Below are 113,721 nucleotides of genomic sequence, written 5' to 3'. Positions count from 1 at the left end.
CGCGAGCACGAGCGCGTCGAGCCCCTCCGGCACGCCCGTAAAGATCAGATCGGCTTTTTCGCTGACGGCCTCAGTCATCGTTCTCCAAATCCAAACACATCAGGCCGCGTTCGACAGGGCAGCGGCCACCACTCGCTTTACTCGAGACCGTGAAACTGCCGGATCTCGGCAACCACGTCCGCAAACTCGGCGCTCACGGGAACCGAGGGGGCCAGCAGCCACGACTGGATCTCGGGCGTGGTGACCGCCAGAAACCGCTCGAAGTGGTCGAGATCGGCCGCCGTCATGGCAGGAAGTCGCGCCCCGGCAAAGCGCCCGACGAGAAGGTCGAGTTCCTTCGTTCCCCGGTGCGCCGCCCGCCAGGCCGCACGCTTGCGCCGGACCTCGATATCCTCGCTCATGATCAGAAAACCGGCTCTGATAACTGACGCGCTTTTTGCGGGCGAGAAGCCGATCGAATTATCAGCCGCGCTTTGCGTCGCCCGCCGTGAGGTGTCATATAACGCCCTCTCCGGGGCCTGTCAGCCCATGCGGGCGGCCCTGGCCGATCCGCGTCGCCGCAGGCCGGTTTCGCGCCGTTTTCGATCAATTTCCGCCGGACGCCATGCGGCACAGTGAGCTGACCCCCCTGTTTGCCTCGGCGGACGCCCTGAAGGGCGTCGGCCCGCACGTCGTCACGCTCCTGAAGAAGGCCCTGCGCCTGCCGCCGGGCGTCACCCAGCCGCGCATCGTCGACCTGCTCTGGCACCTGCCCACAGGCGTCATTGACCGGCGCGCAGAGCCAACCGTGGCCGCCGCCGTGCCGGGTACCATCGCGACCCTCAAGGTGCGCGTCCTGAAGCACCGGGCGCCACCCCGCGGCAACAATAAGGCCCCCTATAAGGTCGCGACCGAGGACGAGACCGGCCGCCTCGACCTCGTGTTCTTCCGTGCCGAGCGCTCCTTCGTCGAGCGCCAACTCCCCGTCGGAGAGGAACGGTACGTCTCGGGCCGCATCGAGCGCTACGGCGAGACGCTGCAGATGGCGCACCCCGATTACATCGTGGCTCCGGAAGCCCGCGGCGACCTCCCGCTGCTGGAGCCCGTCTACCCGCTGACCGCGGGCCTCTCCGGCAAGGTTCTGCTCAAGGCCGAACGCCAGGCCCTCGAGCGAGCGCCGACGCTCGCCGAATGGCTCGACGCTGCCTGGCTGAAGGAGCGCGGCTGGCCCACGTTCGACGAGGCGCTGCGGCGCATCCACCGTCCCGACGACGCGGCCGACGTCTCGGCCGGCAGCGCGCCACTGCAGCGCCTCGCCTATGACGAGCTCTTGGCCAACCAGCTCGCCCTCGCCATCGTCCGCGAAAGCTTCAAGGCCCAGCACGGACGCCCCGTGAAGGGCGACGGCCGCCTGCGCGAGCGCATCATCGGCGCGCTACCCTTCGCGCTCACTAACTCGCAACGCACGGCCCTGCGCGAGATCGAGACCGACATGGGCGCCCCGCGCCGCATGCTGCGCCTACTGCAAGGCGACGTCGGCTCCGGCAAAACGGTCGTCGCGCTCCTTGCCATGACGATCGCCGTCGAAGCGGGCGCCCAGGCGGCGCTGATGGCGCCGACCGAAGTCCTCGCCCGCCAGCACGCCGAGACCATTGCGCCGCTAACGGATGCCGCCGGCCTCACGATCGGCCTTCTCACCGGACGCGAGAAGGGCCGCATCCGCACTGAGATCCTGACTCGCCTCGCCTCCGGCGAGATCGACATCCTGATCGGCACCCACGCCCTATTCCAGGATGACGTCGTGTTCCGCGACCTCGCCTTCGCCGTCATCGACGAGCAGCACCGCTTCGGCGTGCACCAGCGCCTCGCGCTGCAGAGCAAGGGCGACGGCGGCGCCAACATGCTGGTGATGACGGCAACGCCGATCCCTCGCACGCTGCTGATGACGCACTACGGCGATCTCGAGGTCTCGAAGCTCACCGAGAAGCCCGCCGGCCGCAAGCCGATCGTGACACGCAAGATCCCGATCGGAAGCCTCGAGAAGCTGATCGCGCGCATCAAGGCGCAGCTCGCCGAAGGCGCGCAGGTTTATTGGGTGTGCCCACTGATCGAAAGCTCCGACGTGTCAGATCTTGCCGCAGCAGAGGAGCGCCACGCGCACCTCACTCAGGTACTCGGCGGCGGCGTTGGCCTCCTGCACGGCGCCATGAACGCCACCGCCAAGGACGCCACCATGGCTGCCTTCGCCGACGGCAATCTCAAGGTGCTCGTCGCCACGACCGTGATCGAGGTCGGCGTCAACGTGCCGAACGCCAACATCATGGTCATCGAGCACGCCGAGCGTTTCGGCCTCGCCCAGCTTCATCAGCTGCGAGGACGCGTCGGACGCGGCAGCCGTGAGAGCTTCTGCATGCTGCTCTACGCGGACCCGCTCGGCAAAACCGCCGAGCAGCGGCTCTCGATGATGGAGGAAACAGAGGACGGCTTCCTCATCGCCGAGAAGGATCTTGAGCTGCGCGGCGGCGGCGAGGTTTTGGGCGCGCGGCAAAGCGGCGAAGCCGAATTTCGCGTCGCCGGCGGCGCAAGCTTCTCGGAGCTGTTGTCAGCGGCCCACGACGATGCTCGGCTTATCTTGTCTTCCGACCCGAGTCTCACAGGCCCACGCGGCGAAGCCCTGCGCCGTCTGCTCTATCTGTTCGAATGCGACGAGGCCATCCGTCTCTTCCGCGCCGCCTGACACGCACTTCGCCGAGCCCACGCTAAAACCCGGTTCCCGGCGGCGGCGGAACCGGCCGTCTTGTCTCGGTACGGATCCCGCGCTCAGCGAGCTGCTTCAGGCGCGCCTCGTAGTCCGGCACCACCATGCCGGCCGACATGATGATCTTTGCCGCGTCCTCGACTGTCATGTTGAGGAACGTCACGTCACGGCGTGGCACAAAGCAGACGAAGCCAGTGGGGGGTACGATGCCGGTCGGCATGAAGACCGTCACCAGATCCTCCTCGCCGCCCGGCTGTGTGATCGAGATCTCGCCGCTCGCATCTCCTGTGACCAGGACGATCGACCACAATCCCTTCGACGGGAACTCGATCATCCCGACCTTCTGGAAACCCGTCTGCGTGTTGCTGCGCGTCGCGGCAACGAGCGACTCGAAGAACTGCTTCAGCGCCCGATAGAGGTTGCGCACCACGGGCATGCGATCGAGCGCCATCTCGCCGAAGGAGATCAGCGAGCGCCCGAGCAGGTTGGCGGCCAGCGCTCCGGTGAGCGTCAGGAACACGATACCGAACAGGAGTCCGATCCCCGGCACCGCGAACGGCAGGTAGGTATCCGGCAGATAGGCGACCGGCACGAACGGCTTCAGCCACGCGTCGGTGACGTTGATCACCCACCAGATGATGTAAATCGTGAGCGTCACCGGCCCGACGATAATCAGCCCCGTGAGGAAGTAGTTGCGCAGTCTGGCGCCGATCCTGAGCGGTGCCCCCTCGTCGGCAGCCAGACTCTGGATGCCGGCAGAAAGGCTGCCGTTGTCGCCGCTCTTGGGCGGTGTTTTACCGGGAGGATCGTCGGTCATTGCAGAGCCATCGTGGAGCCCCCGCCGCGGAGCGTCAACTCCCGCCAGTCCCGCGCGCCGGCTACTGCGTCACCACGAGGCAATCGAAGCCTTGCGGCTTCAGCGTCGTGCAGAGCTGGCTCGGCTCGCTGGCGTTTGCGTACGGCCCGAGCCGCACCCGGTAGAACGTACCCATGCTGCCGATCACCGACTCGTCGATCTCGGGCGACACCCGCCCCTCGCGGACCGGCGGGTAGCTGCTGAGCGTCTGCACGAGCCGCTCCGCCTCCTCGCGGGAGCGCACGGCGGCAACCTGAAGCTTGTATTTACCGGCAGCGCTCGCCGCCGTCGCAACTTTGACCGGAGCGGGCGCGGGCTGCGCCGCGCCGCTTCCCCCTGCCCAAGGCAGCGCTTCGGAGGTCTGAGCCGGAGGCGAATCCGGACCACGCTGCACCATCGACGAGGTCTGCGCAGTGACAACGGTCGTATCCGGATTCCACGCGGGGCCCGTCGAGCCGGTAGCGGATGAGGCGTCCGCCGAGCTCGAGCCGAACATATTGCCGAAGAAGTTGCTGACGGCCGTGCCGCTTCCGGCAAGCGGGTTGCCGGAGGCAGCCGGTGCCGGCTCGCCTGCGCCGCCCATCGGGCTGAGCCCCGTGTTTGGCGCGGGCTGCGCCGCGTAACCTGCCGAGACCGTCGACTGCGCAGCGGGCGCCGAGGCCGTTTGCGTCTCCCACGACGTTGTAGGAGAAACCGGTGCCGCCTCTGCCAACATCACAGTGCCGGTCCCCTGCGGGCTACCTGCAGCACCACCTGCATCGCCCGCGAACCCGACAGCCGGCGCCGCAGACAAACCAGTCGCCGCAGGCTGACCAGACGGCGCAGGCTGAGACGAACCGCCAACGCCCGGCAGGAAGCTCCAGAACGACGAGATTTCCTGGCCCTGCGTTTGGGCACTCGCTGCGGGTACCGGCGCGGGCTGCGACGAGCCCGTCAGCGACGGCATCGAGAAGTTGTTCCAGAACGATTGCTCTGTGACGTGCACGACCTGCGCGCCGCTCGGCGGCGTCGGTGCCGCAGCCGCTTTCGTGCTTTGATCGAGCGGCGCCCCCCCGATCGGAGGCGGCGTGTCGCCGAGACCAGCCTCGCGGTAGGCAAGCTGCCGCTCCTCGGTGGCCTTGGCTTTGTCGGCCTCACTGAGCCCGCCCTTGAGCCAGACGGCCGTCGTAAGATCGGAGATCGCCTGCGCCGGCCGTCCGAGGCGGCGGTAGGCGGAACCACGCAGATAAAGCGCCCGCGCCATCTGTGCGTTCGGAAGCCCTCCGCCGGCCAGCGCAGCCGAAAGCTGTTGCTCGGCGCCCGTCATGTCGCCCGATTCGAAAGATTTCGTGCCCGCTGCATAGGCGCGCTGTGCCGTCGCCTGATCCGGCTGCGCGCTCTCGGCCTTGGCGGCCTTCTTCGACTGAGCAAAGGCATCTGCGCCAACGAGCGGACCGGCGAATGTCAGCGCCAGCGCGGCGACGCCGAGCCGCAATCCGCGCAACCGCCCCCGGGCCGCCGATCCGGTGTCCGGACGATCCCCGCCCGGGCATCGATACGTCGTCGCATTCCCCATGCGCGCTCTTCCCTGCAGTCTTGCGATTTTACGCAGTACCCCCGCGAACCATTAGGTCAATCATAGGGAAGAGGCAAATCCGGGGCACTACGAAGGCGGCCTTATCCCCCCGTTCTCCCCTTATTCCACCGTCACCGATTTTGCGAGGTTGCGTGGCTGGTCGACGTCGGTGCCCATGAAGACGGCGGTGTGATAGGCGAGCAGCTGCACTGGCACCGCGTAGATCAGCGGATTGGTCAGCGGATGCGCCGACGGCGCGCTGATATGCGCCGCCACCTGGCAGCCAACACTCTCGGGATTTGTGTTAGAAATCAATATGATCTGCCCGCCGCGCGCGGCCACTTCCTGCACGTTCGAGACGGTTTTCTCAAGCAGGTCGTCCTCCGGCGCCACGACGATCACGGGCACGTTCTCGTCGATCAGGGCGATCGGACCATGCTTGAGCTCGCCTGCAGCATAGCCCTCGGCATGGATATAGGAGATCTCCTTGAGCTTCAGCGCCCCCTCGAGCGCGATCGGATAGCTCGACCCGCGGCCGAGATAGAGCACGTCCCGGGCCTTGGAGAGGGCCTGCGCCAGCTCGACGAAGGCCTGCTCGTCATGCAGCATCGACGAGATGAGCCGCGGCACCTCGATCAGGGCCGTGACGAGCTCCTGTTCCTGCTCGGGCGAGATCGCACCCCGCGCCTTGCCGAGCGCGATGGCAAAGCAGGCCAGTGCCGCCAGCTGGCAGGTGAACGCCTTGGTCGACGCCACGCCGATCTCGGGCCCGGCCAGCGTTGGCAGCACGGCATCCGATTCCCGCGCGATCGTTGACGTCCTGACGTTGACGATCGAGGCGATACGCTGACCGTTGGCGCGCGCATAGCGCAGCGTCGCGAGCGTATCGGCCGTCTCGCCGGATTGCGAGACGAACAGCGCCAGCCCATCCTGCGGCAGCGGCGCCTCGCGGTAGCGCAGCTCCGACGCAACGTCGATCTCGACCGGAACCCGCGCGTAGCGCTCGATCCAGTACTTGCCGACCAGCCCCGCGTAATAGGCAGTGCCGCAGGCCGAGATGGTGACGCGCGAGATCTTGGTGAGGTCGACGCCGAGATCCGGAAACGCCACGCGCCCGTTCGCCATATCGAGATAGTTCGACAGCGTGTGGCTGATGACGTCCGGCTGCTCGTGAATCTCCTTCGCCATGAAGTGGCGGTGATTGCCCTTGTCGACGAGCAGCGAGCTTGCGACGGACTTGATCAGCGGCCGCATGACGGGCTCGCCCGCCTCGTTGAACACCTCGACGCCCGCGCGGCGCATAACCGCCCAGTCGCCCTCCTCGAGGTATGTGATGGCGTCGGTGAACGGCGCCAGCGCGATCGCGTCGCTGCCGAGATACATCTCGCCGGTGCCATGCCCGATCGCGAGCGGGCTGCCCTTGCGAGCGGCGATCATGAGGTCGTCCTCGCCCGCGAAAATGATGCCGAGCGCGAACGCGCCCCTGAGCTTGCCGAGCGCCAAGCGCGTCGCCTCGATCGGCCCCAGCCCGCGGTCGAGCTCGTGCGTGACGAGGTGCACGACGGCTTCGGTGTCGGTATCGGTCTCGAAGCTATGCCCTTGGGCCGTCAGCTCGGCTTTGAGCTCGCGGAAGTTCTCGATGATGCCGTTGTGGACCACCGACACCTTGGCGCTCATATGCGGGTGCGCGTTGCGCTCCGTCGGCCGGCCGTGGGTCGCCCAGCGCGTATGCCCGATGCCCGTGCGCCCACTGAGCGGCTCCGTCAGCAGCCTGTGCTCGAGATTGCGCAGCTTGCCCTCGGCACGCCGGCGCTCGAGGTGCCCGTTCTCGACGGTCGCCACGCCAGCGCTATCGTAGCCGCGATATTCGAGCCGGCGCAGCGCGTCGACGAGATCCGTCGCCACGGGCTTGCTGCCGAGAATGCCGACGATGCCACACATATGGGCGCCCCTCGCTACCTTTGGAATCACTGCATCCTTAGCGGGAATACTTTGATATCGCCCTACGAAAGGGGTCGCAGCCTTTCAAATCAAACAATGTGTCAAATCTTAACGGAGCTTAAGAACCTACTTGCCCGCGCTCGCCTTGCGCCGGGCCATCATGGCACGGAACTTTGCCGCCCAGCCAGGACGCTCGTCCTGACTGCTGCGCTCAAGCGCCAGCGCGTCCGCCGCGACATCCTTCGTGATGACGCTGCCCGAGCCGATGTAAGCGCCGGCACCGATCTTGACCGGCGCCACCAGGGCTGAATTGGAGCCGACGAATGCCCCCTCGCCGACCTCCGTCTTGTGTTTGAAGAAGCCATCGTAGTTGCAGAAGATCGTGCCAGCCCCGATGTTGGCCTTGGCCCCGACGGAGCCATCGCCGAGATAGGCGAGATGATTTGCCTTGGCACCATCCCCGAGCGTCACGTTCTTCACCTCGACAAAATTGCCGATGTGCACGTCCCGGCCGAGCCGCGCGCCGGGCCGCAATCGTGCGTACGGGCCGATGCGCGCCCCAGCCCCGACGTGGGCCCCTTCGAGATAGGAATTGGCCTTGATCTCGGCCCCCTCGTCGACGCGCACGTCCGCGCCGAAGAACACGTTCGGCTCGACGACAACGTCGCGTCCGAGCACAGTGTCGAACGACAGCCAGACCGTCTCCGGCGCGATCATCGTCACGCCCTCGGCCATGGCCCGCGCCCGTGCCCGGCGCTGCCAGATCGCTTCCGCCGCCGCCAGCTCGCCCCGCGAGTTGACGCCAAGCACCTCGTCCTCGTCGCAGACGACGACGGCCGCGCGGCCGCCCTCGCGACGTACGATCTCAATCGCGTCCGTGAGGTAGTACTCGCCCTTGGCGTTGGCATTCCCAATCTTGCCGAGCACATCCAGCGGTGCTGGAAGGCGGAACGCCATGACGCCCGAGTTGCAGAGGCGAACCGCAAGTTCGTCCGGGCTCGCGTCTTTGGCTTCGCGAATGGCGGCGAGCGACCCGTCCGGCCCGGTGATCAGACGCCCGTAACTGCCCGCTTCACGCGCCTCGAAACCGAGAACGGCGACCGCGGCGCCGCGATCCAACTCGCCCAGGAGGCGCTCGACGGTCTCCGCCGTGATCAGCGGCGTATCGGCGAACAACACGAGAAGATCGCCCGCATGACCGGCGATGGCTTCGCGCGCGGCCAGCACGGCATCCCCCGTCCCCGCCTGGTTCTGCTGCACGAAGACCGAGACGCCCGGCGCCGCCGCCAACGCGTCCTTGCGCACGGCCTCCATGTCGGGCCCCACGACGACGGCGAGCTTGCCACCTCCGACGCTACCGGCGAGCGTCAGCACATGGCCGAGCATCGGACGCCCGGCAATGCGATGCAGCACCTTGGGCAGGTCGGAGCGCATGCGCGTCCCCTTGCCGGCGGCCAGCACGACGGTCAGCAGATTTCGGCTCATGACGGACCCTTGTAGATGCCAGGAGGGAGAATCCGGCTGCACGCTATAGCCCCGCACTTCCGTGCGCAAATGGCCACATCGCGCCGCCATCTGCCGATCGGCTTGGGACAACGCTCCGATATCCCCAAACCGTCCACAGTTGCATCGGCCCGCGCGTTGACCCTCCACGCCCGACTCAGACACCAACACTCATTAAGTCAGAGCGCCTCTACGGCGACGGAAGAGATCCGACCACAAAGGATCCAGAGGTCAGGCCGCGGCGTGTCGAGAGCCAGAAGTAGGGTCCGGAAGCATATCATGACCGAGAAAAGTTTCCCGCAGCCGAGCTCGCCGCATACCCCGAGCCGCCGGTTCACGCGCTACTCGCTGATCTGGGCGGGGGCGGCCCTCGTCTCGCTCCTCTACCTCGTGCTGCTGGCGACGCAGCCCACGCTGGTTGCCGGCATGCTTGGCGCCGGCGCCGAGCCCAAGGAAGCAACCGCCACCCAGAAGGCGCTCGACGAAACGGTCGCCGAAGTCCGCTCGCTGCGTGACACAATCGACCTTTTCCGCAACGAGCTGGTCGAGGTCCGCGCTCAGGTTTCCAACCAGTCGGACGTCACGCGCGAGCTGACAACTCGCCTCTCGACACTCGAAACCAAGGCGGCCGAGCCGGCGAACGTCGCCGAGGCTGACACCAAGGCCAAGGACACGAAGAAGGCGAAGGAAGCGCCGACCAAGGAAGCGGCCGCGAAAAAGACTCCGGCTAAGCGTGAGATCGAAACTGGCAGCGTGGCCCAGAAGTCGGCCAACGCGCCCATCACCTTCGGCCCGCCGGTCGTGACGCCGGCCGCCGCGCCGCCCGCGAGCAACAGCCAGATCGGCGTGCAGATCGCAACCGGCCCGTCGGTCGATAGCCTGCGGCTGAGCTGGACGCTGCTCAACGAGCGCCACGGCACCACGCTGAGCGCGCTCGAGCCGCGCTATATGACCGATGGCTCTGGATCGGAACGCAGCTATGACTTAGTCGTCGGCCCCGTAGCATCCGCAGACGAGGCACGGCGCCTCTGCCAGGAACTCTCCCTCAGGGCAACACCGTGCACGGTGAGCCGCTTCACGGGCGACGCCCTCTGATCAGACGCGCAAAACCGGAATAGAGAAACGGGGTGCGAGCCGGCCAGCTCGCACCCCGAAATCGTTGCACGCTCCGTCTCCGGGGCGAAGTGCGAGGCCCCCTTAGAGGTCGTCCGAATTGAAGGTGTCACAAACCTTCATCTGTCCGCTCTGGAACCCACGCTTGAACCAAGCTTGACGCTGCGCTGACGAGCCATGCGTGAACGCATCCGGCACCACCCGGCCCTGCGTGCGCTTCTGGATCATGTCGTCGCCGATCTGGCTCGCGGCATTGAGCCCTTCGTCGATGTCGCCGTCCTCGAGCCGGTTCTTGAGCTGATGGTTGAGGTTCGCCCAAACGCCGGCAAGGCAATCCGCCTGCAGCTCCATCATCACCTGGATGCGGTTGCCATCGCGCTCGCTGACGCGCGCCTTGGCACGCTGAACCTGGTCCGAGATGCCGAGCAGCGTCTGCACGTGATGGCCCACCTCGTGCGCGATCACGTAGGCCTGCGCAAAATCGCCCGGCGCGTTGAAGCGCCGCTTGAGCTCGTCATAGAAGACGAGGTCGATGTAGACCTTCTGATCGAGCGGACAATAGAACGGCCCCATGGCGGAGACGCCCGTCCCGCACGCGGTCTGCGTACCGCCACTGAACAGCACGAGCTGCGGCTCCTTATAAGAGCGTCCGAAGCTTTGGAAGACCTGGTTCCAGACGTCCTCGGTATCGGCAAGCACGCGCGAGACGAATACCTTCATCTCGTCCTCGGCCTTGGGCACCGGCTGCTGCTGCCCGCCTCTCGGCTCCGAGCCGGGCAATCCTGGAATTTCGAAAGGATTGCGCTCGGCCTGCCTCCGCGGCGCCTGCGTTTCCTGCTGCGGAAGCTGCTTCGATATGTCTGGGAAACCTTGACCGCCACCAAGCAGCAACTCGAGTGGATTGATGCCGAACAGCAGCATGATGCCGCCCAGAATCAACAGCGTCGTCAAGCTCATGCCGCCGCGGCCGCCGATCGGAATCTGAATGCCCGGTCCACCGCGCCCCGGAAACCGCAAGCCGCCGCCTTGTCCGCGCCGGTCGTCTACGTTGCTGCTTTCGCGGTCACTGTCGTCATAGCGCATGAAAAGCACCTGTGCTGTTTTCCCCGGATCGGGAGCATAGCGCCAGGAACACGCGCCATGCCAGACGTTTGCACGCCGTTTTGCCGCCGCCGCGGGCACACCGCGCCGCACAATTGCGCGTCAGAACCCACGCTACACGCGACGCAACCGCATTACGACGACCAACGAAGCTGAGTCGCCACGCTTTTTTGGACCCGCGAGCCTTGGCATGGCGATTGCTGAAGGATCGTAAGCGTATCGCCGTCGCTCTGCCGATTGCCGTCTACGCCAACGGGGTGCTAGACCGAGCACCTCGAAGTACGCAGTTCAGGGAGGGGATAGTGCTGCGACCGCTTCCACCGTTTCGCGCCGAGCCGTTGAAAAAGCCACTGGTGCCCAAACCGGGCGTCCGCAAGGATGGCACCGAGAGCATCTCCATAAAGGCCAGCCGCCTGCCCGTCCGCGTCGCGCGCCAGAACGGCGCTCCGTCGCTCAGGGTGCTGGGCCGAGCAGCTCCCGACGACCACGCCTGACGCAATTTTGCGTCTGCGCTCAGAGCCCCGCCGTCATGCCGCCGTCCACGGCCAGCTCCGCGCCGGTGACGTAGGCTGAATCCGCGCTCGCGAAGAACAGCGCTGCCCGCGCGATCTCCTCCGGCGTGCCGAAGCGGCGCATCGGCGTCTTGTCCAAGAGCGCCTTGCTGACCAGCGGGTTCTTTAGAAAGCGCTCGGTCAGCGCCGTATCGATATAGCCCGGTGCCAGCGAGTTCACGCGGATATTGTAGGGCGCGTACTCAACCGCAAGCGCCTTGGTCAGCGCCGTGACGGCGCCCTTCGTCGTCGAATAGGCGGCGAGCTGCCTCAGCGCCCGCCGTCCCATAATCGACGACACGTTGATCAGCGATCCTTCCCCCGACGCCTTGAGCAGGCCGAACGCGTCGCGCGCAATGCGCACCACGCCGTCGAGATTGACCTCGCGGATCTTCACCCAGTCCGCATCCGTGAGATGGCGGAAGTCGCTGCGCACGTTGAGCCCGGCGTTGTTGACCACCACGTCCGCACGCCCGAACGCCCGCTCCACCTCGCGAAACAACGCCGACACGTCCTGTCCGCGCGAGACATCGACCGTCATCGCCGTGGCCTGAAGCCCGTTCGCAAGCAGCGCCTCCGCCGCCGCGCTGGCGCTCTCGCCGTCGACGTCGGTGACGAAAACGTGCGCGCCTTCCGCTGCGAACAAGCCGGCGATGGCGCGCCCGATGCCGTTGCCCGCTCCGGTCACGACCGCGACCTTATCCTTCAATCGATCCATGGGCTCTCTTGCAGCCTTTGCTACGTTTCGACGGGATCTAGCCCCTCTCGCAAGGGAGAGGCAAACAATCGTCCCTTTTGCTGAATCACCGCTATGCCGGAACCCACTTCTCGCGCATCGTGACCAGCTCCTCGGCAACTGAGGGGTGCAGCGCCACCGTCGCATCGAAGTCGGCTTTGCGTGCGGCAAGCTGAAGCGCAATCGCCGCCGTTTGCACGATCTCGGCGGCGTCCGGACCGAGCACATGGCAGCCGAGCACGCGATCCGTCGCACGGTCGACGACGAGCTTCATCAGCATGCGCTCATTGCGTCCCGACACGGTGTTCTTGAGCGGCCGAAACCGCGACTTGTAGAGGTCGATCTCGTACCCGGCTTCTCGCGCCGCCGCCTCCGAGAGGCCAACCGTCGCCAACTCAGGCGTCGTGAATACGGCCGTCGCCACCAGCGAATGGTCGACCTGCGTCGGCTTATTGCCGAACACGGTGTCCGCAAACGCATGTCCCTCGCGGATAGCCACCGGAGTGAGGTTCACGCGGTCGGTGACGTCGCCAACGGCATAGACGCCCGATACCGTCGTCTCCGAGAAGCTGTCGACAATGATCTCGCCGCGGGCGCCCGTCTTGACGCCCGCCGTCTCGAGCCCGAGATCGAACGTGGCGGGCTCGCGCCCGATCGCCGACAGCACGAGATCCGTCTCAAGCGTTTCACCGGTATGCAGCGCCAGGTTGAAACCGCCGGGGCATTCCGCAACGCCGACCAGAGCCTCGTTCATCACGAGCCGGATGCCACGCGCCGCGAGCGCCTCCATCAGTCCGTCGCGCAGATCCTCGTCGAAACCGCGCAACACCTTATCCCGCCGATGCATCAGCGTCGTATCGACGCCGAGCCCCGCGAAGATCGACGCGAACTCGACGGCGATATACCCGCCGCCGCAAACGACAATGCGCTTCGGCAGCTCCTTGAGCTCGAAGATTTCGTTCGAGGTGACGATGTTCGCAGCACCCGGAATGTCGCCGTAGCGGGACGCCCTGCCACCGGTCGCAATCAGGATCGTGCGCGCCGTGATGCGACGCCCATCGGCAATCCGCACCGCTCCAGGCCCGTCGAGCCGCGCTCGCGTCGCGAGCGTTGTCACGCCCTTGGCCTTGAGGTTGCCTTCGTAGATCTGCTCAAGGCGCGCGATCTCGCGATCCTTGTTGGCCAGCAGCGTCGCCCAGTCGAAACGCACTTCGCCTGTCGTCCAGCCGAAACCGCGCGCATCCTCGAACTCATCCGAGAAGCGCGACGCATAGACGAAGAGTTTCTTCGGCACGCAGCCGCGAATGACGCACGTGCCACCAAAACGATCGCATTCGGCGATGGCCACTTTCGCGCCGTACCCGGCCGCAATGCGGGCAGCCCGCACGCCGCCCGAGCCGCCGCCGATGACGAAGAGATCGAAGTCTGGTGCAGACATGACTGAGGCTCGGTCGGAGGAAATCGGGCGCAACCCTGGCCGAACGACGCGCGAGGCGCAACCGTTACGACCGCCGCAGGATTAAAACGGTGCCCCTCAGAAAGCGGATCTCATTTCCGCCCGGCTAGACCGTCTCCGGGCTTTCGCCGTACTGCGCTTCCATCACCGCGACGCCGTCCGGCCCGCCGATGATGGCAACGTCCGCGATGCCGAGGAACAGGCCGTTCTCGACCACGCCCGGAATGAACTTCAGCGCTTCGTCCAGCGACTCGGGATCTTCGAGGCGCCCGAAAGCGCAATCGAAGATGTAGTTGCCGCCGTCGGTGACGAACGGACGGCCGTCGCGGTCATAGCGCAGCGTGATCTCACCCTGGCAACCGGAATCGGCGGCCAGCATCTCGATCATGTTGCGCGTCGCGGTCACGCCGAACCGCACCACCTCGACCGGCAGTGGAAACGCGCCGAGCTTGTCGACGCGCTTGGCGGAATCCGCAATGACAATCATGCGGTCGGAGGCCGTGGCGACGATCTTCTCGCGAAGCAGCGCACCCCCGCCGCCCTTGATCAATCTCAGCTCGCCGTCGATCTCGTCCGCACCGTCGATCGTGAGATCAAGCAGCGGCATCTCGTCGAGCGTCGTCAACGGAATGCCGAACTTGGCGGCTAACGCCTGCGTCTGTTCCGAGGTCGGCACGCACAGCACCTCGAGCCCCGCGCGCACCTCCGCACCGAGCAGCTCGATGAAAAGCGCCGCCGTCGAACCCGTGCCGAGGCCGAGCCGCATCCGCGGCTCGACGAACTTGAGGGCGTGCCGCGCCGCGGCCAGCTTGTAGCTCTCAACCGACATAGACCATCCTTCCGGAAATCCTCTCTGCCAGCCGTTTGCCGCGAGAGCAAGCTTCAAGACGTGCCGAACCCATTGCCTGCCGCGGCAAGCGCCCGCCTTGCAGGCGCATCGCGATACGCCTAAACGGAGCCATGCAAAACGCGACCCTCGTCTTCGACCTCGACGGCACGCTCGTCGACTCCCTGCCCGATCTCGCGGCGGCGACCAACCATGCGCTGTCAGATTTGTCCCTGCCACCCATTCCGGCTGAAACGCTGCGCAAGACGGTTGGGTTCGGCGCCCGCCGCATGATCGTCGAGGGACTGAACCAGACCGGGCTGCAACTCCCCGAGGCCGAGGTCGACCGCCTGCTCGCCCGCTTCCTCTCCTATTACGAGCCCAACATCGCACTCCTGACGCGTCCTTACGACGGCGCCATCGCGGCTCTTGAGGGGTTTCGCGCCGCCGGCGCACGCCTTGCGATCTGCACCAACAAGCGCCTGGCGCTCGCCGAGCATCTCCTGCGGGAGCTCGAAATCGACGACCTGTTCGCCGCTGTGGCAGGGCGCGACAGCTTCGAAGTGTATAAGCCCCACCCTGACCACGTGCGCGGCGCCGTCCGCATGGCCGGAGGCGACCTCGGCGCGGCCGTCATGATCGGCGACACCGGCATTGATATCGCGGCCGCCCGCGCCGCCGACATTCCCGTCGTCGGCTGCAGCTTCGGCTATTCGGACGTACCTCTGGAGACGCTGCAACCCGACGCCGTGATCGCCCACTATAACGAGCTGGCGGCTGCCCTTCGCCCGCTGCTTCCCCGGGCACCCAGCCTGGCAGGGCTTGGTTAACTCAAAATTAGTCATATATTTCAGTCAAAAACCGGATTGCGTTCGTCTGCATATTTGCTGCCGCATGGAAAGGCGAAACTGCGGGTCGTTTGACAGACGACCGTTCCTTCCCCATGTTCCCGCCCCGAGTTTCAAGATCCAAACGACCGCGCATTGCACCGTGTTAAACAACCTTAAGTGGCGCGCACGGCCCAATTTTCCGGAGCGCCAGAGCGTTCGAGCCTCATAAGAAAGCGCACATGAACGTCGTCATCGTTGAATCGGCCGCGAAGGCCAAGACGATCAATAAGTACCTGGGCGGCAACTATAAAGTGCTGGCGTCCTTCGGCCACGTGCGCGACCTGCCGTCCAAGGACGGGTCCGTCGCTCCGGACAAGGACTTCGACATGACCTGGGAGATCGATTCCGGCTCCCAGAAGATCATCCGCGAGATCGCGGACGCCGTGAAAAAGGCCGATAAGCTGATTCTCGCGACCGACCCTGATCGCGAGGGCGAGGCGATCTCCTGGCATCTGCTCGAGATCCTGGAGCAAAAGAAGGCCATCAAGAAGGGTCTCGCCATCGAGCGCGTCGCCTTCAACGCCGTCACCAAGCAGGCCGTGCTGGCCGCCATCGCGGCCCCGCGCCAGATCGACGAGCCCCTCGTCGACGCCTATCTCGCGCGCCGCGCCCTCGATTATCTGGTCGGCTTCACGCTGTCTCCCGTGCTCTGGCGCAAGCTGCCGGGTGCCCGCTCAGCCGGCCGCGTGCAGTCGGTGGCGCTTCGCCTCGTCTGCGACCGCGAAGCCGAGATCGAGGCCTTCAAGACCGACGAGTACTGGACCGTCGAGGCGACACTGGCCACCAAGTCGGGCGAAGAGTTCCCGGCGCGGCTCTACGGCGTCGACGGCACCACGCTGAAGAAGCTCGACATCAAGGACGAAGCGTCCGCCTTCGCGATCAAGCGCGCCATCGAGAAGGGCGAGTTCCGCGTCGTCTCGGTCGAGCGCCGCGCCGTGAAGCGCAACCCCTACGCGCCCTTCGCCACCTCGACGCTGCAGATGGACGCCTCCCGCAAGCTCGGCTTCTCCGCCAAGCAGACCATGCAGATCGCTCAGCGCCTGTATGAAGGCGTCGACGTCGGCGGCGAGACCGTGGGCCTCATCACCTATATGCGAACTGACGGCGTCACCATCATTCCGGAGGCAATCAACGCCATCCGCGGGATGATCGCGCGCGAGTACTCCCAGCGCTATGTCGCCCCGTTCGTGCGCGAGTACAAAACCAAAGCCAAGAACGCGCAGGAAGCGCACGAGGCCATCCGCCCGACCGACGTCACGCGCACGCCCGCATCCGTCTCGCGCTATCTCGATAGGGATCAGGCCCGCCTTTACGAGCTGATCTGGAAGCGCTCCGTCGCGAGTCAGATGGCCTCCGCCGAGCTCGAGCAGACCACCGCCGACATCGAGATCAAGGGCCGCGACGGTAAGAGGTACACGCTGCGCGCCACGGGCTCGGTCGTACAATTCGACGGCTTCCTCAAGGTCTACGAGGAAGGCCGCGACGACCGCGTGCGCACCATCGAGAAGGGCAAGGACGACACCTCCGACGAGGAGGATACGAGCCGCCTTCCGCAGCTTGCCGAAGGCGACCCGCTGACTGATCGCGCCGTCGAGGCCGAGCAGCACTTCACACAGCCGCCGCCGCGCTACTCGGAAGCAACCCTCGTCAAGCGCATGGAGGAGCTCGGCATCGGTCGCCCGTCGACCTACGCCTCGACGCTCGCCGTGCTGCAGGAGCGCGATTACGTCCGCATCGATAAGAAGCGCCTGATTCCGGAGGACAAGGGTCGCCTCGTCATTGCCTTCCTTGAGAGCTTCTTCAAGAAATACGTCGAGTTCGACTTCACCGCCGATCTTGAGGAAAAGCTCGACCTGATCTCGGCCGGAGACCTGGAGTACAAGCAGGTGCTGCGCGACTTCTGGCGCGACTTCACGGCCGCAGTCGACGACATCAAGGACCTGCGCGTCGGCGACGTGCTGGAAGCGCTGAACGAGCTTCTTGGCCCGCACATCTTCCCGGCCAAGGAAGACGGATCGGATCCGCGCGCCTGCCCGAAATGCGGCACTGGCCGCCTTTCTCTCAAGATCTCCGGCAAGAACGGCGCCTTCATCGGCTGCGGCAACTACCCAGACTGCAAATACACGCGCCAGCTCACCGGGGAAGCGACGAGCGCCGGCGGCGATCGCGAGCTTGGCTTCGATCCTGAGACTGGCCTGCCGATACTGGTCAAGAGCGGCCGCTTCGGCCCCTACCTGCAGCTCGGCGAAGGCGAGGGCGACGAGAAGCCGAAGCGCTCGTCGATCCCCAAGGGCATCGACGCCGCCACCATCGATTTCGAGAAGGCCATGCAGCTCCTCTCGCTTCCGCGCGAGGTCGGCATTCACCCCGAAACCGGCACTCCGATCACCGCCGGGCTCGGCCGCTATGGTCCTTTCATCCTGCATGACGGCACCTACGCCAACGTCGACAGCATCGAGGATGTCTTCACGATCGGCCTCAATCGTGCCGTCACGCTCATTGCCGAAAAGAAGGCCGGCAAAGGCAATCGCTTTGGACGCGCGGCGACAAAAACCGTCTTGAAGGATCTCGGCGAGCATCCGGGCGCCGGCGGCAAGATCCAGGTGCTGGACGGCAAGTACGGCCCTTACGTCAGCCATGACAAGGTCAACGCCACCGTGCCGAAGGGCATGGATCCAGCGACCCTCACTATCGACGATGCCGTGCGCCTCCTGCAGGAGCGCGTCGCCAAGGGCGGCGGCAAGAGGCCTGCGCGCGGCAAAGCGGCAGCAAAGCCGAAGGCGGCCAAGGCAGCCGGTGACGGCGACGCCGAGACCAAACCCGCCAAGGCAAAGTTGAAAGCGGCGAAGAAGGCGGCACCAAAAGCCAAAACCAAAGCCATCGCCGAAGGCTGATCAGAACCTCGCGTGCGTGTCCCGTCCGCTAGACCGGAGCCTCGCTCAAAACCCCGCGCAGACGTTCGGCATCGCGCAGCGGCGGCGCGCCGAACATGCGGCGATACTCTCTGCTGAACTGCGACGGACTATCGTAGCCCACGGCATGCCCCGCCGTGGCCGCGTCGACGCTTTGCAGCAAGATCAGAGTGCGCGCCTCCTGCAGACGCAGCTGCTTTTGATACTGGAGCGGGCTCATGCCCGTCACGGTCTTGAAGTGTTGATGCAGCGCTGATGCGCTCATGCCGGCCGCATCGACGATCAGCTCCATACGAAACGGCTCGCGGAAATTGCGCTTGATCCATCCGATGGCGCGGTTCACTTGCTGCAGCTTGCTTTCCGCAAAAGCGATTTGCGACAGTCGCGCCGTCTGCTCGCCGCGCAACAGGCGGTAGAGGATCTCGCGCTCGGCGAGCGGCGCCAGGATTGGGATGTCCCGCGGAGAGGCGAGAAGACGCAAAAGACGCACGGCCGCATCGATGATCTCTGTCGAGAGGTCGCTGACGCCGAGCGAGGGGCCCGGCTGTGCGGTGGCGGCCCGCTTCACATCGCTTTCCATCATGAGCGCGCCGATGGCGGCCGGATCGAGATCGATGCGCAGACCGAGAAACGGCTTGGAAGCGCTGGCGTCGGTAATGTGGGCGACAATTGGCACATCCACCGAAACGACCAGATACTTCGAGGCGTCATAAACATAGATCTGATCGCCGGAAACAGCCTGCTTGCTGCCCTGCGCGATGATGCAGAACGCGGGTTCGTAGACCGTGTGCACCGGCGCCGACGGGGCCGAAGAGCGGTGCAAGAACAGGCGCGGCAAAGGGGTCGTATGAACCCCGTCCGTGCCCGTGAATTGTTCAATGAGAGCAGCGAGCTCGCGAATATCGGCCATAGCTTAAGCCTTGCATTCGTTGTCACATTTCAATCGAAACATAGCTCTCCTTGGCCGCCCTGGCGACAGCCACACTGCACGAATGGAGGATCGTGCAAGAACACCAGAGGATCGGTCTACCGCCGGCAGCACCATCGCCACCATTCTCCCCTCAACGACGCTCACCATCGCAACGAGGAGAGAGATCATGAGTGGAGTGAAAGACAAGGTCGTCCTGATCACCGGCGCGTCCAGCGGCATTGGAGAGGCGGCAGCGCGGCTCCTCGCCGAGCAAGGCGCCAAGGTCGTGGTCGGCGCGCGCCGTGTGGAGCGACTCGAAAAGCTCGTCGCCGACATCACCGCCAAGGGCGGCACCGCGCGCCATAAGGCCGTCGATGTCACCAAACGTGCCGATGTCGAGGCGTTCGTCAATTTTGGCCGCGACGCGTTCGGGCACATCGATGTGCTAGTCAACAATTCCGGCGTCATGCCGCTCGCGCCCGTCGCAGCCATGAAGGTGGACGAGTGGGAGCGCATGATCGACGTCAACATCCGCGGCGTGCTGTACGGCGTCGCCGCGGTGCTGCCCGGGATGAAGGCGCGCGGGTCTGGCCAGATCATCAACGTCGCGTCGATCGCGGCGCATTTGGTGATGCCGACGGCCGCAGTGTACTGCGCCACCAAGCACGCCGTATGGGCCTTCTCAGAAGGCCTGCGCCAGGAGAACGCGGATATCCGTGTCACGACGATCTCGCCCGGCGTCGTAGCAACCGAGCTCGGCGACGATATCTCGGACGCTGCGACGAAGGAAATGCTCGTCGGCTTGCGCAGGGCGGCCCTGACGCCGGATGCGATCGCCCGGGCGATTTCCTATGCCATTTCCCAGCCCGAGGATGTGGACGTTAACGAGGTCGTCGTTCGCCCGACCGCGAGCCCCTTGTGAGACTGTGGGCCGGCGAAAGCCGGCCCACGACAAGTTACCTGCCGAAATCCCGCGCCGCCGCGACGGCACCGCTTCAATACCGGGCGGAAGGCCTCTAAGGTCTCCGCCCATGGCCAGAAAATCACCCCCGAAACGTCCAGCATCGAAAAACGTGAGGAAAGGCTTCCGCCAGGCGCCCGCCGAAAGGCGACCCAACGGCGAGGACGCCCTCCCCTCGCGCGAGGAGATTCTGAACTTCCTGCGCGAGCACGAAGGCAAGGCCGGAAAGCGCGAGATCGCACGCGCCTTCAACATCAAGGGCGAGGCTCGCACGGCGCTGAAGCGCCTGCTCGCCGAGATGGCAGCCGATGGCGCACTCGCCGGCAGCCGCAAGGATCTGCATGAGGCCGGCCGTCTGCCGCCTGTCACCGTGCTCGACGTCACCGGCCGCGACGAGGATGGCGACCTGATCGCGCGCCCGGTCGTCTGGAAGGACGCCGACGGCGAGCCACCCCTCGTGCTCGTGCTGACGCATCGCGCCCGCGGCGAGGAACGCGACGCCGCCATCGGCGTCGGTGATCGCATCCTCGCCCGCATCACGGCACTTGATCAACCCGACGTCGAGGGCGTCTCCTACGAGGCCGAGGCGATCCGCATCCTGCCGCGCGACAAGCGGCGCTTGCTCGGCATTTTCCGCACGCGCAAGGGCGGCGGTGGCACCATCGAGCCCGTCAACCGCAAAGAGCTGCGCGCCTGGCAAGTCCGCCCGGGCAACGACGGCGACGCCAAGGATGGCGATCTTGTGCGCTTCGATCTCTCCGCCAAGCATCGCCAATCCGTCACCGAAGCGCGCGTGCTCGAAAGTCTCGGCAATCCTGACGACCAGCGCAAGATCAGCCTCATCGCCGTGCACGCGCACGGGCTGCCGGACGACTTCCCCTCCTCGGTCGTCGCGGAGAGCGAAGCGCTGTCACCATTCGCGGCAGACCAAGACCGCACCGACCTGCGCCGCATGCCGCTGCTCACTATCGATCCGATCGACGCCCGCGACCACGACGACGCCGTCTACGCCGAGCCGGACACGGATCCTAGAAACCACGGCGGATACGTCGTGACCGTGGCCATCGCCGATGTCGCCCATTACGTGCGGCCCGGCACGCGCCTCGACAAGGAGGCGCGCCTGCGCGGCAACTCGGTCTACTTCCCAGACCGTGTCGTGCCGATGCTGCCCGAGCGCATCTCGAACGACCTCTGCTCCCTACGTGAGCTGGAGGAGCGGCCATGCCTCACTGTGCGCATGGTGTTCGACGCAGGCGGCAAGAAGCGCCGGCACACGTTCCAGCGCGCCGTGATGAAAAGCGCCGCGAAACTCAGCTATCAGGAGGCCCAGGCCGCCATCGACGGCAACGTGAGCGAGAAGTGCGCGCCGCTGATGCAGCGGGCGCTGCTGCCTCTATGGGAGGCCTACGGGGCACTCTCGCGCGGCCGCGATGCACGGCAACCACTCGACCTGGATCTTCCCGAACGCAAGATCCTGCTCGATGAGGAAGGCCGCGTTGCGCGCGTCGTTATCCCGGAGCGGCTCGATGCGCACCGCCTGATCGAGGAGTTCATGATCCAGGCCAACGTCGCGGCGGCCGAGACGCTCGAACACGCCAAGACGCCCCTCGTCTATCGCATCCACGACGAGCCATCGAAGGAGAAGCTGAAAGCGCTGCGCGACTTCCTCGACACGCTCGAGATCAAGCTCGCGGTCGGCACGGGCATCAAACCGGAAGCATTCAATCGTATCCTGGCGCAGGCCAAATCGCTGCCCGTCCCCGAGCTCGTCAACGAGGTCGTCTTGCGCTCGCAAGCCCAGGCCGAATACGCGCCGGCCAACATCGGCCACTTCGGATTGAACCTCGCTAAATACGCGCACTTCACCTCACCGATCCGCCGCTACGCCGACCTGCTCGTCCATCGTGCCTTGATCCGCGCCCTGAAGCTCGGGCCCGACGGTCTGCAAGATAACGAGATCGCCGAGCTCGGCGGCACGGCCTCTGATATCTCGACAGCCGAGCGCCGCGCCATGGCGGCCGAGCGCGAGACCATCGACCGCCTGATCGCCGCCCATCTCGCCGATCGCATCGACGCCGTGTTCGAAGGCCGCATCGCGGGCGTCACGCGCTCCGGCGTGTTCGTGAAGCTCAGGGAGACCGGCGCCGACGGCTTCGTGCCGGTCTCGACGCTAACCCAGGATTTTTTCTCGCACGTCGAGGAAGCCCACGCCCTCGTCGGCAACCGCACGGGCGAGACCTACCAGCTCGGCGATACGGTCACGGTGCGCCTCGTCGAGGTCATCCCGAGCGCCGGCGCCATTCGCTTCGAGATGCTGACACCGGGAAAAACCGGATCCATGAAGCATCTGAAGCACCTGAAGAGCGCGGGTCGCATGGGCCGCCGCTACGGCCGTCGTCGCTAGCGCGTAAAACTACGGGATTATGTCGCTTTGACCCCGCGCTCGCTGGCCTTATGTAGGGCAGAGCAGGACAGGAGTTTGCATGATCGAGTACCAGGTAGAACCGGGCTCCGCCGAGATGCCGCCGAAGCGTGACGTCAAGACGTCCATGCTCCGCGGCTGGCGTCAGAAGTGCCCGGCCTGCGGCCAGGGCGCGCTGTTTCGCCAATACCTCAAGGTCAGCGACGTATGTCCCGTTTGCGGTGAGGAGCTTCATCATCAGCGTGCGGACGACGCGCCGCCCTACTTCACGATGGTCATCGTCGGCCACGTCGTGGTTGCCGGCGTGCTGATGCTCGAGAAGGCAGTGGCGCCGCCGAGCTGGGTGCACCTCACGCTCTGGCTGCCGCTGACGGTCATCCTGAGCCTCGTTCTGCTGCCGCTGATCAAAGGCTCGCTCGTCGGAATGCAATGGGCGCTGCGCATGCACGGGTTCAGCGGCAAGCCCGATGAGACACCCGTTCCCGATCCCAGCGCCCAGTGACGTTGGAAATCGCGATGTCGCAGACGCACAAAGCGGAAGCCGGGACAGGTGCGAGCGCGCCTCGCGCCGTGCTGCGCCCGCGCGACGCCGCGACCTTGATCATCGTCGACCGCTCGTCGCCCGCCCCGCGCATCCTCATGGGCCGCCGTCGCCCCGAGCAGGTGTTCCTGCCGAACACGTTCGTGTTTCCAGGCGGCCGCGTCGAAGCAACGGATCGCGTACTCGCGCGCCGCCACGCGCTCCCTGAGACAGAAGCCGAATGCGTCAAAGCCGCTATGCGCGGCCGCCCCTCTGCGACGCGCGCCGCCGCACTTGCATTGGCCGCCATTCGCGAGACGTTCGAAGAGACAGGCTTCATCGTCGGGCGCCCACAGAACGATAGCAAGCCGGCCAACGCAGGCGGCTGGAGCGCCTTCCATGCCGAAGGGTTCGAGCCGCACCTCAGCGGCTTGACGTTCCTCGCTCGCGCCATCACGCCACCCGGCAGACCGCGGCGCTACGACACGCGCTTCTTCGTCGTGGACGCACGCGAGGTCGCACACCGCGCATCCAGCATCGATGGCGAGTTGCTGGATATCGACTGGTTTACCATCGATGCCGCGCGCACGCTGAAGCTGCCGTCGATCACGCAGTACATCCTGGAGGATATCGCCGCGTTCCTGGTTCGCCCCGCCGACGCGGCCCCGTTCTACTTCCACCGTCGGGGCCGTTTTGAACGCGCACTTCTCCCCCGCACCATTGTCCGTCTTGACAGCGAAGGCGCGAACAGTATGGTGCCCAATCCAAATTCAAGACGTACCTAATTCAAGGTCCCAAGACCAATGGCCAAGCAGATTACCCAGAAGATCAAGCTGCTTTCGACGGCAGACACCGGCTTTTTCTACGTGACGAAGAAGAACCCGCGCACGCAGACCGAGAAGCTCGTTTTCCGTCGTTACGACCCCGTCGTGCGCAAGCACGTCGAGTTTAAGGAAGCCAAGATTAAGTAGTTTCCGCCGCCCGGATTTTTTAAGGGCGGTTGGACGCATTGAGCGCAGACAGCGGGCCTTCGCGGACGACGAGACCACCCGTAGCACCAACGAAATCGCTGTATTTTCAGGGATGGGCCCTCAACCAGGGTCCGTAACCGGCTCGGCAGCGGGGTAAGCATTCCGAGTTAGCCACGGACCCTGGCCTAGTGACCAGATGGCGTCAAAGAGGGCGTTGACGGACCACCTGGTGTCGTAGCGGAGCAGGAACGGGTTCGTCGCGGCCCGCACTACGATTTCCCGCTCCATCAGGAGATGCGGCGGACCCGATGGGCCGCGGGAACCGGACTGACCGGAAACGTCGGCACAAGAGGGCGACGAACAGCCGAGCGATCTCCGGGCGAATTGAATACGGTTATGAAATCCCCTCCAGCGAGAAAAGTCTGACAGAACAGATCGGCGATTGCAAGTTTAGAGCTTGACCATTGCGTGGCGAACACGTCACCCGATCGATTCTATCGTTAATGCCGCCGCGGACCGGCCGAAAGTTGCCTGACCATCGCGAAGCGGGCCGAGCGCGGCATGCGCTGCGGGAAGAATCGGCATTAGATCAGTCGACTGACAATATAACTTTTTCGAAACGCGCCCAAGGCGTTGATCAGGCCGCGTCTGCGACAACTTGGTTCCGCCCCTGCCGCTTGGCAACGTAAAGGGCGCTGTCCGCCCGCTTGAAAAGAGCCTCCGAGGTGTCCCCTTCTCCCTCCCAGGTTGCAAGACCGACGCTTGCCGTAACCCAGGTTTCCTCGCCCGGACCGATGCTGAAGGGGTGGACTGCGACACACTCACGCACCCTCTCGGCCACCTGCCTGGCAACGACTTTGTCGGTGTCGGGCATGATGATCAGGAATTCCTCCCCGCCGAGCCGGCACGCCAGGTCCACGCCGCGTGTATAGCGCCGGAAGCGGTCCGAAAACTCCTTGAGCACCAGATCACCAACGTCATGGCCGTAGGTATCGTTGACGCGCTTGAAGTGGTCGATATCCGCGATCAGGATCGAAAGCGACCGCCCGGTACGCTCGGCGTCCGCAATCAGCGTCTTGAGATGGCGCTCCATGTAGCGCCGGTTATACAGTCCCGTCAGCGGATCGGTGACGGATAGCTCCACGCTTTCGCGGATCTGGTTGCGCAAATGGTCCGAGAACCGCTTGCGGCGCACCTGGGTTCTGACGCGCGCCAGAAGCTCGTGCCGATCCACCGGACGCATCAGGTAATCGTTGACGCCCATGTCGAGCCCGCGAATGAGACGGGCCTCGTCTCCCGGATCGACCATGAGCAGGATCGGCACATGCCGCGTGCGGTCGAGCGAGCGGACCTGCGAGCAGAACCGAAGCCCGTCCGAGTGCTCGAGCGTAAGCGCCACCACCAGAAGATCGAACGGATTTTCAGCCACATGCAGAAGCGCCGCTTGCGGATCGGACTCGATATAGGCTTCGTGATGCTTCGCGAGCGCCGACATGACACGCGACGACGAGCGCGGATGATCGTCGACGACAAGCACACGCGCCGGCTTGTCGGCGAGAATACGCGCCAGCGTGTCGTTGTCCGCGAGCCCCATCTGGCGGCTCGTGACGACGCGCATCAGCATTTCGTCGTTGAGCATCTTGAGCCGTGCAAGGCTCTTCACGCGCGTCACGAGCGCGATGTCATCGACCGGCTTGGTGAGAAAATCGTCCGCCCCGCAGTCGAGGCCCTGGATCTTGTCCGACGCTTGATCGAGCGCGGTGACCATCACCACCGGGATGTGCAGCGTCAACGGCGAGGCCTTGAGCCGGCGGCAGACCTCGAAGCCATCGATGCCGGGCATCATGACGTCGAGCAGCACGACGTCGACCCGCTCGCGCTGGCAGATCTCAAGGGCATCGAGGCCGTTGGATGCTGAAATGACCTCGAAGTACTCAGCCTCGAGGCGTGCCTGCAGGAGCTTGATATTGGCCAGAATATCGTCGACGACCAGAACTCGAGCAGTCATGATAAACTCTCAACGCACGCGACACCAAATCCACAGTACGGCCGTGTGGCTCAGGCATCCCCGACAAAACGTCTGACCGTGTCGAGAAATACGGAAACGGAGATTGGCTTCGACACATACGCCTCGCATCCGCCCGAGCGAATGCGCTCCTCATCGCCCTTCATCGCAAACGCCGTCACGGCGACAACCGGGATGTCCCTCAGCTCGTCGTCCTCCTTGAGCCAGCGGGTCACCTCGAGACCGGAGACCTCCGGAAGCTGGATGTCCATGAGAATGAGGTCCGGGCGATGCACGCGCGCGAGCGTCAAAGCATCGAGACCGTTCCGCGTCTGCACGGTGAGGTAGCCGTAGGCGTCCAAGAGATCATGGAAGAGCTTCATATTGAGCTCGTTGTCTTCCACGATCAGCACGGTCTTTGGCGTCTGGGCCGCGTTACCCTGCTTCTGGCCCTCGACGGCCATTCTGGTCTCCTGATAGGTCATCGTCGAAGGTTGTTGCCACCCCGCCTTTAACTGCACCGATTCTGAGGGCCATATGGAGGGAGTGTGCACAGCTTAGCTTAAGCAACTGTTGAAACATGCGCATCAAGGAGCAAAGTAGGGGATAAGTATCAGATATAACAATAAAAATGGAGGACGCCCACCGATGCTGAATCGACGCTCCGCACCGACCGCCGAGGAGGCCGAGACGATGGCCCTCGCGGGCCTCGCTTTCCTCGCCGAGGACGGCGCTCGCCTCGGCCGCTTTCTGGCCTTGACGGGGATCGAGCCCGATCAGCTGCGGGCTGTCGCGGGAGCACCGGAAACCCTTCTCGCTGTGCTGGATTACCTGCTCGGTGACGAGTCCCTCTTGCTCGTGTTCACAGCCTCGAAAGGCATCGCGCCTGAAGCTGTCGAGCCCACGCGCCACGCACTCGCACGCAGCCTCGGTATCGAGACCCAGACGTAACGGAGCAGGGAATGAACAAGGTGCCGGGCACCAGTGGCACGGCCCAGCGCATGCGCATGGGCATCGATCTCGGCGGCACGAAGATCGAAGGCCGCATCCTGACATCCAGCGGAGAGGAAGCCACGCGGCGGCGCATTCTGGCACCTCAGGGCTTCTACGAGGACACCGTTGCCGCGCTCGTCGACATCATCCGCGATCTCGAATCCGACATCGGCGAAGCAGCAAGCGTCGGCATCGGCATGCCGGGCTCCCTCTCGCCGCTGACCGGCCACGTCCGTAACGCCAATTCGACATGGCTCAACGGTCGTACGCTGCGCGAGGACCTCGAGTCCGCGCTCGGACGCTCGGTGCGAATGGCCAACGACGCCAATTGCTTCGCCCTGTCGGAGGCAACCGATGGCGCCGGCGCCGGCGCCAAAAGCGTATTCGGCATCATCGTCGGCACGGGCTGCGGCGGCGGCATCGTCATCGACGGACACGTACTGCACGGCGCCCGTGGCATAGGCGGCGAATGGGGTCACAACCCTCTGCCTTGGTCGGAGCCGGACGAGCATCCCGGTCCCCGGTGCTGGTGTGGACGCCTGGGCTGCATGGAGATGTGGGCCTCTGGCACCGGCTTGTCCGGCGACTACCAGCGACGGACAGGCGAACTCGTCTCAGGTCATGAGATCGTTGCCCGCGCCGCGTTGGGCGAGCCGGCGGCGAAAACCAGCCTCGAGCGCCACGCCTCGCGCCTTGCGCGCGGGATCGCCCACGTCATCAACATCATCGACCCCGAGGTGATCGTGCTCGGCGGCGGCCTCTCGAAGCTACCGCATCTCTACGAGGAGCTCCCGCGGCTCGCGGCGCCCTACGTCTTTTCCGACATCAAAAACATCGTCATCCGGCCGCCGAAATGGGGCGACGCCAGCGGCGTGCGCGGCGCCGCCTGGCTGTGGAACGACTGACGCAAAAGCGACCGAAATGAGAGCCCGTGGCTACTCCTACGGCGCCGTGCTCTTGCAGGGCGAGGCTTCGAAGTAGGTCAGCTCCTTGAGCTCGCCGGCGATGGCGAAGTCGCCGTGATTGATGCGCAGACTGCTCGTGACGCCGTTGTCGTGGAAACGATACGACATCTCATAGAGCGGGATCGCATCGCCCTGCTGCTGCCCGGCGGGAAAATAGCTGACCGAGATCGGCCACGAGAGTACGCGATCGAGATCCGCAACACCCTTGGCGAGCGAGACCACGGCGCCGCTCCCGGGCTTGGTCTCGCGGCCGATGGCCGTCGAAGTCGCGTAGACCTTGTCTCCGGTCTCCGACCCATCGAAGAGATCCGCCGCCAGAATGGTGCGCCCGGCGCGCGCCGCCTGGATGATCGCCATCGAATGCTGAATCGGGAAATAGATGTTGCCGGGAATCTTGATCTCCCGCTTCTCCGGGCGCGCCAGCTCAACAGTCGCCGGCCCGTTTCCCTGTGCGCGGTTGGCGACGCCCTGCGTCTGTTCGCCCGGCAGCTCGTTCTGGTAGGTACTCGTGCTGAAACGCAGCCGCCGCGCCGGCACCTCTTCCCAGCTCGACGTCCTGAGGTCCGTCGTCTGTACGTCGCCGTCCTGATTCACGGTCTGTGTCACGAAGCGCATGCTCTGCGCATAGCCTTCGCACGCATTGCCGGTGAGCTCATAGACGATGCGTCCGGTGACACCCGTTACGCCCGAGCCGGACTGCGCCCGGTCGAGCGATAGATCGTAGACCGCCCGATGCGGAGCGAACACCACCTCCTTGAGCGCGGGCGTCGCGTGCGCGCCAGCATGCAGCCACGGAAGCGCAAGCGCGAAGGGCGCCGCCAAGGCAGACGCCGCAATGACCAGTCCGTAACCCCGCTTCCGCATTCTTCTCATCCTGTTACAAAGGCTGCCCGAAAGAAGCAGCCTGATCTCTGGCCGGAATCTAAGGTACGTCCGGTCCGTTGCAAAGTCAGATCGAGCGGCTATCAAGGAACACCGACCATTCTGCGGCCACGTGCCTCGCGTCAAGCGGCAACGGCCCGATAACCCCCATGGAGACGACCCGAATGACCGGCACCATCGAGGCCCGCCTGGCCGAGCTTGGCATTACACTCCCCGAGGCGCCCAACCCGGTGGCCAACTACGTCCCCCACGCCATCGCCGGCAACCTCCTGTTCATCTCGGGACAGATTTCCAAGGGCGCCAACGGCAAGATCGTGACCGGAGCCCTGGGTCAGGATGTCGAGGTTGAGATCGGACAGGCCGCCGCCCGCCTCTGCGCCCTGAACATCCTCGCCCAAGCCAAGGCCGCGCTCGGCAGCCTCGACCGCATTGCGCAGGTCGTTCGCCTCACCGGCTTCGTCAACGCCACCCCGGCGTTCACCGACCATCCGAAGGTCGTCAACGGCGCATCCGATCTCTTCGTCGAGGTACTCGGCGACAAGGGACGCCACACGCGAGCCGCCGTCGGCGTCTCGAGCCTGCCGCTGAACTCGGCTGTCGAGGTCGACGCCATCATCGCCATCACGGGATAAGGCACAGATGCTCGATCGCGTCTTCCTGCGCCCCATCGCCCACCGCGGGCTGCACAACGCAGCAAAAGGCGTGATCGAGAACACGGCGCCCGCCTTCAAGGCCGCCATCGCCAAGGGCTACGCCATCGAGTGCGACGTGGTCGCGGCTGGCGGCGGCCGGCCAATCGTACTCCACGACGACACCCTCGACCGACTGACGCACAAGACAGGTCCCGTTTCGCACCTGGGCGCTGACGACCTCAAGCGGATCCGCTACCGCGACACCGACACCATCGGCATCCTGACGATGACCGAATTCCTGGCCCTATGCGGAGCGCGCGTACCGCTCGTCGTCGAGATCAAGAGTAACTGGTCGCCGCCCGACCGTGCGTTTCTCGGCGAGATCGCACGTCTCGCGAGCGCCCACAGCGGCCCCATCGCACTGATGTCGTTCGACCCGGCTGTGATGGAAGTGATCAAGGAACTCGCCCCCGGCGTACCGCGCGGCATCGTCTCGGGCCGATACCGTGATGCGGACGGCATGCTGTGGTGGCCGCAACTCGGCCGCTGGCGGAGCTGGCGACTTGCCAACCTGCTCGGGATGGGCGCAGCGGACCCGGATTTCATCGCCTACGAGGTCGGTGCTTTAGCGAAACTGGCTCCGCGCATCGCGCGCGAACGCTACGGCCTGCCGCTTCTCACCTGGACCGTCCGAACCGAAGCCGACCGCCGCCGCGCCGCCCGCTACGCCGACGCCCCCATCTTCGAAGGCTACGAACCTTAGCTGAGGTTTATGCGTGAGCTGAGCCACACGGCTGAACTCGATCACAATCTAGTCCACACGCTTAACGCAGCCGAAGGCTACGGAGCCAAGGGCGACCGCGGCAAGCCGCGCCCCCGCGGAGCGCCAGCGCACCTCCCGAGGTGCACGAACAGGCGCGTGAGCGATATCAGCGGTCGATCTCACCGAACACGATGTCGAGCGATCCGAGGATGGCGCTGACGTCGGCCAGCATGTGGCCTTTGTTGAGGAAGTCCATCGCCGCGAGATGCGGGAAGCCGGGCGCACGGATCTTGCACCGATATGGCTTGTTCGAGCCGTCCGCCACGAGATAGACGCCGAACTCGCCCTTGGGTGCTTCGACGGCGGCGTACACCTCGCCCGGCGGCACATGGAAGCCTTCCGTGTAGAGCTTGAAGTGATTGATCAGCGCTTCCATGGAGCGCTTCATCTCGCCCCGCTTCGGCGGCACCACGCGCGGATTGCGCGCCGAGACCGGACCCGACCCGTCCGCGCTCATCAGTTTCTCACAAGCCTGCTTCATGATCTTCACGCTCTCGCGCATCTCGAGCATGCGGATCAGATAGCGATCGTAGCAGTCGCCGTTCTTGCCGATCGGAATGTCGAAATCGAGCTCCGCATAGCACTCGTAAGGCTGCGACTTGCGAAGGTCCCACGCCGCGCCCGACCCGCGCATCATGACGCCCGAGAAACCCCACGCGAACGCATCCTCGAGGGCGACGACGCCGATATCGACGTTGCGCTGCTTGAAGATGCGGTTCTCCGTCAGCAGGTTGTCGATGTCGTCGAGCACCTTCAGGAACGGATCGCACCAGGCATAGATGTCCTCGATGAGCTGCGCCGGCAGGTCCTGATGCACGCCGCCGATACGGAAATATTTTGCGTGCATGCGGCTGCCGGAGGCGCGCTCGTAGAACACCATGAGCTTCTCACGCTCCTCGAAGCCCCACAGAGGCGGCGTCAGCGCGCCGACGTCCATCGCCTGCGTGGTGACGTTGAGCAGATGCGACAGGTGCCGCCCGATCTCGGAATAAAGCACGCGAATGAGCTGCGCGCGCCGCGGCACCTCGAGGCCCAAGAGCCGCTCGGCCGCGAGGCAGAACGCATGCTCCTGGTTCATCGGCGCCACGTAGTCGAGGCGGTCGAAATAGCCGATGGCCTGCAGATACGTTTTGGCTTCGATCAGCTTCTCGGTACCGCGATGCAGGAGCCCGATGTGCGGATCGACGCGCTCGACCACCTCGCCGTCGAGCTCGAGCACGAGCCGCAGCACGCCGTGCGCGGCCGGATGCTGCGGACCGAAGTTGATGTTGAACGGACGAATCTCGGTCTCAGCCATGGCTATCACTCGGTCTTCTGGGCATCGCCCGTATAAGAGGCCATCGCCACCGAACCCCTGACCTTTTCGGTCTCGTTGGCGAAATCATAGTACGGCGGCTTGTCCTCGATGAAGATCTGCCGCGTGAAGGTGAACCCGCTCACGTCGTCGACCGAGCCTGCGGTGAACGTGTAGCGCTCCTCGCCTGCCACCTTCCAGAACAACACCGTGCCGCAGCGTGTGCAGAACCCGCGCTCGCCGACATCCGAGGAGCGGTAGACGCCGATGAACTCCTGCCCCGTGATGCTCGGCATGCCCTCGCAGTCGAAGTACATGAGCGGACCGCCCGTCCACCGCCGGCACATGCCGCAATGGCACGCGTGCACCTCGTGCGTCGTGGTCTTCGTCGCGTAGCTGACGGCTCCACAAAGGCAGTGTCCGGTGATGTCGCGCGCTTCAGTCACCGCGCACCTCACTCGCCGCATTGGCCTCGAACGCCGCGAACGCCTCCGCCCCCGTACGCTTCGGCACGTCGCTCGAGAACGCATAGTAGTCGGGCTTCTCGTCGATGAAGATCTCCGCCGTGAGCACGAGACCCGACTGGTCGTCGAGCACGCCGGCCGAGAACGAGTAATGATCGGTGCCGAGCAGATGATAGAAGAGCGAGCTGCCGCACACCTTGCAGAAGCCACGCTCCGCCCACTCAGATGACTTGTAGACGCCGATATTCTCTGCGCCCTTGAATGCAACCTCACCGTCGTGCGGCAAGCCGATGTACGGCCCCGCTGCCCAGCGCCGGCACATGTTGCAGTGGCAGATATCGACCTCGCGCTTTGCCACGTCCGCAGAGAACGTCACCGCCCCGCAAAGGCACCGTCCACTGATCGCATTGCCCGCTGTGGCCATCGCTCGGGCTCCCTAGCCGCAGCTCGCGATCGGCGCGACGCCGGCCACAGCGGCCTTGTCATTGACGCGTGAGACAAAACGCTGCCACGGCACCACCATGCGCTCATGACTCCCGGCGCCGATCGTCTCGACGCCGTCATGTGCCGTGACCTTGAACGCGACGCGCCGGCCGGCGATGGCCGTGCACTCGGCTTCGACCGTTACCACCTGCCCCGGCACCGTGGCCCCGCTATGCGAGACGTTGATGTGAATGCCGAGCGAGCCTTCGCCGGGCTCGAGATGCGACTCGAGCACCTTCATGCAGCACCATTCCATGAGCCCGACCATGAACCCGGTCGCGAACACATCTGGCATGGCGCGGAAATCATCAGATTCGGGATAGAGGTGCGGCACGGTCTTCTCCGCCGGCACCTTGAACTCCAGGCGCGCGCGATCCCCGACCTTGAGCGTATCCTTCATGGCACCTCGCCCCTCGCCTGCTCGTGAAGCTTGCCCGTCGCGATGGAGACCGCGTTTTCGCGGATCTGCTTGAGCCGCTCGTCGTCGAGGCTCATGACGGCCCCGCCTTCTCATCGCCCGGCAAAACGTAGTTAGGTCCTTCCCAGGGGCTCTCGAAATCGAACGAGCGGAATTCCTGAACGAGCTTCACGGGCTCGTAGACGACGCGCTTGGCTTCGTCATCGTAGCGGACCTCGACATAGCCAGTGAGCGGGAAGTCCTTGCGCAACGGATAGCCCTGGAACCCGTAGTCGGTGAGCAGACGCCTCAGATCCGGGTGCCCCGAAAACAGAATCCCGTACATGTCGAACGCCTCGCGCTCGTACCAGTTGGCGACCGGAAACACATCGATGACACTCGGCACCGACGTCTCTTCGTCCGTCTCAAGCTTCACGCGCACGCGCTGATTGAGCCGCGGCGACAAGAGGTGATACACGACATCGAACCGCTGCTCGCGCGCCGGCCAATCAACGCCGCAGATATCGATCAGCACCTCGAAGCGGCAGCCGGGGTCGTCGCGGAGAAACGTCAGCACCTCGACGATCCTCTGCGCGTCCACCGTGAGCGTCAGCTCGCCGACCGCGATTTGCCGGTCAAGAACGGCATCCCCGAGCTTCGAAGCGATATGCGTATCAAGTTCGCTAAGCATGTCCGTTTCCCAGCCGCCGGCAACGGCCGGCCATGACGAGACGAAGCCGTGCTCCGTCGAGCCTATCTTTCGATCGTTCCCGTGCGGCGGATCTTACGCTGCAAGAGCAGCACGCCGTAGACCAGCGCCTCCGCCGTCGGCGGGCAACCCGGCACGTAGACGTCGACCGGCACGATGCGGTCGCAGCCGCGCACCACCGCATACGAATAGTGGTAATAGCCGCCGCCGTTGGCGCAGCTTCCCATCGAGATGACATAGCGCGGCTCCGGCATCTGGTCGTAAACCTTGCGCAGCGCCGGCGCCATCTTGTTGGTGAGCGTGCCGGCGACGATCATGACGTCGGACTGGCGCGGCGAAGCACGCGGTGCGAAGCCGAACCGCTCGAGATCGTAGCGCGGCATCGAGGCCTGCATCATCTCGACGGCGCAGCAGGCGAGACCGAACGTCATCCACATCAGCGAGCCCGTGCGCGCCCAGTTGATGAGGTCATCGGTCGTCGTGACGATGAAGCCCTTGTCGCCGAGCTCGTTCGAGATCTGCGTGAAAAAAGGATCGCCAGGTTTCACGAGCGCGCCACCGGAAGCGCCAGCGCCTTCCCTGGCCTTGTCGAAAGCGAACTCGGGCGGAACGATCAATCCCATTCCAGGGCTCCCTTTTTCCACTCGTAGATGAAGCCCACCGTGAGCACGCCGAGGAACACCATCATCGACCAGAAGCCGAAGGCGGCCATGTCACCGAAGGCCACGGCCCACGGAAACAGGAACGCGATCTCGAGATCGAAAATGATGAACAGGATCGAGACGAGGTAGAAGCGCACGTCGAACTTCATGCGCGCGTCGTCGAAGGCGTTGAAGCCGCACTCGTAGGCGGAGACCTTTTCCGGATCCGGGTTGCGATAAGCGACCAGGAACGGCGCGATCAGCAGCGCCGCGCCGATGGCCAGCGCCACGCCGAGGAATACGGCGAGCGGCAGGTAGTCCGTGAGCAATTGCTCGTTCATGACCTGTGTCCTTCGAACCCGTTCCAGCGGCATTCGGAGTGCCGCGAGAAGCGGAGGCCGCCACCAGAACAGAGCGCACGCAAGGGCCTATCGCGGCGCAATATTATGCTCTGGTGTTAACCCATCGAGGCTCCGTGGCGCAACATATACCGACGGCCAATCCCGACTACCGCCGTCGGGCTCGCGATCACTCAGCCACCAGTACGCACGCCGTGTTTTCCTTGAGCAGCAAACGCGCGGCCCGACCGCTGAATCGCGTCCTCGGCACGCTCGGGCGGCGTCCAGCCGTAGGTTTCCCGGAACCGCGAGGAATCGACAGCCAGATCGCCGACGAGGCTCTGCCCCATCACCGTCCGACCGAGCAAACCTAATCCCGCAGTGAGCATGGCGGGCGGTACGGGTAATAGACGCGGCGAGAGCTTCATTCCGGCCCTCAGAAGGCGCAGCATATCGGCAAGGCTGACGGCCTCCGCGTCAGCCACAGCGAAAGCCCCGGCTTTTGTGACGTCGCCGGACTGACCGACGATATGCACGATGGCATCACACAAATTCTCAACCGAAATCAGCGAGCGCCGGTTCCGGACGGAGCCGAAAGGAAGCGGCAGCCCCGACGCGGCAAGTCGCTGCAGGCTGTGCCAATTGCCCTTGGCCTGCGCGCCGTAGACAAGCGGGGGACGCAAAGAGACGCCCGTCCTCCCCTCGCCCGTGAAAGCACGAATGTGAGCCTCTGCTGCCAGCTTCGAACGCCCATAGGGCGTGGTGGATCGCGGCTCCACTGCATCGTCCACGACGCCTGCGAAGGTATGGTCGACCACCGCGAAAATGCTGGAAAGAAAAATCAGCGTCTCGACGCCCGCCCCAGCGCACTGCGCGGCAAGCCGTGCCGTCCCCGCCTCGTTGACGCGCCGGAAAAGATCCGCGGACACACCTGGCGCCGGCGTCTGCCCCGCGAGATGAACCACCACGCCGCAGTCCTCGAGCGCCCGTCGCCAATCCGTGCCCTCGCCGATATCGCCGACCTCGACGATCCGGCCCTCGGACGATGATGCGGAGCCCGCGACACGTCTGACCGCGAGCGTCAGCGGATAGCCTGCCTGCATCAACCGTTGCACGAGATGCTGGCCGATGAACCCGCGGGCTCCGGTGATACAGATGCGTTTCATGCAGCGAGCCGCGGTGTACCTTGCGCGAGACGGCCGAACGTTACACAACCCGCCGCGCCGGGGAAGCTCCCGCTCCCTCGCGCCGCCCTTTGAGAGAGCTACGAGGAATGGTGAAGAGGGCCTTCGACGTTACAGCGGCCGTGCTCGGCCTCATGATCGCATGGCCCGTCATCGTGATTCTGGCCATCCTGATCCGGCGTGGCTCTGAAGGCCCCGGCATCCTGTCCCAGACCCGCGTCGGCAGGGATGGCCGGCCGTTCCAGTGCTACAAGCTTAGGACGATGCTCAAGGGCGCACCGCAAGTGCCGACCCACGTTGCGGCGCCGTCGCTGGTCACCCCTATCGGCGCCTTCCTGCGCCGAAGCAAGCTCGACGAGCTGCCCCAGCTCTGGAACGTCCTTAAGGGCGACATGAGCCTCGTCGGCCCGCGCCCGTGCCTTCTCACCCAGGAGGAGCTCATCGCAGAGCGGCAGAAACGGGGTGTGCTCGCGCTACGCCCCGGCATTTCCGGGCTCGCCCAGGCAGCCGGCATCGACATGTCCGACCCCGTGCGCCTTGCCGAGAAGGACGCCGACTACCTGCGCCGGCAGTCATTCCTCCTGGACCTCGAGATCCTGTTCCGCACCGTCTTCGACACGGCCGGCCGCAAACAGCCGTCACAGGCCTGATCAAGGCCGGCAACCACATTCTATATCTGGGAAAAATGGCGCGAGAGACGGGACTTGAACCCGCGGCCTCCGCCGTGACAGGGCGGCGCTCTAACCAACTGAGCTACTCCCGCAATCCGCGTCCCGGGCACTGGCAGCGCCGGGCGACGCAAAAGCGAAGCGTCGAGATACGTGGTCACGGCCCCCAAGTCAAGCGACCGCGAAACCGAACGACACGGCAATTTTACAGGTCGTCGCCAGGCGCCGACCTGTGTCATCCGCGCACCGCTTTTCGACCAGTTTGCGAGGCGGCGCGAAAGATAAGGGCAAAGTGCGCTGCTTGCCGTTGCACCCGACCACCCCCGTCAGTATGACAACTCTGTGACACTTTTTCCAAGGGGGAAAAGGGGGCCAGCCAAAATGCACATCCGCGCCGCAGAGACCGCCGTATTTGTCATACTGGCGACACTAATCCCGCAGCCCGCGTTCGCCTACATCGACCCGGGCCTCGGCAGCCTGGTCTTCCAGGGAGCCGTCGCCGCGTTCGTCACGGTGGCCGCCGCCTGGGCCGGTCTGAAGACTAAGATCCTGTCGTTCTTCGGTAAGGGGCCGAGCGCCAGCGAAGCCGACGAAAACGCTCCGAGATAAACCCACGGCAGCAGCGGACGGGTCCCTGCCCCAAGCCGCTGCCGTCCTTTGGGCAATGACCATCTTCCGGCACTGGCTGCACCGCGCAGCCAGAACGTGTAGTGCTGCGCGACGGTTTTCGCGACCGCTCCGCAGCTGCAAGGAGAGGCGCAAGGCAACCCATGTTGGGCAATAGGCTTCTGATCCTCGTCGGGTTCAGCTTGGCCGCCGCAACATGGCCGATCGGCGATTCACCCCAGGAGATCAGCCTCGCTGAGCTGGCCGTGCTGGCCGGCGCGTTCGCGATTATTCTCGCCATCCAATGCGCAGGGCTCTGGGTGGCGAGCCGCTTCACGAGCGGCTGGCTGCTCGACGCCCTGATCGCGGTGCTCGTGGCCTCCAACGCCTATCATTTCGCGCTGCTGACGTTCGAGGCATCGACGGCGGTTCAGGTGACACTCGCAATCGCCGTCGGGCTCGCGGCGGGAGCCTTGCTTCGCACCCGGCTCCCGCAATCCAAGGTGTTCCTATTCACGCTCGTGTTCACAACGCTCTCGCTCAGCCAGTATGCCTACGGCCGCGCGAGCCTGTCGGATAGGGAGCCGGAGAATGCGAACCTTCCGGCATCCATTCCGATCAAGAGCGACCGAAACGTCTATCTGATCTCGGTTGAATCGCTGCATTCACCCGCGGCGTACCGTCGGCTCTACGGCATCGAGAACCCGCCGCACCTCGAATATCTGAAGGCCGAAGGCTTCCGCGTTTTCGACAACGCCTACTCGGTCGATATCTTCACGCGCTCCTCGTATGAGCGCATCCTCGAGTTCTCGAAACCGCTCATCACGCCGCGAGAAAGAGTCCAGGTCTTCAGATTCGACAACTCGACGTTCCGAAGCTTCCGCAATTCCGGTTACGCCATCCAGTTCATCTACGTCAGCAACCACTTCGCGCTGAACCCGGACCTCGTCGACCACAAGTATCCGAGAACGCGCTTTCAGATTTGCGCCGACCTGCCGCCGAACTTTTTCTATGTCCTCTGCGGACAGCGCATGCGCAATCGGATCGACCGCCGACTGTTCGGCGTCGAGGGCATCGTCAGCGTCCGCCAGCAGGTCCCGCACCTCGTCGAGCGCATCCGCATCGCCGCCGCCGATACGAAACCTTGGCTCACCATCAGCCACGTCGCCTTGCCGAAGCACACGCAGAAGAACCACCGCTACGACAATCCTGCGCAGGTGGCGGGCTTCCGCGAGCAGACGCGCGCGTGGATGCCGGACATCGCCGACAACTACCGCCAGATCGTCGGCGCCATCAAAAAGCATGACCCCGATGCCGTTATCGTGACCTTCGGCGATCACGGCGCCGTGCTGACGCGCGGGATGGCTTCGGCGAAACCCAACGCCGTGTTCACCACCGACGACTACATCGCCGACCGCCATGGCGTCATGCTTGGAATCTACCCGGCCGACTTCTGCCGCCACCGCTTCTTCGAGGGCGCGAGCACCGCACTCCTGGCCAAGCACGTGATCGAATGCCTGAACGGAAATGACACGCTGACCCCGGCGGATGAGGAGCGCAGCCGCTCCGTTGTCTACGTGGGAGAGACCAAGACCATCGACGCGATCAAGGCCGCGCCCTAGGCGTCGATGTGGCCCCGGACGAACCGCACGCGATCCGCAACCGGAGCACGCGGCAACTCCAAGAGATGGTAGCCGAGCGCGGTATAGACCTCGACCATCGCGCGATAGGTTGTGTCCGCCTCTTCCACCGTTTGCTTCCGCTCGGCATCGCCAACGAATATCTCAGGCCACGGCGGAGCGATGAAGACCCGTCGCGCATATCGGAAGGTGCACGCGGCCCTCTCGACATGTTCCGGCACCTCAAGCCCGCAGAGCCGGAGATAGCCGACGACATCCGGGACACCGCGATCGAACAGCACGACACCCGGTAAAGACTCAGCCTCGCGATGAGAGCGAATGTCCGCGGCCAGCATGAGCTCCGCAAAGAGCTCGCGATCCACCCACGGCAGCCCGTCTCCGCCGATCCCGACCTGATCTTGAATGATCGCCCGGCCAGCCTCGGGCATGGTGACAAGCCCGTCAGCCGAAAGCTCGGCAAGCAGCGTGCTCTTGCCGCTTCCCGGCCCTCCGGTCACCACATAGAAACGATCGCTCTCGCCCAGCACAGATCTCACCCGCGACGTGCCCGCGTCCACCGATATCGTGCCTCAGATGCCGAACACGTTACGTTGAAGACACGCGTCTCGTATGGCGCCGGAGATGCGACACATGTCATGCCGAAGGCATGCGACGCATAAAATCGCGTTTGCCGATCTCGAGCCCGTTGTGCCGCAGGATCCCGTATGCCGTCGCGCAATGGAAATAAAAGTTCGGCAGCGCGAAATGCAGCAGATATTCTCGGCCCTTGAAGTGTAGCTCGCGCGGACCGGCTTTGATTGTGAAATCGCGATCGGCAGCGGCCTCCATCGCCTCCGGTTTCGCCTCTCGCAGCACCGCCAGCGTTTCGGCGATGCGCGTCTTGAGATCGGCGAACGTCGCCTCGCTGTCGTCATGCACCGGCGGCGTCAGGCCCGCTAGGCGCCCGACGCTGAGCTTCGCGAAATCGCAGGCCGACTGCACCTGCTTCTTGAACGTGTACATGTCGGGATAAAGCCGCGCCGTAAGCAGCGCTTCCGGCTCGATCTTGCGCGCTTCGCAGAAAGCGATCGCCTTGTCGAGAATGGCATCGAGTGCCTCGAGATGTTTCGTGAAGCTCGGTACCGCTATCTCGTGCATTGTAATGGACATTGGTGCTCCCTATCTGAGGCTCCGCTTCGACGCAAAGCGTCGGGGAGCAAGGCGACCCGGCGCAGGTGCGCCGGCCATCAAAAGAGCAATACGAGAATTGAGCGAAGCCTGGTTCAGCTCGTGTCAGTGAAAAACTGGTGGGCGGTGAGAGGGTCGAACTCCCGACATCTTCGGTGTAAACGAAGCGCTCTACCACTGAGCTAACCGCCCGACGCGCCACTCCTAGCGCCCCTTCATCGCGCCCGCAAGCGTCCTCGAAGATCCCCCGCTCTCCGCCACCTGCACGCACACACCCCTTCTCCTGCATTGCACCTTGCTCCCCAGCCGAAGCTGCATCCGCAGCTTCGGCTGGGGGCGCGATTGTGCGCCCCCGCGGCAAGTGCCGCGCCCCTCCACAGAGCACCACGCGTCTTAGGCGAAGCTTCTCGCAACTTGTGTCAGAACAAAAAGCGCGAGAGCGCTCAGGCGCCAAAGGCGCCCGGCACAAGTGCGCCGGCCATCCACGCGCCGCTACGGCCCTTCGGCAAAAAAGCCTCGTGCAGCTTGCGTCCGAAACAAAAAAAGCGCCGTGGAAACTCCCCGGCGCTTCATGATCTCGAACGTCGAACGCAGCGTAGCGCTTAGTTCAGGGCGTCCTTGAGGCCCTTCGACGGGCTGAACTTCGGCACGCGCGAAGCCGGAATATTGATGGTCGCGCCGGTCGCGGGGTTACGCCCCTCACGCGCCTTGCGCTTGGCAACCTTGAACGTGCCGAAATCCGGGATGCGAACCTCCTCGCCGTTCTTGAGCGAGTTACGGATATGCGCCAGCGCTGCATCGACGGCAACGCCCGCTTTCTCCTTCGTCAGGTCGGTTTCTCTCGCAACGGCGTCGATCAGATCTTTCTTGCTCATGTTTCCGTCCTCGTGACTGGAATGACTGTGCACCAGAGTGGGGGGAGTTGGCCCTGGCGCGTGCCGATCGATCCGCACGTCGCAGACCATATCGCTCGGCGATAGTGGGCGACAAAAGCCCCTAAAGACGGGCTCCGTCAAGGGGCAAAACGACCCTTTAAGCCTTAAAATACGGGGGATCTGGCGGCTCTGAACACCTTCCAGAATGAGCATAACGGAGACAACGGATTAACGAACGAGAACGGGCGGCAACCGAGAATTAACCTCGATTGCCGCCCGCCTGCTTCTTCGCCTCGATGAGTAAGCTTCAGGCGCCTAGTGCGCCGTCACGCGCGAGCTGCCATCCTTGTCGCCCGGCACCGCCGCCGTGTCCTGAGGCTCCTCCCACTGAATGGCCTCCGGCACGCGCACGAGCGCCGTCTTCACGACGTCCTCCATGCGCGCCACAGGCACCAGCTCGAGCTTCTTCTTCACCTCGTCGGGGATTTCCGCCAGATCTTTGACGTTGTCCTCCGGGATCAGAACGGTTTTGATGCCGCCGCGCAGTGCCGCCAGCAGTTTCTCTTTGAGACCACCGATCGGCAGCACGCGCCCGCGCAGCGTGATCTCGCCCGTCATTGCCACGTCCTTGCGCACGGGAATGCCGGTCAGAACCGAGATGATCGCGGTCGCCATCGCAACGCCCGCTGAGGGGCCATCCTTCGGCGTCGCGCCTTCCGGCACGTGCACGTGGATGTCCTTCTTCTCGAACAGCGACGGCGGGATGCCGAACTCAACCGAGCGCGAGCGCACGTAGGCGTTCGCAGCCTGGATGCTTTCCTTCATCACGTCGCGCAGATTGCCCGTGACCGTCATCTTACCCCTGCCGGGCATCATGACGCCTTCGATCGTGAGCAGCTCGCCGCCGACCTCGGTCCAAGCCAAGCCCGTCACGATGCCGACCTGGTCCTCGAGCTCCGCCTCGCCGAAGCGATACTTCGGGACGCCGAGATAATCCGAGACGTTCGCGGCCGTAACCGTGACCATCTTCGTCTCCGACGTCAGCAGCTCCTTCACCGCCTTACGTGCCAGCTTGGCGATCTCGCGCTCGAGCGAGCGCACGCCGGCTTCACGCGTATAGCGGCGGATAAGCTCGAGCAACGCGCCGTCCTCGACCACCCACTCGCCGTCTTCCAGACCATGCGCCTGGCGTTGCTCGGTGAGAAGATGGCGCTTGGCGATCTCGACCTTCTCGTCTTCCGTGTAACCCGCGAGCCGGATGATCTCCATACGGTCCAGAAGCGCGGGCGGAATATTGAGCGTGTTCGCCGTGGTGACGAACATCACGTTCGAGAGATCGTAATCGACCTCGAGATAGTGATCGTTGAACGAGGCATTCTGCTCCGGATCGAGCACCTCGAGCAGAGCCGCCGCAGGATCGCCACGGAAGTCCTGACCCATCTTGTCGATCTCGTCGAGCAGGAACAGCGGATTGACCCGCTTCGCCTTCTTCATCGACTGGATGACCTTGCCGGGCATCGAGCCAATGTAGGTGCGCCGGTGTCCGCGGATCTCCGCCTCGTCACGCACACCGCCGAGACTCATGCGCACGAACTCGCGGCCCGTGGCATTGGCGATCGACTTCCCGAGCGAGGTCTTGCCCACGCCGGGCGGGCCGACGAGGCACAGGATCGGCCCCTTGAGCTTGTTGGTGCGCGCCTGCACCGCGAGATACTCGAGGATGCGCTCCTTCACCTTCTCGAGGCCGTAGTGCTCGGCGTCGAGAACCTGCTGCGCTTCTTCGATGTCCTTCTTGACCTTGCCCTTGATGCCCCACGGGATCGAGAGCAGCCAGTCGAGGTAGTTGCGCACCACCGTCGCCTCGGCCGACATCGGGCTCATCTGCTTGAGCTTCTTGAGCTCCGCAGTCGCCTTGTCCTTGGCCTCCTTCGACAGCTTGGTGTTGTCGATCTTCTCCTCGAACTCTGCGATGTCGTCGCGCTCTTCGGTGTCGCCGAGCTCCTTCTGAATGGCCTTCATCTGCTCATTCAGATAGTACTCGCGCTGCGTCTTCTCCATCTGGCGCTTGACGCGCGAACGGATCTTACGCTCGACCTGCAGCACCGAGATCTCGCTCTCCATGAGCGTATAGACCTTCTCGAGGCGGTCGGAGACGACCGTGGTCTCGAGCACGTCCTGCTTGTCGGAGATCTTGACCGCGAGATGCGAGGCGATCGTATCGGCAAGCTTCGAGTAGTCCTCGATCTGCGCCACGGTGCCGAGCACCTCTGGCGAGATCTTTTTGTTCAGCTTGACGTAGTTCTCGAACTGCGAGACGGCCGAGCGCGCCAGCGCTTCGATCTCGGTCTTGGTGCCGAGAGACTCAGAGATGCGCTCCACTTCCGCTTCGAAGTAGTTGGCGTTGTCGGTGTAGCGCAGCACGCGCGCGCGCGCCGTACCCTCGACGAGCACCTTGACGGTCCCATCGGGCAGCTTCAGGAGCTGCAGCACCGAGGCAAGCGTGCCGACCTGGTAGATCGCGTCCGTCGCCGGATCATCGTCGCCGGCGTTCTTCTGCGCGGCAAGCAGGATGTGCTTGTCGGCGCGCATCACTTCCTCGAGCGCGTTGATCGATTTCTCTCGGCCGACGAACAGCGGCACGATCATGTAAGGGAACACGACGATATCGCGCAGCGGAAGAACCGGATAATGGTCCTTCGTCGCGCCCGTCTTGTCCTTTGTCTGCTTCTCGTCGCTCATCGTCGTCACCCGTTAAGCTCTGCTCCGCATGCACGCACATCGTGCACCGTGCGAGAGGCCAATCTAGACCCCGGCGGCCGCGTCATTATGGCCAAAACCGGGAAACCCACGCCGCATCTTTCGCTGGGAAGCCCGAGGGCCGCAATCATCCAAGGGAGCGCCGCTCAGGAAAGATGGGGATGGACCTGGGCCTTATCAATCCAGGTCCATCTGACGCGATACCTCTCGCTGTCGCTGGATGCTCCCGATTATCTGCGGCACCCACAAACAAGCCCGAAGCCTGCTCAGGAGGCCGTCGAGCCCTTCTCCTCGGCCCGCTCGGTGTAGATCCGAAGCGGGCGCGCACCGCCTTCCACGACCTCCGGCCCGATCACGACCTCCTCGACGCCCTTGAGCGCCGGCAGATCGAACATCGTGTCGAGCAGGATGCCTTCCATGATGGAGCGCAAACCGCGTGCACCCGTCTTGCGCTCGATCGCCTTGCGCGCGATGGCGCGCAGCGCGTCCTGCGTAAGCGTGAGCTTCACGTCCTCCATCTCGAACAGGCGCTGGTACTGTTTGACGAGCGCGTTCTTCGGCTCCATCAGGATCTGCACCAGCGCGCTCTCGTCGAGGTCCTCGAGCGTCGCGATGACCGGCAGACGCCCGATGAACTCGGGGATGAGGCCGAACTTCAGGAGATCCTCGGGCTCCACCTCGCGCAGCACCTCGCCGGTGCGCCGCTCGTCAGGGCCCATGACCCGCGCGCCGAAGCCGATCGACGTGCCCTTGCCGCGCCGCGAGATAATCCGCTCTAGACCGGCGAATGCACCACCACAGATGAACAGGATGTTCGAGGTGTCGACCTGCAGGAACTCCTGCTGCGGATGCTTGCGCCCGCCCTGCGGCGGAACGGAAGCAACCGTGCCTTCCATAATCTTCAAGAGCGCCTGCTGCACGCCCTCGCCCGATACATCGCGCGTGATCGACGGGTTGTCGGACTTGCGGCTGATCTTGTCGATCTCGTCGATGTAGACGATGCCGCGCTGCGCCCGCTCGACGTTGTAGTCGGCGTTCTGCAAAAGCTTGAGGATGATGTTCTCGACATCCTCACCGACATAGCCGGCCTCGGTGAGCGTCGTCGCATCGGCCATCGTGAACGGCACGTCGAGGATGCGCGCGAGCGTTTGCGCGAGCAGCGTCTTGCCGCACCCCGTGGGGCCGACGAGCAGGATGTTCGACTTCGCGAGCTCGACGTCGTTGTTCTTCGCCGCGTGGTTGAGGCGCTTGTAGTGGTTATGGACGGCCACCGAGAGCACGCGCTTGGCGTGGAACTGGCCGATCACGTAGGAATCGAGAACCGTGCAGATCTCCTGCGGCGTCGGAACCCCGTCACGCGACTTAACGAGCGTGTTCTTGTTCTCTTCGCGGATGATGTCCATGCACAGCTCGACGCATTCATCGCAGATGAACACGGTCGGACCGGCGATCAGCTTCCTGACCTCGTGTTGGCTCTTCCCGCAGAAGGAGCAGTAGAGGGTGTTCTTTTCCTGAGCCATTCTGTTCTCTTACCCACAGTCAGGAAGCGTCCGGAGAATCCCGGAAAACCAAGGCCCGCCATCCTGTCTGAAGGGCCTCGCAGAGCGTACGCGGCAAGCCCGCCGCGGGGACACAAAACCGTTGCACCGATCTCAGCACGCTAGAGTTCCCGAGATCAAGATTCGATTAATGCCTCTCCCCGTTACCGTGCTGGTCCACGCTCTGATTACCACACGGTGAAGGCCGGGCGCAGGGGGCACCCGGCAGGGTTAAGGTAAGCCCAAACTTAAGCTCGCAAGCTTGCGTGGCCCCAATGCGGCTTGGAAGATACGTAGGATTCCGCATAAAGGATCTACGCGAATCCTACGCAAGGACCGTGCTAGGGCGAAATGGGCTTGGGGCGGGTGCGACTGTGAGGCACACCGCCCCCGTAAGCCGACCGATCAGGCCGGCTTGGCCTCCAAGAGCTTCGGGTCAACCTCGTCCCGCTGCGTGAGAACGCGGTCGATAATGCCGAAATCCTTCGCCTGATCGGCAGTCATAAAGTAATCGCGATCAAGAGTTTTCTCGATTACTTCGTAAGGCTGGCTGGTATGCTTAACGTAAACCTCGTTCAAGCGCCGCTTCATCTTGATGATGTCTTCAGCATGCCGCTCGATATCTGAGGCCTGGCCGGAGAACCCTCCCGAAGGCTGGTGCACCATGATGCGGGCGTTGGGCAGCGCGTAGCGCATGTCCTTGTGCCCGGCGCAAAGCAAGAGCGAGCCCATGGAAGCGGCCTGCCCGATGCAAAGGGTCGCAATCGGCGGCTTCACGAACTGCATCGTGTCGTAGATCGCCATGCCGGACGTCACCACGCCACCCGGCGAGTTGATGTACATGGAGATCTCTTTTTTCGGGTTTTCAGACTCGAGGAAGAGAAGCTGCATGCAGATCGACGCAGCCATTTGATCCTCGACGGGCCCCGTCACGAACACGATGCGCTCCTTGAGCAGGCGCGACGGTAGATCGTAGCCGCGCTCGCCGCGCGCCGTCTGCTCGACGACCATGGGCCAGAAAGAACCAGTGAGAGTGGCGACGGGATCGCGCATATGGGTCGTTGCTCCTCAGGGTGCTTCCGAAAAACCTGCTCCCGCTAAAGGCGAACCGGCATTCCGACAAGAAGCACGTCACAAAATTCTAGGCCCTGCTCGGTCAAGAGCCAAGGCTCGCTCCGCCGAATCGCCTGGCGGCAGAGCCTTCAGATCAGCATAGCGGCGCGCGACTTCAAGCCCCCTGCAAGAGCGCACTCGCGCGCCACTCGGAAAAGCCAGCGCTTTTGCGGCAGCAGGACGAAGCTCAAGCTTCCCCGCGGCCCCGCAGCACGACTTCTTTAAGCCTCGGTGACCTTCTCGAGCGCGTCGAGCAGCTCCTGCCGCGAAACCTTTTTCTCTGCAGGCTTCGCAAGCTCGAGCACGAAATCAACGACCTTTTCCTCAAAGATCGGCGCACGCAGCTCCTGCAGCGCGCCCGGTGTCTTTTCGAAATACTCGTAGACCTGCTTCTCCTGGCCGGGGAAGCGGCGCGCATGCTCCATGAGCGCGCGGCGCATCTCGTCCTGGGTCACCTCGATCTTGTTCTTGTCGCCGATCTCGCCGACCACGAGGCCGAGCCGCACGCGCCGCTCCGCAATGCCGCGGTACTCGGCCTTCGCCTCGTCCTCCGTCTTGCCCTCGTCTGCGAACGTCTTGCCTTCGCGCTGCAGGCCTTCCGTCACCTGCCGCCAAATGGCGTCGAACTCGCGCTCGACCAGCGACGGCGGCAGCTCGAACGAATGCGCCTGCTCGAGCGCATCGAGCAGCTCGCGCTTGAGCTTCATGCGCGAGGCGCCGTCCTGCTCACGCTTGATCTGCGCCGACACGAGCTCCCTGAGATTATCGAGACCTTCGGCGCCGAGTGACTTAGCAAACTCATCGTTGATCTCGGCTTTGACCGGCTTCTCGACTTCCTTGACCGTGATCGCGAACACGGCCTCCTTGCCGGCGAGCTCGGCCACCGGATACTCGGCCGGGAACGTCGCCGTGACATCACGGCTCTCGCCCTTCTTGGCGCCCTTGATGCCGTCCTCGAAACCCGGGATGAAGCCGGCGTTGCCGATCACGAGCTGCAGGTTCTCACCCGAGCCGCGCTCGAAAGCCTCGCCGTCGATCGTACCCTTGAAGTCGATGGTCACACGGTCGCCGTCGGAAGCCGCCCGCCCCTCTTCGGGCGTGAACGTCTGGTTGCGCTCAGCAAGCTCGTCGAGCGCCTTGTTCAACTGCTCGTCGTCGACGTCCGCCACAAGCCGCTCGAGCTTCAGTGACTTGAAGTCCGTGAGCGTCACCTCGGGCAGCACCTCGAAGCTCATCTCATAGGCGAGGTCGGCGTTGCCGGCGACGACGTTCTCGATCTCGGCGGCGTTCTCGGTGAGCGCGATGTCCGGCATCATGGCCGGGCGCTCCTTGCGGTCCGAGATGGCTTTCGAGCTCGTCTCGCGGATCGTCTCCTGCAAAACGTCGCTCATCACCGAGCGGCCGAACACCTTCTTGATGTGCGAGATCGGCACCTTGCCCTTGCGGAAGCCCTTGAGCTGCACCTGATCCTTGATGCGGTCGAGATGCGCCGAGAAGCGCTGGCCGAGTTCGTCCGCGCCGACCACGACCTTGAGCTTGCGCTTGAGGCCTTCCGAACTCGTTTCCGTAACCTGCATGTCCTGCTGCCTTCGCTCGCTCGTCTAAAACTCGTCTCAACCCCTTGCGAGGCTTAATATTTTCCCGGCCCTCTCAGATTGCCGACCCCTGGTGCGGACGGAGGGACTTGAACCCCCACGCCTTGCGGCGTCGGCACCTAAAGCCGATGCGTCTACCAATTTCGCCACGTCCGCAGAGTCTAAGGATGGGGCGGGGCGCCGGGAACCGCGCGGCCTGCCCGTTCCGGACCGGAAAAATCAGGGAAACCGGCCTCCGAACGGACCGAAAGGCCGCGACAGGATGGGCACATATACAGGCCCGCCGCCATGAAGATCAATCGCCAATGTTCGCAACGCGACGCGACAAAACTGGGCTCGAATGCCCAAGCCGCGCTCCCACAAACATCGGGCCGAATAGGGCCGATGCGGCATGACCCGCCTCAAAGTAGCGCGAGCAGCGCCTCTAGCCTGCCCTTCGGCAGCCACACGCCTTACGTAAGGGTCGCAGCATCTGAACCGAAACCCAATTCGCTGCGTTTGGCCAATCGTGTCGCGCGCAATTTTCCGTTCACGGGATGTACATCGAAGGCGCCTGCCTTCCAGACAGCTTCGCAGCTGGTCAGCCCCCGGTTTCTGCGCTAGGGGACGGAACGGGGGAACACGTCGCGAACTTGGGACAACCACAGAAGAGAAGTAACTGTGACGGGCAGGACTCTTGATCGCCGGCAAGTGCTCGCCGGAGCAGCCGCCGCCGGGCTGGCCACGACCTTCGATGGATTGCGGACGGCGGGCGCAACGCCTTCTGAAACCGGACCCGTGACAGCGTTGGTGCCGGACGGTGTTGTGCTTGGTGACGCACATCCCTTCTCATTCGATCTCTTGGCGCAGCGCGCCGCCGCGAACGCACAGAGCGAATGGCAGCCAACACCGCGCATCGCGCCGAACGTCCTCGACCGGATCGATTACGATGCCTATCAGCAGATCCGATTTCGCCCGGAGATGAGCTTGGCGCTCGATCCCGTGCACAAGACCCCGATTCAACTCTTCCACCTGGGGCGCATGTCGCCCGATCCGGTGAAGATCCACCTGGTGCGCGGCGACGAGGAGCAGGAGATCGTCTACAGCGCGGCCCTGTTCGAGAGCCCCGATGACCACCCGGCGCACAACTTGCCCGACGGCGTCGGCTTCGCCGGCTTCCGAGTCATGGCGCCCAATCTGAAGACCGACTGGCTGGCGTTCATGGGCGCCTCCTATTTCCGGACTTCTGGACCCTTCGACCAGTACGGTCTCTCCGCGCGCGGCCTCGCCATCGACACCGGCCTCTCGACGCCGGAGGAGTTTCCACGCTTCACCGAGTTCTGGCTCAAGGGCGGCGGCCCCGGCGACGCCGACCTCACCGTCTACGCGCTGCTCGACAGCCCGAGCGTGACAGGCGCCTATGAGATCGTCACCAAGCGCACCGTGCAGGACGGCGTGGCACGCATCGACCATGCGATCGACGCACGCCTCTTCGCACGCCGCGACATTAATCGCCTCGGCGTGGCGCCGTTCTCGAGCATGTACTGGTATGGCGAGAACAGCCGCCGCCAGATCGTCGACTGGCGTCCCGAGATCCACGATTCCGACGGGATCGCCATTTGGACCGGCAGCGGCGAGCGCATCTGGCGCCCGCTGAACAATCCGCCGCGCGTCATGGTCAACACCTTCGTCGACAAGGACGTGCGCGGCTTCGGCCTGCTTCAGCGCGACCGCGACTTCGTGCACTACCTGGACGACAGCGTCTTCTACGAGCGGCGCGCTTCAACCTGGATCGAGCCCATCGACGCCTTCGGCGAAGGCGAGGTGCATCTGCTCGAGATCCCGACCGACGACGAGATCCACGACAACATCGCCGCCTACTGGTGCCCGCGCGAGCCGTTCCGCGCCGGCACCAACCGGCGCTACCGCTATCGCCTGCGCTGGCTCGATGACATCCCGTTCCCGAAAGGGTTGGCGCGCGCGACCGCCACCCAGACCGGCCTTGGCGGACGACCGGGCCAGGCGCGCCCCAAGGGCGTTCGCAAGTTCGTCGTCGATTTCCAGGGCGCAGTCTTCAAGGGGCTCGGCCGCGAGGACGGCGTCGAGATCGTCGTGACGCCCACGCGCGGCGAGCTGAGCAACGCCTACTGCCATCCGGTCGTCGGTCAGCGTAACCGCTGGCGCGCCTTCTTCGACCTGGCCGCAACCGGCGATGAGCCCGTCGATATCCGCATGTATCTGCGGCTCGGCGACCGGGCTCTCACCGAAACTTGGGTCTACCAATACTTTCCCGATAGCCACGCGTGATCCTCGAGCGGCCCGTGCCGAGACCAGGCCCACCTACTGGATAACTTTTGAGAACAGCGGGCACGTCAGCGTCTCGCGCAGGGCTTTGATGAGTTCGTCCTTGTCAGCAGCCGTGAGAGAGAGCCCGCCCGTCTCCTGCGCCATGCACGAGGAGCCGAGCTTGGGCGCAAGCCACGTCGAGGAGCCCACCACCTTGAAGGCGATGACGTGGATGGTCAGCGCATAAGCCTCGGCGCGCAGTTGCCGCGCCAGCAGACAGGGATCGCGCCCGCAAGTCTCCTCCCCGTCGGTGAGGAGCACCACGACGGCCGGCTTGTCGCGAAACTGCAGCGCCTCGGCGGCCCGATGCACCGAATCCGTGAGCGGCGTCTGCCCGCCAGGGATGACGCTGTTCACTTCGTTCATGATGGTCTCGGCGCTGTTGGGCCCAGGAGAGAGACGCAGCTCGAAATTCCGGCATCTCGGCGCGCCCCCGGGTCCATAGACCATGAGTCCCAGATGCCGGCGCGGCGCGACTTGCGGCACCACCGCGGCCAGCGCCTCCTGCACCTTGGCGATGTGCGGGCGCATCTCGTTCATGTCCGTGCCGGCCATGGAGCCAGAGGCGTCGAGCACCAGCATCGCATCGTCGAGACAACGCACATCGTCTGCGGCCCACGGTGTGTCCGCAAGCCCCATCAGACATAATGCTCCGAAAGCGAGAGCTACGCCCCGCATCGCCCTTCTCCGGCTGGCGAACGTTCCAACCATGCTATCCGAAGGCGGGTGAGCGGAATACGGGTCGGATGCCCTATTTGGCGGAACCGGTCTCGACTGGCGTGTCGAGCGTCTCCTGGCCCCACTCGGCCCACGCGCCGTCATAGACCGCCGCGTTGGTCTGACCGATGACGCTCAAGGCCAGCGACAGCATCGACGCCGTCACACCCGAGCCGCACGTGGTGACCACGGGCCGCTGCGGATCGATGCCCGCGTTGCGGAAGATCTGCTCGAGCTCCGGCTTGGACTTGAGCGTCCCATCCACATTGAGGATCTCAGCCGACGACACGTTCTTCGAGCCCGGAATGTGGCCCGGGCGCAGGCCCGGACGCGGCTCTGGCTCCGTTCCCTCGAAGCGCCCTTTCGGCCGTGCATCGACGATCTGCATGCCCCCTCGCGCAACGTAGCTCCTGATGTCGTCGAGGTCGCGCACGAGCTCGTTGTTGAGCAGCGGCGTGAAGTGCCGCGCGGTCCGCGGCACCGGACGCCCGTCCTCGAGCGGACGCCCTTCCGCCTTCCACTTCTTGAGACCACCGTTCAGCACCGCCACGTCCTGATGGCCCATGGCCCGGAACGTCCACCACACGCGCGCGGCAGAAAACAGGCCATAGGTATCGTAGACGACGATGCGCATGCCGTCGCCGACCCCGATCTTCTTCATGCGGGAAGCGAACTTCGGCGTCGGTGGCAACATGTGCGGCAGCGAGTTCTTCTCATCGACGAGATCGTCGATATCGAAGAAGAGCGCGCCCGGAATATGCTCCGCGAGGTACTCCGCCTTCGCATCCCGGCCGGAATTCGGCAGGTGCCAGGAGCCGTCGAAGATGATGAGGTCAGGCGCGTCGAGATGCTCGGCCAGCCACTCCGTCTCGACGATCCAGTTCTTTGCGCTCTCCGGCACGTGATCCTCCTTGAAACATCTTGACCGCAACCCGCAGGCCCCCATCCCCGGCCGCACAACCTCGGCCGTGAGGGCGAACCCGAAAGCGACGGAGAATCATGGCTCTAGGATCGACGTCCGCGTCGCGGGCCTGAGCCGTCATCGGCGCGTAACCTAAAGGCGCCATGTGACGGCCGCAAGGTCCGGCGTCGAAACGCCCAACCGCCTCAGCCAGTCTCAGGCGCAGCCGCAAAAAAACACCATCCAGAGCGAGGCTATCGAACGGTGACCTCAGCTTGCTCGGGAGGCCTGACGGGAGCCAGATCGCGTATTTTCCGGCGTGCCGGCCGTTCGATCAGCCTGTTTGCAGCCTCGGCCACGATCAGGACGGTTGCGAAATACAGGATAAACTTGACCTCGAGCGGCAGCTTGCCGACCCCAAGCTTTCTCAGCATCCACATGGCGGGCCGGTGCAGGAGATAAACACCGAACGAGATCTCACCCAGCCACACCAGGATCCGATGACTTAGCAGGCCTCCGACGAGCGACCGTTGGGCCAGCAAGGCGGTGAGCACCACCAGGGCCGTCGCGATGATGACGACGGGCGAGGAATAGACGTGGAGCTCCCAGGCGAAGCCGTTCGCACCGAGGGTTGCCCACACCAGAAGCGAAGCAGGCAGCAGCACGCTCGCCACCGTGATGCACCATGCAGGCAGCCCGTCCCGATGCTTGAAAAGCAGAGCGATGGCGACACCCGTCGCGAAGATGTGGAAGTATCCGGTGATGAGGGTCCGGCTTTCCCCAGCATCGATGTTAAGCAGGCCCCACGACACCGCCGCCAGACCGGCAACGATCCAGAGATGTTACTGGCAGTAGGCATGCGCAACGCTGTGCAAAACCTTGCGCTGGCGGCGCGCTTTTCCTCGCCGCAGGAGCGGCCAGTTACACTTGGCTGGGCATGCCCAAGAGAGAGGGGTGGTGAGCCGGGAGGGAATCGAACCCTCGACCCCATGATTAAAAGTCACGTGCTCTACCGCTGAGCTACCGGCCCGACCCGATGCAGCCCTGAAAATACGGCCGACATCTTTCGAGAGAGCGCTTTCTAGGGGGGTCGGGGTGTCCGGTCAAGGAAACAAGGCACGCTCCCGGAGCTTTCCGAGAAAATGCCGCGTCGCGTTCCAAGGCCGATGCAGTAAGAGAGGCACAGACAACGCTCCCGAACCGCAATGAGCAAGCCCCAGCCAATCCCCGACCTAGCCGTACCGGACCGTCAGCGCCTCAAGGCCATCGGCCTCATGCTGCTGGCGGTGGTGCTGTTTTCCGGCCTCGATACCTCCGCCAAATATCTGGCGACGCGCGAGGGCCTGGGGCTCGGGCAGATCGTCTGGTCGCGCTTCATCGGCCAGTTCGCGCTGCTGCTTGTGCTGGTGCCAGCGTTTCGCGTCATGAGCGCGCGCGCCCTGTTCACGACCAATCGGCTCGGCTGGCAGCTCGTCCGTTCGGTGCTCATGGTCGGCACCACCGCCTTCAACTTCATGGCAATTCAATATCTGCGGCTCGATCAGGCCATCACCGTCATCTTCCTGGCGCCGCTGATGGTGGCCCTGTTGGCCGGCCCGCTGCTGGGCGAATGGGTTGGGCGCAAGCGCCTGATCGCCATCATGGTAGGCTTCATCGGCGTGCTGATCGCCGTGCGCCCCGGCCTTGGCGTCATGCATCCGGCCGTGCTCTACGCCTTCGCAGCCATGCTCGTCTACGCGCTCTTCATGCTTCTGACCCGGCACATCGCACACTTCGATCCGCCGCTGGTGACACTGTTCTATTCGATGTTCGTCGGCGCCGTAGGCGGCATCCCCTTCGCCATCGCGGATTGGCAAACCCCGCCCACCCTGCTGGCTTGCGTGCTGCTCTGCGCGCTCGGCATCATCGGCGGCCTCGGGCATTGGCTGTTCATCCACGCCTACAGATTGGCACCTGCGTCCTCGATCGCGCCGTTTCTCTATATGCAGCTTCTGACCATGGTCGCCTTCGGCTATCTGGTGTTCGGCGATCTTCCCGACGTATGGACGCTGGCCGGCGCATCGCTGATCGTCGGCTCGGGCATCTATCTCGTGCACCGCGAGCGCCGCGTCGCACGCGAGGTGACGGAAGCCAAGGCGCTCTCTTGACCGTGTCGCGCTAAGCTTTTGCAGCGATCCGCGCTTTGGTCTCCTCCGCCCAAGTGACGAAGCGGCCTTCCTCGATAGCCGCGCGCATCGCCGCCATGAGCTCCTGATAATAGACCGTGTTGACCCACGACAGGATCATCGCGCCGAGATACTCGCCGGAGCGGATGAGGTGATGCAGATACGCGCGTGAGTAATCGCGCGCCGCCGCGCACGAGCTTTCGGGATCGAGCGGCGAGGTGTCCTCGGCGTGCACGGCATTGCGCAGATTGACGGTTCCCGACCAGGTGTATGCCAGTCCATGACGGCCGTTCCGCGTCGGCATCACGCAATCGAACATGTCGATGCCGCGCCGGACGGACTCGATGAGATCGAGCGGCGTCCCGACGCCCATCAGATAGCGCGGCTTGCCCGTCGGCAAGAACGGCAGCGTCGCCTCGAGCGTCTGCAGCATCAGCTCATGCCCCTCGCCGACCGCGAGACCGCCGACCGCATAGCCCTTGAGATCCAGGGCAGCCAGCGCCTCCGCCGAACGCCGCCTCAGCTCCGGATCGATGCCACCCTGCACGATGCCGAACATCGCCTGCCCCGGCCCGGCCCGCCCGTCCGCGCGATGCGCTTCGAACGCTTGCTGAGAGCGCTCCGCCCAGCGCAGCGACAGCTCCATGGCTTTCTCCGCCACCGGCCGTTCCGCCGGCAGCTCGATGCACTGGTCGAGTTGCATCTGGATGTCGGAGCCGAGCAGGCACTGGATCTCGATCGACCGCTCCGGCGTCAGCATGTGCCGCGAGCCGTCGAGGTGCGACTGGAACAGCGCCCCCTCCTCGTTGATCTTGCGGATCTTCGAGAGGCTCATGACCTGGAAACCGCCCGAGTCCGTAAGGATCGGCTTCTCCCAACGCATGAACTTGTGTAGCCCGCCCAGCCGCGCGACGCGCTCCGCACCCGGCCGAAGCATCAGGTGATAGGTGTTGCCGAGCAGGATGTCGGCGCCAGCATCGCGCACTTGTTCCGGGTAAAGCGCCTTGACGGTCGCCACCGTGCCGACCGGCATGAACGCGGGCGTGCGGATCACACCGCGCGGCGTCACGATCTCGCCGCGCCGTGCCGTGCCGTCGATTCCGAGCAGGCGGTAGTGAAACGTCTCGTTCTCAGCCATCGAATTCCTTGTCGTGAATGGGCGCGTCGGGCCTTTGCTGATCCAGCGAAGCGCGATAGCGGATGCACCCGCGCATGAATTTCTCCCACGGCGGGACAGCGATGGCGGGATCGATCTTTTCCGGAAGCAGGGACCATAGTGCCGGATGATGCCAGCAGAGATCGTGCCCTGTGCTGTCGCGGTGCGCGCGGACGGCTGCACGCAGCTTCACCACCTCCGCGATGAGACCTGCCCGATCCATCGCCTCAAGATCCTCATCCATGACCAGCCTCCTTGCTTGCTCTGAAGAGCAGCGACGCGTCGCCGTATGAATAGAAACGATATCCCGACGCCACCGCATGCGCATAGGCCCGCTTCATTGTCTCAAGACCCGAGAAGGCCGAGACCAGCATGAACAGCGTCGAGCGCGGCAAGTGGAAATTCGTCATCAGAAGGTCGACGGCGCGGAAGCGATAACCGGGCGTGATGAAGATCGCCGTGTCGCCCACGAACGGCCGGACCATGCCCTCCTCTGACGCGGCACTTTCGAGAATGCGCAGCGACGTGGTCCCGACGGCAACGATGCGCCCGCCGCGCGCCCGCGCTGCGTTGAGGGCCTCCGCCGTCGCTTGCGAGATCTCACCCCACTCGGCGTGCATCTTGTGGTCGCTCGTATCGTCGGCCTTGACGGGCAGAAACGTCCCGCCGCCCACATGCAGCGTTACGAAATGGCGATCGATACCGCGCGCGTCGAGCGCAGCAAAAAGCTCGGGCGTGAAGTGCAGTCCCGCCGTCGGCGCGGCGACCGCTCCATCGTGCTTGGCGTACACGGTTTGATAGGTCGCCATATCGCTGGCGTCTGGCGCGCGCCGCCCGGCGATGTACGGCGGCAGCGGCATCGTGCCCACCGCGAACAGCGCTTGATCGAGATCGGGGCCTGAGAGATCGAAAGCAAGCTCGACCTCTCCCGCCTCGAGCCGCGCGGAAACCGTCGCGTCGAGAGCGCCGAGCATACAGACGTCGCTCGCATGCTCGGATCCAAACCGAACGCGGTCTCCGATCATCAATCGCTTCGCAGGCCGCGCCAGCGCGCGCCACCGGCTGCCGTCCACGCGCCGCAGAAGATTGAAGCTGACCGACGAGCGCAGATCACCACGCACACGGACACCTTCGAGCGCCGCAGGGATCACGCGTGTATCGTTGAGCACCAGCGCATCGCCCGGGCGCAGGAGATCGACGAGATCACGCACCGTGCGATCGCCAAACGGCGGGCTAGCCGCAGGATCGACCACGAGCAAGCGCGCCGCGTCCCGCGGCTCAGCAGGGCGCAGGGCGATACGGTTTTCGGGCAGTTCGAAGTCGAAAAGGTCGGTGCGCATGCGCGCCTCTCATACCCTCAACAACGCCCGCAGAGGAACCCCTGCGACAACGCAGCGTTGATCGGATGAGGTTACGACCGCCAGGAGGAGCTTTTGCCCGGGCCGACAAAACCGACGCGATCCCCCACGGACCCGGATCCGCACACGCCGCCGGAGCCTATGCGTCCGGACCCAACGAAGGATCCCGTGCCGCCACCAGAGGAGGAGCCCGATCCCAAGATCGAGCCCCCTCCCGGTACGGATAAACCGCCGAAGTGGGTGTAGGCAGCGTCAGGACGCCTTGAGCACCCCGACCACAGCCGTCGCGGCCGCCCCGATCCACGACAGGATGAGCAGGGACCCGCCGAGCGGCGCCGCGAACGGAAACACCCGGTCTCCAATCAGCACACGCGCCGCCACGTCACCCGAGAACAGCGCCACCGCAACGAGCATCAGCGAGGCGCTGACCAGAAATCCCGTCGAAACGGATGATCCACCTGACAACGCCGAGAGCGCTATTGCGGCACCACCGTGCAGGAGCAGGAACAGCGCAGCCGTCGTCAGCGAGGGCTCAGCCACCCGATGCGCGGCCGCTGCGGCCAACACCACGCCGGCGGCACCCAACAGCCCAGCCACCGCCGTATTCCACAACGCCCACGTCCCGACCGTCATGGCAAAGTCCTCTCGTTCACGGCGTTACGCCGCGTCGGCCGCAACCTTCACCGACAGCATCTTGTCCGGGTTCTGCACCGGCTCGCCGCGCTTGATCTTGTCGACGTTCTCCATGCCTTCGATGACCTTGCCCCAGACCGTGTACTTGCGGTCGAGGAACGTCGCGTCGTCGAACACGATGAAGAACTGGCTGTTGGCGCTGTCCGGCGAAGCGGCGCGCGCCATCGAGCAGACGCCGCGCACATGCGGCTCGGCGTTGAATTCCGCCTTGAGGTTCGGATGCTTCGAGCCACCCGTGCCGGTGCCGTGCGGGCAACCCGTCTGCGCCATGAAGCCGTCGATGACGCGGTGAAACACGATGCCGTCGTAGAAGCCCTCGCGCACGAGCTGCTTGATGCGCGCCACGTGGTTGGGCGCGAGATCCGGCCTCAGCGCAATGACGACCGGGCCCTGCGTCGTCTCGATGATCAGGGTGTTCTCGGGATCGGTGATGTCGGCCATGAATGATGCTCCACTTATCTTGTTGCAAACGCGATCGAGCCGGTCACACGGCTCATCGCACGGAAACGCGGTCTGATCGGTGTCGGTTCAGGGCGCCGCGGAAGCCATGTAAGCCTTCACGATGACGTCCGGCTTCGGCGGCGGCTCGCCCTTGGCGATCTGATCGACATGCTGCATGCCATCGACCACCTGTCCGAAGACAGTGTACGTCCCGTTGAGATGGGGGGCGTGCGTGAAGGTGATGAAGAACTGGCTGTTGGCGGTATTCGGATCGTTGGTGCGCGCCGCGCCGAGCGTGCCGCGCTCGAAGGCGGTGGCCGAGAATTCGGCCGGTAGATCGGGATACTTGGAGCCGCCCGCGCCGGTACCTTGCGGATCGCCTGTCTGCGCCATGAAGCCCGGGATCACGCGGTGCCACTTCAGGCCGTTGTAGAAGCCTTCGTTGACCAGCATCTTGAAGCGCTCGACATGCTTCGGCGCGAGATCGGGCCGTAGCCGGATGGTGACCTTGCCGGTCTTGAGTTCGAGGATCGCGGTGTTCGCGGGGTCGTTGGCAACCGTGCCCGTGGTGGTCACCGCGCCGCCGGCCTGGGCCGCTGTCGGAACCGCGATCTGCCCGCTAGAGCCCCCACCACCACAGGCGGACAAAGCAAAAGTCAGCGCCAGCGCGGCAAGAACCTTGATCGACTGCATGAGCGCTCCCTGACCCTTCGTTGTTGCCCGTGGCACCGAATCCCGCGCCCGAGGTTATCGCCCGTGACACCCCATCCGGCAACCCGGGCTACTTCCGCGCCTTCGCTTTGGTGGCAAGCCTCAGCGCCACGCCCTTGGAGACGAACGGCGTCACGTCGCCCCCCATGAGCGCGATCTGGCGCACGAGGTTGGCCGCGATGTGCCGCACCTCGGGCGAAGCGGCGACGAACACCGTCTGCACGGACGGCGCCATCTGCCCATTCATATTGGCCATCTGCATTTCGTAGTCGAAGTCGGTGCCATCGCGCAGCCCGCGGAAGATCACGCTGGCGCCGAAGCGCTGCGCCGCCGACACCGCAAGGTCGGCGAACGTCACCACCTCGATCGGGATGCCGGCCGCGCTCGCAATCGCCCGCGTCTCCACGTCGAGCATTTCGACGCGCTCGTCCTCGGAGAACAGCGGCGATTTGCTGGCATGCACGCCGACGCCGATGACGAGGCGATCCACGAGCCGGGCGGCCCGCGCGATGATGTCCGTGTGCCCGAGAGTGACGGGATCGAACGATCCCGAGTAGAAGCCGATCCTGCTCATGGCCGCTATGTAGCCGCGCCGTGAAGCCCGGAGCAACCGCCAAAGCCGCGCATGCACGCCAAGAGGTGACGAAACCGTTGGCGGACGGCTCATCCGGCGTCATACTAAGCCCAGCGGGGACGGAAACCGGGGGAGATTTCCATGACGATACCCCATACCGCCCAACAGGTTGTATATCGACGGTGCTTCACAGCACTGGCCGGCCTCGCCGCCGCGCTGGCGCTGATGCTGCCGGTCTCGGCAGGCGCCGAGACCGCCAAATGCGTGACCAAGCACGGCTCGGCCACCGGCCTCACCCGCGGCTTTGCCGAGTACGAGGCGTTCCTGATCATCCGCCAGGTCACCGGAAACTGGCCCTTCCAGCAGGACCAGATCTCCGAGCCCAAGTACAAGTGCAAGGGTGAGGGCGTGATGTGGACCTGCAGCGCCACAGCCGAGGTGTGCCGGGGCTGAGCCCCGTCACACCAGAACGCCGCCTCCGTCGACGACGCGACCTTGGCCGGCCCGATCCCTGCCGCGCGGCAGGGATCGGGTTTCCGGCACGCAAACCCACTACTTCAACGCGACCGGCGCACTACGTGCACCGAAGACGTCCTCGAGGTTGAATCGATAGCCGACGCCGAGGCTGAAGATCCACGGATCGATGTCGACATCGGCCGTGATTCCCGTTCCGCGCCAGGAGGCATCCGTCTCGATCCAAGTCTTCTTTACGTCGGCGTTGAGATACCAGCCGTCACCGAGCGACACGTCGACGCCCGCCTGCAGTGTAAAGCCGACCGCGTCGTCGAGATCGATCTTCGCGCCGCCGAGGTCGCTACGCCCTTCGCTGAAGAAGTGGATGTACTGTACGCCCGCACCCACATAGGGCTTGAAGCCGCCGAAGTTGTCGAAGTGGTACTGCAGCGTCAGCGCCGGTGGGAACACCCAGAAGTCGCCGAGGTCGGTACCGTTGATCGCACCCTTGCCCTCGGCCTCGAGCTTGGCGAAGCAACAGAACAGCTCCAGCGCCAGGTTTTTGTTGAGGAAGTAGGTCAATGTCAGCGTCGGCAGCACTTCCGTATCCACCTCGGCGTCCGCATTAGGAATCTGAGCACCACCCAGGAACACGTTGGCAGAGGAATCCGGGTTCACGACCGTACCCTGCACGCGCACCATAAAGTTGCCGCTCTCGCTTCCTGCGGCGACTGGCGTTGCAAGCACGCCGAGCCCTGCCGCACAGACCACCAAAGTCCGGAGAAATCTCAGTTCCATCGCAGCTCCCCCTTTGAGCTTCTCCGACGCACGAACGCGTCGACTCGTAAGCACTGCTGAGACAGTGCGCGGAGGAAGCCGCCTGCCGACAGCCGGAAATGAGCCAAGAAACTGTTGTAGATCAGGGCCAAAGGCTTTGCGGAGCGCGCGTGGCCGAGAGGCCACGATGCCTTTGATCTTGCGCAAATCCGATGCGTCCCAAAGCCCGCACCAGATCCGCGTCGCGTTTGATCGCGCTCAACGACACAGCTCGAGTCCGACCGGAAAAATGGCCAACCGCCGCCTCTTCGCGTCACGGAACAATGAGCACCGTCCTCGATCTCCTCTCTGCGCCTCTTGAGCCGTACGCGGTACGCATCGCGACACGCAAGCGTCAGCGATTGTCGCTCGCGGCCGAGCCGGAGGAGATGCTGTATCTCATCCGCAAAGGGCTGCATCTCACCTCAGCGCCGATGCCGCACGACCGCCATCAGGTGCTGAGCATCCTCTATCCCGGCGACATCGTCCGCGCGTCGGCCTTGCCACCGATCGAGGGTGCCGCGGTCATCTCGGCATCGGACAAAGGTGAGGTCTGGCGCGTACGCTGGTCGGCCATCGAAGCCCTGCTCGGCCGGGATGCCAACGTCGCGCGTGTGATCTCCGACCGCCTCACCGATCAGGCAGCTCGCAGCGCGCTGCATAAATCCATCCTGGCCGGACTCAGCGGCGACGAGCGCGTCGTGGCCCTGATGCTCGAAATCGCGGCCCGCACCGGTCGCGAGACCGCAACCGGCGTCACGTTCGAGATGCCGCTATCGCGCAACGACATCGCGGAATACATGGCGCTCAATGCCGACACCGTCTCCCGCATCGTCTCGCGTCTGCGCGCCAGCGGGGTCCTGACCCCAGCAGGGCGCAACCTGCTCATCTGCCCCAGCTTTGCAGATCTCGCGCGCGCCTGCCCCCTCGCTCCCGCGATCACACGGCTCCACAACGCGGGCCACCTGCTCCCGGCCTGAGCCGCCGAAGCGCTTACTCGCCTTGCTCGACGCAGGCTAGACGGGTCCGCGGGAGACGAGGTGCGCCCCGATGTCGGTCAGCGTCCGGCAGCCGGAGAGCGCCATGGCGATCTCGAACTCATCGCGCAGGATGCGCAGCACGTGCGCAACGCCGAAAGCGCCATTGACCGCCAGCCCGAACACGATCGGCCGCCCGACGAGCACGGCAGACGCGCCGAGCGCCAGCGCCTTGAGCACATCGGTGCCGCGCCGGATGCCGCCATCGAGCAACAGTGGCACGCGCCCCGCCACCGCAGCCGCGACCGACGGCAACACGTCGATCGTTGCCGGCAGCGTATCAAGCGTGCGCCCGCCGTGGTTCGAAACGATGATCGCCGATGCCCCGACCTCGACCGCACGCACGGCATCCTCCGCCGAGAGAACGCCCTTGAGCACGATCGGAAGCCCAGTCTCAGCGCTCAGCCACGCGATGTCGTCCCACGTCGGTGCCGCCGCGAGCAGCCGATCGAACACGGCACTCTCACCCGCGCCCAGCGGGGCAATGGGCCCTGCGTCATCTCTGAGGTTCTCGGACTGGATACCGGGCGGCAGCATGAACCCCGCGCGATGCTCGCGGTTGCGCACCCCGTTGATCGGTGCGTCGACCGTAACCACGAGCGCTTCATAGCCCGCGGCCTCGGCACGCCGCACGAGCCTCAGCGTCGCCGAGCGGTCCGGTTGCACGTAAAGCTGAAACCAACGGCATGTCGCGCCCGCCGCCGCTGCGTCCTCGAGCGTAACGCTGGCGAGCGTCGACAGCACCATGCCGGCATCCTGCGCCTCGGCAGCCGCAGCCGTCGCCCGCTCGCCGTCCGCATGCGCGAGCTTCTGATAAGCGACGGGCGCCACGAAGATCGGATGCAGGTAGCTGCGCCCAATCAGCTCAAGACGCGTGTGCCCGCCTTTTCCGCCGGCCAGCACGCGCGGCACGATAGCCAGGCGATCGAATGCCTGCCGGTTCCATCCGAGCGTAATCTCGTCCGCCGATCCCCCCGAGAAATACGCCCACGCCATGGCGCCGAGCCGCTGCTCGGCCAGCCGCTCGTAATCGGCGAGGCAGACGGGGCTCGGAGTGGCGGACTGCACGCGCCTCAGGTCTCCGCCCAGTGCCGGATCAGATTGTGATAATGCGCCGCAAGCGCGATCACGGCAGGATCGTCGTCGGGAAGTCGCGCGCGGATGCTCATGATCGACATGTCGAGATCGTAGAGCATGTGTCGCTGCCAGTCGTCCTTGATCATCGACTGCGTCCAGAAGAACGAGGCCCAGCGGCTACCCCGCGTAACGGGCGTCACGCTATGCATGCTGGTCGCCGGATAGACGACCATGTGCCCCGCCGGCAACTTCACCGAGTGCGTGCCGTAGGTGTCGTGCACGACAAGCTCACCGCCATCGTACTCCTCGGGCGGCGTCAGAAACAGCGTCGACGACACGTCCGTGCGCATCCGCTGCCCGCCGGGCAGCGCGCGGATCGAGCCATCCACATGCGCGCCGAACGTCATGCCCTCGTCGTAACGATTGAACATGGGCGGCAGCACGCGCAGCGGCAGCGCCGCCGTCATGAACTTCGGATTGTTGGCGAGCGCGCGCAGGACGATCTGCCCGAGATCCTGCGCTGCCGGCGCATCGATCGGAACCTGAAGGTTGTTCTTGACCTTGACCGCCTGGTCACCAGCCGTCACGCGCCCATCCACCCAGTTGGTGCTTTCGAGGACGCGGCGGACATGCGCCACTTCCTCGGGTTTGAGCACGTCGGGGATCGTGACGAGCATACCAATACTCCTTGCAACACCAGCGATCGGACCGGGCTGGACCGGCTCGTTAGTCCTCTAGACCAGGAAGCCGTAGCGTTCCTTGTGTCCGCAGCACCGATCAAAGATTTGACTAAAATGATCGGCCCGGGCGTAACAAGCACGCCCGGGCCGAAAATGTCGAGATATTGTTTCCAACTGAAGTCAGAAAACGAGACTGCCTCAGTACTTGAAGTTCGCGCTCAGCCAGTAGGTGCGCGGCGCGCCGAGGTACCCCCAGCTTCCGTTCCAGTTTGCCGTCGTCAGGTAGGTCTCGTCGAATACGTTGTCGACATTGAGCGACAGCTCGATGTTGTCCGTGATGTCGTACGAGGCCATCAGGTTGACGAGGAAGTAGTCCGGCAGCTTGCCGTACTTGCCGTTGGGAATGACGCGCAGCGCGTCATCCGGGCGACCGATGTACGACTCGCCCGTGTACTGGAAGCCCGCGCCGAGCGTGATCTTGTCTGTGACGTCGTAGGTCGACCACAGGGTGGCGAATACTTTCGGCGTAAAAGCCAGCTGTTCGCCATTGGTGCTCGTCACGCCCGGGAAGCCGTTCTCGGCGTTGCCGCCATAGTCACCGCCGAGGGCCGCATCGACTGCGGATCCATGCTTGCGCTCGCTGTCCATCAACACCAAGCCGCCGAACACCCTCCAGCGATCGGTGAGGTTGCCTGCGATGCCAAGCTCGATGCCCTGCACCTGCTGCTCGCCGTAGACGATATCGTCACCGTTCAGATAAGCGACATTATTCTTCACGGTATGGAAGAGCGCAGCCGTCGTCGACAGCTTGCCGCCGAACCAATCCCACTTCACGCCGATTTCGTAGTTGTGCATCTCAACCGGATCGGCGCCGGCAATGAAGCCGGGGAAGCCGTTACCACCCGTGCGCGAGATGTCAGGATTGGACAGGAGCGCTCCGTGAGGCAGGTGTCCCGTGCCGTAGGACGCATAGAGGCTGCCTTCTCTCACAGGCTTGTAGACCACGCCGACCTTTCCGCCGATCGACGTATCGCTATCGCTGTATCGGGTTGCGCCACCGACGCCGGGAATGGCGTCTCCTTCAAGCTCCACATCGTAGTGGTCAACGCGAATGCCGCCCACGACCTGCCAATGCCGGCTCAGGTCAACGGTGTCATAGAGGTAGTAAGAGATCGTATCGATCTGGACATTGCTGTCCTGCGTTGGATCTGCGCCGGTAAACCGCAAAGCGTCGCTCTTCTCTCGCGAGAGCTCGACACCGGTAGCTAGAGTGTGACGCAACGCACCCGTATTGAACCGCGCGCTCAGATTCGTCTGATTATAGATGCTCTCATTACCGCGATCGTAATAGAACATCGAGGCAGACGGCAGCGCAGAGCCATTACCGCCAATGTGATACCGCGCTTCGCGATCCACCTGCGCCCAACGCGTCTGGTTGCTGATCGTGACGCCGGGTACGATGTCGTGCTCGAAGCGCGCCAGGAACGTGTCTGCGTTTACGTCATCGTAGTCCGAAGACAGACCGAAGAACGTGTCGCGCGGCAGGTTGCTCACACCCGGACGCGGTCCCGCACCATCGATACCAACACCGAATAGCGGGCGCGCACGATTGATCGCCACGCCCGCATCCGGAACGTCGCGACGCTCGACGTGCTCATAGGTGAAGATGGCGCGCGTATCGGTGCCGAGCCCGAACGCAACGGACGGTGCCACGCCCCAGGCATTCGCCTCGGCAACATCCACACCCGCCAGACCACCGTCCTGGATGAACGTGTTCAGGCGCACGGCCGTCGTGCCGGAGAACTGATTGACGTCGAGCGCAGCGCGGCGGCGCATCTCGGAATCGTATTCGTCGAAGCCGATGCCGACATTGCCTTCGACGAAGTTCTCCTGCTGCGGCTTCTTGGTCACGATGTTGACGTAACCACCAGCACCTCCACGGCCGTTGTCAGCCGCAGGCCCCTTGAAGATCTCGACCTGCTCGACGTTGAACACGTCCTTGGTGTAGCTGCCGTTGTCGCGCGTGCCATCGATAAAGACGCTGCCCGTGGAGTTGAAGCCGCGGATGTTAAACGCGTTGCCACCTGAGCCGAAAGCATTTTCGCCGGCATCGATCGTGATGCCCGGCGTCTGCCGCAGCGTCTCGATGAGGTTGGTGGTCTTGCGCTCCTGAATGATCGTGCCGGGCACGACCGTGATGGTCTGCGGCGTATCGAGCAGTGGCCCCGTTACCTTGGCCGACGACACGTAGTCGGTCTTGTACTCACCAGGTGCGACAGGACCAGCCTGACCCGGCAGCGGCGGCACATCGCTCGGCTCGGGCGCGGCCGCGGCCTGCGTCGGCGCAACAGGCGCCGGGCTCGTCGGCCCGGCCTTCTTCTTGGCGGCGGCCTGCTTTTTCTTTTTGGCAGTCGTCTCGACGGTTATCGGTGGCAATGGGGCCGGCTCTGCCGATTGCTGCGCCTGCGCAATCGTAGTGGGGCTCACGGCCAACAGTGCGAAGGTGGTAAAGAGCTTCACCGACGATGTCGACTTACGGCCGTCAGTGCCGGAAAAAAAACCACCTTCGGAAACTTGCGCACCAAGGCTCAAGCAATGCGGCGTCGCAGCCGGCTCAACAACTGAACTCATATATTCCCCCCACCTAAGGTCCCCACGTCGTCGAGACGCACAACAACAGGAGGCACACTGAGAGAACGCTCCCCAAGCCTCAGACAGGACTGAGAAAATAATACCACACTATAAAAGTCAACAAATAGGTCGCCGCACTTGTACACCAGCCGCCCGTAGGGATGTGCGTAAGCCACGCCGGCGAAATTCAAGAGGAATCGAACGCGAAGGCATAACGACTTGATTCAAAGCCAATTATCAGATCCCGCGTCAGATTATCTTGGCAGCCAAAGTATGCTTTTACGAGCAAGTAAAGCAAAAAATCCGTCGGTTCTTGAAATCGAACGACGGCGCATCGCACGGGAGACACCACACTATCCGACGCACCTTCACCGTTGACGCCGCTGAATGTGACAGAACGGCATCACTACGCCCCCCCTCACCAACCAACGCAATTATCAATGTTTACTTGCACAGTACGCAAACTATATCGTTCCCCCACAGACGGACCCTGCTGAGCTGGGAACGGCTGCGCAGATCTCAAGGGGAAAGATAGCAATGCGTGGAGAGAAGAAGCTGCAGAGTTATGCAGCGGTGGCTGTCTCTGTGGCGATGTCGGCCGGCCTAGCAGGAGCAGGAGCCCGAGCACAGGAGCAAACGCAGACGGAGCTGCCGCCCGTCCAGGTGACCGCTCAAGCCAAAAAAGCGGCTGCAAAGAAAAGGAAGGCCGCTCCGGCCGCAGCAGCACAGCCCTCTCCCGCTGTCGAGGCCGAGCCGGTTGCCAGCACTGAGGCTGCCGAGGAAACCCGCGGCAACCTCTCATCGGATGGCGGCGTCGATGGCTACCGCGCCACACGCACATCGACGGCGACGAAAACCGATACCCCGCTCAAGGATATTCCCCAGTCGATCACGGTGGTTCCCAAAGAGCTGGCCAAGGACCAGGGCTCGCGCGACATGCGCACAGCGCTGTCCTACGTGCCGGGCATCGTCGTCGGCCAGGGCGAAGGCCACCGCGATGCGCCAACCATCCGCGGTGTCAGCACGACGGCCGACTTCTTCGTCGACGGCGTGCGCGACGACGTGCAGTACTTCCGCGATCTCTATAACGTTGATCGCATCGAGGTCCTGAAGGGCCCCAACGCCATGATTTTCGGCCGCGGCGGCGGCGGTGGCGTCATCAACCGCGTCACCAAGAAGGCCGAGGGTGAGCGCATTTACGAAGCCACGACGACCTACGGCTCGTTCGATACCAAGCGCGTCGAGGTTGATGCCGGCCAGGCAATCAGCAACGATTTTGCCTTCCGCATCCTTGGCATGTACGAGGATTCCGGCAGCTACCGCGACTTCGTGGATCTCGAGCGCTACGGCATCAACCCGAAGATCATGTTCCGCCCCGACGACAACACGAAGGTGCACCTCGCGTACGAGTACTTCAGAGATGACCGCACCGTGGATCGCGGGATTCCGTCCGATAGCCGCACCGGCAAACCCGCCAAGACTGACGACAGCACATTCTTTGGCAACCCGGATGACAGCTACATGTACTTCAAGTCACATGTGGCGACCGCGACCATCGAACATAAGTTTGACAACGGCGTGCAGGTGAAAAACCACACGCAGTACGGCGACTATGAGAAGTTCTATCAGAACGTCTATGCCAACAGCGCATTGGGCAATGCGGGAACAATCACGCTTGGCGCGTATAATTCGTTGATGGAGCGAGAGAGCATCTTCAACCAGACGGATGTGTCGGCGAAAGTGGATATGGGCAGCGGCATCCGCCACACGCTGCTGGCCGGCGTCGAGCTCGGCCATCAGCAGACAGACACGCTGCGCGATCCGGTCTCTGGCAACTACGGTCTCGCAGACGGTTGGAATCCGGTCGTTCCGTTCGATGATCCCGTCACTTTCACCTCCCCTCCGTGGGGAACCAAAGAGGGCCCTCTGAACCGCACGGAACTCACTCTTGCGGGCGTCTACCTCCAGGATCAGCTTGAAATAGGGCGCTACTTCGAGGTCATCGGAGGCATTCGGTTCGACCGCTTCGATCTCGACTTCTCTAATTCCGACGGCGCCGCAGAGGCACGGGTCGACGAGGTCTGGTCGCCCCGCGTCGGCGTCGTATTCAAGCCGCTGGAGCAGCTTTCGCTCTATGCAAGCTACTCGAAATCGTTCCTGCCGTTCTCTGGTGAGCAGTTCAGCACGCTGAGCGCCGCGAATGCCGACATGCGGCCAGAAGAATTCCTGAACCGGGAGATTGGCTTCAAATGGGACGTGGCGCCCCGTCTCTCGTTCACCGGCGCTCTCTTCATGCTGGACCGCGAGAACCAGCTCGTTGCGATCGGGGGCGGCGAGAGCGCTCAGATCGGCAAGACCCGTACAGAGGGCGGCGAACTGACTTTAACCGGCTATGTCACGGACAACTGGGAGGTCGTCGCGGGCTACGGGTACCAAGTGGCGGAAGTTCTGGAGGGCGGAAGGACCGTTTCGTCCACGACGGGCAACGAGGTCGCCCTCGTCCCGCGCCATACTTTCTCACTGTGGAACAAATATCACTTCATGCCCAACTGGGCTGCAGCTGTTGGCGTTGTTAGCCGTAGCGACATGTACGCGAGCATAGATAATACAGTAACGCTGCCCGGCTTCGCCCGTCTCGACGCGGCGCTGTTCTGGGACATCAACGAGAACCTGGCGGCGCAGCTCAACGTCGAGAACGTGCTCGATACCGAGTACTACTCGACGGCGCATAACAACAACAACATCACGCCCGGCTCACCGCGCGCTTACTTCCTGACCGTCACGAGCCGGTTCTAAGGACGCGTAAAACGAGACGGGGATGACACCAGCACTGGTGCCATCCCCGTCCCGTATGAACAACAGACGCTGCTTGCGCGCGCAGGAGACGATTAGCCGAGGCTACGCCTCGCCACCCTCTCCGTTTTCCGCGTCCTCGCCCTCATCCGAAATACGCTCGACCGAAACCACGTGCTCGTCCGCGTCAGTCTTGAAGATGCGCACGCCCTGCGTGTTGCGGCCCGCGATACGCACATCGTCGACAGGACAGCGGATGAGCTGCCCGCCGTCCGTCACCAGCATGATCTGATCCGAATGCTCGACCGCGAACGACGCGACGAGATCGCCGTTGCGCTCGTTGACCACCATGGCGACGATGCCTTTGCCGCCACGCCCGGACGTCCTGTACTCGTACGACGAGCTACGCTTGCCGAACCCACGCTCGGAGACGGTCAGCACGAACTGTTCCTTGGCCGAAAGCTCGGCGTAGCGTTCGGGTGAAAGCTCGGCAGCCCCGGCCTCCTCGCCCTCCTCCACCTCGACCTCGATCTCCGCAGCCTCGCTCTCCTCGCCGCTCTCGCTGCGTCGGATCTGCGCCGCCTGCTTCAGATAGGCACCGCGCTCAGCCGGCGACGCATCCACATGCGTTAGGATCGCCATCGAGATCACCTCGTCGCCGTCATCCAGCTTGATGCCCCGCACGCCAGACGAATCGCGCCCTTTGAACAGGCGCACCTCATCCTTGATAAGGAAGCGGATGCAGCGGCCCTGCGCCGTGGTCAGCACCACGTCGTCCTCGGGCGAGCAGATCGCCACCGAGACGATACGGTCAGTCGCGCCGTCCTCGCCCGCGTCGAGCTTCATGGCAATCTTGCCGTTGCGGTTGATGTTCTCGAAGTCGGTGAGCGCATTGCGGCGCACGCCGCCGCTCTTCGTCGCGAACATCAGCTCGAGCCTGGACCACGTCTCCTGGTCCTCCGGTAACGGCAGGATCGAGGTGATCACCTCGCCCTGCGCCAGCGGCAGGAGATTGATCAGCGCCTTGCCGGCTGACTGCGGCGTCGCAGCGGGCAGTCGCCAGACCTTCATGCGGTAGCACATGCCGCGCGACGAGAAGAACAGCACCGGCGTATGCGTCGAGGTGATGAAGATCTGCGTGACGAAATCCTCGTCGCGCGTCGCCATGCCCGAGCGGCCCTTGCCGCCGCGCCGCTGCGCCCGGTAGGCCGAGAGCGGCACGCGTTTGATGTAGCCCTTGTGCGACACGGTGACGACGACGTCCTCGCGCGCGATCAGATCCTCGTCCTCGACCTCGCCCTCGATGTCGACGATCTCGGTTTTACGCGGCGTCGCAAACTCGTCCTTGATGGCGGCGAGCTCGCCCTTGACGATGTCGATGATCCGCAGCCTCGACGATAGGATCGCGAGGTAGTCCTTGATCTCCTCGGCGATCTTCTTGAGCTCATCGCCGATCTCGTCCCGCCCCAGCGCGGTGAGGCGGGCAAGACGCAGTTCCAGGATCGCCTTCGCCTGCTCGTCGGAGAGCTGGTAGGTCCCATCCGCTGCGAGCCCATGCCGCGGATCGGCGATCAGCTCGATCAGCGGCGCCATGTCCTTCGCCGGCCAATGGCGCTCCATGAGCTGGGCTTTCGCTTCCGCCGGCGACGGCGAATAGCGGATCAGCTTGATCACCTCGTCGATATTGGCGACCGCGATCGCGAGACCGACCAACGTGTGCGCCCGCTCGCGCGCCTTGAACAACAGATAGCGCGTGCGCCGCGTCACCACCTCCTGGCGGAAGCTGGTGAACGCCTCGATAATGTCCCGCAAGTTGAGCTGCTCGGGCTTGCCGCCGTTGATCGCCAGCATGTTGGCGCCGAACGTGGTCTGCAGGTCGGAGTAGCGCCAGAGCTGGTTCAGCACCACGTCGGCAATGGCATCGCGCTTGAGCTCGATGACGATGCGCATACCTTCGCGGTTCGTCTCGTCCCAGATGTCGGCGATGCCCTCGACCTTCTTCTCGCGCACGAGATCGGCGATCTTCTCGATCAGGGTCTTCTTGTTCACCTGATACGGAATCGCGGTGACGATCAGGGCGTCGCGATCCTTACGGATCTCCTCCACCTCGACCTTGGCGCGCATGATGATCGAGCCGCGGCCCTTGTGATAGGCGTTGAGCGCACCGGCACGTCCGAGGATGAGCCCCCCGGTCGGGAAGTCCGGAGCCGGGATGATCTGCGTCAGGTCGTCGATCGTCGTCTCGGGATTGTCGAGCATCAGAATGCAGGCGTCGATGACCTCGCCGAGGTTGTGCGGCGGGATGTTCGTCGCCATGCCGACCGCGATGCCGCCGGCACCGTTGACGAGCAGGTTCGGGAACTTCGCCGGCAGCACCGACGGCTCCTGCAGGCGGTCGTCGTAGTTCGGCTTGAAGTCGACCGTCTCCTTGTCGAGATCGTCGAGCAGGAAGCCCGCGATCTTCGAAAGCCGCGCTTCCGTGTAGCGCTCGGCCGCCGGCGGATCGCCATCGACGGAGCCGAAGTTGCCCTGCCCGTCGATCAACGGCACGCGCATGGAGAAGTCCTGCGCGAGACGCACGAGCGCGTCGTAGATCGCGAGGTTGCCGTGCGGATGGAAGTCGCCCATCGTGTCGCCCACGACCTTGGACGACTTCATGTGCTTCTTGTTCCAGTCGAGGCCGAGCCTCTGCATGGCGTAGAGGATGCGCCGATGCACGGGCTTCAAGCCGTCGCGCACGTCGGGCAATGCGCGCGAGATGATGACACTCATCGCGTACTCGAGGTACGAGCGCTTCATCTCGTCCTGGATCAGAACGGGCCGGATATCGCTCGGACCCGACGCGCCGGGCCGGTCGCTGGTGTCGCTCAATGTGGAAGTCCCGCTTTAGGGCTAGGGACGGCGCCGCTCATGCGCGCGTCCACGGGCCGGAATGATGCTTTTTCAGTCGCACCGAGTTTACCCGACGGGCACCCGCGACCGCAATGGCAACGCCGCCGAAAAGCCGTCCCGTCCCCCGCGAACGCACGGGAACGAAAGGCCTTTTTCGGGCATTACAGGGCACCCGGCACCAGACTTGTCAATAAGTCGCGCCTGACCCTTCGTCCGCCTTCGGGTTTTCACCGTTGCGTGCTTGAACAGCGTTCGACCGCACCCCCAACTCGCACGCGGTCTTTGACTGACCAGGAAACGAATCACATGAAAAACTTGTCGCTATTTGCTGCCGCCTTGCTCGCCGCCGCGCCGCTGGCCGCGGCCCGGGCCGATACCACGTTCGTCCCGGCCCAATCCGACACCGAGTACCTCGCCAAGGATCACCTGATCGGCGCCAAGGTGCACGGGGCCGAAGGCAAGATCGTAGGCGACATCGAAGATCTGATCGTCAGCGCCGACAACCAAGTCGTCGGCGTCGTGATGGGCACCGGCGGCTATCTCGGCTGGGCAGAAAAAAAGGTTGGCGTCAGCCTCGCTTCGCTCAAGTTCGAGGAGAAGGACGGCACGCTGTTCGTCTCGCTGCCGGACCTGACCAAGGAGTCGCTTGACACTGCTCCCGAGTTCCAACGCAAGAAGCCGCCGAAGTCGCTGTTCGACCGCACCAAGGAGAAGCTCAACGAGTTCTCCGACAAGTCGCAACCGCAGATCGACGAGGCCAAGAAGAAGGCACAGGAAGCCTACGACGCCGCCAAGGAAGCCGCTGGCCCGGCATATGAGAAGGCCAAGGAAGCCGTCTCCGGCGCCATCGACTCGGCCAAGGAAGCCGTCGGCGGAAGCGAGCAGCAACCGGCACCGCCCGCGGAGGCGCCTCCGGCCGAGCCGACGCCGGAGCAGCCCGCTCCCGCCAATCCGTAGCTCATAGCAAAACCAATCCGGCCGATGCGCAAGCATCGGCCGGGGCCGCTTTCGAGGTTACCCTCGTCGCAACGACGGGCGCTACCATGCTCCTTTAACGATATCGAGCGCTTCTGCCCGCGCGCAAAACCCCGTAAACACATAGTCGAGTTTCACGAACGATCAGGAGCGGAAGCGTGCCGCCGCGTCATATAACGAGCGTCCTCATGCTGGCGCTGGCGGCCAATGCCGCAGCAACAGCGGCCACCTTCACGGCCGCCCTCTTGACCGGTTCGACAGCCATGCTTGCGGCCGCGCTGCTGACGCTGGTCGCCGCGGCCAACCAAGGCCTCCTGCTGCTCAACATCAGCCGTGCGCAACAGCCCGCCGACGCCGCACATCCCTTCGGCTACGCCAAGGAGCTGCATTTCTGGAGCTTCGTCGTCGCGATCCTGTTGTTCTCGCTGGCGGCGGGCATCGCGATTCATGACGGCATCGGCGCATTCGTCGATCCACGTCCCGTTATCGGCCCGCGAACGGCCTACCTCGCCTTGGGGATCGCATTCGTTGCCGTCGCACTGGCGACGGACAGAGCCGTCCAACTGCGCCGCGAAACGACGCAAACGCTGCGCGCGCAGCGCAGCCCCGTTCTTTTCACCGTGCTGACCGAGAACTTCGCTGCGCTCATCAGCTTTGCCGTTGCCTTCGTGGGCATCGCGATTTCGGATACGGCCTTGCTGCCCGCAGCCGACGGCGCCGCCGCCACGCTGATCGGATTGCTGCTCGGCGCCGTCGCCGCGATCATGAGCATCGAGGTCAGAAACCTGATCCTCGGCGTGGCGGCTCCACCCGAAATCCGCCGCGAGATCCATGAAGCGATCGTCGCCGAGGTCGGGCCCGGCCGCCCGATCCGCGCCGTGAACGAGATCCGGACCATGCACCTCGGTCCGCGCAGCCTGCTCGTTGTTGCGAGCGTCGATCTCGAGGATCGAGAGCCGGCCGCCAATGTCGAGGCCGCGGTATCGCGCATCGAGGCGACGCTCAGGGAGCGTGTCCCGTCGGTACGCCGCATTTTCATCGAAGGGCAGTCCGCCACCGATTACGTCGCGACCGAGCGCGCAATGGAAGACCGCATGCACGCACGGCCATCGTCCGCCGAGCAGAAGAACGCGCCGAGAACGGCTTCCTTGCTATCCACGCCACGAGCCGGACCGGACACTCAGCCAGAAGCCCCTCGCCCGCTTAATCGCAAAGAGCGCAAGCGCCAAAAGCACCTAAATCGCCGGTAATCGGCTCGCTAAAAAGGATCGAACTCAGTCTCGGCTCTCGAGTATCGGGCAGAAGAGTAACTCTGATCCGCAATAAACCTATTGCAGACTGTACAATTCCAACCCTCGGAGGAGCGTTCTGGAATTAGACGCACCAGCTTTTGGCCACCGTCCCAGCAGGTCTGACAGAACGGCCCATCTTTGCCGTCACCGATCACGCGCCAATAGTAGTAACGATCGAATGTAAGAGCCGTTGAAACAGCGATCCGGTCGCGCAAGAGCCTGTTCTCCTCACGCAACCTAAGTACTTCTTCTCTCAGGTTCAGGTGGGCTTCGCGCAATTCGACAATTCGTTCCTGAGCTTCAAGGGTCGAACCCTTCTTCACAAGATCGATGATATCCTTGAAATCCGGCAGGGCCATCGCTCTCACTCGCTAGAACGGGATCTCGTCGTCGAACGGCTTGTCCATGCCACCGCCGCCCTTCGAGCCGCCACCGCCACTGCGGGCCGGACGCCGCGTCTCGCCACCGCCGCCAAAACCGCCACCGCTGTTATCTTCGCCGTAGTCGGCCTGCCCGCCTTCACCGAGGCCACCGCCGCCCGCGCGCCCATCGAGCATCGTGAGCTGCCCGTTGAAGCCCTGCAGCACGACCTCCGTCGAATAGCGATCCTGGCCTTGCTGATCCTGCCACTTGCGGGTTTGAAGCTGGCCCTCGATGTAGACCTTGGAGCCCTTGCGCAGATACTGCTCCGCGACGCGGCACAGGTTCTCGTTGAAAATCACCACCGAATGCCATTCGGTCTTCTCACGCCGCTCACCACTGTTGCGATCCTTCCAGGATTCGCTGGTGGCAATGCGAAGGTTGGCGATCGGACGCCCGTCCTGCGTGCGCCGGATCTCAGGATCACGTCCGAGATTTCCGACCAGGATTACCTTGTTGACCGATCCGGCCATGACCTCACTCCCTGTTGTCCGGCTATTGAGCGGCGACCTCTGCCCGCCGCCTCACGTGCGCGCCCATCCGCGGCACGCGACTCAAGTTGCAGCACCCTACCCGCAACGCCCCGCCGGCGCGAACGAGCGCCACGGTTGTCCCAAGCTTTTTCATTTTTCCCACGCCACCGCGCGGGGTTGGCCACCGAAGCTCTCACGGCGCAAAGGGCCATACGGGGCAGCTCACACCCAAAGTTCTCGTTATGTTCTAGCGTCTCGCAGGCGCCACCGCAAGTCCTAGCCACCCTGCGCGATGTCCGCGGCCGTCGCCAGGTCCTTGACCACCTTCGGCGGCACGGACTTCGCGGCCGGACAGGAGGGCGACACCAGACGGTCGTACACGACGGTGACGTCCCCTTGGAACTCGGGCCGCTGCGCCCGCCGCGCGACCCCGGTTGCCACGGCCCCGTTGCTCCAGCGCGGTCGACACTGAAGACGCGCGAGATAGTCCGTGATGCGGGGCTTATAGAATTCAGGATAGGACTGCGCGCCGGCAGATGCCAGCCCTTGCCAGAGGACATAGTCCGACGACGAGCCCCACTTGGCGAGCTCGCCCGCATCGGCGAGCGGTGTCAGCGCCTCGGAGAGCCTAGCCCGCACGCGCCGGCTCCTGATGCCCTCGATGTCCGACTTGAGCTTCGCCACTTCGCTCTCCTGCGGCTGCGCCAGCGCAAGCCCCGTCAGGTCCGCGAGACCCTCGGGGTCTGCGAGCGGGGATGCCGTCTGCCACACTTTCACTTCGCGCAAGTCCGCCCCGACGATGCTGGCACCCTTAAGATCGCTTCCCCGCAGCGACGCGCGATAGAGTGCGGCACCGTCGAGCTTCGCCTCGCGCAGCCTCGCGGCGTCCAGCATGGCGTGGCTCAGGATGGCGGCGGTGAGATCCGCATTCGTGAGATCCGCTCCGACGAGGCGCGCCCCCGTCAGATCTGCGCCCTGCAGATTGGCGATCAGAAAGTTCGCACCCTCTGCGCGTACACCGCCCGTGAGATCAGCCTTTTCGAGCCGCGCCGATGCGAAGTTGGCGCCCACGATCAACGCGTACGTAAGCTCGGCACCTTCGAGCTTCGCATCGTTGAACTGCGCCCCACGCAGGTCGGCGCCAGTGAGCCGCGCGCCATCGAGACGCGCCCGCGTGAGCTTGGCGCGCCGCGCGATGACGCAGTTTGCGGCCTCGCGGTCCTCCGTCAGCACGAGATGCGTGATGTCCGCGCACTGAAGCCACGCACCGCGCAGATCCGTGCCGATGAGCGAAGCGCCGCGCAGATCGCTGCCCGTAAGATCGACCTGATGCAAGTCCGAGCGGTCGAGCTTGGCAAAGCGCAGATCGCGCTCGCGCAGGCTGAGCGAGGGCTCTCCCGGCGTCTGCTCCTTGTCGACAACGAGATCCGTATCCACGACCTCGATGTTGCGCTTGAAGAGACCGAGTAGCGAACCCTCGGAGCCGAACGCGAGGAAGGGAATGGCATAGCCTGAGACGAACCTAGGCCCCGACGTACTCTCGTCTTCGTTATCGAAGCCGAGAACCCGCTGAACGAAGCGATCGGCCTGCTCGCCCGGAATGGTCGCGACGAAGAACGACATCAGCCACACAATCACGAGCACGACGCAGGTCGCAATAAATCTGATCGGATACGCGGATGTCGTGCGCACGAAAGCCTGCGTAAAGGACGTCTCGGCACGCATCAGGAACAGACCGATGGCAACCAGCAGGGCAATGTCGACAACGAGCGCGATGCGATGCGTCCACGTGATGCCGACGTCGTGGTAGGGCAGGAACACGACTTGGATGTAGAGCAGCAGCACCACCGGCAGCACCACGACCGTGAGCCAGCTCATGCCATGCAGCAGCGTGCCCATCACGCGGCTTCGGCAAGGCCCCGCTATGGCCTGCACGAAGAAGAAGTTATTGAGCTCGAGCCGCAGCGGATGCGTGCGCCGGTCGGTCGGCTCCAAAAGGCGAACGGCGTGGTCGTATTCGAGCGCCTCGCGCGCGAGCAACGCCAGCTGCGAGACAAGCCCGACATGGATGAGCACGAGCACGATGGGCGCGAACTGGAAGAACTGCCGGAGCTGAATGTCGACCTCGAGCAGCGGCAGCGAAACCGGCGTCTCGAGCAGAAGGTCTTTATGTGTGACACCCGCCACCGCGATCGTGAGATACGCCATGACAGCGAGAAAGATGAGCCAGGCGGTGTGCGCACTGTCGCTCGAGCGGTTGATGGCTTCGAGCAGGCTATAGGGATTGACCGGCGTTTCACCCTCAGGTGCGCCACGAGCCAGATCGCTCATCCCGGAACCCCTCGATACGGACAAAAAATACGGGCACGGACTTCTTCCTGACATTAAAGGAGGAAGTGTGTCGCGCGGCCAAGGCATGCCGGCACCTATCGATGCGCTTTTTGCGACAGGTGTTGCCCGCGAAGCCCCAAAAACAGCTTACAGCGAGCGCGCAATTTGTTGGAAGTCCAGGCTTTAACGTTGCCGCCGTGCCCGATCGAAGTTAACAGAGGCGAGAAGGGGGCGAGATCGGTGGGCCAGTGACAGACGCCGCTCGCGCCGAAAGACTGCGTGGCGACCGCGTGAGCGCCGAGATCGAAGTAGGGTGCGAGCTTCGTGTTGTACGATTGCAAGAAGTGTCCAGGCTACTGCTGTTCCTATCCGCTGATCCCGCTCGACAAGCGGGACGTCGAGCGACTGGCGGCTCACCACGGCATGACCTTCGAGGCCGCACGGCGCGCCTTCACCCGCGAGGCGCATGGCCGCAAGTACGCCATGAAGCGCAAGCGGGACAAACACTTCGGCGCCATCTGCCGCTTCTTCGACACCACCCACCGCCGCTGCACGGTCTACCACGCGCGTCCCGCTGTCTGCCGCTCGTTCCCCGGCAAGGGACGCTGTGGCTACTACGACTTCCTGTCATTCGAGCGGCGCGCGCAAGAAGACCCGACCTGGGTTGCTGTAACCACCAACCGCTGAGCCAAAAAAAATAAGAGTTTTCAACAAGAAAAATCGGAGCGCTCAAGCTGCTCAGAAGCAAATTTAAGTAAAATGTTAGCAGCCCTTTACCTACGCTGAGTCCCTGACCCTGCTTGTCTGGCGGAGAATGCCGCGCGCGGACACGAATACGCGCCCCCGGTCGCGCCCCTCCGCCTCGCTTTGCGCGATGAGAAGGAGAATCTCATGACCCTCGTGACGCGCGCCGTAACCGCCTTCGCCGTGCTGTCGCTTGCGGCCATCCCGGTCGCAGCACTGACCATCAAGAACTCCTCCTCCGACGACGTCTCCGTCGGCGTCGACAACGGCACCGAGGAAGGCGTCTACAAAGTGCCGCCCGGCGGCACGGTCGACGTCACCGAGGACTGCAGCGCCGACTGCGCAGTCACCGGGCCGTGGGGCTTCTCGCAGCTGGTTCCGCAGAACGCCACCATCGAGACCGACGGCGCGGCAACGGTAACCGTCGGAACAGGCTCCGAGACCCGCAGCCTCGTGCCGCAGAACCCCATTGTCAGCGACACCGCGGAGCAGGGCGCCGCGCCGAAGGCAGCGGAGCCGGCCGCCGCCCCTCCCGCCCCGAAGGCCAAGCGTCAGGCCAAGAAGCGAAAGTCCAAAAGCAAACAGGCGAAGGGTGGGGCCCCCGGCAGCTGGGAGCTGCTGCTTCAGGGCCCTAGCAAGAAATAGCAAAAAACAAAGGGCGCCTTCAGAGAAAGGCGCCCCACAACAGGCCCGCCGCTACGCGGGCATACGCAGCTCACTTCGAGCGTGAGAGCCGGATGACGGCCGATCCCTTCGTGCTGGTTAGACGCACGACTTGGCTCTTGCCGCTGACGGAGATCTGGATCTTGCCGGAAGTGTCAAACTCCGGGTTGTAAAACGTTCCCCGGTAGTTGCTTCCCCTGCCGCGCACGAAGGCGGTCTGTGAGACCGTACCCGACTGCGTCGCGCAGCTCGCCCTGACGTCGTAGGCGCGATCGCCGCTGGGACTGAAGGTGGCGCGGCATCGGGCCTGTTCGGTCGCGCCCGAACTGAACTTCACGGTGCCGCCGCCCCGCCAGGAGCCAGCCAGGTCGGGATCGGCGAGCGCCGGCGTTGCGAGGCTTCCCGCAAGCAGCATGGCGCCGGACGCCAAAGAGAGAAACGTGCTTCGCACTACTTTCTGCATCAGTCTCCCCTTTATGTTATCGCGAGCCGGTACATTGGCCAGCACGCTGAGCATCCCAATATACGCCGAGGCGCGACAGGCGGACCGGAGATCGCGGAATATTTTTACTGAATTGATACCTGCGCCGCCGCGAGAGCATCCGGCAGCGCACGCTCGAAGAGGGCAAGATCCTCGTCCCGCCCGCAGGAAACGCGGATGCAGCGGTTGAGGGGTGCAACGGCAGGTTTACGCGCAAAAATGTCCCGCTCCAGAAGGGCCTCAAGAACGGCTCCGGCAAAAGCACCGTCCGCCCCACAATCGAGGGTGACGAAGTTCGCCGCCGACGTGAGCGGCATGAGACCGTTTTGACGGGCAATGTCGGCGATCCTTTCGCGCGCGCGGCCGATTTTGCCGACCGCTGCGGATAGATAGGGTTGGTCGGTTAGCGCTACAAGCGCACCGATCTGGCCGACGCGATTAATCCCGTAATGGTTTCGCACTTTCTCGAACACCAAGATCAGCTCGGATTCGCCCAGCGCATAACCGATCCGCGCCCCGGCGAGCCCATAAGCCTTGGAGAACGTACGCAACCGGAGCACCTGGGGGTTGGCGACGTCGATCGGCGGGATCGCATCGGCCGGCGCGGTGTCGCAGTAGGCCTCGTCGAGCAGCAGCAGCACCCCATCGGGCAACGCGGCGATCAATCGGCCGATCTCGTCCGCCGACCACCACGAACCCATGGGGTTGTCGGGGTTGGAGACATAAAGCACGGCGGCGTTCGTGGCCCGAACCGCGGCCAGCAGCGCCTCGAGATCCTCGCGATCGTCGCGATACGGAACCTTAACCAGCTGGGCTCCTTGAACCGCAACGTGGAAGTTGAAGGTTGGATAGGCCCCGTCCGACGTGACAACCACGGCCCCCGGCTCCGCTGCCATCCTGATGGCGAGGCCCAGCAACCCATCGATCCCCTCCCCGATCACGACGTTGTCGGCGCGCACGCCATGGTGGCGCGCCAGAGCCTCCCGCAGGTCGTGGCTTTCGGGGTCCGAGTATTTCCAGTTCTCGGCCGCCGCCTCGGCCATGGCGCGTACGGCGGCAGGGCTTGGCCCGAACAGGCTTTCGTTGGCACCAAGCCGCGCCGCGAACGGCCGCCCGCGCGCCCGCTCCTGCGCTTCCGGCCCGACGAAGGGCACAAGCTTCGGCAGACCCCGGACGATGCGCGTCAGCGGCGGACCCTTCATGCTTTCCTCAGATTAGGCCGAGTTCGGTGAGCGCGCGGCGCATCTCCGGCGGGATACCGGCGAGGTCGGCGTCTCGGCCGCCAAGGTCGGCGGGAGCATCCTCGTCGGTAAGATAGCGCCAACCCTGGAACGCACGGCGCGGCGCAGGGCGCACCGGCACAAGTTTGGGATCGAGCATGATCCGGCAGCACGGGCTGCCATCCTCGCGCGCGCCCTCCGTAAAGCCGACCAGCCTCTGGCGCACCTGGATGACGCCTTTGATCACCCAGTAGAGCGATCCGCCGGCGAGCAGCTCGCCCTGTCGCTTCGGCGTCTGCGCCGTGGCATGGAAGATTTCCGCCGCTTCGCCGCGCGCCTTGCGCTCGCGGAGCCGCTCGGCCTGCCACGCGGCCAGCTCCTCGATCGCCGCGACGCCGACACAGAGCTTGATGATGTGCAAAGCCATCGGCGAAGACCGCTCTCACTCGTCGCTGCAGAACCCCGTGTACTGCCCGAACACCGGACTGCCAAGCACACCGCCATGGCGCGAGTGCACGGCCGGATACTTGCCGGTCTTCTCGTCCTTATCATAGACGGTCGTGAGGTTCAGGAAGCCCTCGTTGACAACCTCGAGGTAATGATTGGCGTTGATCGCCCGCACGACGCTGAGCTTGCCCGGCTTGGCATCGGGCGCGACCTTGAGCAGCGCGGTCTGCTTCTCGAGATCGATATCCTGGATGCTAAAAGAAAGAGGTGTCGAGGGTTTCGATTCAAACGCCCCGTTCGCATAGCTCTGCGAGGCCCCGTGCTCGAACACGCACGCGACATTCTTAGGATTTTCGTCCGCCCTCGCAAGCGGCACGGCCGCACCGAGACAGAGCAGCACAGCAAGAAGACGGATCCGGCCGCATCCGCCGCGACAACCGCCGAGCACCGAGCCATCCAGCATGTGCGCCTCATTTCGAAAGGGTCGCCGAAGAATTCCGGCACCCGAGCTTGAATGCTTCCTGACCGGAAGCACCATGGAACCAAGTCTAGAGCTTTTCCGCGTTTCGATGAAAAGGGGAAGCCCCGGAGACGCGAGGCGTAGCCCGCCGGACGGAGCCCGGTCAACACGGCCTATCGCAAGGCCTTGCTCTCGCCGCGTTTTTGGGTGACACCGCGACAGAAATGTCGCCCACCGACTCGTCAGCCCCTCTAGAGTACACGCTAGGCAACGACAATCGACCGCAGATGACGAGTCCAGCCAAAGCGCAAGTATCCGCCATCCTTGCCGCCCTTCTGCTCGGAGCATGCGCCTCCCAGACGGGAAGCATCGCGCCTACCGGCAGCCTCGGCCCCACGGCATCCATCTCGCCGTCGGCGGAGACCGTGTCGCGGCTGCCCGCGGCCGGCAGCTATCAAATGACGGCCGAGGAGATGGGGCATGACTGCCGGACGCTGACGGGGCGCATGGCTGTCCGTATCGTCCAGATTCGCGATTTCAAGCAGCGCGCACAGACGACGGGCCTATCGCGTGGCCTGCAAACCGTCGCCAAGCCCGCATACGGCGGCTCGGGCGAAGGCACAGACCCCGATGCCCGCTACGCGCGCGACAGGGCCATGCTGGAAGCCTACAACCACCGCCTTGCCGGGATGAACTGCGCGAACTTCGATCTCGAGGCCGAGCTGAACTCCACCGCCAAGGGCCCGCCGCGTACACGCCCGCTGCCCAAGACCTGATATAGCTTGACCGCTAGGGCGCCGGGAAAAGCTCGTCGGTCCGACCCAGCGCACGATAGGCCACAAGACCCAGCCACTCGTTGAAACCGAGGTCGAGCCGCATGAGCCCCTGCGGAATGCGCTCGAACAGCCGCGTCACGTCCTCAGGCCCGCGCGTGCGGTAGTCGACCGGATAGGCGATGACGTCGAAGCCGGCTTTGCGGAACAGGCCTATCGCACGCGGCATATGGAAAGCGCTGGTCACGAGATACCAGCGCTCGCCGGGAGCCGGCTTCACCAGCTCGCGGGTGAACACCGCATTCTCGTAAGTGTTGCGCGAGCGGCCTTCGAGCACGATGCGCTCTTCGGCAATGCCCGCATCCGTCAGAAACCGGGCGACAGGAACGACAGCATCGACGTTGTGTGAAAGCAGTCCGCCGACGCCACCCGTAAACACGAGCTTTGCGTCGGGGTGGCGCAACGCGAGCCGCAGCCCTTCCGTCACGCGCTCCGCCGCCTCGTTGAGGCCGAGACCGCCACGCCCCGCCGAGACCCAGCCGTCCTCGAACCCGCCGAGCAAAATGATTCCATCGACGCGATCCGTCGCGGACGGCGGAGGCACGGCGGCGAAACGTTGCTCGAGCGGCAGCACGAGGAGATTGCCGACCGGCAGCAAACCGCCGACGATCAGCACGAGCACACCGCCCCAAAGGAGACGGCGACCGAGCCGGCTGATGGCACCGTGCCGCGTCAGCCAGAGCCCCGCCAAAAGGCAGAGCACGGCGACTGACGACGGCTGCGCCATCAGCGCGAGAATTTTCGACAGAGTGAAAGGCATCGCTCTCTAGATCAGCGTGGCCCTAGGGGCATGCCACTTTGCGCATATAGGCCTTGTCCGCATAGCCTTCGAGCGAGCCTTTGCGCACGGCGCACCAGAATCCACGCGGCGTGCAGAAGAGCTTGCGCTGCTCCAGGATATCGCCACGGCGCGCGACGCCGACAACGGGAGACGTGCTGAGCGGCCGGGCACGCAGGTTGAGACTCGCGGCGGTCACGCGGTAGCAGCCGTAGGTCGCAGCTTCCGCTTCGCTCGAACTCCCACCGGTGAGACCCGCGCAAACCGCGAGCAAAGCGCCAGCGAGACACAACGTTGATTTGATTTTCATGGACTGTACCCTCCTTCGACACAGCGAGCCCGGATGAACGACTTGAATGTCTCCTGGGACCCCGCGCCGAAATAATGCCGATTACGGATAAAAGTGTGGCCGACGGGGACGGATTTGCACACCGCCGCGAAGCCCTCTAACTGAAAGGCGCACGAGATCTGAGGCTTGAAGACGTAACGAGATGACGAGCATGCCAGAGACCGCCGCACCGCCGGCAACCGTGCCTTGGCCACCGATCCTCGTGGCCGGGCTCGTCGCGGCCGCTGTCGCGCTCAGTTACGCTTTTCCTCTCGCCTGGCCGGGCGAGAGCGATCTTCTGGGCCATATCGCCGGCCTCGGGCTTGGCGCGACCGGCCTCGCGCTGTTCGTCTGGGCGGCCCTGACGCTCCACCGTCACGGCACGACGATCCTGCCGGACAAGGCCGCCGACGCACTCGTCACGGACGGGCCGTTCCGCTTCAGGCGCAATCCTATCTACATCAGCCATGTCTTCATGCTGTTCGGGATCGCAGAGCTCACCCACAACATCTGGTTCGTCATTCTGGCTATCCTCTACATTCCGCTCGTCACCTGGCTCGCCGTGCTGCCCGAGGAGCGTCATCTCGAGGCGCGCTTCGGCGACGCCTATCGCGACTACGCCTCGCGCACGCGGCGATGGATCTGAGGGGCATCTCGTGAGCATCGACTACGGTGAAAGGGAGCGCCAGTTCCTCGAGACGCTGAAAGCAGACACCGGCCGCACGCTCGAGGAGTGGATGGCGGCCATCACTGCGGAAGGGCTATCCGACCGCAACGACATCATCGACTGGCTGCGCCGCCAGGGCTTCATGTTCTCGAAGGCGTCCTGGATCGAACGCATTCACCATAACGGCGGACGCCCGATCTACGCCGACACCGGAGCGGCGCGCTCCCGCACCCGGTCTCGCCCGGCACCGCAGCATCGACCACCGTTTCTGGTCGTCGCCGACACCATGCCATCGGCGCCCAAGCCACTGGCCACGACACCGCCACCGCCTGCGCCCCCCGCCCCGCCTCCGCCTGCCTCGGCACCGCGAGTCGAGCGGACAGCTGCACCGCTGCTGGCGCCTGCGAAAGAAGATCCCGCCGTGCTGGAGACGCTGCTCGCCCGCGCCAAGGCCTTCCGCCCGCTCGCCGCGTTCACCATCGCCGAGATCAGGAAGGCCCTGCCGGACGTGACCATGACCCCGCGCGACGGCTACGTGACCTTCCGCGTGCGCGAGGCCGATTTCGCCCTCCTCGCCATCACCGCCAAGGAACTCCGGCTCGGCCTCACCCTCGACAGCGCGCCGGCGGGCCTTGCCCTCGAGGCGCCACGCTTCCCCGCCGTCCGCGGCGCCCCACCCGTGACCCACATGATCGTGCTGACCGACGCCCGCCAGATCACGGCAGCGCTCCTCGCAGCCGTTGTACAGGCCTCCTCGCGCACCTAACTCCACATCGGCGCACTCAACATCGATTTGCCGGAATTGCGCCGCTTCATCGCGTCGTCGAAGGAGGCTCGCGTGACACCATCGGTTCGCCCCGCTGCCCATAGAACGCTCGCGGCCCTGCTGGCCGTAGGCGTATTTCTGGCAAGCCCCGTTGCCGCCACCGAGGCAACCATCAAGGATCGCATCGGCGAACTCCTGAAGACCGATGCCGCCGATCCCAAGGCCACGCCCTCCGAGACCCCGCGGGATCCCCGCGAAGGCGATCCCTCCTACGAGCAGGCGCGCGCGCTGATGAGCGCCGTCGATGGCATCCTGAAGGATGTGGCCGAGCAGCGCGCCGAAGCGCGCAAGCTTCCTGCCAAGGACGAGTTTCTGGTCACACCAATATGGACCGAGACCCGGGAAGACCGCGAGGAGCGCATTCGCAAGCTGCTCGACGCCACGCTCGGCATCGTGACCGACGCACCGGTGGTCGAGGTGCAAAAGCGCATCGAGCAGCACCGCCGCAACATCCGCGACCTCGAAGCGGGCATCGTTACGTTCAAGGAAAAGCAGATCACGGCGCCGAAGGACGCCATGCTCCCTGGCCTCCTGACCGATACGGTCGACAGCCTCGCCGCCAAGATCACCGACCACAGGGCACGCATCGCCGAGAACGAAGCCGGCATCAAGGCTGCTAAGACTGAGATCGCCGACGCCCTCGTCAAGTCCGGCGTCGACCTCGCCCCCGAGCAGCTCGACCTCTTGCTCGACGGCGTGCTGTCCGGCGATCTCGTGCGCCTCGTCGCAACATTCCATGCGGCAAAAGTCATCGACGGCCAGCTCGCACGTCTGATGACCGCGACAGCCGACAGCCCCGGCGCCGCGCGCAAATACTTCGCCATGCATGCGGCGCTGTTCGCGCTGCTGGTGCACGCTCAGGATTCGACGATCCGCAAGATCGACACGCAATATCTACCGAAGCTCGACGCAATCCTGAAGGATCTGGCCAAGGCGAAGGAAAAAACGCTCGACCTCATGCGTGCCGAGAACCGCCCCGATCAGAAGCGCGCGCTCGAGGCGAACCGCGAAAGTCAGAAGCTCGCCGAGGAGGCGGCCCGCGGCTATCGCCGCTATCTCGCCCAGCAGCGCGAGCAGATCGCGGCGGCGCGCACACGCGCCGTGCACGACTTGCGCATCGCCGACAACACGTTTGAGACGGTCGAAGCGAGCCTCGAGCTGCGCAACCTGATGCGCGAAAGTTCGACGTCGTTCGAGGCCATCCAGAAGCTCGAAGCGCCGACTTTCGAGCAGATCTTCAAGAACGAGGAGCTGCGGCGCGAGTTCGAGAACCTGACGCGTAAGCTCGACGCGCCGACAAGCTGAACGCATCCGCTAGCCGGCAGCAAAGGATGCGTTGCGCATCTCCGTCGCTACGATCGGGTGCCGAACCACACGCGCAAGAGCGCGCGCCAGCGCCGATGCCACGACACGGTCTCGTCCGAGAGCGCATCGAGGAAGTCCGACAGCCGCCGCGACTTGAGAACAGTATAAAGCGTGAGCACGCCGACCGGCACGAACACCGTCAAGAACGCCGCCACGCGCCACCAAGCGGGCTGATCGGTCCAGTCGAAGATGTTCATGCCGATGAACCCGGTCGTCACGGTGCCGACGAGGCCGAAGATCGTCACCACCGTCAGGCGCACCACGGTCTGGTTCTGCTTGCGCATCGCCTCCGCGTCGAGGAAGTCGCCCATGTCCTTGAGTTCCTCCCGCACCTCGCGAAACAGATTATCGAGTTGCAGATGGGCGCGGAGCATGCCGAACAGCTCGCGCACCTGCGCCTGATGCGAGATGTTCTCGAACCAATAGCGGTGGTTGAAGCGCAGGAAATTCTCGTGTGCGCTCCGGATGTCGCGGCGGAAAGTGCGGTTGGCCTTGGGATTGGTGACATCGAGTCGGCTGACCACGCCCACGAGCCGGTCTGAGAACATCAGCAGCGCTGCCTTCTGGAAGTGCGCGATAAGGAACATTAGGAAGTGCTGATGGCGGAAGCGTGAGAGAATGCCCCCCTCCGCGTTTGTGAAAAAGGCGTCCGACCCGTCGCCCGTCACTACCAGCGTATCCCCGGAAGCGTGAAAGCGGACGCTCGCGGCCTTTTTCTCGCTCGTCATGAAGTTCCGATCGTAGCAGTAGCGTGTCTCGAAATCGGCGAGATAGGTCTCGGAATAGGGTAGGTCTCCCTTGCCGGACTCGTTGCCCAAAGCCAGCCGGATTGAATCGGCCCGCGAGATCGCATCCACGCAATCGAGCGATAAAAACGCCATGTAGGGCATCCGATAGTATTCGAGCTGCCGGTAGCGCATAGGGCCCTTGGCGTCCGTGTGGTGGAGCACCAGGGGCGACATGAGGAACTCCCAGTGCGCGGCCGTGGTCGGCGCCCGGTGGCGGCAGACGAAGGAGAGAAACTTCTCGCGGTTCTCGTAGTCGGACGTGGCGAGGACACGCCCGTCGGCCGCCAGCCATTCGACCTTCCACGGGCAATGGCCGCCGCGGCCGTCGGCCTCCTCCCAGTAGGCGGGGTAGGCACGCCCGAACCGGAACATCAGGTCCTGAGCCGTATCGAACGCAACGCCGTCAACAGAGACCTCGAGCGCGAGGATTGCCACGTCGATGTCGAAGAAGAAGTAAAGGTCGACATGCACGACGTCGAGCGTGATCGGTGCGTCGCCCCGGTTGAGCGTCACACGTGCCTGAGCGATGTCGGTCCGGCGCATGACGCAGATCGGGCTCTCGCCGTACACCTTCCTGACGGAGCGCCCGAGACCCTGCCCGTAGAGGAAACGCTGCACCGGCGGCAGAAAAGTCACGAACTCGTTGTAATGGCGTGCCTGGAATTCACACGGATCGCCGAACTCGTCGTCCACCTCGCGCCATGGGTTCTCTGCACCGGATTTTTCGAGCTGCTCCCAATGGTCGTGTATGGACGCGCCGTCGTCGGACGGTAACAGGTAAACCGGCCACAGGAGGATCTGACGAAGATGCTTGACCCGCTTGTCTTGATCCATGGCAATCGGTCCCGATCCTAAGAGCCCCTGATAACCACGGCGCACCACGCGTCCGCAAGCAGCAAGCGCGCAGCTGATGTCATACAAGCGTCACAGGCCGAAAACCTAGAGCAGGATCAACGACGCAAGGCCGAGGAAGACGAAGAAGCCCGTGCAATCGGTGATCATCGTGACGAAGACGCCGGACGCAGGAGCCGGATCGAGCTTGAGCCGATCCAACGCCAATGGGATCAGGATGCCGGCCAAGGCAGCAGCCATCAAATTGACGACCATGGCCATTCCGATCACCGCGCCGAGCTTGGTCGAGCCGAACCACAGGAACACAATGCCCGCCATAATTAGCGACAGCACGAAGCCATTGACGAGCCCCACGGCCGACTCGCGCATGATGATGCGGCCCGCGTTCGCCGCGCCGAGCTTGTTGGTCGCGAGCGCGCGCACCGTCACCGTCATGGTCTGCGTGCCGGCGTTGCCGCCGATCGAGGCCACCACCGGCATCAGCACGGCCAGCGCCACCATCTGCTCGATCGTAGCATCGAACATTTTGATGACAAACGACGCCAGCACCGCCGTACCCAGGTTGACGATCAGCCACGGCACGCGGCTCTGCGCGGTCTGAGTCACGGTGTCGCCGATGCTTTCGTCGCCGACGCCGCCGAGAGCCCTCATGTCCTCGTCCGCTTCGTCCTGGATGACCTCAACGATGTCGTCGACGGTGATCACGCCGACGAGCTTCCCGTTCTCGTCGACGACCGGTGCGCTCATCAAGTCATAGCGTTCGAACTGACGCGCCACTTCTTCCTGATCGGCCGTAGCCAGGACGGTATCGAGATCGGTATCCATGATCTCCGTCACCGGCATGTCGCGCTTGCTACGCAGCAGGCGCGCGAGATCAATCGAGCCTAATACGCGAAAAGCCGGGTCAACTACGAAGATTTCGGAGAACGTCTCCGGCAGGTCATCCGTTTCGCGCGCATGGTCGATAACCTGTCCAACAGTCCAGTAAGGCGCCACGGCGACAAAGTCGCTCTGCATCAGGCGGCCGGCGGACTCTTCCGGATACTCGAGCTGCCGTTCGAGGGCGGCACGTTCGCCCTTGGGCAGTTGAGCCAGAATCTCGTCCCGGTCCGCCTGCTCGAGGTTCTCGATCAGGTAGGCCGCGTCATCCGTATCGAGCTCGGTGACAGCCTTCGCCAGAAGCTCGTTGGGCAGCGCCTCGGAGAGCTGGTCACGGACCGTCTCGTCGATCTCGGACAGCACTTCGTAATTGAAGGCCGGCCCCAGCGCCTGGATCAGCGCGACGCGATGCTCCGGAGAAAGAAGCTCGATGACGTCGGCGAGGTCGCGAGGATGCAGATCGATGACGAGCCCCGCCGCACGCTGGCTCTCGCCCTCGTGCAGCGCCAGCGCCACGTCCCGCACCAGATCAGCCACGCTGATCTCGTCGGCTTCGGGGGGCGGCTGCTTCTCGTCCACACCTGTCATCGGAACTCCAAGACGCAGTCTTGAGCGGCTGCATCCGGGACGCGGCCGCGGGAGGGCCCAAGCTGCGGGCCATTCCGGAGGGAGGCCCTAGCATAGCCGTCACATCCGCAACACTACGATCGGCGAAAAATCCGCCGCGGCCCGAAGCGGTTGCAATTTAGCTACAAACTCATTTACGAACCTGGTGCAAACTACGACGGCCCGAAAGATCCGATGCGGGGTTGGAGAGGGCAAGGGGAGACGACCGATGCGCGCCAGTCGGTGCACATGGCTGGCCTTGGCATTTGTCGCGACAATGGCGGCGGCGCTGGCCCCAGCGGAGACCCTGGCCGAAACCGGGTTTGGCTTCCCGGCGGAAGCCGCGGCGAACCTCAGAGATAGTCAAGAGCAGGAGGTGTCCGTCGGACCCGTCCGCACGCATCCGGGCACGGGCGTGTCCGGATGTGAAGGCCGTTCCGACGTTCTCGGTGTCTCGCGCGTGGTCGAGATCGACACCACCTCCGGTCCCGAGTTCGGCGACCAGTACTCGAAGACCGAGCCGAAATTTCTCGAGCCCGGCGAGATCGTGCTGACCTTCGACGACGGCCCCGCGCGCCGCTACACGATGCCGATCCTCGAGGCGCTCGACGAGCAGTGCGTCAAGGCCACCTTCTTCTCCGTCGGCCGCATGGCGATCTCCGATCCTGCCACATTGCAGGAGGTCGCCCGGCGTGGCCATACCGTCGGCACGCACACCTGGTCACACAAGAATCTTTCGGCACTCGGCGCGGCGGCAATGAAGCGCGAATTCGAGCTTGGGCTTTCAGCGGTCTCGGCAGCCCTCGGCAGCCCCGCCGCTCCATTCTTCCGCTTTCCCTACCTCGGCCATAACAACGCCTCGCGCAATTATATCCGAAGCAGAGGCATCGGCGTATTCGGGATTCACGTGGACTCCACGGACTTTCGCACCAAGAACCCCGCCGTCGTGCGCAACAACATCCTGACGCGGCTCGGGCGGGAAAAGAAAGGCATCCTGCTGTTCCACGACATCCAGCCGTCGACCGCAGGCGCGCTTGCGACGCTGCTCGAAGAGCTGAAGGAGCGCGGCTACAAGGTCGTGCATATGGTCAGCAAGCATCCGGCCGTAACATTGCCGGAGTACGACGCCATCGCGGAAAAGTCGCTGCGCGCTAAATCCGTGGCCGCTGCAAAATCACCGCTGGCCGAGCGCTCTGCGACGTGGCCTGTCTCGGGCCCCGAGCCCGACGAGGTCCAAACGCCTGCAAAACCATCGGCGCCCAGTGCGCGGCCCGCCAACCGGCCTGCGAAGCCGCAGGACTGGTCCAACCCCTCGAATGACCCATGGCAGCTGCGCTCCTTCGGTTGGGAGTAAGGCAGCAGCGCCCCCAAGGGACCGAGCCCCAAAAGCCGCGCTGATACATATAATTACCCTTGCGGCGGCGGCGCGCTTGTTGCGCCGTCCGAAATCACCGACAGTCCCGCGTACCGTCGAAGTCGCCAGCGAGGCCCGCCTTGCGCGTAGCACGGAAAAACTGGATCGCCTGTGGGCTTGCCGCCTGGGTTGTGTGCGCATCCTGGCCTGCGGCAGCATGCCCGAATCCTGCCAAGGCCCTCGGCGTCTCGCGCGTGCTCGAGATCGACACTGCGGGCGGGCCGATCTTCGGCTCCATGACCCGGCGCGAGAAGGAAGCAAGCTTTCTAGCCCCGAACGAGGTTGTGCTCACCTTCGACGACGGCCCCGTGCCATGGGTCACCAAGCCGATCCTCGATACGCTCGATAAATACTGCACCAAGGCGACGTTCTTCTCCGTCGGCAAAATGGCCGTGACCTATCCCGCCATGGTCAAGGAAGTCCTGGCGCGGGGTCATACCGTCGGCACGCACACGTGGTCACATCCGAACAATCTGACGCGCCTCAAGCCCGAAAAGGCCCACGACGAGATCGAGCGCGGCTTCGCCGCCGTTGCCCTCGCCGCATCCGCCGATATCGCGCCGTTCTTCCGCTTCCCCGGCCTGAACGATAACGATGAGCTTCTGACGTACCTGCAGGCGCGCGGCATCGCGAGCTTCACCGTCGATGTGATCTCCAACGACAGCTTCATCGGCAGCTCCCAGCGCATCGCGGAGCGGACGCTCCGCGAGGTGACGGCACGACGCGGCGGCATCCTGCTGTTCCACGACCTCAAGCGCCCAACCGCAAAGGCCCTGCCCGCAATCCTCGCCGGTCTCAAGGGGAAGGGCTTCAAGGTCGTGCACCTGCATGCGAAATCTCACCTCGTGCCGCTCGGAACGCTCGACGCGGAGCTGCAGCCGCTTTTGGCCAAGGCTCCCGCCCGCCACCTCGTGCCGTTCTACGGCCCCGTCCCGCCACCGACGACGGCCGACGGAACCGACCCCTCCGTCAGCGAGCTGGCGCCTCCGGCCAGGACAAGGCTGGAGGAGCCTGCACCCGAGGCCGGCGACCGTCAGGCCTCGTCGGACTGAAACCCGGCCACAGGGTCGCCGGAAAACACCCGAGTTCGAAAGACTTGCGCCGGCGAGCGGGATGTGTGCTCACCTGCCACAATTGGATCGTAAAGCTAACGGAGCTGGCCGCATTCAGCTGCCGTTCAGCTACAGCGCACTATCTGCGACGGATTGTGGACGCTTCACCCGTTTAGGCTCATCTTGGGGGAGCTGACATTGGCGGACGACCACTCGGGTCCGCAGTTGCGCACAAGTCCGGCCAGTTCTCTGCAACCGACCCTGGTCGAAGGTGCCACACATGTTTAAGGTCTGGACCGCAAGCGCCCTGCTCGCCCTGTCGGCCGGCGTTGCGTTCTACGTCACCGACGGCAGGATCTGGGACACGGCGCGCACGAACATCGCAGCGCTGTGGAAGCCGGCTGCGTCCTCGCCCTCCGAGACCCCGGCAGCGAAACAGCGCCCCAGGATATCCGACCCCACGAGCGTCGCCGTTGAGGCCGCGTCGGCAATCGCCACCACCTCCACGCAGGACTTGCGCGCCATCGGTACGCTGCAGTCCGACGAGAGCGTGCAGATCACCTCCGAGATCGCAGGACGCATCACCGAAATTCTGCTCTCCGAAGGAACCCCGGTCTCGGCCGGCGATGTAATGGTGCAGCTCGACGATGCCTTGGCCAAGGCCGAGGTCGCCGACGCGCAGGCACGCTACAATCTCGCGATGGGCAATCTCGGACGCGCCAACTCGCTCGCCAAGTCGGGTAACGTCACCGAGCGTGCTCGCGACGAAGCCTCGACAAACGCTGAGACGACGCGCGCCGCACTCGAGCTCGCCAAGGTGCGCCTGTCGAAGCATGCGATCCGCGCTCCCTTCAACGGCATTGCCGGCATTCGCAAGGTGTCGCCCGGCGCCTATGTCGAGGCCGGCCAGCCCATCGTCAACCTCGAGAAGATCGATACCCTGAAGATCGACTTCAAACTGCCCGAGCTGTTCCTCGCCCAGGTCGCAACGGGGCAGACAGTCGAGATCTCGATCGACGCGCTGCCCGGCAAGACCTTCACTGGCACCATCTACGCCATCGACCCGCATATCGATGTCAACGGCCGCGCGTTGAGCATCCGTGCGCGGCTCGAGAATCCGAACTTGATCCTGCGCCCCGGCCTGTTCGCGCGTCTGCGCGTCAAGGGTCAGGTGAAGCGCAACGTGCTCGTCGTGCCGGAAGCGGCGATCGTTCCGCGTGGCGAGGAGAAGATCGTCTACACCATCGAGAACGGACAGGCGCTCGAGGTTAAGGTCGAGCTCGGCGCCCGCAGCGACGGCGTGGTCGAGGTTCTACACGGTCTCGGCGAAAACGCCATGGTCGTCGTCGCCGGTCAGCACAAGCTGAAGCACGGCACCTCCGTCGAGGTCGTTGTCAGCGGCACACCCGGCGCGCGAGGCACTTGATATGGGCCTGTCCGAATTCTGCATTCGGCGGCCGGTCTTCGCCACTGTTCTGAGCCTCGTCCTGATCCTTCTGGGCATCGTCTCCTACTCGCGCCTCACCGTGCGCGAGTATCCCAACGTCGACGAGCCCGTGGTCTCGGTGCAAACCCGCTATCCAGGCGCCTCAGCCAGGATCATCGAAACGCAGGTGACGCAAATTCTGGAGGGATCGATCGCCGGCATCTCCGGGATCGACGTGCTCGAATCCTTCAGCCGCTCCGAGGCCAGCCGCATCACCGTGCGCTTCCGTCCGGAAATCGACCAGGATGTCGCCGCGAGCGACGTAAGGGATCGCGTGTCGCGCGTGCGTGGGCGCCTGCCTGACGAGATCGACGAGCCGATCATCGCCAAGGTCGAAGCCGATGCGCAGCCGGTCATGATGCTGGTCTTCACCAGTCCCGTGCTCTCCACCCTCGAGATCACAGACTACGTCGACCGTTTCGTCGTCGACCAGCTCAAGAACCTGAACGGCGTCGCCGACGTGATGATCTACGGCGAGCGCCGCTACGCCATGCGCATCTGGATCGACCGCGAGCGCCTCGCCGCCCTCGCCTTGACCGTCCAGGATATCGAGAACGCACTGCGCGCGCAGAACGTCGAGCTGCCTTCGGGACGCATCGAAAGCTCGGAGCGCGAATTCAGTGTGCTTTCGCGAACCGGCCTGGTCACGCCCGAGGAGTTTCGCAACATCGTCATCAAGCTCTCGGGCAACCATCAGGTGAAACTCGGAGAGGTGGCGCGCGTCGAGCTAGGACCATTCGACGAGCGCCGCGAAAGTCGCTACGGCGGCAACAACGCCATCGCCGTTGGCGTCATCAAGCAGGCCGTCGCCAACCCGCTCGACGTCTCGCGCGGCGTACGCGAGCTTCTGCCGCGGATCAACCAGTCGATGCCGAACGGCATGCAGGCTGACGTCGCCAACGACGATTCCATCTTCATAGAGCGTTCGATTGAGGCAGTTTATCATACCATCGCCGAGGCCATCCTTCTCGTGGTGCTCGTCATCGTCGTGTTTCTGCGCTCGCTGCGCGCCTCCATCATCCCGATCGTCACCATCCCCATCTCGCTGATTGCCACCTTTGCGCTGATGCTGGTTTTCGGGTTCAGCGTCAACACGCTGACACTGCTCGCGATGGTGCTAGCCATCGGCCTCGTGGTCGATGACGCAATTGTCGTGCTCGAGAACATCCACCGCCACATCGAACGCGGCATGAAGCCCGTCGAGGCCTCAATCAAGGGAACGCGCGAGATCGGCTTCGCCGTCATAGCCATGACGCTGACGCTTGCCGCCGTCTACGCGCCGATCGCCTTCGCGCCGGGCAAGACCGGCCGCCTGTTCCTCGAGTTCGCACTGACGCTTGCCGGCGCGGTCATCGTTTCCGGTTTCGTCGCGCTAACGCTGACGCCGATGATGTGCTCACGCCTATTACGTCACGAGCCCAATCCAGGGCGCTTCTTCACGTTCGTCGAGCGCATTCTGACGGGGGTTGAGCACGGCTATCAGCGCGCCCTCAAAGCAACGCTCGCGCACCGCTCCGTCGTCATCTTGCTGGCTGCCCTGGTCGCGGGATCGAGCTACTATTTCTTCATCAACCTGAAGTCGGAGCTGGCACCTGTCGAGGACCGCGGCGTGATCCGCATCCGCGGCACAGGCCCCGAGGGCGCGACCCTGGCGTTCGTCAGCCGCTACAGCGCCGAAGCCGACAAACTGCTGGCCGAGATTCCCGAGGTCCGCTCCCGTCTCGTGATCAACGGTACCCCGGAAGTTTCGCGCTTCCTGATATTCGCGCCACTCAAGGATTGGAGCGAGCGCGAGCGCACGCAGCAGCAGTTGACCCGCGAGCTGACACCCAAAGTTCGCGCCATCGCAGGCGCCCAGACCTTCGTTCAGAACCCCGGCGCTTTCGGGCAGCGCGGCAACGCGCGCCCCGTCGAGTTCGTGCTGCAGACGTCCGGCACCTACGAGGAGCTGCAGGCCATGTCCGACAAGCTACTCGCGGCCCTAGAAAACTATCGAGGACTCGAGAGCATCGAGACCGACCTCAAGCTCAACACACCCGAGTTCCGCATCGAGATGGATCGCGCCAAGGTCTCCGACCTGCGTCTCGACGTGAACGTTGTCGGCCGCACGCTGGAAACGCTGCTCGGCGGCCGGCAGGTGACCCGCTTCGAGATGAACGGAGAGCAGTACGACGTCATGGTCCAGCTCGACATTCCGGACCGCTCGACACCGGCAGCGCTCGATACGATCTTCCTGCGCTCGCCGACCGGCGAGATGATCCAGCTCTCCAACATCGTGAAGGTGATCGAGAGCGTTGCTCCCAAGGAGCTGAGACGCTTCAACCAGCTGCGCTCCGTCACGCTATCGGCCAACATCACGCCGGGCTACGCGCTCGGCGAGGTGCTCGATCACCTCGAGCGGACAGCGGACGATGTGCTGCCGCGCACCGTCCAGACCGACGTCAACGGCCAGAGCCGTGACTATCGCGCCTCGAGCGAGAGCCTGGCGCTGGTCTTCGTGCTGGCGCTGGCCTTCATCTATCTGGTGCTCGCGGCTCAGTTTGAGAGCTTCCGCGATCCGCTGATCATCCTGATCACTGTGCCGCTTTCCATGTGCGGTGCGCTCGGCTTGCTCTATCTCGTCGGCGGCTCGCTCAACGTCTATTCGCAGATCGGCCTCGTGACGCTGGTCGGCCTGATCACCAAGCACGGCATTCTGATCGTCGAGTTCGCCAACCAGCTCGAAGAAGCGGGCCGGCGGCGCGTAGATGCTGTGATCGAGGCCGCGACGCTGCGTCTGCGCCCGATCCTGATGACGACCGGTGCCATGGTTCTCGGCGCCGTGCCGCTCGCGATCGCAACCGGGGCTGGCGCCGAAAGCCGCCAGCAGATCGGCTGGGTCATCGTCGGCGGCATGACCCTCGGCACGCTTTTGACGCTGTTCGTGATCCCGACGGTCCTCAGCCTCATCGGCTCGTCGCACCACGCAGAAGAGCCGGCCTCTCCCACGGCCACGGCTCCAGCCGAATAGCGACGAATGAGCTCGGCGGCTTACTCCGCTACCGTCAACACGATCTTGCCGATGTGCTGGCTCGTCTCCATGCGCGCGTGCGCGTCTGCTGCCTTGGCGAGCGGAAACGTGCTGTCGATCACGACCTTGACCTTGCCCGCAGCGACCAGCGGCACAGCGTGTGCTCCCACGGCGCGCGCGATCGCACCTTTGACGGCCGTCGGCCGGATGCGCAGCGTCGAACCGGTGAGCGTCAGCCGCTTCAGCATCACGCGCATCATGTCGACCGTGACCTTCGATCCTGACTGATAGCCGATGTTGACAAGCCGACCGTCATCCGCGAGCGAGCGGATGTTGCGATCCACGTAATCGCCGCCGACCATATCGAGGATGACGTCGACGCCGCGCCCCTCGGTCTCCGCCTTCACCACCTCGACGAAATCCACCGCCGTGTAGTCGACGGCGCGCCGCGCTCCGAGCTTGACGCAAGCTTCGCATTTTTCCGCGGACCCCGCCGTTGCGATGACCTTCGCACCTAGCGCAGCCGCGAGCTGAATGGCCGTCACACCGATGCCGCTCGTGCCCCCATGCACGAGGAACCATTCGCCGGACTTGAGCGCGCCTCGCTCGAACACGTTGTGCCAGACCGTGAAGAAGGTCTCCGGAATGGCCGCCGCGCTGGCGAACGGGATGTCAGTGGGAATGGGCAGCGTCCCCGGCTCCTCGGCAAGCGCGAACTCGGCGTAGCCGCCGCCGTTGAGCAGAGCCATGACGCGATCGCCAACCTTGAACCGCGTCGCCCCCTCGCCCAGCGCAGCAACGGTTCCCGACACCTCGAGTCCGGGCAGTTCGGAATGACCCTTCGGCGCCGGATAGAGCCCCTTGCGCTGCAGCACGTCCGGTCGATTGACACCAGCCGCCGCGACCTTGATCAGCACCTGCCCGGCGCCGGGCGTGGGCACCGGACGCTCCTCGGCCACGAGAACCTCGGGCCCGCCTTTGCCCTGGATGGCGATGGCGGTCATGGTCTCGGGCAGCGTCGTCATGAAAGGCTCCTCGTGGCAGATCTCGCAGGCGTGCATACCCGCAGCACGACAATCGGACAACCCGCACCGCTTGAGACAGGCGCACGAAAGTGCCACGCTTATCCCAAACAAGACATCCGCGACGGGAGAACGCCATGGATTGGGACGAGGCACGTCCTGCGCTGCAGAAGGCGGCAAGCATCGGAGACAATCTGGAAACGCTGTCGGTCGCCGAACTCGAGAGCCGCGTCGCGGCCTTCGAGAAAGAGATCGAGCGCGTGAAGGCGGAGTTGAGCAAAAAGCGCGCACATGAAAGCGCCGCCGCGGCTCTGTTCAAGAAGCCGTCAGCGTGATGCATTTTCGAAAATGCCTGGAAAACATAGGGCTTGCACCGGATTGACCGCAGCCTAGCCACCCGATAGCATTCCGCCTCTTCGCAACATGGAGTGGCCTCGACGCACGAGTGCTTTCGAAACACGCATCACGGATCTCGGTCCGCGATGGAGACGTGTTTCCTGATTCAAAGCACCATCGACCAAGTCGGCCGCAAAAACCTTGATTGAGATTCTGATTGTTCTCAGCCTAATTCTCCTCAACGGACTTTTTGCGTTGTCGGAGCTGGCCATCGTCTCCTCGCGCCAACCACGTCTGAAAGCGCTCGCCGCATCGGGACGAAAAGGAGCGGAAAGCGCACTCGCGCTCTCCAATGATCCTGGCCGCTTCCTGTCGGCCGTACAGATCGGCATCACGATGATCGGCACGATCAACGGCGTCTACTCGGGCGAGACCTTCGGTCAGTACGCCTACGCGGCCCTGCGCGACGCCGGCGTTCCGGAAACCGTGGCCACGCCACTCGGCTACGGCACGGTCATCGCCGTCATCACGTATCTTTCGGTCATCATCGGCGAGCTCGTGCCGAAGAACATCGCGCTGCGCGATTCCGAACGGATCGCCTCCACCATTGCGCCGATCATGACCGCGTTTTCGCGCATCGCAAGCCCCGCGGTATCCCTGCTCGACGCCTCGACGCGCCTTGTCTTCCGACTGATGGGACAATCGGAAACCAGCGAGAATCGCGTATCGGACGAGGAAATCAACATCTTGATCGCCGAGGCTGAAGCCGCAGGCGTGCTCGAGAAACCCGAGCGGGAGATGATCTCCGGCGTCATGCGTCTCGCCGACCGCACGGTGGTCGGGCTGATGACGCCGCGTACGGACGTCGAGTGGATCGACATCACCGCCAGCGAGGAGGAAATCCGCGAGCAGCTGATCGAGAACCCCCACTCGCTAATCCCGATTGGAGAGGAGACGATCGACGCGCTTGTCGGCGCCGTGCGGGCGCGCGATCTGCTGGCCGCCGTCTTGACCGGCAAACCGCTCGAGATCCGCTCTCACATCCACAAGGTTCCGATCATTCCCGAGACCATGGACGCGCTCGACGCGCTAAGCACTCTACGTAACGCGGATGTTCCGATCGCGCTGATCCATGACGAGTACGGAAACTTCGAAGGCCTCGTCACGCCAGTCGACGTGCTCGAGGCGATCGCGGGCGCCTTCAAATCAGAGGAGGAAGATCCCGACTCCGTTCAGCGCGCCAACGGCTCCTGGCTACTCTCGGGCTCAATGGCAGTCGACGAGATGGCCGCCAAGCTGGCGATCTTATTGCCACCGAAGCGGAGCTACGCGACCGTGGCGGGCTTCCTGCTGGCCGCTTTCGAGCATATTCCCCGCACCGGCGAGATCGTTGAAACCAGCGGCTGGCGGTTCGAGATCGTGGACCTAGACGGGCGGCGGATCGACAAGGTGTTGGCAACGCGCGTCGATACGCCCGCTGATTAACCTTAAACGCGCGAGCGCCGCGCTGTGCCACATCGATCGGTCCGTTAATGCTCCGGGCCGCAACAAACGTGAAATGAAAAACGGGCAGAACTCGTCAACCATTAAGCGTTCATTAGGGATCGGGGCGTACCCTTTCCGTCATCCAGTCATTCTGGATCCTGGGGTGGTGCCTAGCCACCCTGTTTGACGCCTCCCTGTTGACTTCTGAGCCGCCGTGAGGCGGCTCAATTTTTTCGGCGCGGGACTTGCACAGCTGCAACAAAGATGTCCCGGAACGCCCGATTCCTCTGGATTGTCTCTTTCCTGGCCAATTTTGTTAACTCTGGCCTCTTAGGATCTGGCGATGTTATGGTGATCAAAGAGTAGGCGTCTGTGTCGATACGTGTCATGAGCAACGGTTCCAGCGTAGAAACCCTGTTTACGAGCGAGACGGTTTCGTTCGGAGAGCGCTTCCAGGCCTCCGAGCAGTTCGACCGCGTATTTTCCGAGGGCATGGCCCTGGTCGAGCGCTCCGCCACCTACCTCGACGGCGAAGGCCGCCTCGAGAGCAAGGGCCTTCCGAGCCAGATCACGGTTCTCTATGCCACCGAGAGCATGCGCCTCACCACGCGCCTGCTCGAGCTCGCGTCCTGGCTCCTGATCCGCCGCGCCCTCAAGGAAGGCGAGATCACGGCGGAAGAAGCCGAAACTAAACGTGCCCGCGTCAAGCTGCAGACCCTCGGCCGTCCGGCGCACACCAAGGGCTTCTCGGAGCTGCCCCAGGGACTGCGCGACTTGATCGACGCCAGCTTCCAGCTCCACGACCGCATCGTTCAACTCGACCGTGCCATGCTGCCGGTCGCCGCCGACGGCCAATCGTCAACAGCCCTCAACCCGGTTGCCTCGCAGCTCGACACGCTGGAGCGCGCCTTCGCAGGCCGCCGCGCAGCCGCACGCTGAGCGCAATCCAAAGCCCACAAAGAAAAAGGCCCGGTCGAAACCGGGCCTTTCTGTTTTGAGCCGTGTAAAGCGCCCTTAGCCGAGGAAGCCCTCGAACTTCTTCTTGAAGCGCGACAGGCGGCCGCCGCGGTCCATGAGGCGCTGATCGCCGCCCGTCCAGGCCGGATGCGACGACGGATCGATATCGAGGTGAAGCTCGTCGCCTTCCTTGCCATAGGTGGAATAGGTGACGAATTGCGTCCCGTCGGTCATCTTGACCGTGATCTGGTGATAGTCGGGATGCACATCGGCGTCTTTCTTCATGGGCTCATGCTCGCTACAGGGGGCCGGGCGGTGAGACCGCGCGCAACACTGGCGCAGCGCACCAACACAGGGCGGTATGCCCGACGGCACGACCCCGAATTTCTGGATGCGCTTCTATAGTCGAGATGCCCTCTGCGCACAAGCGCCGAAAACCCAAGCTGGCAGCACGGGTTAGCTATCCCGCAGCGCGCCGACGGCGCCGCCTGGGCCAATGCGCGGCATTCCGCGCGACGCCCCCGGTTAGCGTTGACGCCGGGCGCCCATGTCGCGCATGGTCCCGAAAAATAATAAGTGCCCAAATGGGCGCGGCGAGGAAATGCCCAACGCGAAAGACCGAAACGTGAGCCGGCAGGAAAACCCCGGGGCTCTGCCTGCAGTCGGGCAGGCTTCCCCACCCTCCTCTGACGACGAGCAGGACGCATCTGGCCGCCGGTCGCTGCGTCCGCTGCTTGCCCTCAAACCGTATTTGCTCCGCCATCCCGGCCCCCTCGTCGGCGCAGGCATAGCTCTGATCGTCTCAGCACTCGCGATGCTCGCCGTGCCGATGGCGGTCCGCCGCATCATCGACCACGGCTTTGGCGCCCAGGACAGCGCCATGATCGACCAGTATTTCATGATGATGATCGTGATCGGAGCGGTGCTGGCAGTAGCCAGCGCCTCCCGCTTCTTCCTCGTCAACTGGATCGGCGAGCGCGTGGTCGCGGACCTGCGCTCCGACGTGTTCGCGCATCTGGCGCGCCTCGGCCCCGACTTCTACGACCGCACACATTCGGGCGAGGTGATGAGCCGCCTCACGGCCGACACCACGCAGATCAAAGCCGTCGCAGGCTCGGCGATCTCCCAAGCGCTGCGCAACACCATCATGCTGATCGGCGCCTTCGTGATGATGCTGATCACGAGTCCGGGCCTATCGCTGCTGGTGCTGATTGCGATCCCGATCATCGTGCTGCCGCTGATCGGATACGGGCGCACGGTGCGCCGTCTCTCGCGCACCGCGCAGGATACGCTCGCCGAAGCTTCGGCGTACGCAGCCGAGAACCTTGCAGCCGTGCGCACCATGCAGGCGTTCGGCCACGAGGAGGCGGTCTCGCGCCGCTTCGCCACCGCCTGCGAGCGCGCCTTCTCCGCCGCCAAGAGCCGTCTGTTCGCCCGCGCCGGCTTGACCGGCCTCGTCATCCTGCTCGTCGTCTCGAGCATCGTCGGCGTACTGTGGTATGGCTCGGCCGCCGTGGTCAGCGGCGAGATGACGGCAGGCCGCCTCAGTCAGTTCGTGATCTACGCCCTGTTGGCAGCAAGCGCACTGGGCGAGCTGTCCGAGGTCTGGGGCGAGACCACGCAGGCAGCCGGCGCGGCCGAGCGCATCACCGAGTTCCTGACCATCGCGCCCGAGATCAAGTCACCCGCAAACCCGGTCCCGTTGCCGAGGCCCGTCAAAGGCGAGATCGAGTTCCGCGCCGTCCGCTTCGGCTACGTGAGCCGCCCCGACACACCGGCGCTCGAGGGCGTCTCGTTCCGCGTCGCGCCAGGCGAGCGTATCGCCCTCGTCGGCCCTTCGGGTGCCGGCAAGTCGACCATCCTCAACCTGATCCTGCGTTTCTACGATCCGACTGGCGGCCATGTGCTGATCGACGGCGTCGATATCTCGACAGTCGCCCTCGACGAGTTGCGCGGCGTGACGGCGCTCGTCCCGCAGGAGGTGGCGCTGTTCGCCGACACGGTGGCCGAGAACATTCGCTACGGCACGCCCGGCGCCAGCGAGGCGGACGTCATACGCGCCGCGGTTGCCGCTCAGGCTGATGGCTTCATTCGCGCCCTGCCGAACGGCTACGACACACGCCTGGGCGAGCGCGGCGTCTCGCTCTCAGGCGGTCAGCGCCAGCGTATCGCCATCGCCCGCGCCATCCTGAAGGATGCGCCGATCCTGCTGCTCGACGAGGCAACGAGCGCGCTCGACACCGAGAACGAGATTGCGGTGCAGCGCGCGCTCGAAACCCTGACCAAGGGACGGACGACCATCGTCGTCGCCCATCGCCTGTCGACGGTGCAGAACGCAGACCGCATCCTCGTGCTGGACAAGGGTCGCATCGTCGAAAGCGGCAGGCACGCCGAGCTTGCCAAGCAAAGCGGCCTTTATGCACGCCTCTCCGAGCTTCAGTTCGGCAGCGAAGCCGCCGAGTAACAGCGCGCGCAGCGAAACTTAAGGCACGGCGCTCACGGCCTCAGGCGTCGACGCCGAGTGCTGGCCATGCCGCGCGAGAACCGCGCGCGCCCGCAGGAGCGCCGCATCCGCCATCGCCGCATGCCCCTCCGCGGAAGGATGGAACGCACCGCCATAGGTCGCAGCGAGCAGCACCTGGAACCAGGAGAAGCTCTGCAGCTTGAGCACGTTCTGCATCACCGAGCCCGCAGCATGGAAGTTGCCGGTCAGGAACGCATCGTTCGGCGTGCGGAACCAGCGCAGCCGCGCCGCATAGGGCTGGTAGTGCACCGGATTGTAGGGCTGCCAGATTCCATTCCGGAGCCTCGGCAGCCGAAGATCGTCGACGAGCGGCCCGAGCCCGTTCGAATGCCCCGCACACAAGCCGCGCCCGATGAATGTGCTGCGATGCACGTCGGCATACGTCCAGCCGTGCGCCTTCGCGCTTTGCTTCATGACCCGGTCGAGCTTGTCCGCGAGCCACGAACTCGACAGCGCCGCCTTCTGCGTGATGCGAAATTCGCTGAACACTTCCATGCCCGCGGTACCGTCCCGGCACATGTTGCCTGCATCGTCGAGCAGCGCGAATGGCGGATACGCGGTCATAATGATGCGGTCGCTCTCCTGCCACGGCACATGCAGGATGCCGTGCAATGCCCGGTTCAACGCCTTGTAGCGTTGATCGAGGCGCGTCAGCAGTTCCTGGCTCTCGCGGTTGCCGTGCACCTGCCCGAACCAGCCGCCGAGGCTGCGTACGAGCGAGCTGTCGGCGAGCACCGCGTTGGCCACGAGGCGCGCAAAGCCGATGTCGTTGCCGCCGATCGACACCAGCACGAGGTCGATCTTGCGCGCCTTCTCCACCGGACACTTATCGAGGGTGAGCCCGCCCTGCAGCTCGGGAATGACGCCGTTCATGTGATACGCCTCGGGCATATCGACCTTGGGCGCATCCTGCTTCCCGCATTGCGCGTCGGCGGCAGCGGAAATCTGCGACAGATCGGGCGGGTTCGGCACCCACTCGTTGCCCTTGTAGCGCAGGAAGAGGCCCCACGTGACCTCGGCACCCGAGCAGGCAAAGCCGGCATACGTCACGGCGCGGTGCGGATCCTCCACCGCGAGCCCCAGCGCGACACGAAGCTGATAGGAGTAGAGCGAGCGGTGGCAGGCTTGATCGAGCCAACGCGCATTACCCTCCAAAAACTTGGCATCACCGATCTGCTTCCACGAGCCCGCCCGCGCCGGATAGCCGGTGAGATCGCCGCTTCCCCCGCCGCCCTTTCCGTACTCGACAGTGCGCTCCGGCGAAAAACGAACCGGCACATCCGGGTTTCCCTCGCCCGACCCGAAGCTGTCACCGATGCCAATCACGAACAGGTCCGTGACCTTGACCTCAGTCGAGGCAACCGCCATGCCTCCGATTTCGACACGCACGGCGAGACCGGTCGGATAAGGCGCGGTCAGAACGATGGGCGCGCCGCACGGTTGCGTGATTGCGCTTTCCGCGCCCGCTTGCTCGCCGGGTTCGCGAAGCTCGGCCGACACCCAGCGGCAATCGAGGTCGGGCTCGACGACGCCCTTGAGAGTCACCACGACGCGGTGAGACTGCGGGTTGACGTAATCGCTCTTGTCCGGACAGACGTAGCGGTTGCGCGATCCGGCCCAGCACGTCTTGCGGTACATGCTCTCCGCCCAGCCCGACTCGTGCCGGCGCGCAAGCGCATGCTCGGACGCGAGCACGGGCGCGGACTCGCGCTGCTCGGGACTCAGCGAAAGATACGTCGCCCGATGCACCTCGGTATCTTTCGGATCGACGAAGAACCGGAAGGGATTCTCGACCCGCCATTCGATCTCCACGGCCGGCGGCGGCGGTGCCTCGCGATAGAACGAGGGGGGCGCAAGCAGAGGATCGATAGCGTCGCCGATCGACGAGGGTGTACGAGACGGATGCGTGGAAGGCGCTTCGGCCGGATCTTGATACTGACGGAACCCGCCCGCATCCGGAATAGGTGGCGGGCGGTAGGCATCGTCGACAGGCTGCGCGGCAGCCGCGCCAGCCAGAACGACCGCCGTCACGAGTGAGCAAACGAAAAGCCGCACCTTGCCTCGCTCAGGTTCCAGACGATCTCCGCTCGACCGGCTTAAATCTGCCCCCGCCAGTGAGCGAACCACAGTCTCATCACACGTCCCAGCGGAGAGATATCCGCGAGGTCGACGAGAACATCCCGCTTTGGCGCCATGATGGCCTTGAAATAGGGCCGAACAAGGCAAAGCGGGAGAATTGCAGGGAAAACCCGGCGTTCAACCCTGGCGAGCAGGCCCCGCACGTCCGCGCGAGCGCCTAGCGCTTCGGTTTCGAGACGCGAGAGAAGCACCCCTATGACTGCACGGGCTTCCGCCGGCGCCGCCCCGCGCGGATCGCGCTCGGAGCCGAGGAATGTTGCGGGCAGCGGCAACCGACCGTGGGCCAGATGTTGCGGCAAGGCGAGCGCAAGCCGCGTGAAAGCCAGAGCGCGACCGGCACCTTCGGTGAGCCGGGCGGCATGGGGGTCTTCGACGCTGTCCAAGATCGCAAGCGCAAGCCGGACGGCCGCACCATCCGTCTCCGCAGCGTAGTCTTCGAGGCCTTGAGCATCCACGATGCCATCCTCGTAGAGCTCGCGTGACGTGCCCTCGATCGGCATGGCGACGAGAGCAGGGTCAAGCCCCCGGCGGTGCTGCACGTCGCGGACAGCGTCCGCAACCGGATGCCCGGATGGGCCGGAAGCCGCGAGCGCATCCCGCCACCACTGCAAACGGATCTCGGCAATGCCGGCTTCCTGTGTGAGCAACGGGATGCGCGCGACCTCACCCAGATACGCAGCGAGAATCACAAGATCGCTCCGCGCGGCCGGCGGCGCCAGCAACGCCGAGAGATAGCGATCACGCGCATACCTGCGCGCCGACTCGAGAACCGCTTGCACGGGCTCGGGCGCGGCAGCCGCCTGTTCGGAGATCCGCGTACCGGGATCGCTCATCGCAAGCGCTCTCTCACGCCACCGCGATCAGCGCGGCACCGACCTGCCGCCCTTCAGCAAGTAGCATATTATAGGTGCGCGCCGCTGCGCCCGTATCCATGGCCTCGAGCGCGACGCCTGCATCTCCGAAAGCCACGCGCACGTCGCGCGGTGTCGGTAGGAGCGCCGTTCCAGTGCCGAGAAAGAACAACGAAAGCTGGTCACGCAGCGCCAGCACCTCGCCGAACGAGGTCACATCGAGCGACTCGACACTCGCGACCGACCACGCCCAGATGCCGGTAGGGAGACACAGGATCGAGCCCTTGTGGCTCATGCCGCCGAAGCGGAACCCGCCGTTACCGTAGGCATCGATGGGCACCTGCTGCGGAAGATGCGCACGTGCCCTCATGGGAACCGCCTTCGATGGCTTAAGAGCCCGTTGCCGCCTGCTTACCGGCACTCGGGGGTGCCTTCACGGCATCACCGCTCCAGTCGCGCGTAATGCCGAGATAGTCGATCAGAGGCGCCGAGATGAAGACGGAGGAGTACGTGCCAAGTACCACGCCGAACAGCATGCAGAACGTGAAGTTCCGGATCACCTCCCCGCCAAGGAAGAACAGCGCAAAGAGCACGATCAACGTCGTCACACCGGTCAGAATAGTGCGTGAAAGCGTCTCGTTAATCGACACGTTAAGCAGTTCGTTCAACGGCATCTTCTTGTACTTGCGCAGGTTCTCGCGGATACGATCGGCCACGACGACGGAGTCGTTGACCGAATACCCGAGAATGGTGAGCAGCGCCGCAACGATCGAAAGATCAAACTGCAGCCAGAACAGCGAGAACACGCCTGCCGTAATCAGAACGTCGTGTATGAGTCCTACGACGACGCCGACAGAGAATTGCCATTCGAAGCGGAACCAGACGTACAGGACGATAGCCACCATCGAGGCAATAACGGCGATAAGACCAGTGGTCCTAAGCTCACTGGAAACGGCAGGACCGACCACCTCGATCCGCCTGAGCTCGAAATCCGGACCAAGCGCCTCGAGCACCTTCTTCGCCGCAGCCTGCTGCGCCTCTTCCTCGCCCGGCTGCTGCTCGACGCGAATAAGCACATCACCCTGCGTATCTAAGCTCTGGATCTGAACATCTCCGAGCCCCAGCCCCGAGAGCGTCGAGCGCATGTCGCTAACGTCGGCGCTGCCGGTTTTGGCACGGACTTCGATCATCGAGCCGCCCTTGAAGTCGACGCCGTAGTTGAAGCCGTTGACAGAGATCAGCACGATCGAGAGCACGGAAAACACGACTGACGCGATCAAGCACGGCAGCTTGAACCGCATGAACGGCAACCGCATGCCGTGTGGAAAGAAGTCGTGACCCTTGAAATCGGGCACCAGAAACATGGAGTTAGACCTTCCCTAAATCGGAACAGAGACCGACGTCGTCCGCTTGGCGCCCTTAAGCGCATTTTTAAGCCACATGGCGACCAGCAACCGTGTCACCGTGACCGCCGCGAACACGGACGTCAGGATACCGAGCGACAGCGTCACGGCGAAACCGCGGATCGGCCCGGAGCCCAGCCAGAACATGATCAAGGCAGCGGCCAGCGTGGTGAGCTGACTGTCGATGATTGTCGTGAACGCGCGACGGAAGCCTGTCTCGATCGCGGCCACCGGCGTTCGTCCTGCTCTCAGCTCTTCGCGGATGCGCTCGTAGATCAGCACGTTCGCGTCGACCGCCATGGCGATGGTGAGCACGAAACCCGCGATGCCGGGCAGTGTCAGCGTCGTACCGATCGCCGACATCAGGCCAAGAATGAGAAAGCCGTGCACAAGCAGGCCGATAACCGCGTAGACACCGAACGTGCCGTACACGAAAACCGTCACCGCGAGCGTGCCGACGAGCCCAACAATACCCGCAAGCTTGCCCGCCTCGATGCTGTCAGCACCGAGCGACGGCCCGACCGTGCGCTCCTCGACGATCGTGAGTTTCGCCGGCAGCGCGCCAGAGCGCAACTGAATGGCGAGGTTGTTGGCGCTCTCGACCGTGAAGTTGCCCGAGATCTGGCCCGAGCCGCCGAGGATCGCCTCGCGGATTACAGGCGCCGAGATCACCTTGTCGTCGAGGACAATGGCAAACGGCTCGCCCACGTGTGACTTTGAGAAGTTGCCGAACTTGCGCGCGCCCGACTGATTGAAGCGGAAGGTGATGATCGGCGCGTTGGTCTGCTGATCGAAAGCGGGTTGCGCATCCACCAGGTCGTCGCCTTGCACCACCGCCACGTCCTGCAGCACGTACGCCGACTGGTATCCTTCCTCCTCCTCGGCCGCCTCATAGATCCGGTAGCCGGGCGGCGCGCGCGACAGCTTCGCCTCGTCAGCCGTCACGGTCGGATGCACGGCATGGAACGACAGCTTGGCCGTCTTGCCGATCAACTCCTTGAGCTGCGTCGTGTCGGACAGGCCTGGGTATTGGACGAGCACGCGGTCGCGGCCCTGCTGCACGACGGTCGATTCCGCTGTGCCGAGTGCATTGACGCGCCGGTTGATGGTCTCGATGGAGGCGGCAGCCGCATGCGAGAGCCGCTCCTGGATTCCGAATTCGGTCGGCCGCAACAGAATGAGCCCCGGCTCGTTGCCGCGTTCGACCTCGGTATCGTTACGCGCCGTGCCCATCATCAGGTTGCCGATGGGCTGAATGATCTTCTTGAGCTCGGTGATTGCTCTGTCCGTCTCCTCCGGCTTGACGAGACGCACCTGCACGGCATCCCCCGCGACACCGATCGCGGAGAATCCGATTTTGGCCTCACGCAATCTCCGGCGCGCGTCCTCGCGCAGATTGTTCAACCAATCCGTGCGCAGCTCCTTCTGATCAAGAGCAAGCAGCAGATGCGCACCACCCTGCAGGTCGAGGCCGAGCGGCATCTGCCGCTTGGGCAGGAAGTTCGGCCACGACTCCACCGTCTCCTTTGAGAAGAAGTTGGGCAGCGCGAACAGGATACCGACGAACACCGTCGCCACGATCGCGAAGATCTTCCAACGCTCGAAATGCAGCATGGCGGAACGAACCTATCCCCTAAACGTCGAGTGCGGGCGCGTCTGGGGCGCCCTGCCTCTCAAACTTATTTCGCGACGGTGGCGTCCTTCACGGGCTCGCTCTTCGAACGTACGTCGATGAGCGTGCTCTTGAGCACGCGAACCTTGAGCGTATCCGACAGATCGACCTCGATCTCATCCGAGTTGTCCGGCACACGCGCCACCTTGCCGATGAAGCCGCCGGAGGTCACCACGGTATCCCCGCGGCGCACCTTATCGACCATCTCGCGATGCTGCTTCTGGCGCTGGCTCTGCGGCCGGATCACCAGGAAGTAGAAGATGAGCACCATCAGCAGCATCGGAATGAGGAGCCCGGTAAACGGATCCGATAGGGGGCTGCTGGTCTGTGCGTAGGCCGAAGAGATGAACATGTGGGACTGGTCCTTGCAGGATCGCCGGTATGGTTTGGATGACGCAAAACGCGACGAGCCCTGCCGGGCGAAATCTCCCCGCAAGCCGCCGCCAAAGTTCGGCGCGACTATAGTGGGCGGGCCCCGCTTTGCAACCCTCGCACGCGGCTCGCGAATACCTCGTCGAGACGTGCTATGGCCCGCTGGGCGCTATCCGGAGTATAGAGGGCCGGAGCGTCGGCGAAAAGGCCGGCGGTCGCCTGCGACACGCCCGCCAAAAGCCTGAAATACAAAGCAAACCTAATCATGAGCTCGGACCTGGACCTCGCCGCCCGCCTCGATCGCATTGCCGCCGCGCTGGAGCGCTTGGTACCGCCCCCGCCCACGGCTCCGCGCTTTGACGACGCCGACGCGTTCGTCTGGCAGGCTGCGACGCTCGGCTTTCAGCCCGTCCCGACCGTCAATCGGGTGCCGCTTCAGCTGTTGAGAGGCATCGACGGCGCAGCCCGCCAGCTGCTCGACAACACGCACCGCTTCGCGGAGGGCCTGCCCGCCAACAACGCCCTGCTTTGGGGCGCCCGCGGCATGGGCAAGTCTAGCCTCGTGAAGGCGGCGCACGCCGAGGCACAGGCCGCGCTTGCAAAGCGCAAGGGGAAAGGCAAAGCAGCAGCCGGGCTCAAGCTGATCGAGATTCACCGCGAGGACATCGCGACGCTCCCCGCCGCGCTGTCCATGCTGCGCGACGCTCCGCACCGCTTCATCGTCTTCTGCGACGACCTCTCCTTCGACCGTGACGACACGAGCTACAAATCGCTGAAGGCGGTGCTCGAAGGCGGCATCGAGGGCCGCCCGTCGAACGTGCTCTTTTACGCAACCTCTAACCGTCGCCACCTGATGCCGCGCGACATGGTCGACAACGAGCGTTCGACGGCGATCAATCCATCGGAGGCCGTGGAAGAGAAGGTCTCGCTGTCAGACCGTTTCGGTCTCTGGCTCGGCTTCCACAACTGCAGCCAGGACGAGTTCCTGGCCATGGTGCAAGGCTACGCGGCACACTTTGCTCTGCCGATTGCGCGCGAGGAGCTGGTGCGCGAAGCGTTGGAATGGAGCGTGACACGCGGCGGCCGGTCGGGCCGCGTTGCCTGGCAGTTCACGCAGGATCTCGCAGGGCGCCTTGGCAAAACACTCGATGAGCCGGCGGCGAAGGACTAGGTCCCTAATCGTCCTCTGACGCCAGAACGAGAACGGGCAGCAGGGAGATCGCCATAACCCGACCGCTGTCGGCGACCCGCATCCTGCTGCCCGTTGCCTAGTGTGCTTTCAGAAAGGGGAGAAGACTTTCTGAAGCACGCCGTTTCAAACCTGTTCTACAACCGCTCCATGAACGGGGACGGGTCGACAGGCTTCTGCCCCTGCCGCAGCTCGAAATGCACCTGCGGCTGCTCGACCTGCCCCGTGCGGCCGGCCTTGGCGATCACCTGACCGCGCTTGATGCGGTCGCCGCGCTTGACGAGGATCTCGTCGGCATGCGCGTAGGCGGTCACCCAGCCGTTGTCGTGCCGCAGCAGCACGAGGTTGCCGTAGCCCTTGAGCTCGTCGCCCGCGTAGGCCACCACGCCGCCCTCGGCCGCATGGATGTCCGTGCCCATCGGCGCCGCGAGATTGACGCCGTCGTTGTGCGTTCCGTCCGGACGTGGACCGAACCCGCTGATGATCTTGCCTGCAACCGGCCAGCGAAGCTTGCTGAAGCCCGCCACCGCCGTCGAATTGTCCGTCGACATAGGCGAGACCGCAGCATCGGTTGCCGTGTTGGTCTCGACGCGTGCCACGCGCTCACGCTCGGGCGGCGTCAGACCTGCGGTACCGGTGCCATTGAGCAAGGTCGGCTGGCGCGGTGTGGACTGAGCCGCGGGCGCGCTCGGCTGGCTGCCGAGGCTGACCACGCCGGGCGTCGGCACGGGCGTCTGCGCCGCTGGCGCCGCATCCGCGACGGTCTCCTCGGTCGGAGCGGTTTGGGCGACCGGTGCCGAAGGTGCGGTGTCCGTCTCAGCCATGTGAGAGCCCGACGCCGGCAGCTTGAGCTCCGTGCCAGGCTTCACGTGCCGCGAGTCCGCAATGCCGTTGTAGCGCTCGAGATCGGAGAGCTTGACGCCACTCTCCCGCGCGATCGCGTAGAGCGAGTCACCCTGGCGCACGGTGTACCGGCGCGTCCAATCGGACGGCGCCTCCGCCGCCTGAGCCGGACGCACGGCCACTACCTCGTAATTCTCGCGCGGCGGGGCCGCCGGAACCGTCGCCGCCGGCGGACGTGTGCTGGCGCTCGGCATGCGCAGGTGCTGCCCCGGCCTGAGGCTGTTGGAGGTGAGCCCGTTGGCGGACATGAGCGCGTTGACGGAGACGCCGTGACGTCGCGACAGCGAATAGAGCGTATCGCCCTGCTGCACCTCGATCATCTCACCCGACGCGCCCATATCGGCGCTCGGCGGTGTACGAGCAGCGGTCTGGTACTGCGGCGCCGGATCGGGCGCCCGCGGCGTGCTCGTCGAAGCCCCGCCGTAGGAGCCAGAGCTTCCGTACGAGGCGCTTCCGTATGAGGAGCCGCGCGAGGATGCCCCCGAGTTGTAGCTATTGTCGTAGGAACGATCCTGCTGCACGCCGGAGCCGTAGCTCGGGGCGGCGCTGTAGCCGCCGCTGCCCTGGCTGCTCTGCCCGGAGCTACCCTGCCCACCGTAGCTGCCGCTGCCGCCGTAGGAACCGCTCTGCTGCGGCTGATGGATGGCGGCCGTCGTCATCGGTGCGAGGTCGGAGCGCGACACACTGCTGCCGCCGCTCGTCGGGCGATCATAGCCGGAGGAGCCGTACTCGGCCGAAGCCGTACGCCCTGTCGTGCCATAGGAGGAACCCGAAGACTGGGCGCGCGCACCCTCTGAATACCCCAGGTCGAACCTGGAGATGTCTGCGCTGCATCCCGCCAAAGCGGCCGAGGCAGAGGCTATCGCGACCCCCGCCTTCATCCCCTCAATGGTGAATAGATGACATTTACGCAAAGAACTAAACATGCCACTCACCCTGAATACCCATTTCAGGTAACCCTTAACGCGTTAAGGGAACCTTAACGGGGCCGATCCACGAATCGTCCTGAGCGGGAAGAGTGGGTAGGTCGACGCTCTCAAACAGACCGGAAATCCGGTACCCCGCACACGTATCGTGTACGCTGAGATTGTGCTGCGATGACGGAGAAATCTCGGCGACTTGGCGGCTAACTCAGCCGACGAACGATCCCTTAGCCGGCGCCCTTGCGGCGCGTCCCTTCCGCCTCGCCAAGCGATAGCGATGCTCCGAGACTTTCACGCGTCGCCTCGTGCGTAAGGTTAAGATGGAGTGGCGTCACCGAGATCAGACCATCAGCGATTGCACGCAGGTCCGTTCCCTGAGGCGGGTCCATGCGTCGGCGCTTGAAGCCGACCCAGAAGTAGGGATCACCCCACGTGTCGCTGCGCTCCTCGATGTGAAGCCCACCCTGGTCGCGCCGTCCCTGCCGCGTCGCCGCGATGCCTTTGACGTCGCCGGGCGCAAGGTCCGGGTAATTGACGTTCATGAGCGTCATCGCCGGCCATTCGCCGGCCAGCAGCTGCTCGACAATGCGCGGACCGTACTCGAGCGGCGTCTTCCAATGCTGCTTGCCCTCGGGATCGAACCCGATGGTGAGGCTCATGGCGATGGACCGGACGCCGAGCAGCGTGCCCTCCATGGCCCCCGCGATGGTGCCGGAATAGGTCACGTCCTCGGCAAGGTTGGAGCCGTGGTTGACGCCCGAAAGCACCAGATCCGGCGCCTTGTCCTTGAGCACGTGACGAATGCCCATGATCACGCAATCAGCCGGCGTGCCGCGCACGGCGAAAGCCCGCTCGCCGACCTCGCGGTAGCGAAGCGGCACCTGTAGCGTCAGCGCATGCGAGGCGCCGCTCTGGTTCATCTCGGGCGCCACGATCCACACATCGTCGGAGAGCGAGCGTGCAATCTGGTGCAGCACGGAGAGCCCATGCGCGCCCGCCCCGTCGTCGTTCGTCACCAGAATGCGCATGCGAAACCTGCACCCAACGTCGTTACGGACACAATGCGGAACGTGTCCTTGCTCCGCTTGGCCAGCCATCCAGTTCGAGACAGGATAGCACGTCGGTCAAGCGGCAGGCGCCGCAGCTCGTCGCAGCCTTACCGCCGTTCAAGGCAGTCCTACGAGGCTTTCTCGAGCCGCGAAATCCCGCCCATGTAGGGCTGCAAGGCCTCCGGAATTATGACGGACCCGTCGGCCTGTTGATAGTTTTCTAGCACAGCCACCAGCGTGCGCCCGACCGCGAGCCCCGAGCCGTTCAGCGTATGCACGAACTTGAGATCCTTGGCGCCCTTGGGGCGATAGCGAGCATTCATGCGCCGTGCCTGGAAATCGCCGCAGACCGAGCACGACGAAATCTCGCGGTAAGCATTCTGGCCGGGCAGCCAAACCTCGATGTCGTAGGTCTTCTGCGAGGCAAAGCCCATGTCGCCCGTGCAAAGCAGCACCGTGCGATAAGGCAAGCCAAGCCGCTTCAAAACCTCCTCGGCGCAATTGGTCATGCGCTCGTGCTCGGCGAGGCTTTCTTCGGGCGTCGTGATCGACACCAGCTCGACCTTCGAGAACTGATGCTGGCGGATCATGCCACGCGTGTCGCGGCCGGCGGCCCCCGCCTCTGAGCGGAAACACGGTGTCCACGCCGTGAGCCGCATCGGCAATTGCGCCTCGTCGAGGATTTGCTCGCGCACGAGGTTGGTGAGCGACACCTCGGCCGTCGGGATCAGCCAATACCCGTTCGTAGTCTGGAACAGGTCCTCGGCGAACTTCGGCAGGTTGCCGGTGCCATAGGCCGCTTCGTCGCGCACGAGTAGCGGCGGATTGGTCTCCGAGTAGCCGCCGAGATCTTCTGTTGCTTGGCCAGTATGCAGATCGAGCATGAAGCTCGCGATCGCGCGCTCGAGCCGCGCAAGCGCGCCCTTCAGAAATACGAAACGCGCACCCGACACCTTGCCCGCGGTCTCGAAGTCCATGAGACCCAGCGCCTCGCCGATCTCGAAATGCTGCTTCGGCTCAAAGTCCAACGCGCGCGGCTCGCCGACGCGACGCACCTCCTTGTTGTCGGTCTCGTCCTTACCGACAGGAACGTCCGCGCGCGGCAGGTTCGGGATCACCGCCAACGCGGCCTCGAGCGCCGCGGTGAGCTGCCGCTCCTCCTCCTCGCCGCCCTGGATGACCTCCTTGAGCTCGGCTACCTCCGCCATCAGCTTAACGGCCAGAGCCTCGTCCTTGGCAGCCTTCGCCTTGCCGATCTCCTTGGACGCGGCGTTACGGCGACTCTGCGCATCCTGCAGCTTCGTCAGATGGCGCCGCCGCGCCTCATCGAGTTCGAGCAGCTTGGCGCTTGCCGGC

General features: G+C 64.3%; 105 protein-coding genes and 4 tRNA genes (2 of these 109 running past the window's edge). 39 read left to right on the top strand and 70 right to left on the bottom strand.

What is annotated here, in order from left to right:
* Window positions 1-78: the beginning of a transcription-repair coupling factor gene (mfd, locus tag CS1GBM3_RS01720; protein ID WP_072390547.1), read on the bottom strand. The gene continues 3,411 nt to the left of window position 1, outside the view; only the first 78 of its 3,489 coding nucleotides appear in the window; it begins with the start codon at window positions 76-78; the stop codon falls past the left edge of the window.
* A gap of 59 nt (window positions 79-137) precedes the next feature.
* Window positions 138-401: an FAD assembly factor SdhE gene (locus tag CS1GBM3_RS01715; protein ID WP_072390544.1), complete on the bottom strand. Its 264-nt coding sequence runs from the start codon at window positions 399-401 to the stop codon at window positions 138-140.
* Window positions 402-604: 203 nt separating this feature from the next.
* Between CS1GBM3_RS01715 and recG the strand changes: the two genes are divergently transcribed.
* Complete coding sequence (gene recG / locus CS1GBM3_RS01710) at window positions 605-2,716, top strand: ATP-dependent DNA helicase RecG (RefSeq protein ID WP_072390541.1); 2,112 nt, start codon at window positions 605-607, stop codon at window positions 2,714-2,716.
* A 22-nt stretch (window positions 2,717-2,738) separates the two neighbouring features.
* On the opposite strand, the gene CS1GBM3_RS01705 is transcribed toward recG, so the two are convergent.
* From CS1GBM3_RS01705 to glmU, 4 genes are all read right to left on the bottom strand, one after another.
* A complete protein-coding gene (locus CS1GBM3_RS01705; RefSeq protein WP_072390538.1) occupies window positions 2,739-3,554 on the bottom strand; it encodes a DUF502 domain-containing protein in 816 nt (271 codons plus the stop codon).
* A 61-nt stretch (window positions 3,555-3,615) separates the two neighbouring features.
* On the bottom strand, window positions 3,616-5,148 hold the full coding sequence (locus tag CS1GBM3_RS01700) for an SPOR domain-containing protein (protein ID WP_083566950.1): 1,533 nt from the start codon (window positions 5,146-5,148) through the stop codon (window positions 3,616-3,618).
* Window positions 5,149-5,268: 120 nt separating this feature from the next.
* A complete protein-coding gene (gene glmS / locus CS1GBM3_RS01695) occupies window positions 5,269-7,089 on the bottom strand; it encodes a glutamine--fructose-6-phosphate transaminase (isomerizing) (protein WP_072390532.1) in 1,821 nt (606 codons plus the stop codon).
* 126 nt (window positions 7,090-7,215) lie between these two features.
* Entirely contained in the window at window positions 7,216-8,574 is a 1,359-nt protein-coding gene (gene glmU, locus CS1GBM3_RS01690) for a bifunctional UDP-N-acetylglucosamine diphosphorylase/glucosamine-1-phosphate N-acetyltransferase GlmU (RefSeq protein WP_072390529.1), read from the bottom strand.
* Window positions 8,575-8,871: 297 nt separating this feature from the next.
* On the opposite strand from glmU, the gene CS1GBM3_RS01685 reads away from it, so the two are divergent.
* Window positions 8,872-9,687 (top strand): hypothetical protein, encoded by an 816-nt coding sequence (locus CS1GBM3_RS01685; protein WP_072390526.1) that lies wholly within the window; start codon window positions 8,872-8,874, stop codon window positions 9,685-9,687.
* A gap of 102 nt (window positions 9,688-9,789) precedes the next feature.
* Here the strand turns inward: CS1GBM3_RS01685 and CS1GBM3_RS01680 are convergent, their stop codons facing one another.
* Window positions 9,790-10,788, bottom strand: a complete 999-nt coding sequence (locus tag CS1GBM3_RS01680) for a KPN_02809 family neutral zinc metallopeptidase (protein WP_072393453.1) — start codon at window positions 10,786-10,788, stop codon at window positions 9,790-9,792.
* 320 nt (window positions 10,789-11,108) lie between these two features.
* On the opposite strand from CS1GBM3_RS01680, the gene CS1GBM3_RS01675 reads away from it, so the two are divergent.
* Window positions 11,109-11,300, top strand: a complete 192-nt coding sequence (locus CS1GBM3_RS01675) for a hypothetical protein (protein ID WP_072390523.1) — start codon at window positions 11,109-11,111, stop codon at window positions 11,298-11,300.
* A gap of 19 nt (window positions 11,301-11,319) precedes the next feature.
* Here the strand turns inward: CS1GBM3_RS01675 and CS1GBM3_RS01670 are convergent, their stop codons facing one another.
* The 3 genes from CS1GBM3_RS01670 to rpiA form a co-directional block, all read right to left on the bottom strand.
* Complete coding sequence (locus CS1GBM3_RS01670; protein ID WP_072390521.1) at window positions 11,320-12,075, bottom strand: SDR family NAD(P)-dependent oxidoreductase; 756 nt, start codon at window positions 12,073-12,075, stop codon at window positions 11,320-11,322.
* 91 nt (window positions 12,076-12,166) lie between these two features.
* On the bottom strand, window positions 12,167-13,531 hold the full coding sequence (gene gor, locus CS1GBM3_RS01665) for a glutathione-disulfide reductase (protein ID WP_072390518.1): 1,365 nt from the start codon (window positions 13,529-13,531) through the stop codon (window positions 12,167-12,169).
* A gap of 124 nt (window positions 13,532-13,655) precedes the next feature.
* A complete protein-coding gene (gene rpiA / locus CS1GBM3_RS01660; RefSeq protein WP_072390515.1) occupies window positions 13,656-14,378 on the bottom strand; it encodes a ribose-5-phosphate isomerase RpiA in 723 nt (240 codons plus the stop codon).
* 131 nt (window positions 14,379-14,509) lie between these two features.
* Between rpiA and CS1GBM3_RS01655 the strand changes: the two genes are divergently transcribed.
* Together CS1GBM3_RS01655 and topA are read left to right on the top strand one after the other, a co-directional pair.
* Complete coding sequence (locus CS1GBM3_RS01655) at window positions 14,510-15,205, top strand: HAD-IA family hydrolase (protein ID WP_072390512.1); 696 nt, start codon at window positions 14,510-14,512, stop codon at window positions 15,203-15,205.
* A 239-nt stretch (window positions 15,206-15,444) separates the two neighbouring features.
* Window positions 15,445-18,159: a type I DNA topoisomerase gene (gene topA / locus CS1GBM3_RS01650; RefSeq protein WP_072390508.1), complete on the top strand. Its 2,715-nt coding sequence runs from the start codon at window positions 15,445-15,447 to the stop codon at window positions 18,157-18,159.
* A gap of 28 nt (window positions 18,160-18,187) precedes the next feature.
* Here the strand turns inward: topA and CS1GBM3_RS01645 are convergent, their stop codons facing one another.
* Window positions 18,188-19,087, bottom strand: coding sequence for an AraC family transcriptional regulator (locus CS1GBM3_RS01645; RefSeq protein WP_072390505.1), 900 nt, complete (start codon window positions 19,085-19,087; stop codon window positions 18,188-18,190).
* A gap of 187 nt (window positions 19,088-19,274) precedes the next feature.
* Between CS1GBM3_RS01645 and CS1GBM3_RS01640 the strand changes: the two genes are divergently transcribed.
* The 5 genes from CS1GBM3_RS01640 to rpmG all read left to right on the top strand — a co-directional run bounded on the left by CS1GBM3_RS01640 (window position 19,275) and on the right by rpmG (window position 23,961).
* Entirely contained in the window at window positions 19,275-20,009 is a 735-nt protein-coding gene (locus CS1GBM3_RS01640; RefSeq protein ID WP_072390502.1) for an SDR family oxidoreductase, read from the top strand.
* A 151-nt stretch (window positions 20,010-20,160) separates the two neighbouring features.
* Entirely contained in the window at window positions 20,161-22,452 is a 2,292-nt protein-coding gene (rnr, locus tag CS1GBM3_RS01635; protein WP_244534521.1) for a ribonuclease R, read from the top strand.
* Window positions 22,453-22,531: 79 nt separating this feature from the next.
* Window positions 22,532-22,972 carry a DUF983 domain-containing protein gene (locus CS1GBM3_RS01630; protein ID WP_072390496.1) on the top strand — a complete coding sequence of 147 codons (441 nt, stop codon included), beginning with the start codon at window positions 22,532-22,534 and terminating at the stop codon, window positions 22,970-22,972.
* Window positions 22,973-22,986: 14 nt separating this feature from the next.
* Window positions 22,987-23,775 carry an NUDIX hydrolase gene (locus tag CS1GBM3_RS01625; protein WP_139247728.1) on the top strand — a complete coding sequence of 263 codons (789 nt, stop codon included), beginning with the start codon at window positions 22,987-22,989 and terminating at the stop codon, window positions 23,773-23,775.
* 18 nt (window positions 23,776-23,793) lie between these two features.
* Complete coding sequence (gene rpmG, locus CS1GBM3_RS01620; RefSeq protein WP_072390490.1) at window positions 23,794-23,961, top strand: 50S ribosomal protein L33; 168 nt, start codon at window positions 23,794-23,796, stop codon at window positions 23,959-23,961.
* Window positions 23,962-24,598: 637 nt separating this feature from the next.
* Here the strand turns inward: rpmG and CS1GBM3_RS01615 are convergent.
* Window positions 24,599-25,969, bottom strand: coding sequence for a PleD family two-component system response regulator (locus CS1GBM3_RS01615; RefSeq protein WP_072390487.1), 1,371 nt, complete (start codon window positions 25,967-25,969; stop codon window positions 24,599-24,601).
* A 50-nt stretch (window positions 25,970-26,019) separates the two neighbouring features.
* The gene (locus tag CS1GBM3_RS01610; RefSeq protein WP_072390484.1) at window positions 26,020-26,430 is read right to left on the bottom strand and encodes a response regulator; all 411 of its coding nucleotides are present in this window, start codon (window positions 26,428-26,430) and stop codon (window positions 26,020-26,022) included.
* A 184-nt stretch (window positions 26,431-26,614) separates the two neighbouring features.
* Here CS1GBM3_RS01610 and CS1GBM3_RS01605 point away from each other — a divergent pair, with 184 nt between their 5' ends.
* Complete coding sequence (locus CS1GBM3_RS01605; protein ID WP_072390481.1) at window positions 26,615-26,917, top strand: DUF3572 domain-containing protein; 303 nt, start codon at window positions 26,615-26,617, stop codon at window positions 26,915-26,917.
* Window positions 26,918-26,928: 11 nt separating this feature from the next.
* Window positions 26,929-27,864 (top strand): ROK family protein, encoded by a 936-nt coding sequence (locus tag CS1GBM3_RS01600; protein WP_244534520.1) that lies wholly within the window; start codon window positions 26,929-26,931, stop codon window positions 27,862-27,864.
* Window positions 27,865-27,900: 36 nt separating this feature from the next.
* Here CS1GBM3_RS01600 and CS1GBM3_RS01595 read toward each other — a convergent pair whose 3' ends face one another.
* The gene (locus CS1GBM3_RS01595; protein ID WP_072390478.1) at window positions 27,901-28,788 is read right to left on the bottom strand and encodes a cell envelope integrity EipB family protein; all 888 of its coding nucleotides are present in this window, start codon (window positions 28,786-28,788) and stop codon (window positions 27,901-27,903) included.
* A 182-nt stretch (window positions 28,789-28,970) separates the two neighbouring features.
* Between CS1GBM3_RS01595 and CS1GBM3_RS01590 the strand changes: the two genes are divergently transcribed.
* Both CS1GBM3_RS01590 and CS1GBM3_RS01585 read left to right on the top strand, forming a co-directional pair.
* Entirely contained in the window at window positions 28,971-29,438 is a 468-nt protein-coding gene (locus CS1GBM3_RS01590; RefSeq protein ID WP_072390476.1) for a RidA family protein, read from the top strand.
* A gap of 7 nt (window positions 29,439-29,445) precedes the next feature.
* Window positions 29,446-30,201: a glycerophosphodiester phosphodiesterase family protein gene (locus CS1GBM3_RS01585; RefSeq protein WP_072390473.1), complete on the top strand. Its 756-nt coding sequence runs from the start codon at window positions 29,446-29,448 to the stop codon at window positions 30,199-30,201.
* 166 nt (window positions 30,202-30,367) lie between these two features.
* Here the strand turns inward: CS1GBM3_RS01585 and CS1GBM3_RS01580 are convergent, their stop codons facing one another.
* The 8 genes from CS1GBM3_RS01580 to CS1GBM3_RS01545 all read right to left on the bottom strand — a co-directional run bounded on the left by CS1GBM3_RS01580 (window position 30,368) and on the right by CS1GBM3_RS01545 (window position 35,753).
* Window positions 30,368-31,558, bottom strand: a complete 1,191-nt coding sequence (locus CS1GBM3_RS01580) for an NADH-quinone oxidoreductase subunit D (RefSeq protein WP_072390470.1) — start codon at window positions 31,556-31,558, stop codon at window positions 30,368-30,370.
* 5 nt (window positions 31,559-31,563) lie between these two features.
* A complete protein-coding gene (locus tag CS1GBM3_RS01575; protein ID WP_139247727.1) occupies window positions 31,564-32,001 on the bottom strand; it encodes a GFA family protein in 438 nt (145 codons plus the stop codon).
* Window positions 31,994-32,443 carry a GFA family protein gene (locus CS1GBM3_RS01570; RefSeq protein WP_072390467.1) on the bottom strand — a complete coding sequence of 150 codons (450 nt, stop codon included), beginning with the start codon at window positions 32,441-32,443 and terminating at the stop codon, window positions 31,994-31,996. Before CS1GBM3_RS01570 ends, CS1GBM3_RS01575 begins: the two co-directional genes overlap by 8 nt.
* Before the next feature lie 12 nt (window positions 32,444-32,455).
* A complete protein-coding gene (locus CS1GBM3_RS01565; RefSeq protein WP_072390464.1) occupies window positions 32,456-32,902 on the bottom strand; it encodes a thioesterase family protein in 447 nt (148 codons plus the stop codon).
* Window positions 32,903-32,993: 91 nt separating this feature from the next.
* Complete coding sequence (locus tag CS1GBM3_RS01560; protein WP_072390461.1) at window positions 32,994-33,590, bottom strand: NADH-quinone oxidoreductase subunit C; 597 nt, start codon at window positions 33,588-33,590, stop codon at window positions 32,994-32,996.
* A 62-nt stretch (window positions 33,591-33,652) separates the two neighbouring features.
* The gene (locus tag CS1GBM3_RS01555) at window positions 33,653-34,231 is read right to left on the bottom strand and encodes a NuoB/complex I 20 kDa subunit family protein (protein WP_072390459.1); all 579 of its coding nucleotides are present in this window, start codon (window positions 34,229-34,231) and stop codon (window positions 33,653-33,655) included.
* Window positions 34,222-34,590 (bottom strand): NADH-quinone oxidoreductase subunit A, encoded by a 369-nt coding sequence (locus CS1GBM3_RS01550; protein WP_072390456.1) that lies wholly within the window; start codon window positions 34,588-34,590, stop codon window positions 34,222-34,224. The genes CS1GBM3_RS01555 and CS1GBM3_RS01550 overlap by 10 nt, the downstream gene beginning before the upstream one ends.
* A 191-nt stretch (window positions 34,591-34,781) precedes the next feature.
* Entirely contained in the window at window positions 34,782-35,753 is a 972-nt protein-coding gene (locus tag CS1GBM3_RS01545) for an NAD-dependent epimerase/dehydratase family protein (RefSeq protein ID WP_072390453.1), read from the bottom strand.
* A 107-nt stretch (window positions 35,754-35,860) separates the two neighbouring features.
* Here CS1GBM3_RS01545 and CS1GBM3_RS01540 point away from each other — a divergent pair, with 107 nt between their 5' ends.
* Window positions 35,861-36,421, top strand: coding sequence for a sugar transferase (locus CS1GBM3_RS01540; RefSeq protein WP_072390450.1), 561 nt, complete (start codon window positions 35,861-35,863; stop codon window positions 36,419-36,421).
* A gap of 36 nt (window positions 36,422-36,457) precedes the next feature.
* Here the strand turns inward: CS1GBM3_RS01540 and CS1GBM3_RS01535 are convergent.
* Window positions 36,458-36,534, bottom strand: a tRNA-Asp gene (locus tag CS1GBM3_RS01535).
* 286 nt (window positions 36,535-36,820) lie between these two features.
* Between CS1GBM3_RS01535 and CS1GBM3_RS01530 the strand changes: the two genes are divergently transcribed.
* Together CS1GBM3_RS01530 and CS1GBM3_RS01525 are read left to right on the top strand one after the other, a co-directional pair.
* Window positions 36,821-37,048, top strand: a complete 228-nt coding sequence (locus CS1GBM3_RS01530) for a hypothetical protein (protein ID WP_072390447.1) — start codon at window positions 36,821-36,823, stop codon at window positions 37,046-37,048.
* A 161-nt stretch (window positions 37,049-37,209) separates the two neighbouring features.
* The gene (locus tag CS1GBM3_RS01525; RefSeq protein WP_072390444.1) at window positions 37,210-38,667 is read left to right on the top strand and encodes an alkaline phosphatase family protein; all 1,458 of its coding nucleotides are present in this window, start codon (window positions 37,210-37,212) and stop codon (window positions 38,665-38,667) included.
* Here CS1GBM3_RS01525 and CS1GBM3_RS01520 read toward each other — a convergent pair.
* From CS1GBM3_RS01520 to CS1GBM3_RS01480, 9 genes are all read right to left on the bottom strand, one after another.
* Window positions 38,664-39,212, bottom strand: a complete 549-nt coding sequence (locus CS1GBM3_RS01520) for an AAA family ATPase (protein WP_210186201.1) — start codon at window positions 39,210-39,212, stop codon at window positions 38,664-38,666. The genes CS1GBM3_RS01525 and CS1GBM3_RS01520 overlap by 4 nt on opposite strands.
* 106 nt (window positions 39,213-39,318) lie before the next feature.
* Window positions 39,319-39,834, bottom strand: a complete 516-nt coding sequence (locus tag CS1GBM3_RS01515) for a DUF1993 domain-containing protein (protein ID WP_072390441.1) — start codon at window positions 39,832-39,834, stop codon at window positions 39,319-39,321.
* Between the two features lie 135 nt (window positions 39,835-39,969).
* Window positions 39,970-40,044: transfer RNA gene (locus CS1GBM3_RS01510), tRNA-Val, on the bottom strand.
* Between the two features lie 410 nt (window positions 40,045-40,454).
* Window positions 40,455-40,760 (bottom strand): HU family DNA-binding protein, encoded by a 306-nt coding sequence (locus tag CS1GBM3_RS01505; RefSeq protein WP_280173004.1) that lies wholly within the window; start codon window positions 40,758-40,760, stop codon window positions 40,455-40,457.
* 282 nt (window positions 40,761-41,042) lie between these two features.
* Entirely contained in the window at window positions 41,043-43,466 is a 2,424-nt protein-coding gene (gene lon / locus CS1GBM3_RS01500; protein WP_072390435.1) for an endopeptidase La, read from the bottom strand.
* A 284-nt stretch (window positions 43,467-43,750) separates the two neighbouring features.
* Window positions 43,751-45,004 carry an ATP-dependent Clp protease ATP-binding subunit ClpX gene (clpX, locus tag CS1GBM3_RS01495; RefSeq protein ID WP_072390432.1) on the bottom strand — a complete coding sequence of 418 codons (1,254 nt, stop codon included), beginning with the start codon at window positions 45,002-45,004 and terminating at the stop codon, window positions 43,751-43,753.
* Between the two features lie 423 nt (window positions 45,005-45,427).
* Window positions 45,428-46,075 (bottom strand): ATP-dependent Clp protease proteolytic subunit, encoded by a 648-nt coding sequence (locus CS1GBM3_RS01490; protein WP_072390430.1) that lies wholly within the window; start codon window positions 46,073-46,075, stop codon window positions 45,428-45,430.
* A 281-nt stretch (window positions 46,076-46,356) separates the two neighbouring features.
* Window positions 46,357-47,712 (bottom strand): trigger factor, encoded by a 1,356-nt coding sequence (tig, locus tag CS1GBM3_RS01485; protein WP_072390427.1) that lies wholly within the window; start codon window positions 47,710-47,712, stop codon window positions 46,357-46,359.
* Between the two features lie 89 nt (window positions 47,713-47,801).
* Window positions 47,802-47,886, bottom strand: a tRNA-Leu gene (locus tag CS1GBM3_RS01480).
* A gap of 504 nt (window positions 47,887-48,390) precedes the next feature.
* Here CS1GBM3_RS01480 and CS1GBM3_RS01475 point away from each other — a divergent pair.
* Window positions 48,391-50,016 (top strand): OpgD/OpgG family glucan biosynthesis protein, encoded by a 1,626-nt coding sequence (locus CS1GBM3_RS01475; RefSeq protein ID WP_072390424.1) that lies wholly within the window; start codon window positions 48,391-48,393, stop codon window positions 50,014-50,016.
* A 33-nt stretch (window positions 50,017-50,049) separates the two neighbouring features.
* Here the strand turns inward: CS1GBM3_RS01475 and CS1GBM3_RS01470 are convergent, their stop codons facing one another.
* The 4 genes from CS1GBM3_RS01470 to CS1GBM3_RS01455 form a co-directional block, all read right to left on the bottom strand.
* A complete protein-coding gene (locus CS1GBM3_RS01470; protein ID WP_171946407.1) occupies window positions 50,050-50,733 on the bottom strand; it encodes a vWA domain-containing protein in 684 nt (227 codons plus the stop codon).
* 73 nt (window positions 50,734-50,806) lie between these two features.
* A complete protein-coding gene (gene sseA, locus CS1GBM3_RS01465; RefSeq protein WP_072390418.1) occupies window positions 50,807-51,673 on the bottom strand; it encodes a 3-mercaptopyruvate sulfurtransferase in 867 nt (288 codons plus the stop codon).
* Window positions 51,674-51,927: 254 nt separating this feature from the next.
* A complete protein-coding gene (locus CS1GBM3_RS01460) occupies window positions 51,928-52,506 on the bottom strand; it encodes an acyltransferase family protein (protein WP_083566945.1) in 579 nt (192 codons plus the stop codon).
* A gap of 122 nt (window positions 52,507-52,628) precedes the next feature.
* A tRNA-Lys gene (locus CS1GBM3_RS01455) sits at window positions 52,629-52,703 on the bottom strand.
* A 175-nt stretch (window positions 52,704-52,878) separates the two neighbouring features.
* On the opposite strand from CS1GBM3_RS01455, the gene CS1GBM3_RS01450 reads away from it, so the two are divergent.
* A complete protein-coding gene (locus CS1GBM3_RS01450) occupies window positions 52,879-53,820 on the top strand; it encodes a DMT family transporter (protein ID WP_072390412.1) in 942 nt (313 codons plus the stop codon).
* Window positions 53,821-53,830: 10 nt separating this feature from the next.
* On the opposite strand, the gene tgt is transcribed toward CS1GBM3_RS01450, so the two are convergent.
* The 7 genes from tgt to coaD form a co-directional block, all read right to left on the bottom strand.
* Window positions 53,831-54,976: a tRNA guanosine(34) transglycosylase Tgt gene (tgt, locus tag CS1GBM3_RS01445; RefSeq protein WP_072390409.1), complete on the bottom strand. Its 1,146-nt coding sequence runs from the start codon at window positions 54,974-54,976 to the stop codon at window positions 53,831-53,833.
* Window positions 54,969-55,238 (bottom strand): hypothetical protein, encoded by a 270-nt coding sequence (locus CS1GBM3_RS01440; protein WP_072390406.1) that lies wholly within the window; start codon window positions 55,236-55,238, stop codon window positions 54,969-54,971. Before CS1GBM3_RS01440 ends, tgt begins: the two co-directional genes overlap by 8 nt.
* On the bottom strand, window positions 55,231-56,334 hold the full coding sequence (gene queA, locus CS1GBM3_RS01435; protein ID WP_072390403.1) for a tRNA preQ1(34) S-adenosylmethionine ribosyltransferase-isomerase QueA: 1,104 nt from the start codon (window positions 56,332-56,334) through the stop codon (window positions 55,231-55,233). Before queA ends, CS1GBM3_RS01440 begins: the two co-directional genes overlap by 8 nt.
* Before the next feature lie 270 nt (window positions 56,335-56,604).
* The gene (locus tag CS1GBM3_RS01430) at window positions 56,605-56,985 is read right to left on the bottom strand and encodes a DUF423 domain-containing protein (RefSeq protein ID WP_072390400.1); all 381 of its coding nucleotides are present in this window, start codon (window positions 56,983-56,985) and stop codon (window positions 56,605-56,607) included.
* A 24-nt stretch (window positions 56,986-57,009) separates the two neighbouring features.
* Complete coding sequence (locus tag CS1GBM3_RS01425; RefSeq protein ID WP_171946406.1) at window positions 57,010-57,486, bottom strand: peptidylprolyl isomerase; 477 nt, start codon at window positions 57,484-57,486, stop codon at window positions 57,010-57,012.
* Between the two features lie 87 nt (window positions 57,487-57,573).
* Window positions 57,574-58,179, bottom strand: coding sequence for a peptidylprolyl isomerase (locus CS1GBM3_RS01420; protein ID WP_083566944.1), 606 nt, complete (start codon window positions 58,177-58,179; stop codon window positions 57,574-57,576).
* Between the two features lie 88 nt (window positions 58,180-58,267).
* Window positions 58,268-58,771: a pantetheine-phosphate adenylyltransferase gene (gene coaD, locus CS1GBM3_RS01415; protein WP_072390392.1), complete on the bottom strand. Its 504-nt coding sequence runs from the start codon at window positions 58,769-58,771 to the stop codon at window positions 58,268-58,270.
* A 141-nt stretch (window positions 58,772-58,912) separates the two neighbouring features.
* Between coaD and CS1GBM3_RS01410 the strand changes: the two genes are divergently transcribed.
* Window positions 58,913-59,224 carry a hypothetical protein gene (locus CS1GBM3_RS01410; RefSeq protein WP_072390378.1) on the top strand — a complete coding sequence of 104 codons (312 nt, stop codon included), beginning with the start codon at window positions 58,913-58,915 and terminating at the stop codon, window positions 59,222-59,224.
* 99 nt (window positions 59,225-59,323) lie between these two features.
* On the opposite strand, the gene CS1GBM3_RS01405 is transcribed toward CS1GBM3_RS01410, so the two are convergent.
* Window positions 59,324-60,022: an OmpW/AlkL family protein gene (locus tag CS1GBM3_RS01405; RefSeq protein ID WP_072390375.1), complete on the bottom strand. Its 699-nt coding sequence runs from the start codon at window positions 60,020-60,022 to the stop codon at window positions 59,324-59,326.
* A gap of 302 nt (window positions 60,023-60,324) precedes the next feature.
* Between CS1GBM3_RS01405 and CS1GBM3_RS01400 the strand changes: the two genes are divergently transcribed.
* Complete coding sequence (locus CS1GBM3_RS01400) at window positions 60,325-61,020, top strand: Crp/Fnr family transcriptional regulator (protein ID WP_072390372.1); 696 nt, start codon at window positions 60,325-60,327, stop codon at window positions 61,018-61,020.
* Window positions 61,021-61,056: 36 nt separating this feature from the next.
* On the opposite strand, the gene CS1GBM3_RS01395 is transcribed toward CS1GBM3_RS01400, so the two are convergent.
* From CS1GBM3_RS01395 to CS1GBM3_RS01385, 3 genes are all read right to left on the bottom strand, one after another.
* Window positions 61,057-62,145 (bottom strand): alpha-hydroxy acid oxidase, encoded by a 1,089-nt coding sequence (locus tag CS1GBM3_RS01395; protein WP_244534519.1) that lies wholly within the window; start codon window positions 62,143-62,145, stop codon window positions 61,057-61,059.
* Between the two features lie 5 nt (window positions 62,146-62,150).
* On the bottom strand, window positions 62,151-62,831 hold the full coding sequence (locus CS1GBM3_RS01390) for a Fe2+-dependent dioxygenase (protein ID WP_072390366.1): 681 nt from the start codon (window positions 62,829-62,831) through the stop codon (window positions 62,151-62,153).
* A 201-nt stretch (window positions 62,832-63,032) separates the two neighbouring features.
* Entirely contained in the window at window positions 63,033-65,465 is a 2,433-nt protein-coding gene (locus CS1GBM3_RS01385) for a TonB-dependent receptor (protein WP_083566942.1), read from the bottom strand.
* Between the two features lie 537 nt (window positions 65,466-66,002).
* Here CS1GBM3_RS01385 and CS1GBM3_RS01380 point away from each other — a divergent pair.
* Entirely contained in the window at window positions 66,003-68,261 is a 2,259-nt protein-coding gene (locus CS1GBM3_RS01380; RefSeq protein WP_072390363.1) for a TonB-dependent receptor, read from the top strand.
* A 102-nt stretch (window positions 68,262-68,363) separates the two neighbouring features.
* Here the strand turns inward: CS1GBM3_RS01380 and gyrA are convergent, their stop codons facing one another.
* Complete coding sequence (gene gyrA, locus CS1GBM3_RS01375; RefSeq protein ID WP_072390361.1) at window positions 68,364-71,129, bottom strand: DNA gyrase subunit A; 2,766 nt, start codon at window positions 71,127-71,129, stop codon at window positions 68,364-68,366.
* A 327-nt stretch (window positions 71,130-71,456) separates the two neighbouring features.
* On the opposite strand from gyrA, the gene CS1GBM3_RS19410 reads away from it, so the two are divergent.
* Window positions 71,457-72,107, top strand: a complete 651-nt coding sequence (locus CS1GBM3_RS19410) for a PRC-barrel domain-containing protein (RefSeq protein WP_072390359.1) — start codon at window positions 71,457-71,459, stop codon at window positions 72,105-72,107.
* Between the two features lie 176 nt (window positions 72,108-72,283).
* On the top strand, window positions 72,284-73,375 hold the full coding sequence (locus tag CS1GBM3_RS01365; RefSeq protein WP_139247724.1) for a cation diffusion facilitator family transporter: 1,092 nt from the start codon (window positions 72,284-72,286) through the stop codon (window positions 73,373-73,375).
* An 8-nt stretch (window positions 73,376-73,383) separates the two neighbouring features.
* Here the strand turns inward: CS1GBM3_RS01365 and CS1GBM3_RS01360 are convergent, their stop codons facing one another.
* The 3 genes from CS1GBM3_RS01360 to CS1GBM3_RS01350 all read right to left on the bottom strand — a co-directional run bounded on the left by CS1GBM3_RS01360 (window position 73,384) and on the right by CS1GBM3_RS01350 (window position 76,641).
* A complete protein-coding gene (locus CS1GBM3_RS01360; RefSeq protein WP_072390352.1) occupies window positions 73,384-73,776 on the bottom strand; it encodes a hypothetical protein in 393 nt (130 codons plus the stop codon).
* Window positions 73,777-73,788: 12 nt separating this feature from the next.
* On the bottom strand, window positions 73,789-74,310 hold the full coding sequence (locus CS1GBM3_RS01355) for a single-stranded DNA-binding protein (RefSeq protein WP_072390349.1): 522 nt from the start codon (window positions 74,308-74,310) through the stop codon (window positions 73,789-73,791).
* 276 nt (window positions 74,311-74,586) lie between these two features.
* Window positions 74,587-76,641 (bottom strand): pentapeptide repeat-containing protein, encoded by a 2,055-nt coding sequence (locus tag CS1GBM3_RS01350; protein WP_072390345.1) that lies wholly within the window; start codon window positions 76,639-76,641, stop codon window positions 74,587-74,589.
* Window positions 76,642-76,965: 324 nt separating this feature from the next.
* Between CS1GBM3_RS01350 and CS1GBM3_RS01345 the strand changes: the two genes are divergently transcribed.
* Window positions 76,966-77,328, top strand: coding sequence for a YkgJ family cysteine cluster protein (locus tag CS1GBM3_RS01345; protein WP_072390342.1), 363 nt, complete (start codon window positions 76,966-76,968; stop codon window positions 77,326-77,328).
* Window positions 77,329-77,532: 204 nt separating this feature from the next.
* On the top strand, window positions 77,533-78,030 hold the full coding sequence (locus CS1GBM3_RS19905; protein ID WP_072390339.1) for a hypothetical protein: 498 nt from the start codon (window positions 77,533-77,535) through the stop codon (window positions 78,028-78,030).
* A 70-nt stretch (window positions 78,031-78,100) separates the two neighbouring features.
* Here the strand turns inward: CS1GBM3_RS19905 and CS1GBM3_RS01335 are convergent, their stop codons facing one another.
* From CS1GBM3_RS01335 to CS1GBM3_RS01320, 4 genes are all read right to left on the bottom strand, one after another.
* Entirely contained in the window at window positions 78,101-78,511 is a 411-nt protein-coding gene (locus CS1GBM3_RS01335) for a hypothetical protein (RefSeq protein ID WP_083566940.1), read from the bottom strand.
* A 104-nt stretch (window positions 78,512-78,615) separates the two neighbouring features.
* Window positions 78,616-79,731, bottom strand: a complete 1,116-nt coding sequence (locus CS1GBM3_RS01330) for a pyridoxal phosphate-dependent aminotransferase (RefSeq protein ID WP_072390336.1) — start codon at window positions 79,729-79,731, stop codon at window positions 78,616-78,618.
* Window positions 79,732-79,738: 7 nt separating this feature from the next.
* A complete protein-coding gene (locus CS1GBM3_RS01325) occupies window positions 79,739-80,176 on the bottom strand; it encodes a DUF1489 family protein (protein WP_072390333.1) in 438 nt (145 codons plus the stop codon).
* A 15-nt stretch (window positions 80,177-80,191) separates the two neighbouring features.
* Window positions 80,192-80,659 (bottom strand): hypothetical protein, encoded by a 468-nt coding sequence (locus CS1GBM3_RS01320; protein ID WP_244534518.1) that lies wholly within the window; start codon window positions 80,657-80,659, stop codon window positions 80,192-80,194.
* A gap of 284 nt (window positions 80,660-80,943) precedes the next feature.
* On the opposite strand from CS1GBM3_RS01320, the gene CS1GBM3_RS01315 reads away from it, so the two are divergent.
* Window positions 80,944-81,432, top strand: a complete 489-nt coding sequence (locus tag CS1GBM3_RS01315; protein WP_072390330.1) for a hypothetical protein — start codon at window positions 80,944-80,946, stop codon at window positions 81,430-81,432.
* A gap of 13 nt (window positions 81,433-81,445) precedes the next feature.
* Here the strand turns inward: CS1GBM3_RS01315 and CS1GBM3_RS01310 are convergent, their stop codons facing one another.
* Together CS1GBM3_RS01310 and CS1GBM3_RS01305 are read right to left on the bottom strand one after the other, a co-directional pair.
* A complete protein-coding gene (locus CS1GBM3_RS01310; protein ID WP_072390327.1) occupies window positions 81,446-82,249 on the bottom strand; it encodes a YdcF family protein in 804 nt (267 codons plus the stop codon).
* Window positions 82,250-82,271: 22 nt separating this feature from the next.
* The gene (locus tag CS1GBM3_RS01305) at window positions 82,272-82,577 is read right to left on the bottom strand and encodes an SH3 domain-containing protein (protein WP_072390324.1); all 306 of its coding nucleotides are present in this window, start codon (window positions 82,575-82,577) and stop codon (window positions 82,272-82,274) included.
* Between the two features lie 190 nt (window positions 82,578-82,767).
* On the opposite strand from CS1GBM3_RS01305, the gene CS1GBM3_RS01300 reads away from it, so the two are divergent.
* The 3 genes from CS1GBM3_RS01300 (at window position 82,768) to CS1GBM3_RS01290 (ending at window position 85,393) form a co-directional block, all read left to right on the top strand.
* Window positions 82,768-83,241, top strand: a complete 474-nt coding sequence (locus CS1GBM3_RS01300; protein WP_244534517.1) for a methyltransferase family protein — start codon at window positions 82,768-82,770, stop codon at window positions 83,239-83,241.
* 10 nt (window positions 83,242-83,251) lie between these two features.
* Entirely contained in the window at window positions 83,252-84,028 is a 777-nt protein-coding gene (locus tag CS1GBM3_RS01295) for a DUF5655 domain-containing protein (RefSeq protein ID WP_072390318.1), read from the top strand.
* 72 nt (window positions 84,029-84,100) lie between these two features.
* Window positions 84,101-85,393, top strand: coding sequence for a hypothetical protein (locus CS1GBM3_RS01290; protein ID WP_244534516.1), 1,293 nt, complete (start codon window positions 84,101-84,103; stop codon window positions 85,391-85,393).
* A 47-nt stretch (window positions 85,394-85,440) separates the two neighbouring features.
* On the opposite strand, the gene CS1GBM3_RS01285 is transcribed toward CS1GBM3_RS01290, so the two are convergent.
* Together CS1GBM3_RS01285 and mgtE are read right to left on the bottom strand one after the other, a co-directional pair.
* Window positions 85,441-87,075, bottom strand: coding sequence for a hypothetical protein (locus CS1GBM3_RS01285; RefSeq protein ID WP_072390315.1), 1,635 nt, complete (start codon window positions 87,073-87,075; stop codon window positions 85,441-85,443).
* 105 nt (window positions 87,076-87,180) lie between these two features.
* Complete coding sequence (gene mgtE / locus CS1GBM3_RS01280; RefSeq protein WP_072390312.1) at window positions 87,181-88,560, bottom strand: magnesium transporter; 1,380 nt, start codon at window positions 88,558-88,560, stop codon at window positions 87,181-87,183.
* Window positions 88,561-88,807: 247 nt separating this feature from the next.
* Here mgtE and CS1GBM3_RS01275 point away from each other — a divergent pair, with 247 nt between their 5' ends.
* The 4 genes from CS1GBM3_RS01275 to CS1GBM3_RS01260 all read left to right on the top strand — a co-directional run bounded on the left by CS1GBM3_RS01275 (window position 88,808) and on the right by CS1GBM3_RS01260 (window position 95,540).
* A complete protein-coding gene (locus CS1GBM3_RS01275) occupies window positions 88,808-89,932 on the top strand; it encodes a polysaccharide deacetylase family protein (protein WP_083566939.1) in 1,125 nt (374 codons plus the stop codon).
* 140 nt (window positions 89,933-90,072) lie between these two features.
* Window positions 90,073-91,044: a polysaccharide deacetylase family protein gene (locus CS1GBM3_RS01270; protein WP_139247723.1), complete on the top strand. Its 972-nt coding sequence runs from the start codon at window positions 90,073-90,075 to the stop codon at window positions 91,042-91,044.
* Window positions 91,045-91,324: 280 nt separating this feature from the next.
* Window positions 91,325-92,470 carry an efflux RND transporter periplasmic adaptor subunit gene (locus CS1GBM3_RS01265; RefSeq protein WP_072390304.1) on the top strand — a complete coding sequence of 382 codons (1,146 nt, stop codon included), beginning with the start codon at window positions 91,325-91,327 and terminating at the stop codon, window positions 92,468-92,470.
* Window position 92,471: 1 nt separating this feature from the next.
* Window positions 92,472-95,540 (top strand): efflux RND transporter permease subunit, encoded by a 3,069-nt coding sequence (locus CS1GBM3_RS01260; protein ID WP_072390301.1) that lies wholly within the window; start codon window positions 92,472-92,474, stop codon window positions 95,538-95,540.
* Between the two features lie 20 nt (window positions 95,541-95,560).
* Here the strand turns inward: CS1GBM3_RS01260 and CS1GBM3_RS01255 are convergent, their stop codons facing one another.
* The gene (locus tag CS1GBM3_RS01255; RefSeq protein WP_072393422.1) at window positions 95,561-96,565 is read right to left on the bottom strand and encodes an NAD(P)H-quinone oxidoreductase; all 1,005 of its coding nucleotides are present in this window, start codon (window positions 96,563-96,565) and stop codon (window positions 95,561-95,563) included.
* A 134-nt stretch (window positions 96,566-96,699) separates the two neighbouring features.
* On the opposite strand from CS1GBM3_RS01255, the gene CS1GBM3_RS01250 reads away from it, so the two are divergent.
* From CS1GBM3_RS01250 to CS1GBM3_RS01240, 3 genes are all read left to right on the top strand, one after another.
* Window positions 96,700-96,897 (top strand): DUF1192 domain-containing protein, encoded by a 198-nt coding sequence (locus CS1GBM3_RS01250; protein WP_072390298.1) that lies wholly within the window; start codon window positions 96,700-96,702, stop codon window positions 96,895-96,897.
* A gap of 202 nt (window positions 96,898-97,099) precedes the next feature.
* A complete protein-coding gene (locus CS1GBM3_RS01245; RefSeq protein WP_072390295.1) occupies window positions 97,100-98,383 on the top strand; it encodes a hemolysin family protein in 1,284 nt (427 codons plus the stop codon).
* Window positions 98,384-98,770: 387 nt separating this feature from the next.
* A complete protein-coding gene (locus CS1GBM3_RS01240; protein WP_072390292.1) occupies window positions 98,771-99,322 on the top strand; it encodes a protease adaptor protein RcdA in 552 nt (183 codons plus the stop codon).
* A 75-nt stretch (window positions 99,323-99,397) separates the two neighbouring features.
* Here CS1GBM3_RS01240 and rpmE read toward each other — a convergent pair whose 3' ends face one another.
* Window positions 99,398-99,625: a 50S ribosomal protein L31 gene (gene rpmE, locus CS1GBM3_RS01235; RefSeq protein ID WP_072390289.1), complete on the bottom strand. Its 228-nt coding sequence runs from the start codon at window positions 99,623-99,625 to the stop codon at window positions 99,398-99,400.
* Window positions 99,626-99,941: 316 nt separating this feature from the next.
* Here rpmE and CS1GBM3_RS01230 point away from each other — a divergent pair, with 316 nt between their 5' ends.
* The gene (locus CS1GBM3_RS01230) at window positions 99,942-101,804 is read left to right on the top strand and encodes an ABC transporter transmembrane domain-containing protein (protein WP_072390286.1); all 1,863 of its coding nucleotides are present in this window, start codon (window positions 99,942-99,944) and stop codon (window positions 101,802-101,804) included.
* 18 nt (window positions 101,805-101,822) lie between these two features.
* On the opposite strand, the gene CS1GBM3_RS01225 is transcribed toward CS1GBM3_RS01230, so the two are convergent.
* The 6 genes from CS1GBM3_RS01225 to yajC all read right to left on the bottom strand — a co-directional run bounded on the left by CS1GBM3_RS01225 (window position 101,823) and on the right by yajC (window position 108,281).
* Window positions 101,823-103,919 carry an SGNH/GDSL hydrolase family protein gene (locus tag CS1GBM3_RS01225; RefSeq protein WP_210186192.1) on the bottom strand — a complete coding sequence of 699 codons (2,097 nt, stop codon included), beginning with the start codon at window positions 103,917-103,919 and terminating at the stop codon, window positions 101,823-101,825.
* Between the two features lie 41 nt (window positions 103,920-103,960).
* Window positions 103,961-104,836, bottom strand: coding sequence for a phytoene/squalene synthase family protein (locus CS1GBM3_RS01220; RefSeq protein ID WP_072390275.1), 876 nt, complete (start codon window positions 104,834-104,836; stop codon window positions 103,961-103,963).
* A 13-nt stretch (window positions 104,837-104,849) separates the two neighbouring features.
* On the bottom strand, window positions 104,850-105,224 hold the full coding sequence (locus CS1GBM3_RS01215) for an Mth938-like domain-containing protein (RefSeq protein WP_072390273.1): 375 nt from the start codon (window positions 105,222-105,224) through the stop codon (window positions 104,850-104,852).
* Window positions 105,225-105,243: 19 nt separating this feature from the next.
* Entirely contained in the window at window positions 105,244-106,218 is a 975-nt protein-coding gene (gene secF / locus CS1GBM3_RS01210; protein WP_072390271.1) for a protein translocase subunit SecF, read from the bottom strand.
* A 15-nt stretch (window positions 106,219-106,233) separates the two neighbouring features.
* Window positions 106,234-107,871, bottom strand: a complete 1,638-nt coding sequence (gene secD / locus CS1GBM3_RS01205) for a protein translocase subunit SecD (protein WP_072390269.1) — start codon at window positions 107,869-107,871, stop codon at window positions 106,234-106,236.
* A 65-nt stretch (window positions 107,872-107,936) separates the two neighbouring features.
* Window positions 107,937-108,281 carry a preprotein translocase subunit YajC gene (gene yajC, locus CS1GBM3_RS01200; RefSeq protein ID WP_072390267.1) on the bottom strand — a complete coding sequence of 115 codons (345 nt, stop codon included), beginning with the start codon at window positions 108,279-108,281 and terminating at the stop codon, window positions 107,937-107,939.
* A 285-nt stretch (window positions 108,282-108,566) separates the two neighbouring features.
* On the opposite strand from yajC, the gene CS1GBM3_RS01190 reads away from it, so the two are divergent.
* Window positions 108,567-109,472, top strand: coding sequence for an ATP-binding protein (locus CS1GBM3_RS01190; RefSeq protein ID WP_072390262.1), 906 nt, complete (start codon window positions 108,567-108,569; stop codon window positions 109,470-109,472).
* 155 nt (window positions 109,473-109,627) lie between these two features.
* Here CS1GBM3_RS01190 and CS1GBM3_RS01185 read toward each other — a convergent pair whose 3' ends face one another.
* The 3 genes from CS1GBM3_RS01185 to serS all read right to left on the bottom strand — a co-directional run.
* Window positions 109,628-111,274 (bottom strand): M23 family metallopeptidase, encoded by a 1,647-nt coding sequence (locus CS1GBM3_RS01185; RefSeq protein ID WP_072390259.1) that lies wholly within the window; start codon window positions 111,272-111,274, stop codon window positions 109,628-109,630.
* Between the two features lie 269 nt (window positions 111,275-111,543).
* Entirely contained in the window at window positions 111,544-112,344 is an 801-nt protein-coding gene (surE, locus tag CS1GBM3_RS01180; protein ID WP_072390256.1) for a 5'/3'-nucleotidase SurE, read from the bottom strand.
* Window positions 112,345-112,493: 149 nt separating this feature from the next.
* A protein-coding gene (gene serS / locus CS1GBM3_RS01175; protein WP_072390253.1) for a serine--tRNA ligase crosses the window boundary here: on the bottom strand, window positions 112,494-113,721 show its 3' portion. The gene runs 71 nt beyond the window's last position; only the last 1,228 of its 1,299 coding nucleotides appear in the window; the start codon falls outside the window, past its right edge — the gene reads right to left on this strand; its stop codon occupies window positions 112,494-112,496.

Origin of the sequence: Hyphomicrobium sp. CS1GBMeth3 (assembly GCF_900117455.1) — a bacterium.
In the GTDB taxonomy this organism is placed as follows: Bacteria; Pseudomonadota; Alphaproteobacteria; order Rhizobiales; family Hyphomicrobiaceae; genus Hyphomicrobium_C.
The sequence above is the reverse complement of the archived record's forward strand: the minus strand, read 5'-3'. Positions and strand labels throughout refer to the sequence as shown.

Coding starts and splice junctions, on each gene's coding strand:
- yajC (WP_072390267.1), bottom strand. CDS start 108,281: ATGTTCATCTCTTCGGCCTACGCACAGACCAGCAGCCCCCTATCGGAT.
- CS1GBM3_RS01705 (WP_072390538.1), bottom strand. CDS start 3,554: ATGACCGACGATCCTCCCGGTAAAACACCGCCCAAGAGCGGCGACAAC.
- CS1GBM3_RS01420 (WP_083566944.1), bottom strand. CDS start 58,179: ATGCAGTCGATCAAGGTTCTTGCCGCGCTGGCGCTGACTTTTGCTTTG.
- topA (WP_072390508.1), top strand. CDS start 15,445: ATGAACGTCGTCATCGTTGAATCGGCCGCGAAGGCCAAGACGATCAAT.
- CS1GBM3_RS01310 (WP_072390327.1), bottom strand. CDS start 82,249: ATGCCTTTCACTCTGTCGAAAATTCTCGCGCTGATGGCGCAGCCGTCG.
- glmU (WP_072390529.1), bottom strand. CDS start 8,574: ATGAGCCGAAATCTGCTGACCGTCGTGCTGGCCGCCGGCAAGGGGACG.
- CS1GBM3_RS01250 (WP_072390298.1), top strand. CDS start 96,700: ATGGATTGGGACGAGGCACGTCCTGCGCTGCAGAAGGCGGCAAGCATC.
- CS1GBM3_RS01450 (WP_072390412.1), top strand. CDS start 52,879: ATGAGCAAGCCCCAGCCAATCCCCGACCTAGCCGTACCGGACCGTCAG.
- CS1GBM3_RS01570 (WP_072390467.1), bottom strand. CDS start 32,443: ATGGCCACAGCGGGCAATGCGATCAGTGGACGGTGCCTTTGCGGGGCG.
- CS1GBM3_RS19905 (WP_072390339.1), top strand. CDS start 77,533: ATGACCCTCGTGACGCGCGCCGTAACCGCCTTCGCCGTGCTGTCGCTT.
- CS1GBM3_RS01325 (WP_072390333.1), bottom strand. CDS start 80,176: ATGGCTTTGCACATCATCAAGCTCTGTGTCGGCGTCGCGGCGATCGAG.
- CS1GBM3_RS01640 (WP_072390502.1), top strand. CDS start 19,275: ATGAGTGGAGTGAAAGACAAGGTCGTCCTGATCACCGGCGCGTCCAGC.
- CS1GBM3_RS01355 (WP_072390349.1), bottom strand. CDS start 74,310: ATGGCCGGATCGGTCAACAAGGTAATCCTGGTCGGAAATCTCGGACGT.
- CS1GBM3_RS01215 (WP_072390273.1), bottom strand. CDS start 105,224: ATGAGGGCACGTGCGCATCTTCCGCAGCAGGTGCCCATCGATGCCTAC.
- coaD (WP_072390392.1), bottom strand. CDS start 58,771: ATGAGCAGGATCGGCTTCTACTCGGGATCGTTCGATCCCGTCACTCTC.
- CS1GBM3_RS01430 (WP_072390400.1), bottom strand. CDS start 56,985: ATGACGGTCGGGACGTGGGCGTTGTGGAATACGGCGGTGGCTGGGCTG.
- CS1GBM3_RS01385 (WP_083566942.1), bottom strand. CDS start 65,465: ATGAGTTCAGTTGTTGAGCCGGCTGCGACGCCGCATTGCTTGAGCCTT.
- CS1GBM3_RS01655 (WP_072390512.1), top strand. CDS start 14,510: ATGCAAAACGCGACCCTCGTCTTCGACCTCGACGGCACGCTCGTCGAC.
- CS1GBM3_RS01610 (WP_072390484.1), bottom strand. CDS start 26,430: ATGGCCGTCGAGGGCCAGAAGCAGGGTAACGCGGCCCAGACGCCAAAG.
- rpmG (WP_072390490.1), top strand. CDS start 23,794: ATGGCCAAGCAGATTACCCAGAAGATCAAGCTGCTTTCGACGGCAGAC.
- CS1GBM3_RS01590 (WP_072390476.1), top strand. CDS start 28,971: ATGACCGGCACCATCGAGGCCCGCCTGGCCGAGCTTGGCATTACACTC.
- CS1GBM3_RS01400 (WP_072390372.1), top strand. CDS start 60,325: ATGAGCACCGTCCTCGATCTCCTCTCTGCGCCTCTTGAGCCGTACGCG.
- CS1GBM3_RS01585 (WP_072390473.1), top strand. CDS start 29,446: ATGCTCGATCGCGTCTTCCTGCGCCCCATCGCCCACCGCGGGCTGCAC.
- CS1GBM3_RS01540 (WP_072390450.1), top strand. CDS start 35,861: ATGGTGAAGAGGGCCTTCGACGTTACAGCGGCCGTGCTCGGCCTCATG.
- CS1GBM3_RS01625 (WP_139247728.1), top strand. CDS start 22,987: ATGTCGCAGACGCACAAAGCGGAAGCCGGGACAGGTGCGAGCGCGCCT.
- lon (WP_072390435.1), bottom strand. CDS start 43,466: ATGAGCGACGAGAAGCAGACAAAGGACAAGACGGGCGCGACGAAGGAC.
- CS1GBM3_RS01315 (WP_072390330.1), top strand. CDS start 80,944: ATGACGAGTCCAGCCAAAGCGCAAGTATCCGCCATCCTTGCCGCCCTT.
- secF (WP_072390271.1), bottom strand. CDS start 106,218: ATGTTTCTGGTGCCCGATTTCAAGGGTCACGACTTCTTTCCACACGGC.
- CS1GBM3_RS01305 (WP_072390324.1), bottom strand. CDS start 82,577: ATGAAAATCAAATCAACGTTGTGTCTCGCTGGCGCTTTGCTCGCGGTT.
- CS1GBM3_RS01550 (WP_072390456.1), bottom strand. CDS start 34,590: ATGAACGAGCAATTGCTCACGGACTACCTGCCGCTCGCCGTATTCCTC.
- CS1GBM3_RS01615 (WP_072390487.1), bottom strand. CDS start 25,969: ATGACTGCTCGAGTTCTGGTCGTCGACGATATTCTGGCCAATATCAAG.
- CS1GBM3_RS01425 (WP_171946406.1), bottom strand. CDS start 57,486: ATGGCCGACATCACCGATCCCGAGAACACCCTGATCATCGAGACGACG.
- CS1GBM3_RS01265 (WP_072390304.1), top strand. CDS start 91,325: ATGTTTAAGGTCTGGACCGCAAGCGCCCTGCTCGCCCTGTCGGCCGGC.
- CS1GBM3_RS01230 (WP_072390286.1), top strand. CDS start 99,942: ATGCCCAACGCGAAAGACCGAAACGTGAGCCGGCAGGAAAACCCCGGG.
- recG (WP_072390541.1), top strand. CDS start 605: ATGCGGCACAGTGAGCTGACCCCCCTGTTTGCCTCGGCGGACGCCCTG.
- CS1GBM3_RS01600 (WP_244534520.1), top strand. CDS start 26,929: ATGAACAAGGTGCCGGGCACCAGTGGCACGGCCCAGCGCATGCGCATG.
- CS1GBM3_RS01260 (WP_072390301.1), top strand. CDS start 92,472: ATGGGCCTGTCCGAATTCTGCATTCGGCGGCCGGTCTTCGCCACTGTT.
- CS1GBM3_RS01560 (WP_072390461.1), bottom strand. CDS start 33,590: ATGCTTAGCGAACTTGATACGCATATCGCTTCGAAGCTCGGGGATGCC.
- CS1GBM3_RS01410 (WP_072390378.1), top strand. CDS start 58,913: ATGACGATACCCCATACCGCCCAACAGGTTGTATATCGACGGTGCTTC.
- CS1GBM3_RS01330 (WP_072390336.1), bottom strand. CDS start 79,731: ATGAAGGGTCCGCCGCTGACGCGCATCGTCCGGGGTCTGCCGAAGCTT.
- CS1GBM3_RS01360 (WP_072390352.1), bottom strand. CDS start 73,776: ATGGCCCTGCCGGATTTCAAGGATATCATCGATCTTGTGAAGAAGGGT.
- rpiA (WP_072390515.1), bottom strand. CDS start 14,378: ATGTCGGTTGAGAGCTACAAGCTGGCCGCGGCGCGGCACGCCCTCAAG.
- CS1GBM3_RS01530 (WP_072390447.1), top strand. CDS start 36,821: ATGCACATCCGCGCCGCAGAGACCGCCGTATTTGTCATACTGGCGACA.
- CS1GBM3_RS01470 (WP_171946407.1), bottom strand. CDS start 50,733: ATGCGGGGCGTAGCTCTCGCTTTCGGAGCATTATGTCTGATGGGGCTT.
- CS1GBM3_RS01405 (WP_072390375.1), bottom strand. CDS start 60,022: ATGGAACTGAGATTTCTCCGGACTTTGGTGGTCTGTGCGGCAGGGCTC.
- CS1GBM3_RS01525 (WP_072390444.1), top strand. CDS start 37,210: ATGTTGGGCAATAGGCTTCTGATCCTCGTCGGGTTCAGCTTGGCCGCC.
- CS1GBM3_RS01545 (WP_072390453.1), bottom strand. CDS start 35,753: ATGAAACGCATCTGTATCACCGGAGCCCGCGGGTTCATCGGCCAGCAT.
- CS1GBM3_RS01380 (WP_072390363.1), top strand. CDS start 66,003: ATGCGTGGAGAGAAGAAGCTGCAGAGTTATGCAGCGGTGGCTGTCTCT.
- CS1GBM3_RS01220 (WP_072390275.1), bottom strand. CDS start 104,836: ATGAGCGATCCCGGTACGCGGATCTCCGAACAGGCGGCTGCCGCGCCC.
- CS1GBM3_RS01645 (WP_072390505.1), bottom strand. CDS start 19,087: ATGGCCGATATTCGCGAGCTCGCTGCTCTCATTGAACAATTCACGGGC.
- queA (WP_072390403.1), bottom strand. CDS start 56,334: ATGCGCACCGACCTTTTCGACTTCGAACTGCCCGAAAACCGTATCGCC.
- secD (WP_072390269.1), bottom strand. CDS start 107,871: ATGCTGCATTTCGAGCGTTGGAAGATCTTCGCGATCGTGGCGACGGTG.
- CS1GBM3_RS01255 (WP_072393422.1), bottom strand. CDS start 96,565: ATGACGACGCTGCCCGAGACCATGACCGCCATCGCCATCCAGGGCAAA.
- CS1GBM3_RS01490 (WP_072390430.1), bottom strand. CDS start 46,075: ATGCGCGATCCCGTCGCCACTCTCACTGGTTCTTTCTGGCCCATGGTC.
- CS1GBM3_RS01335 (WP_083566940.1), bottom strand. CDS start 78,511: ATGCAGAAAGTAGTGCGAAGCACGTTTCTCTCTTTGGCGTCCGGCGCC.
- CS1GBM3_RS01565 (WP_072390464.1), bottom strand. CDS start 32,902: ATGAAGGATACGCTCAAGGTCGGGGATCGCGCGCGCCTGGAGTTCAAG.
- CS1GBM3_RS01185 (WP_072390259.1), bottom strand. CDS start 111,274: ATGAAGGCGGGGGTCGCGATAGCCTCTGCCTCGGCCGCTTTGGCGGGA.
- CS1GBM3_RS01240 (WP_072390292.1), top strand. CDS start 98,771: ATGAGCAACGGTTCCAGCGTAGAAACCCTGTTTACGAGCGAGACGGTT.
- surE (WP_072390256.1), bottom strand. CDS start 112,344: ATGCGCATTCTGGTGACGAACGACGACGGGGCGGGCGCGCATGGGCTC.
- CS1GBM3_RS01275 (WP_083566939.1), top strand. CDS start 88,808: ATGCGCGCCAGTCGGTGCACATGGCTGGCCTTGGCATTTGTCGCGACA.
- CS1GBM3_RS01700 (WP_083566950.1), bottom strand. CDS start 5,148: ATGGGGAATGCGACGACGTATCGATGCCCGGGCGGGGATCGTCCGGAC.
- CS1GBM3_RS01515 (WP_072390441.1), bottom strand. CDS start 39,834: ATGTCCATTACAATGCACGAGATAGCGGTACCGAGCTTCACGAAACAT.
- CS1GBM3_RS01350 (WP_072390345.1), bottom strand. CDS start 76,641: ATGAGCGATCTGGCTCGTGGCGCACCTGAGGGTGAAACGCCGGTCAAT.
- CS1GBM3_RS01300 (WP_244534517.1), top strand. CDS start 82,768: ATGCCAGAGACCGCCGCACCGCCGGCAACCGTGCCTTGGCCACCGATC.
- CS1GBM3_RS01320 (WP_244534518.1), bottom strand. CDS start 80,659: ATGCTGGATGGCTCGGTGCTCGGCGGTTGTCGCGGCGGATGCGGCCGG.
- tig (WP_072390427.1), bottom strand. CDS start 47,712: ATGCAGGTTACGGAAACGAGTTCGGAAGGCCTCAAGCGCAAGCTCAAG.
- tgt (WP_072390409.1), bottom strand. CDS start 54,976: ATGGCTGAGAACGAGACGTTTCACTACCGCCTGCTCGGAATCGACGGC.
- CS1GBM3_RS01685 (WP_072390526.1), top strand. CDS start 8,872: ATGACCGAGAAAAGTTTCCCGCAGCCGAGCTCGCCGCATACCCCGAGC.
- clpX (WP_072390432.1), bottom strand. CDS start 45,004: ATGGCTCAGGAAAAGAACACCCTCTACTGCTCCTTCTGCGGGAAGAGC.
- CS1GBM3_RS01440 (WP_072390406.1), bottom strand. CDS start 55,238: ATGGATGAGGATCTTGAGGCGATGGATCGGGCAGGTCTCATCGCGGAG.
- CS1GBM3_RS01680 (WP_072393453.1), bottom strand. CDS start 10,788: ATGCGCTATGACGACAGTGACCGCGAAAGCAGCAACGTAGACGACCGG.
- CS1GBM3_RS01605 (WP_072390481.1), top strand. CDS start 26,615: ATGCTGAATCGACGCTCCGCACCGACCGCCGAGGAGGCCGAGACGATG.
- CS1GBM3_RS01715 (WP_072390544.1), bottom strand. CDS start 401: ATGAGCGAGGATATCGAGGTCCGGCGCAAGCGTGCGGCCTGGCGGGCG.
- CS1GBM3_RS01670 (WP_072390521.1), bottom strand. CDS start 12,075: ATGGATCGATTGAAGGATAAGGTCGCGGTCGTGACCGGAGCGGGCAAC.
- CS1GBM3_RS01595 (WP_072390478.1), bottom strand. CDS start 28,788: ATGCGGAAGCGGGGTTACGGACTGGTCATTGCGGCGTCTGCCTTGGCG.
- gor (WP_072390518.1), bottom strand. CDS start 13,531: ATGTCTGCACCAGACTTCGATCTCTTCGTCATCGGCGGCGGCTCGGGC.
- mgtE (WP_072390312.1), bottom strand. CDS start 88,560: ATGACAGGTGTGGACGAGAAGCAGCCGCCCCCCGAAGCCGACGAGATC.
- glmS (WP_072390532.1), bottom strand. CDS start 7,089: ATGTGTGGCATCGTCGGCATTCTCGGCAGCAAGCCCGTGGCGACGGAT.
- CS1GBM3_RS01630 (WP_072390496.1), top strand. CDS start 22,532: ATGATCGAGTACCAGGTAGAACCGGGCTCCGCCGAGATGCCGCCGAAG.
- CS1GBM3_RS19410 (WP_072390359.1), top strand. CDS start 71,457: ATGAAAAACTTGTCGCTATTTGCTGCCGCCTTGCTCGCCGCCGCGCCG.
- rpmE (WP_072390289.1), bottom strand. CDS start 99,625: ATGAAGAAAGACGCCGATGTGCATCCCGACTATCACCAGATCACGGTC.
- CS1GBM3_RS01555 (WP_072390459.1), bottom strand. CDS start 34,231: ATGGGATTGATCGTTCCGCCCGAGTTCGCTTTCGACAAGGCCAGGGAA.
- CS1GBM3_RS01580 (WP_072390470.1), bottom strand. CDS start 31,558: ATGGCTGAGACCGAGATTCGTCCGTTCAACATCAACTTCGGTCCGCAG.
- CS1GBM3_RS01390 (WP_072390366.1), bottom strand. CDS start 62,831: ATGCTCGTCACGATCCCCGACGTGCTCAAACCCGAGGAAGTGGCGCAT.
- CS1GBM3_RS01190 (WP_072390262.1), top strand. CDS start 108,567: ATGAGCTCGGACCTGGACCTCGCCGCCCGCCTCGATCGCATTGCCGCC.
- CS1GBM3_RS01285 (WP_072390315.1), bottom strand. CDS start 87,075: ATGGATCAAGACAAGCGGGTCAAGCATCTTCGTCAGATCCTCCTGTGG.